Origin of the sequence: Nocardioides sp. CCNWLW239, from assembly GCF_037137035.1 — a bacterium.
Classification (GTDB): Bacteria; Actinomycetota; Actinomycetes; order Propionibacteriales; family Nocardioidaceae; genus Nocardioides.
Genome location: NZ_JBBBNW010000001.1, coordinates 1,030,465 through 1,144,076, shown reverse-complemented (window position 1 = coordinate 1,144,076; position 113,612 = coordinate 1,030,465). Strand labels below are relative to the sequence as shown.

Annotated in this window: 104 protein-coding genes, 1 tRNA gene and 1 riboswitch (1 of these 106 running past the window's edge); of the genes, 55 read left to right on the top strand and 50 right to left on the bottom strand. The window is 69.5% G+C overall.

The genetic code is table 11. The features are described from left to right. Window positions 1–123 precede the first annotated feature (123 nt). Together WBG06_RS05480 and WBG06_RS05475 are read left to right on the top strand one after the other, a co-directional pair. Window positions 124–1,011, top strand: a complete 888-nt coding sequence (locus WBG06_RS05480; protein ID WP_336735518.1) for a S1 family peptidase — start codon at window positions 124–126, stop codon at window positions 1,009–1,011. A gap of 155 nt (window positions 1,012–1,166) precedes the next feature. Continuing rightward, window positions 1,167–2,048 (top strand): S1 family peptidase, encoded by an 882-nt coding sequence (locus WBG06_RS05475; RefSeq protein WP_336735517.1) that lies wholly within the window; start codon window positions 1,167–1,169, stop codon window positions 2,046–2,048. Between the two features lie 11 nt (window positions 2,049–2,059). Here WBG06_RS05475 and WBG06_RS05470 read toward each other — a convergent pair whose 3' ends face one another. Then, on the bottom strand, window positions 2,060–3,259 hold the full coding sequence (locus tag WBG06_RS05470; RefSeq protein WP_336735516.1) for a glycosyltransferase: 1,200 nt from the start codon (window positions 3,257–3,259) through the stop codon (window positions 2,060–2,062). A gap of 351 nt (window positions 3,260–3,610) precedes the next feature. Here WBG06_RS05470 and WBG06_RS05465 point away from each other — a divergent pair, with 351 nt between their 5' ends. Beyond that, window positions 3,611–4,441, top strand: coding sequence for a hypothetical protein (locus WBG06_RS05465; protein ID WP_336735515.1), 831 nt, complete (start codon window positions 3,611–3,613; stop codon window positions 4,439–4,441). A 9-nt stretch (window positions 4,442–4,450) separates the two neighbouring features. Here WBG06_RS05465 and WBG06_RS05460 read toward each other — a convergent pair whose 3' ends face one another. Beyond that, window positions 4,451–5,347: a class I SAM-dependent methyltransferase gene (locus WBG06_RS05460; protein WP_336735514.1), complete on the bottom strand. Its 897-nt coding sequence runs from the start codon at window positions 5,345–5,347 to the stop codon at window positions 4,451–4,453. 35 nt (window positions 5,348–5,382) lie between these two features. Here WBG06_RS05460 and WBG06_RS05455 point away from each other — a divergent pair, with 35 nt between their 5' ends. Next, window positions 5,383–6,114, top strand: a complete 732-nt coding sequence (locus WBG06_RS05455; protein ID WP_336735513.1) for an oxidoreductase — start codon at window positions 5,383–5,385, stop codon at window positions 6,112–6,114. Window positions 6,115–6,415: 301 nt separating this feature from the next. Here WBG06_RS05455 and WBG06_RS05450 read toward each other — a convergent pair whose 3' ends face one another. Next, complete coding sequence (locus WBG06_RS05450; protein WP_336735512.1) at window positions 6,416–7,210, bottom strand: HAD family hydrolase; 795 nt, start codon at window positions 7,208–7,210, stop codon at window positions 6,416–6,418. Between the two features lie 124 nt (window positions 7,211–7,334). On the opposite strand from WBG06_RS05450, the gene ssd reads away from it, so the two are divergent. The 4 genes from ssd to WBG06_RS05430 are packed head-to-tail and all read left to right on the top strand — an operon-like array spanning window position 7,335 to window position 11,074. Continuing rightward, on the top strand, window positions 7,335–8,390 hold the full coding sequence (ssd, locus tag WBG06_RS05445) for a septum site-determining protein Ssd (protein ID WP_336735511.1): 1,056 nt from the start codon (window positions 7,335–7,337) through the stop codon (window positions 8,388–8,390). Further along, complete coding sequence (locus tag WBG06_RS05440) at window positions 8,387–9,562, top strand: TadA family conjugal transfer-associated ATPase (RefSeq protein WP_336735510.1); 1,176 nt, start codon at window positions 8,387–8,389, stop codon at window positions 9,560–9,562. The genes ssd and WBG06_RS05440 overlap by 4 nt, the downstream gene beginning before the upstream one ends. Continuing rightward, on the top strand, window positions 9,559–10,335 hold the full coding sequence (locus WBG06_RS05435; protein ID WP_336735509.1) for a type II secretion system F family protein: 777 nt from the start codon (window positions 9,559–9,561) through the stop codon (window positions 10,333–10,335). The genes WBG06_RS05440 and WBG06_RS05435 overlap by 4 nt, the downstream gene beginning before the upstream one ends. Window positions 10,336–10,357: 22 nt before the next feature. Continuing rightward, window positions 10,358–11,074 (top strand): type II secretion system F family protein, encoded by a 717-nt coding sequence (locus tag WBG06_RS05430; RefSeq protein WP_336735508.1) that lies wholly within the window; start codon window positions 10,358–10,360, stop codon window positions 11,072–11,074. A gap of 57 nt (window positions 11,075–11,131) precedes the next feature. On the opposite strand, the gene WBG06_RS05425 is transcribed toward WBG06_RS05430, so the two are convergent. After that, the gene (locus WBG06_RS05425; protein WP_336735507.1) at window positions 11,132–11,305 is read right to left on the bottom strand and encodes a hypothetical protein; all 174 of its coding nucleotides are present in this window, start codon (window positions 11,303–11,305) and stop codon (window positions 11,132–11,134) included. 51 nt (window positions 11,306–11,356) lie between these two features. Between WBG06_RS05425 and WBG06_RS05420 the strand changes: the two genes are divergently transcribed. Genes WBG06_RS05420 through WBG06_RS05410 form a run of 3 tightly spaced genes read left to right on the top strand, consistent with a single transcriptional unit; the run spans window position 11,357 to window position 12,273 of the window. Continuing rightward, complete coding sequence (locus WBG06_RS05420; RefSeq protein ID WP_336735506.1) at window positions 11,357–11,533, top strand: DUF4244 domain-containing protein; 177 nt, start codon at window positions 11,357–11,359, stop codon at window positions 11,531–11,533. Between the two features lie 3 nt (window positions 11,534–11,536). Further along, window positions 11,537–11,905 carry a TadE family protein gene (locus WBG06_RS05415; protein WP_336735505.1) on the top strand — a complete coding sequence of 123 codons (369 nt, stop codon included), beginning with the start codon at window positions 11,537–11,539 and terminating at the stop codon, window positions 11,903–11,905. Beyond that, window positions 11,902–12,273, top strand: coding sequence for an Rv3654c family TadE-like protein (locus tag WBG06_RS05410; protein ID WP_336735504.1), 372 nt, complete (start codon window positions 11,902–11,904; stop codon window positions 12,271–12,273). The genes WBG06_RS05415 and WBG06_RS05410 overlap by 4 nt, the downstream gene beginning before the upstream one ends. A 12-nt stretch (window positions 12,274–12,285) precedes the next feature. Here the strand turns inward: WBG06_RS05410 and WBG06_RS05405 are convergent, their stop codons facing one another. Together WBG06_RS05405 and WBG06_RS05400 are read right to left on the bottom strand one after the other, a co-directional pair. After that, entirely contained in the window at window positions 12,286–12,591 is a 306-nt protein-coding gene (locus tag WBG06_RS05405) for a hypothetical protein (RefSeq protein WP_336735502.1), read from the bottom strand. A 49-nt stretch (window positions 12,592–12,640) separates the two neighbouring features. Then, complete coding sequence (locus tag WBG06_RS05400; RefSeq protein WP_336735501.1) at window positions 12,641–14,974, bottom strand: DEAD/DEAH box helicase; 2,334 nt, start codon at window positions 14,972–14,974, stop codon at window positions 12,641–12,643. A gap of 183 nt (window positions 14,975–15,157) precedes the next feature. Here WBG06_RS05400 and WBG06_RS05395 point away from each other — a divergent pair, with 183 nt between their 5' ends. Together WBG06_RS05395 and WBG06_RS05390 are read left to right on the top strand one after the other, a co-directional pair. Then, on the top strand, window positions 15,158–15,493 hold the full coding sequence (locus tag WBG06_RS05395) for an anti-sigma factor antagonist (RefSeq protein WP_336735500.1): 336 nt from the start codon (window positions 15,158–15,160) through the stop codon (window positions 15,491–15,493). A 110-nt stretch (window positions 15,494–15,603) separates the two neighbouring features. Continuing rightward, window positions 15,604–17,082, top strand: coding sequence for a class I SAM-dependent methyltransferase (locus tag WBG06_RS05390; RefSeq protein ID WP_336735499.1), 1,479 nt, complete (start codon window positions 15,604–15,606; stop codon window positions 17,080–17,082). On the opposite strand, the gene WBG06_RS05385 is transcribed toward WBG06_RS05390, so the two are convergent. Further along, window positions 17,030–17,785 carry a hypothetical protein gene (locus WBG06_RS05385; protein ID WP_336735498.1) on the bottom strand — a complete coding sequence of 252 codons (756 nt, stop codon included), beginning with the start codon at window positions 17,783–17,785 and terminating at the stop codon, window positions 17,030–17,032. The genes WBG06_RS05390 and WBG06_RS05385 overlap by 53 nt on opposite strands. Before the next feature lie 291 nt (window positions 17,786–18,076). On the opposite strand from WBG06_RS05385, the gene topA reads away from it, so the two are divergent. Then, window positions 18,077–20,785 carry a type I DNA topoisomerase gene (gene topA / locus WBG06_RS05380; protein WP_336735497.1) on the top strand — a complete coding sequence of 903 codons (2,709 nt, stop codon included), beginning with the start codon at window positions 18,077–18,079 and terminating at the stop codon, window positions 20,783–20,785. Window positions 20,786–20,879: 94 nt separating this feature from the next. Here the strand turns inward: topA and WBG06_RS05375 are convergent, their stop codons facing one another. From WBG06_RS05375 to WBG06_RS05350, 6 genes are read right to left on the bottom strand one after another with little or no spacing between them, the layout of a single operon-like run. Continuing rightward, window positions 20,880–21,905 (bottom strand): ion channel, encoded by a 1,026-nt coding sequence (locus WBG06_RS05375; protein ID WP_336735496.1) that lies wholly within the window; start codon window positions 21,903–21,905, stop codon window positions 20,880–20,882. Then, window positions 21,905–23,476, bottom strand: a complete 1,572-nt coding sequence (locus tag WBG06_RS05370; RefSeq protein WP_336735495.1) for a polyamine aminopropyltransferase — start codon at window positions 23,474–23,476, stop codon at window positions 21,905–21,907. The genes WBG06_RS05375 and WBG06_RS05370 overlap by 1 nt, the downstream gene beginning before the upstream one ends. Then, on the bottom strand, window positions 23,473–23,895 hold the full coding sequence (locus tag WBG06_RS05365) for a DUF350 domain-containing protein (RefSeq protein WP_336735494.1): 423 nt from the start codon (window positions 23,893–23,895) through the stop codon (window positions 23,473–23,475). Before WBG06_RS05365 ends, WBG06_RS05370 begins: the two co-directional genes overlap by 4 nt. Window positions 23,896–23,919: 24 nt before the next feature. After that, window positions 23,920–24,414 carry a DUF4247 domain-containing protein gene (locus WBG06_RS05360; RefSeq protein ID WP_336735493.1) on the bottom strand — a complete coding sequence of 165 codons (495 nt, stop codon included), beginning with the start codon at window positions 24,412–24,414 and terminating at the stop codon, window positions 23,920–23,922. Next, window positions 24,407–24,916, bottom strand: a complete 510-nt coding sequence (locus tag WBG06_RS05355) for a DUF2617 family protein (protein ID WP_336735492.1) — start codon at window positions 24,914–24,916, stop codon at window positions 24,407–24,409. Before WBG06_RS05355 ends, WBG06_RS05360 begins: the two co-directional genes overlap by 8 nt. Beyond that, entirely contained in the window at window positions 24,913–25,533 is a 621-nt protein-coding gene (locus tag WBG06_RS05350) for a DUF4178 domain-containing protein (RefSeq protein WP_336735491.1), read from the bottom strand. Before WBG06_RS05350 ends, WBG06_RS05355 begins: the two co-directional genes overlap by 4 nt. Before the next feature lie 214 nt (window positions 25,534–25,747). On the opposite strand from WBG06_RS05350, the gene tmk reads away from it, so the two are divergent. The 5 genes from tmk (at window position 25,748) to WBG06_RS05325 (ending at window position 31,073) form a co-directional block, all read left to right on the top strand. Then, complete coding sequence (gene tmk, locus WBG06_RS05345; protein ID WP_336735490.1) at window positions 25,748–26,398, top strand: dTMP kinase; 651 nt, start codon at window positions 25,748–25,750, stop codon at window positions 26,396–26,398. Then, on the top strand, window positions 26,395–27,597 hold the full coding sequence (locus WBG06_RS05340; RefSeq protein WP_336735489.1) for a DNA polymerase III subunit delta': 1,203 nt from the start codon (window positions 26,395–26,397) through the stop codon (window positions 27,595–27,597). Before tmk ends, WBG06_RS05340 begins: the two co-directional genes overlap by 4 nt. After that, window positions 27,594–29,114 carry an alpha/beta hydrolase gene (locus WBG06_RS05335; RefSeq protein ID WP_336735488.1) on the top strand — a complete coding sequence of 507 codons (1,521 nt, stop codon included), beginning with the start codon at window positions 27,594–27,596 and terminating at the stop codon, window positions 29,112–29,114. Before WBG06_RS05340 ends, WBG06_RS05335 begins: the two co-directional genes overlap by 4 nt. A 140-nt stretch (window positions 29,115–29,254) precedes the next feature. After that, a complete protein-coding gene (locus WBG06_RS05330) occupies window positions 29,255–30,250 on the top strand; it encodes a hypothetical protein (protein ID WP_336735487.1) in 996 nt (331 codons plus the stop codon). A gap of 214 nt (window positions 30,251–30,464) precedes the next feature. Next, on the top strand, window positions 30,465–31,073 hold the full coding sequence (locus tag WBG06_RS05325; protein WP_336735486.1) for a hypothetical protein: 609 nt from the start codon (window positions 30,465–30,467) through the stop codon (window positions 31,071–31,073). A gap of 103 nt (window positions 31,074–31,176) precedes the next feature. On the opposite strand, the gene WBG06_RS05320 is transcribed toward WBG06_RS05325, so the two are convergent. Next, a complete protein-coding gene (locus tag WBG06_RS05320; protein ID WP_336735485.1) occupies window positions 31,177–32,103 on the bottom strand; it encodes a LysR family transcriptional regulator in 927 nt (308 codons plus the stop codon). Window positions 32,104–32,114: 11 nt separating this feature from the next. Here WBG06_RS05320 and WBG06_RS05315 point away from each other — a divergent pair, with 11 nt between their 5' ends. Further along, on the top strand, window positions 32,115–32,390 hold the full coding sequence (locus WBG06_RS05315) for a hypothetical protein (RefSeq protein WP_336735484.1): 276 nt from the start codon (window positions 32,115–32,117) through the stop codon (window positions 32,388–32,390). Between the two features lie 13 nt (window positions 32,391–32,403). Next, window positions 32,404–32,476, top strand: a tRNA-Thr gene (locus tag WBG06_RS05310). Window positions 32,477–32,536: 60 nt separating this feature from the next. Here WBG06_RS05310 and WBG06_RS05305 read toward each other — a convergent pair. Genes WBG06_RS05305 through WBG06_RS05295 form a run of 3 tightly spaced genes read right to left on the bottom strand, consistent with a single transcriptional unit; the run spans window position 32,537 to window position 34,888 of the window. Further along, on the bottom strand, window positions 32,537–33,655 hold the full coding sequence (locus WBG06_RS05305; protein ID WP_336735483.1) for a tyrosine-type recombinase/integrase: 1,119 nt from the start codon (window positions 33,653–33,655) through the stop codon (window positions 32,537–32,539). Next, complete coding sequence (locus WBG06_RS05300; protein ID WP_336735482.1) at window positions 33,652–33,822, bottom strand: helix-turn-helix transcriptional regulator; 171 nt, start codon at window positions 33,820–33,822, stop codon at window positions 33,652–33,654. Before WBG06_RS05300 ends, WBG06_RS05305 begins: the two co-directional genes overlap by 4 nt. Window positions 33,823–33,844: 22 nt before the next feature. Then, a complete protein-coding gene (locus tag WBG06_RS05295; RefSeq protein WP_336735481.1) occupies window positions 33,845–34,888 on the bottom strand; it encodes a replication initiator in 1,044 nt (347 codons plus the stop codon). A gap of 1,191 nt (window positions 34,889–36,079) precedes the next feature. Between WBG06_RS05295 and WBG06_RS05290 the strand changes: the two genes are divergently transcribed. From WBG06_RS05290 to WBG06_RS05280, 3 genes are all read left to right on the top strand, one after another. Beyond that, window positions 36,080–36,895 (top strand): CPBP family intramembrane glutamic endopeptidase, encoded by an 816-nt coding sequence (locus WBG06_RS05290; RefSeq protein ID WP_336735480.1) that lies wholly within the window; start codon window positions 36,080–36,082, stop codon window positions 36,893–36,895. Window positions 36,896–37,056: 161 nt separating this feature from the next. Next, on the top strand, window positions 37,057–45,639 hold the full coding sequence (locus WBG06_RS05285) for a DUF5979 domain-containing protein (protein ID WP_336735479.1): 8,583 nt from the start codon (window positions 37,057–37,059) through the stop codon (window positions 45,637–45,639). Between the two features lie 114 nt (window positions 45,640–45,753). Continuing rightward, a complete protein-coding gene (locus WBG06_RS05280; RefSeq protein WP_336735478.1) occupies window positions 45,754–46,353 on the top strand; it encodes a TetR/AcrR family transcriptional regulator in 600 nt (199 codons plus the stop codon). A gap of 15 nt (window positions 46,354–46,368) precedes the next feature. On the opposite strand, the gene WBG06_RS05275 is transcribed toward WBG06_RS05280, so the two are convergent. From WBG06_RS05275 to WBG06_RS05260, 4 genes are read right to left on the bottom strand one after another with little or no spacing between them, the layout of a single operon-like run. After that, window positions 46,369–47,586 (bottom strand): alanine racemase, encoded by a 1,218-nt coding sequence (locus tag WBG06_RS05275; protein ID WP_336735477.1) that lies wholly within the window; start codon window positions 47,584–47,586, stop codon window positions 46,369–46,371. After that, entirely contained in the window at window positions 47,583–48,902 is a 1,320-nt protein-coding gene (locus WBG06_RS05270; RefSeq protein WP_336735475.1) for a D-arabinono-1,4-lactone oxidase, read from the bottom strand. The genes WBG06_RS05275 and WBG06_RS05270 overlap by 4 nt, the downstream gene beginning before the upstream one ends. After that, the gene (gene sph, locus WBG06_RS05265) at window positions 48,899–49,831 is read right to left on the bottom strand and encodes a sphingomyelin phosphodiesterase (protein WP_336735474.1); all 933 of its coding nucleotides are present in this window, start codon (window positions 49,829–49,831) and stop codon (window positions 48,899–48,901) included. Before sph ends, WBG06_RS05270 begins: the two co-directional genes overlap by 4 nt. Further along, window positions 49,828–51,942 (bottom strand): neutral/alkaline ceramidase, encoded by a 2,115-nt coding sequence (locus WBG06_RS05260; RefSeq protein ID WP_336735473.1) that lies wholly within the window; start codon window positions 51,940–51,942, stop codon window positions 49,828–49,830. Before WBG06_RS05260 ends, sph begins: the two co-directional genes overlap by 4 nt. A 162-nt stretch (window positions 51,943–52,104) precedes the next feature. Here WBG06_RS05260 and WBG06_RS05255 point away from each other — a divergent pair, with 162 nt between their 5' ends. Then, a complete protein-coding gene (locus WBG06_RS05255) occupies window positions 52,105–52,839 on the top strand; it encodes an SDR family NAD(P)-dependent oxidoreductase (protein WP_336735472.1) in 735 nt (244 codons plus the stop codon). 14 nt (window positions 52,840–52,853) lie between these two features. Here WBG06_RS05255 and WBG06_RS05250 read toward each other — a convergent pair whose 3' ends face one another. The 12 genes from WBG06_RS05250 to WBG06_RS05195 form a co-directional block, all read right to left on the bottom strand. Further along, window positions 52,854–53,711, bottom strand: coding sequence for an alpha/beta hydrolase (locus WBG06_RS05250; protein ID WP_336735471.1), 858 nt, complete (start codon window positions 53,709–53,711; stop codon window positions 52,854–52,856). Between the two features lie 38 nt (window positions 53,712–53,749). Beyond that, complete coding sequence (locus WBG06_RS05245) at window positions 53,750–56,179, bottom strand: DUF6351 family protein (RefSeq protein WP_336735470.1); 2,430 nt, start codon at window positions 56,177–56,179, stop codon at window positions 53,750–53,752. A 156-nt stretch (window positions 56,180–56,335) separates the two neighbouring features. Then, complete coding sequence (locus WBG06_RS05240) at window positions 56,336–57,928, bottom strand: MDR family MFS transporter (RefSeq protein ID WP_336735469.1); 1,593 nt, start codon at window positions 57,926–57,928, stop codon at window positions 56,336–56,338. Between the two features lie 82 nt (window positions 57,929–58,010). After that, window positions 58,011–58,616 carry a TetR/AcrR family transcriptional regulator gene (locus tag WBG06_RS05235; protein ID WP_336735468.1) on the bottom strand — a complete coding sequence of 202 codons (606 nt, stop codon included), beginning with the start codon at window positions 58,614–58,616 and terminating at the stop codon, window positions 58,011–58,013. A 70-nt stretch (window positions 58,617–58,686) separates the two neighbouring features. Continuing rightward, window positions 58,687–59,175 carry a nucleoside deaminase gene (locus WBG06_RS05230; RefSeq protein WP_336735467.1) on the bottom strand — a complete coding sequence of 163 codons (489 nt, stop codon included), beginning with the start codon at window positions 59,173–59,175 and terminating at the stop codon, window positions 58,687–58,689. 51 nt (window positions 59,176–59,226) lie between these two features. Beyond that, on the bottom strand, window positions 59,227–59,805 hold the full coding sequence (locus WBG06_RS05225) for a superoxide dismutase family protein (RefSeq protein WP_336735465.1): 579 nt from the start codon (window positions 59,803–59,805) through the stop codon (window positions 59,227–59,229). A 94-nt stretch (window positions 59,806–59,899) separates the two neighbouring features. Continuing rightward, window positions 59,900–61,675 carry a GMC oxidoreductase gene (locus WBG06_RS05220; RefSeq protein WP_336735464.1) on the bottom strand — a complete coding sequence of 592 codons (1,776 nt, stop codon included), beginning with the start codon at window positions 61,673–61,675 and terminating at the stop codon, window positions 59,900–59,902. Further along, window positions 61,675–62,559 carry a hypothetical protein gene (locus WBG06_RS05215; protein ID WP_336735463.1) on the bottom strand — a complete coding sequence of 295 codons (885 nt, stop codon included), beginning with the start codon at window positions 62,557–62,559 and terminating at the stop codon, window positions 61,675–61,677. The genes WBG06_RS05220 and WBG06_RS05215 overlap by 1 nt, the downstream gene beginning before the upstream one ends. A gap of 122 nt (window positions 62,560–62,681) precedes the next feature. Beyond that, on the bottom strand, window positions 62,682–63,896 hold the full coding sequence (locus WBG06_RS05210) for a PucR family transcriptional regulator (RefSeq protein ID WP_336735462.1): 1,215 nt from the start codon (window positions 63,894–63,896) through the stop codon (window positions 62,682–62,684). Window positions 63,897–64,031: 135 nt separating this feature from the next. Beyond that, the gene (locus tag WBG06_RS05205) at window positions 64,032–65,369 is read right to left on the bottom strand and encodes an MFS transporter (RefSeq protein WP_336735461.1); all 1,338 of its coding nucleotides are present in this window, start codon (window positions 65,367–65,369) and stop codon (window positions 64,032–64,034) included. Between the two features lie 25 nt (window positions 65,370–65,394). Further along, entirely contained in the window at window positions 65,395–66,408 is a 1,014-nt protein-coding gene (locus tag WBG06_RS05200) for a PDR/VanB family oxidoreductase (protein WP_336735460.1), read from the bottom strand. A gap of 10 nt (window positions 66,409–66,418) precedes the next feature. Then, entirely contained in the window at window positions 66,419–67,519 is a 1,101-nt protein-coding gene (locus tag WBG06_RS05195) for an aromatic ring-hydroxylating dioxygenase subunit alpha (RefSeq protein ID WP_336735459.1), read from the bottom strand. A gap of 118 nt (window positions 67,520–67,637) precedes the next feature. Between WBG06_RS05195 and WBG06_RS05190 the strand changes: the two genes are divergently transcribed. After that, entirely contained in the window at window positions 67,638–68,234 is a 597-nt protein-coding gene (locus WBG06_RS05190) for a PadR family transcriptional regulator (RefSeq protein ID WP_336735458.1), read from the top strand. On the opposite strand, the gene WBG06_RS05185 is transcribed toward WBG06_RS05190, so the two are convergent. The 7 genes from WBG06_RS05185 to WBG06_RS05155 are packed head-to-tail and all read right to left on the bottom strand — an operon-like array spanning window position 68,231 to window position 73,752. After that, entirely contained in the window at window positions 68,231–69,382 is a 1,152-nt protein-coding gene (locus WBG06_RS05185; protein WP_336735457.1) for a sensor histidine kinase, read from the bottom strand. The genes WBG06_RS05190 and WBG06_RS05185 overlap by 4 nt on opposite strands. Beyond that, the gene (locus WBG06_RS05180; RefSeq protein ID WP_336735456.1) at window positions 69,379–70,065 is read right to left on the bottom strand and encodes a response regulator transcription factor; all 687 of its coding nucleotides are present in this window, start codon (window positions 70,063–70,065) and stop codon (window positions 69,379–69,381) included. Before WBG06_RS05180 ends, WBG06_RS05185 begins: the two co-directional genes overlap by 4 nt. Before the next feature lie 4 nt (window positions 70,066–70,069). Continuing rightward, window positions 70,070–70,498, bottom strand: coding sequence for a hypothetical protein (locus WBG06_RS05175; RefSeq protein ID WP_336735455.1), 429 nt, complete (start codon window positions 70,496–70,498; stop codon window positions 70,070–70,072). Further along, on the bottom strand, window positions 70,498–71,640 hold the full coding sequence (locus WBG06_RS05170; RefSeq protein WP_336735454.1) for a molybdopterin-dependent oxidoreductase: 1,143 nt from the start codon (window positions 71,638–71,640) through the stop codon (window positions 70,498–70,500). Before WBG06_RS05170 ends, WBG06_RS05175 begins: the two co-directional genes overlap by 1 nt. Beyond that, window positions 71,640–72,326 carry a class I SAM-dependent methyltransferase gene (locus WBG06_RS05165; RefSeq protein ID WP_336735453.1) on the bottom strand — a complete coding sequence of 229 codons (687 nt, stop codon included), beginning with the start codon at window positions 72,324–72,326 and terminating at the stop codon, window positions 71,640–71,642. Before WBG06_RS05165 ends, WBG06_RS05170 begins: the two co-directional genes overlap by 1 nt. After that, window positions 72,323–73,039 carry a TIGR04282 family arsenosugar biosynthesis glycosyltransferase gene (locus WBG06_RS05160; RefSeq protein WP_336735452.1) on the bottom strand — a complete coding sequence of 239 codons (717 nt, stop codon included), beginning with the start codon at window positions 73,037–73,039 and terminating at the stop codon, window positions 72,323–72,325. Before WBG06_RS05160 ends, WBG06_RS05165 begins: the two co-directional genes overlap by 4 nt. Beyond that, window positions 73,036–73,752, bottom strand: coding sequence for a glycosyltransferase family 2 protein (locus WBG06_RS05155; protein ID WP_336735451.1), 717 nt, complete (start codon window positions 73,750–73,752; stop codon window positions 73,036–73,038). The genes WBG06_RS05160 and WBG06_RS05155 overlap by 4 nt, the downstream gene beginning before the upstream one ends. 113 nt (window positions 73,753–73,865) lie before the next feature. On the opposite strand from WBG06_RS05155, the gene WBG06_RS05150 reads away from it, so the two are divergent. Beyond that, window positions 73,866–75,206 carry a hypothetical protein gene (locus WBG06_RS05150; protein ID WP_336735450.1) on the top strand — a complete coding sequence of 447 codons (1,341 nt, stop codon included), beginning with the start codon at window positions 73,866–73,868 and terminating at the stop codon, window positions 75,204–75,206. A 21-nt stretch (window positions 75,207–75,227) separates the two neighbouring features. Here WBG06_RS05150 and WBG06_RS05145 read toward each other — a convergent pair whose 3' ends face one another. Together WBG06_RS05145 and WBG06_RS05140 are read right to left on the bottom strand one after the other, a co-directional pair. Further along, window positions 75,228–76,277: an NAD-dependent epimerase/dehydratase family protein gene (locus WBG06_RS05145; RefSeq protein WP_336735449.1), complete on the bottom strand. Its 1,050-nt coding sequence runs from the start codon at window positions 76,275–76,277 to the stop codon at window positions 75,228–75,230. After that, window positions 76,274–77,089 carry an S-methyl-5'-thioadenosine phosphorylase gene (locus WBG06_RS05140; RefSeq protein ID WP_336735448.1) on the bottom strand — a complete coding sequence of 272 codons (816 nt, stop codon included), beginning with the start codon at window positions 77,087–77,089 and terminating at the stop codon, window positions 76,274–76,276. Before WBG06_RS05140 ends, WBG06_RS05145 begins: the two co-directional genes overlap by 4 nt. A gap of 117 nt (window positions 77,090–77,206) precedes the next feature. Between WBG06_RS05140 and WBG06_RS05135 the strand changes: the two genes are divergently transcribed. Continuing rightward, entirely contained in the window at window positions 77,207–77,920 is a 714-nt protein-coding gene (locus tag WBG06_RS05135) for an HNH endonuclease family protein (RefSeq protein ID WP_336735447.1), read from the top strand. A 10-nt stretch (window positions 77,921–77,930) separates the two neighbouring features. Here WBG06_RS05135 and WBG06_RS05130 read toward each other — a convergent pair whose 3' ends face one another. Next, entirely contained in the window at window positions 77,931–79,022 is a 1,092-nt protein-coding gene (locus WBG06_RS05130) for a restriction endonuclease (RefSeq protein WP_336735446.1), read from the bottom strand. A gap of 184 nt (window positions 79,023–79,206) precedes the next feature. Between WBG06_RS05130 and WBG06_RS05125 the strand changes: the two genes are divergently transcribed. After that, window positions 79,207–79,584: a hypothetical protein gene (locus tag WBG06_RS05125; protein WP_336735445.1), complete on the top strand. Its 378-nt coding sequence runs from the start codon at window positions 79,207–79,209 to the stop codon at window positions 79,582–79,584. Here WBG06_RS05125 and WBG06_RS05120 read toward each other — a convergent pair. Both WBG06_RS05120 and WBG06_RS05115 read right to left on the bottom strand, forming a co-directional pair. Beyond that, window positions 79,553–80,809 carry an MFS transporter gene (locus WBG06_RS05120; RefSeq protein ID WP_336735444.1) on the bottom strand — a complete coding sequence of 419 codons (1,257 nt, stop codon included), beginning with the start codon at window positions 80,807–80,809 and terminating at the stop codon, window positions 79,553–79,555. The two genes, WBG06_RS05125 and WBG06_RS05120, sit on opposite strands and share 32 nt — an antisense overlap. 2 nt (window positions 80,810–80,811) lie before the next feature. Then, window positions 80,812–81,387 (bottom strand): ArsR/SmtB family transcription factor, encoded by a 576-nt coding sequence (locus WBG06_RS05115; RefSeq protein WP_336735443.1) that lies wholly within the window; start codon window positions 81,385–81,387, stop codon window positions 80,812–80,814. Between the two features lie 109 nt (window positions 81,388–81,496). On the opposite strand from WBG06_RS05115, the gene WBG06_RS05110 reads away from it, so the two are divergent. Further along, the gene (locus WBG06_RS05110; RefSeq protein WP_336735442.1) at window positions 81,497–82,846 is read left to right on the top strand and encodes an FAD/NAD(P)-binding protein; all 1,350 of its coding nucleotides are present in this window, start codon (window positions 81,497–81,499) and stop codon (window positions 82,844–82,846) included. Window positions 82,847–82,998: 152 nt separating this feature from the next. Here the strand turns inward: WBG06_RS05110 and WBG06_RS05105 are convergent, their stop codons facing one another. Next, complete coding sequence (locus WBG06_RS05105; protein WP_336735441.1) at window positions 82,999–84,462, bottom strand: malate:quinone oxidoreductase; 1,464 nt, start codon at window positions 84,460–84,462, stop codon at window positions 82,999–83,001. Between the two features lie 161 nt (window positions 84,463–84,623). Between WBG06_RS05105 and WBG06_RS05100 the strand changes: the two genes are divergently transcribed. Beyond that, a complete protein-coding gene (locus WBG06_RS05100) occupies window positions 84,624–85,712 on the top strand; it encodes a PLP-dependent cysteine synthase family protein (RefSeq protein WP_336735440.1) in 1,089 nt (362 codons plus the stop codon). Here WBG06_RS05100 and WBG06_RS05095 read toward each other — a convergent pair. Continuing rightward, the gene (locus WBG06_RS05095; RefSeq protein ID WP_336735439.1) at window positions 85,676–86,374 is read right to left on the bottom strand and encodes a YwaF family protein; all 699 of its coding nucleotides are present in this window, start codon (window positions 86,372–86,374) and stop codon (window positions 85,676–85,678) included. The genes WBG06_RS05100 and WBG06_RS05095 overlap by 37 nt on opposite strands. A 184-nt stretch (window positions 86,375–86,558) precedes the next feature. After that, window positions 86,559–87,359: a putative protein N(5)-glutamine methyltransferase gene (locus WBG06_RS05090; RefSeq protein WP_336735438.1), complete on the bottom strand. Its 801-nt coding sequence runs from the start codon at window positions 87,357–87,359 to the stop codon at window positions 86,559–86,561. A 16-nt stretch (window positions 87,360–87,375) separates the two neighbouring features. Between WBG06_RS05090 and WBG06_RS05085 the strand changes: the two genes are divergently transcribed. Genes WBG06_RS05085 through WBG06_RS05075 form a run of 3 tightly spaced genes read left to right on the top strand, consistent with a single transcriptional unit; the run spans window position 87,376 to window position 89,212 of the window. Further along, on the top strand, window positions 87,376–87,732 hold the full coding sequence (locus tag WBG06_RS05085) for a hypothetical protein (protein WP_336735437.1): 357 nt from the start codon (window positions 87,376–87,378) through the stop codon (window positions 87,730–87,732). Further along, on the top strand, window positions 87,729–88,142 hold the full coding sequence (locus WBG06_RS05080; RefSeq protein WP_336735436.1) for a hypothetical protein: 414 nt from the start codon (window positions 87,729–87,731) through the stop codon (window positions 88,140–88,142). The genes WBG06_RS05085 and WBG06_RS05080 overlap by 4 nt, the downstream gene beginning before the upstream one ends. Next, a complete protein-coding gene (locus tag WBG06_RS05075) occupies window positions 88,139–89,212 on the top strand; it encodes an MBL fold metallo-hydrolase (protein WP_336735435.1) in 1,074 nt (357 codons plus the stop codon). Before WBG06_RS05080 ends, WBG06_RS05075 begins: the two co-directional genes overlap by 4 nt. On the opposite strand, the gene WBG06_RS05070 is transcribed toward WBG06_RS05075, so the two are convergent. After that, window positions 89,202–89,633, bottom strand: a complete 432-nt coding sequence (locus WBG06_RS05070; protein ID WP_336735434.1) for a GNAT family N-acetyltransferase — start codon at window positions 89,631–89,633, stop codon at window positions 89,202–89,204. The genes WBG06_RS05075 and WBG06_RS05070 overlap by 11 nt on opposite strands. 31 nt (window positions 89,634–89,664) lie before the next feature. Further along, window positions 89,665–89,773, top strand: a riboswitch (TPP riboswitch). Between WBG06_RS05070 and WBG06_RS05065 the strand changes: the two genes are divergently transcribed. From WBG06_RS05065 to WBG06_RS05035, 7 genes are all read left to right on the top strand, one after another. Continuing rightward, window positions 89,770–90,831: a thiamine ABC transporter substrate-binding protein gene (locus WBG06_RS05065; RefSeq protein WP_336735433.1), complete on the top strand. Its 1,062-nt coding sequence runs from the start codon at window positions 89,770–89,772 to the stop codon at window positions 90,829–90,831. (Overlaps the previous riboswitch by 4 nt.) Beyond that, window positions 90,828–92,501 carry an ABC transporter permease gene (locus tag WBG06_RS05060; protein ID WP_336735432.1) on the top strand — a complete coding sequence of 558 codons (1,674 nt, stop codon included), beginning with the start codon at window positions 90,828–90,830 and terminating at the stop codon, window positions 92,499–92,501. The genes WBG06_RS05065 and WBG06_RS05060 overlap by 4 nt, the downstream gene beginning before the upstream one ends. A gap of 174 nt (window positions 92,502–92,675) precedes the next feature. Next, window positions 92,676–93,692 (top strand): ABC transporter ATP-binding protein, encoded by a 1,017-nt coding sequence (locus WBG06_RS05055; protein ID WP_336735431.1) that lies wholly within the window; start codon window positions 92,676–92,678, stop codon window positions 93,690–93,692. A gap of 11 nt (window positions 93,693–93,703) precedes the next feature. Continuing rightward, complete coding sequence (locus tag WBG06_RS05050) at window positions 93,704–94,771, top strand: phosphatase PAP2 family protein (RefSeq protein WP_336735430.1); 1,068 nt, start codon at window positions 93,704–93,706, stop codon at window positions 94,769–94,771. A 30-nt stretch (window positions 94,772–94,801) separates the two neighbouring features. Then, window positions 94,802–96,715: an acyl-CoA dehydrogenase family protein gene (locus WBG06_RS05045; RefSeq protein WP_336735429.1), complete on the top strand. Its 1,914-nt coding sequence runs from the start codon at window positions 94,802–94,804 to the stop codon at window positions 96,713–96,715. Window positions 96,716–96,942: 227 nt separating this feature from the next. Continuing rightward, window positions 96,943–97,884, top strand: coding sequence for a type IV toxin-antitoxin system AbiEi family antitoxin domain-containing protein (locus tag WBG06_RS05040; RefSeq protein WP_336735428.1), 942 nt, complete (start codon window positions 96,943–96,945; stop codon window positions 97,882–97,884). A gap of 25 nt (window positions 97,885–97,909) precedes the next feature. Next, window positions 97,910–98,461: an AAA family ATPase gene (locus tag WBG06_RS05035; protein ID WP_336735427.1), complete on the top strand. Its 552-nt coding sequence runs from the start codon at window positions 97,910–97,912 to the stop codon at window positions 98,459–98,461. Between the two features lie 248 nt (window positions 98,462–98,709). Here the strand turns inward: WBG06_RS05035 and WBG06_RS05030 are convergent, their stop codons facing one another. Further along, window positions 98,710–99,201 (bottom strand): inorganic diphosphatase, encoded by a 492-nt coding sequence (locus tag WBG06_RS05030; protein ID WP_336735426.1) that lies wholly within the window; start codon window positions 99,199–99,201, stop codon window positions 98,710–98,712. Between the two features lie 84 nt (window positions 99,202–99,285). Here WBG06_RS05030 and dacB point away from each other — a divergent pair, with 84 nt between their 5' ends. From dacB to WBG06_RS04960, 14 genes are all read left to right on the top strand, one after another. Further along, window positions 99,286–100,665 (top strand): D-alanyl-D-alanine carboxypeptidase/D-alanyl-D-alanine endopeptidase, encoded by a 1,380-nt coding sequence (gene dacB / locus WBG06_RS05025; RefSeq protein ID WP_336735425.1) that lies wholly within the window; start codon window positions 99,286–99,288, stop codon window positions 100,663–100,665. A 38-nt stretch (window positions 100,666–100,703) separates the two neighbouring features. Further along, a complete protein-coding gene (locus WBG06_RS05020) occupies window positions 100,704–101,759 on the top strand; it encodes a zinc-dependent metalloprotease (protein WP_336735424.1) in 1,056 nt (351 codons plus the stop codon). A 124-nt stretch (window positions 101,760–101,883) separates the two neighbouring features. Continuing rightward, entirely contained in the window at window positions 101,884–102,882 is a 999-nt protein-coding gene (gene tilS, locus WBG06_RS05015) for a tRNA lysidine(34) synthetase TilS (protein ID WP_336735423.1), read from the top strand. Window positions 102,883–102,892: 10 nt separating this feature from the next. After that, on the top strand, window positions 102,893–103,444 hold the full coding sequence (hpt, locus tag WBG06_RS05010; RefSeq protein WP_336735422.1) for a hypoxanthine phosphoribosyltransferase: 552 nt from the start codon (window positions 102,893–102,895) through the stop codon (window positions 103,442–103,444). 139 nt (window positions 103,445–103,583) lie between these two features. Then, window positions 103,584–105,650 carry an ATP-dependent zinc metalloprotease FtsH gene (gene ftsH / locus WBG06_RS05005; RefSeq protein ID WP_336735421.1) on the top strand — a complete coding sequence of 689 codons (2,067 nt, stop codon included), beginning with the start codon at window positions 103,584–103,586 and terminating at the stop codon, window positions 105,648–105,650. Window positions 105,651–105,660: 10 nt separating this feature from the next. Continuing rightward, window positions 105,661–106,299, top strand: coding sequence for a GTP cyclohydrolase I FolE (gene folE / locus WBG06_RS05000; RefSeq protein WP_336735420.1), 639 nt, complete (start codon window positions 105,661–105,663; stop codon window positions 106,297–106,299). 92 nt (window positions 106,300–106,391) lie between these two features. Continuing rightward, window positions 106,392–108,152: a class I SAM-dependent methyltransferase gene (locus WBG06_RS04995; protein WP_336735419.1), complete on the top strand. Its 1,761-nt coding sequence runs from the start codon at window positions 106,392–106,394 to the stop codon at window positions 108,150–108,152. Between the two features lie 100 nt (window positions 108,153–108,252). Next, the gene (locus WBG06_RS04990) at window positions 108,253–109,371 is read left to right on the top strand and encodes a class I SAM-dependent methyltransferase (protein WP_336735418.1); all 1,119 of its coding nucleotides are present in this window, start codon (window positions 108,253–108,255) and stop codon (window positions 109,369–109,371) included. Then, window positions 109,368–111,131 carry a glycosyltransferase family 61 protein gene (locus WBG06_RS04985; RefSeq protein ID WP_336735417.1) on the top strand — a complete coding sequence of 588 codons (1,764 nt, stop codon included), beginning with the start codon at window positions 109,368–109,370 and terminating at the stop codon, window positions 111,129–111,131. The genes WBG06_RS04990 and WBG06_RS04985 overlap by 4 nt, the downstream gene beginning before the upstream one ends. 37 nt (window positions 111,132–111,168) lie before the next feature. Further along, complete coding sequence (gene folP / locus WBG06_RS04980; protein WP_336735416.1) at window positions 111,169–112,005, top strand: dihydropteroate synthase; 837 nt, start codon at window positions 111,169–111,171, stop codon at window positions 112,003–112,005. Continuing rightward, the gene (gene folB / locus WBG06_RS04975) at window positions 112,002–112,382 is read left to right on the top strand and encodes a dihydroneopterin aldolase (RefSeq protein WP_336735415.1); all 381 of its coding nucleotides are present in this window, start codon (window positions 112,002–112,004) and stop codon (window positions 112,380–112,382) included. Before folP ends, folB begins: the two co-directional genes overlap by 4 nt. Beyond that, on the top strand, window positions 112,379–112,945 hold the full coding sequence (gene folK, locus WBG06_RS04970) for a 2-amino-4-hydroxy-6-hydroxymethyldihydropteridine diphosphokinase (RefSeq protein ID WP_336735414.1): 567 nt from the start codon (window positions 112,379–112,381) through the stop codon (window positions 112,943–112,945). Before folB ends, folK begins: the two co-directional genes overlap by 4 nt. Before the next feature lie 82 nt (window positions 112,946–113,027). Beyond that, window positions 113,028–113,465, top strand: coding sequence for a DUF3180 domain-containing protein (locus WBG06_RS04965; protein ID WP_336735413.1), 438 nt, complete (start codon window positions 113,028–113,030; stop codon window positions 113,463–113,465). Between the two features lie 15 nt (window positions 113,466–113,480). Beyond that, window positions 113,481–113,612, top strand: the 5' end (the start) of a protein-coding gene (locus WBG06_RS04960; protein ID WP_336735412.1) for a hypothetical protein. 462 nt of this gene lie beyond the right edge of the window; 132 of the gene's 594 nt are visible here — the first part of the coding sequence; its start codon is at window positions 113,481–113,483; its stop codon lies beyond the right edge, outside the window.

The following is a 113,612-nucleotide window of genomic DNA, read 5'->3' as shown; positions in this document are numbered from 1 at the left end:
TCGAATGTGCTGCGCGGCAAGGGAAAGATCACGAAACTCAGTTACCCGCCCCCGGTAAACCGCGAAACCCGTGGTTTCGGGGTCGGAGCCCGCCACCAGCGGGCCGTTCCCAGGAGGAGACGTATGAGGTTCGAACGCACCACTTTCCGTCCCCGCACGCTCGCCGCGCTCGCCGCGGGTGTGGGTCTCGCGGCCTCCGCCGCCGTCGCCGTCCCGGCTACCGCCGCGGACGTCGGGTCCGACAAGTCCCAGTTCAGCAAGTCCGAGGTCGCATCGGTCAGGTCGGCCGTCGCCGAGTCCGCCCCGGTCGGCTCGTCGTGGTACACCGACCCGGCGACCAACAAGGTCGTCGTCACCGTCGACGAGACGGTCTCCAAGGCCGAGATCGCCGAGGTCAAGAAGGCGGCCGCCGAGAAGACGAGCCAGGGCGACCAGGCGGTGACCGTCAAGCACACCCAGGGCGAGTTCTCCCCGCTCATCGGCCCGGGCGACGCCATCTACGGCGGCGGCTCGCGCTGCTCGCTCGGCTTCAACGTCAAGGTCGGCGGTGCCGACTACTTCCTGACCGCGGGCCACTGCACCGACGCCGTCTCGACCTGGTATGCCAACTCGTCGAACACGACGCTGCTCGGCTCGACGGCCGGCTCCAGCTTCCCGGGGAACGACTACGGCATCGTCCGCTACAACTCGTCGATCTCCAAGACCGGCGGCTTCACCGCGGGCACCGCCCGGGTCGGCCAGAGCGTCACCCGTGACGGCTCGACCACCGGTGTCCACCGCGGCACCGTGACCGCGGTCAACGCCAGCGTCCGCTACGCCGAGGGGACCGTCAGCGGCCTGATCCAGACCAACGTGTGTGCCGAGCCCGGTGACTCCGGCGGCGCGCTCTACTCCGGTTCGACCGCTCTGGGCCTGACCTCCGGTGGTTCCGGAAACTGCACGACAGGCGGGACGACCTTCTTCCAGCCGGTGACCGAGGCGCTCAGCGTCTACGGCGCGACGATCTACTGATCGACCCCGCGGGCACCGCAGGGCGGGTGATTCCACTCCGTCCTGCGGTGTCCGCAGTTTCTCTGCGGTGGTGAAAGTTTGCGCCGACCACTGGCGGGGAGGTGCCGACAACGACATACTCTCTGTGATCGTGTTCGGGCACGTAGGAGGAACGCATGGGGTTCACCAGGTCACGCAACCGTCTGCTCGCGGCAGCGGCTGGTCTAGGGCTGGTGGCCACCGCCCTGGCGACGCCGGCGCTCGCCGCGCCTCCGAAGGAGAAGCTCAGCCCTAGGACGCTCGCGAAGGTCCACTCCGCCGTCGACTCCACGATCACCAGGTCGGCGATGTCCGGGATCGCCTGGTACACCGACAAGGCCACCGGCAGGGTCGTCGTGACCGCGGACTCCACCGTCCCCGAGTCCTCGCTGAGGAAGTTGTCCCGGCTGACCAGGACCGTCGGTGTCGATGCCGACGCGATCACGGTCAAGCGCGCCCGGGGCGAGTTCAAGCCGCTCCTCGGTCCCGGTGACGCCATCTACGGCGAGGGGTTCCGGTGCTCGGTCGGGTTCAACGTACGCAGCGGCGGCACCTACTACTTCCTCACCGCCGGCCACTGCGCCGAGGACGTTGGGACGTGGTACACCAACTCGGGTCAGACCACCAGGATCGGACCGACCGTGAAGTCGAGCTTCCCGGGGAACGACTATGCCCTGGTGCGCTACGGGAACACCTCGCTCACCCACCCCGGGGGCTACACGATCGGTGACGCCCGGGTCGGGCAGCGGGTCACCCGCGACGGCTCGTCCACCGGCGTACGCTCCGGCAAGGTCGAGGCGCTCGGCGTCTCGGTCCGCTACCGCGGGTCGGGCACCGTGCGCGGCATGATCCAGACCAACATCTGCGCCGAGTCGGGCGACTCCGGTGGCCCCCTCTACGCCGGCTCGACCGCCCTCGGGATCACCTCCGGCGGCACCGGCGACTGCTCCTCCGGGGGCACCACCTTCTTCCAGCCCGTCCGTGAAGCGGTCAACGCCTACGACGTCAAGATCTACTAGCTGCTGAGGCCTCAGACCGCCACCGGGATGAAGGCCGAGGCGGCGGAGTCCTCGACGAGACGGGCGTACGCATCGAAGAGCCGCTGCTCGGAGAGGTGCTGTCGGTTGCGGAAGATGCGCTCGAAGTGCTCCTCGCGCTGGGCGTAGGCGGCCGTCCACGACTCGGCCATCTCGACCGGGTCGAAGCTCGCGACCAGGCGAGGGTCGCCGACCATGGCCGGGGCGTCGCCGACGGGCGTGGTCACCGGCACCGCACCGCAGGCCATCCCCTCGAGCAGGCACAACGGGGCGGCCTCGCCGAACGCCGAGGTGAGCGTGATCAGGTCGGCGGCGTTGTAGAGCGGCGCCATCTGGCTCTGGATCCCGAGGGCGTGCAGGTTGGTCTCCAGGGCGGGCCATGCGCCCAGCTCCTCGGCGACGAGGGCCGCGAAGGCGGGGTTGTCCGCGGTCATCCCGGCACCACACATGACGAGGTGTGCGTCGGGATGCTCCTGGACGAACCGCCGCGCGGCGCGGACGAAGAGCGGGATGTTCTTCATCGCGTCGAAGCGCGCGGCGATCATCACCACCGGGGCGTCGCCGATCACGCCGAGCTCGGCGCGCTTGTCGGCCCGCAGATCGGCGTCGGTGCGGAACTTGTGGAGGTCCACCCCGTTCGGGAAGACCGGCAGCCGCTCCAGCGGGATCCCGGTCGCCTCGTGGTAGGCCCGCTGCGTCGACTCGGCGCAGCACACCGCCGCGGTCAGCAGCCCGGCGCGGTCGAGGTCGATGAGCTCCTGCACGCCAGCCCCCTGGTGCTCCGGGTCGGAGCGGTGCAGACACGTGATCAGCGGGGTCCCCGACGTGCCGACCTTGCCCAGGACCGTGAGCGGCTGCTCCTTGAGGGAGAGCACCACGTCCGCCTTCGCCACCGACTGCGCCACCCGCTTGAGCTGGCTGATGGTGAGGGGGCCCGTCGGCGTACGTCGCAAGGCTCTGACCGGCACGCCGGCCGAGGTCAGGCGGCGGTAGGAGTTGTCCGCGGAGATCCGCTGGGCGGTGAACTCGCGCTGCACGCGGTCGCTCAGGCTCAGCACGCTGTGCCGCTGCGGCGTCGTGGCATCGAGGGCGCGCACGACAGCGGTGTGCAGGATCCGGGCGCCACCGGCGAAGAATCCTTCGTACAGGGAGAGGACGGAGGGGCCGTCCTCGAGGAATGCCACGGTAGACATGTCGACCTCACTTTTCCGCAGGAGGCATCGCCCGAGCGGTGATGGTGGTGGGGCTACGGCAGAGATATGCGGCTCTGCTCGGACGCTAACGCGTCCGCCGGCTCATCCCAAGACATCGTCGGCTCGGGGCGAAGGATTTCACGTGATCGTCATCTTCACGCGCGCATCGTAGGGAGTGACGGATAATTTATCGAAACCGGCGTGGATACGGATTCGATTTACGCGATCCGATATGAACTGCGTCACATCAAATGTTTCGTGGAGATCATCCGGTGACCGGTTGGCGCGGGTCTCGGACGCGCTGGGCGATAGGGGCGCGACGGTGGCCGGTTCCCGCTACGTTCGGGGAGCATGACGACCGAGGTGACGACGTACCGCTATGTCCGTTTCGCGCTGTGCTGTCTGCTGCTCGGGCTGGCGATCTCGGTGGGTGCCGAGACGGTCGTGAGCGGTGAGTGGCAGACCTCCATCTCGTCCTACTACTACACCCCGGCCGGCCCGGTCTTCACCGCCGTGCTGTGCGCGCTCGGCGTGTGTCTGGTGGTGCTGCGGGGCTACACCGACGCCGAGGACACCGCGCTCAACCTCGCCGGGCTCTCGGCGCCGATGGTCGGCTTCGTGCCGACGCCGGAGATCGGGCAGCAGATCGACAAGGCGGCCATCGTCAACAACGCCTGGAGCTACCTGGCGGTGATGGCGATCGGCTGGGTGGTCGTGCTGATCTTCGGGCTCCGCAAGCGCGCCGCAGCCGGCGCCTGGCCTTCGCGCTGGGGGCTGATCGGTCTGGTCTCGGTCGCCGGGGCGTGGGTCGTGGGAGTCGGCTGGCTGCTCATCGACCAGGAGACCTTCGCGGCGAAGGCGCACGGGCTCGCGGCGATCTTCACCTTCACGCCGTTCGCGCTGGCGGTCGTGCTCAACACCGACTGGGGAGTGCGGAAGATCGCGCAGGAGGCCGACAAGGCGCGTACGCGGCTCGACAAGACCTACTGGGCGCTGGTCGTGGCGATGGTGGTCCTGCTGGTGGCCGGCATCGTGCTGGGTCTGACCGGGTGGACCCACTGGCTGCTGGCGACCGAGGTCTCGCTGCTGGTCTGCTTCACGATCTTCTGGGTCGTGCAGAGCTTCGACCTGATGGACCCGAGGCGTGACGCGCTCACCACACGTCCACGCACGGCGCTTTGACCGCGGGGCTCACCGGAAGTCGATGAGCAGGTCGTCGTCGCCGTTGTCGGGGTCGGTGATGACCCGCGGGAGGCGTACGGCGGTGTCGGTGCGCTTGGCCAGCGGTACGGACGGCCGTTCGGCGGTCTCGCCCACCTCATGGGTGCTGTCCGTCGAGACCACCTGCGCGTGCGGGAGCACCTGGGCGTGCCAGGCACGGCAGTTGTAGGGCAGCTGCATGCCGTCCATGCCGCGGCCGTAGTCGTTGTAGAAGGCCAGGACCTCGCGCCGCTTCTGCTCCTGCTCCTGGGGCTCGAGGGTGGCGATGTTGGAGCGCGACACGACCAGGTCCTGGATCGTGTGGCGGTCGACGACCTGCCAGTGCCTGAACGTCTTGGCCTCGACCGCGGAGAACAGCCCGGAGTCGTCGAGGATCTTGGTGGGGTCGAAGGCGCTGTCGGGCTTGCCGATCAGCCTGCCGAGCTTGCGCACCCACGGGATCCGCTCGTCGCGCTCGTTCTGGATGATCGCCAGCCGGCCGTCGGTCTTGAGGACGCGCCCGATCTCCGAGAGCGCCTTCGCCTGGTCGAACCAGTGGAACGCCTGGCCGACGACGACCACGTCGTAGAGGCTGTCGCCGGTCGGGATCTGCTCGGCGGTGCCGCTGGTGGCGCGCACGTCCGGGAGCTTCTCCGAGAGGACGTCGAGCATCGCGTCGTCCGGGTCGGTCGCGAAGACGTCGTGGCCCAGGCCGACGAGCACCTCGGTGAGCTTGCCGGTGCCGGCGCCGAGCTCGAGAACGCTCACCGGCTCGTCGCCGACCAGCCACGTCACCGCCTCTGCCGGGTAGGACGGGCGCCCGCGCTCATAGCTGTCCGCCACGCTGCCGAAGGAGCGTGCCGGGTCGGGGTTCGCTGGGTCCGTCATCGTGGCCAGGGTAACCCCCGCCTAGGCTTCATCGTGTGAAGGATGATCCGCTGGCCCGGTTGGTGTCGCTCGAAGGTGTGGCCTCGGGCTTCGCCGCAGCTCGTGACGGCATCGACGTGATGCTGCGTGACCGGGGGCTGCGGCGTACGTCTCCGGAGACGACCGCCGAGTCGCTGCTGCGCGGGGCGCACGCGTCGGCCGTGCTGGAGGGGTCCTCGTCCTCGTTGGGGGAGGTGCGGGACTCCGGCGGGGACGCGATCGCGCAGGACGCGGTGCGGCTGTCGACCGAGCTGCTCTCGCTGGTGCCGGTGGTGAAGCAGGCGCCGCTGCAGGCGTTCGCGCGGATGCACGCGCTGGCCGCCGCCGTGTCGCTGGACGCGGAGGAGCTGGGGCGGCCGCGCTCGTCGGCCTCGGCCGAGCGGTTGCGGCGGCTCTCCGACCTGCTGCTCGCCCCGACGTCGGCCCCGGCGCTCGTGGTGGCCGCGTTCGTCCATGCCGATCTGGCGACCTCTGCGCCGTTCGCGTCGCACAACGGGCTGGTCGCGCGTGCCGCAGAGCGGCTCATCCTGGTCGCGCGTGGCGTCGACGAGAAGTCGCTGGTCGTGCCGGAGGCCGGCCATCTGGCCCTGCGGGCCGCGTACGAGTCGAACCTGCGCGGCTTCCGTGAGGGAGGCCAGGCGGGGGCGCACTCGTGGCTGCTCTATGCGGCCGAGGCGTACGCCGCCGGGGCCGAGGCGTCTCCGTTGCGTCTGGACGCGGCGGAGTAGGGCTCTTCGGGGCACAAAGAAGGTGGCACCCGGTGGGTTGTGAGCACCGGATGCCACCACGGACACGAGACCTGTCGGTTACCAAGCGTGCAAGGTCTGGTCACTGCGTCGGGATTTCTCCCCGACTACAGCACCCCATCAGATGGGTGGATCGCCGCGTGGGTGCCTGGCTCGTGTTCGTCTTGCTACACCCTTGTTTCTACGCTGATCGGCGACCAGATTCAAGGCTGGAAATTCTGCAGGATGAGGAGGATGATTCCGCTCCTGCGCGATCTCGGTGCCGGGCTCGGAGGTCGGGCGGTCAGGCTCCGAGGCGGCGGCGCTTGGTGCCCGCCCAGATGACCCCGCCGGCGATCGCCACGGCTCCGCCGACGGCCAGCGCGGCCAGGGTCGGGGTCGACGGGGAGAGCATCCGGCTGCGCAGGGCGACCGGCTTGTTGAAGACCAGGATGTCCCAGCCGCGCTCCTTGGCGACCTTGCGGAGGTCCTTGTCGGGGTTGACCGCGAAGGCGTGGCCGACCTCCTCCAGCATGGGGATGTCGGTGACGGAGTCGGAGTAGGCGTACGACTTCTCGAGGTCGTAGCCGAAGCGCTCGGCCAGGTCCTGGACCGCGCGGGCCTTCTCCTCGCGGTAGGCGTAGAGCGCGATCTCGCCGGTGTAGCGGCCGTCCTCGATCTCCATCTGGGTGGCGACGACGTGGTCGGCGCCGAGCATCGCGCCGATCGGCTCGACCAGCTCGGTGCCGGAGGCGGAGACGATGATGACGTCATGTCCTTGGGCGTGGTGCTGCTCGATGAGCTGCACGGCCTCCTCGTAGACGAGCGGGTCGACCACGTTGTGGAGGGTGTCGGCGACGATCTCCTTGACTGTGGCGACGTCCCAGCCGGTGACCATCTCGGAGAGCGACTTACGCATCTTCTCCATCTGGTCGTGATCGGCCCCGCCGACGACGTAGACGAACTGGGTGTAGGCCGAACGGATCATGGCCGCGCGCGTGATCAGGCCACCGGCCTGGAAGTGCTTGGAGAACGCAAGCGTGCTCGACCTCGCGATGATCGTCTTGTCGAGGTCGAAGAACGCAGCGATGCGTGTCATGGGCACATCGTAGACGGCCCTTGGGTGGGCCGTTCGCCATCCACAGGCCGGGTTCGGGACCGGGTTATCCACAGGTCTCCGATTTGCCAGTGGAAATGTCGGTCTCCGGGCGGATCCTGCTGCCATGACCTCGGAACCTCTCGTCATCACCTCGGACTCGTTGCTGGCCGCTGAGGCGGCCCGCCTGGCCGCCGCCTCCGGCGTCACCGTCGAGGAGTGCACCGACGCCGTCGGCGCCCTGCGCCGCTGGCAACGACCACCGCTGATCCTCGTCGGGGCCGACCTCCTGGTGGAGGTGGCGTCGTTGCGTCCACCCCGAAGAGATGGGGTGTACGTCGTGGGCTGGGGCTCGATCGGCGAGCCACTGCTCCGGGCCGCGCTGGAGATCGGCGCCGAGACGATGCTGGAGCTGCCCACGGCCGAGACCGTGGTCGCCGGTCTGCTCGCCGACGTCAGCGACGGGGAAGGCGGCGACGGCATGGTCGTCGGGGTGCTGGCCGGTTCGGGCGGCGCGGGCGCGACGACCTACGCCGCTGCCTTGGCGAGCCTGGGCGCCGACCGTGGATCGACGCTGCTCATCGACGCCGACCCGCTCGGACCCGGAGCCGGGCGGGTGCTCGGCCTGGACGCGGTCCCCGGGGTGACCTGGGCTGACCTGGGCCAGACCGCCGGACGGCTGGGAGCCCGCGCGTTACGGGAGGCGGTGCCCCACCTCGGTTCGCTCGGTCTGCTGGGCTGGCCGGGCGGAGATCTGGTCCCACCTCCGCCGGAGGTGGCGCGCGAGGTGCTCGCCGCCGCGCGGCGCGGCCACGACCTCGTCGTGGTGGACCTGCCGCGCCGGCCGGAGGCGAGCGCCGAGGCGCTGCTGACCGGGTGCGACGTCGTCCTCGTCGTGGTCCGCGCCGACGTCACCGGGACGGCCTCCGCGGCCCGGCTGATCGCCCGGCTGCCGGAGCGAGACCGGGTGCGGATCATCGCCCGCGGTCGCGGGGCCGAACCCGAGGCGGTCGGCCGAGCGCTCGGCGTCCCGGTGATCGCCTCGGTCCCCGACCAGCGTGGGCTGTCGGAGGCCATCGACCTGGGCCTGGGGCCGATCCGTTCCAAGCGGGCCCCGCTGGCTCGCGCGGCCGCCGAGGTGCTGATGCGCTGCCGCATCCGTGCCGGGGTGATCGCGGCATGAGGGGCGGGCTCGGGGCCGTCGACATCGCCCCTCAGGTCGTCGACCTGGTCCGCGACCACCTGGCGCGTACGCCGGGAGAGCTCACCCCGCACCGTGTGCAGGAAGCGCTCCGCGCCGAGGGGCGGATCGTCGGTGACGCGACCGTGCTCGGCGTGTTCGAGATGCTGCGTCGCGACGTGGTCGGTGCGGGGCCGCTGGAGCCGCTGCTCCGACTGCCCGGGGTGACCGACGTCCTCGTCAATGGGCCCGACCAGGTCTTCATCGACCGGGGGTCCGGCCTGGAGCCTGCTCCGGTGGCCTTCCCCGACGACGATGCGGTCCGACGCCTGGCGCAGCGGCTGGCGGCCGGCGCCGGTCGCCGGTTGGACGATGCCTCGCCCTACGTCGATCTGCGGCTGAGTGACGGCAGCCGCTTCCACGCCGTGCTCGCACCCCTGGCCCGGCCGGGCACGGTGATCTCGCTGCGGGTGCCTTCGGCGCGGGCGTTCACGCTCGACGAGCTGGAGTGCTCGGGGATGGTCCTTCCGGCCGTCGCCGATCTGCTGCGGCGGCTGGTGTCGGCGCGGTCCGCCTTCCTGGTCTCCGGAGGAACCGGCACCGGGAAGACCACCCTGCTGGCGTCGCTGCTGTCGCTGGTGCCGGACGAGGAACGGCTGGTGCTGGTGGAGGACGCTTCCGAGCTGCGCCCGGATCATCCGCACGTGGTCGGGCTCGAGGCGCGTCCGGCCAACATCGAGGCCGCGGGTGCCGTGGAGCTCCACACGCTCGTCCGTCAGGCGCTCAGGATGCGGCCGGACCGACTGGTCGTGGGGGAGGTGCGCGGTGCAGAGGTCGTCGATCTCCTCGCTGCGCTGAACACCGGCCACGAGGGCGGCTGCGGCACGTTGCACGCCAACTCGGCTGCCGACGTCCCTGCCCGGGTCGAGGCGCTGGCGCTCGCCGCCGGTCTCGGGCGGGACGCTGCGCACAGCCAGTTCGCCTCCGGGGTGGATGTGGTCGTGCACCTACGACGACGGAACGGCCGCCGGGTCGTGACCGAGATCGCGGCCCCGTGTCGTGAGGCTGACGGCCTGGTCCGGATGGAGACCGCCTGCTCGGTGACCGCCGACGGGAAGCTGATCACAGGGCCCGCCTCGGACCGGCTCGAGACACTGCTGGGAGCGAGCCGGTGAGCGCGCTGAGCCTCGGGGTGGTCGCCTGCCTGGCCGGTGCCGCTGCAGCGCTGCTGCTCCGGCCGTCGGCAGCTGTCGGCGGCCGGGCGGCGCGTGCATGGCGGGTGCCGCGATGGTGGTTCGTCCTCGTCGCCCTGATCCCCATCGTCTTCCCGGGCAAGGCGGTCGTCGCGGCTGTCTTGCTCGGGATCGCCACCGTGGGCGGGGTCGCGCTGTGGCGGCGCCGCTGCGAGCGGATCGAGGCGGGACGTACGGCCGATCGGGTGGTCGAGGCGTGCGAGCAGATGGCCGCCGAGCTGGCTGCCGGGCACCCACCCGGTCCGGCGCTGTCACAGCTCGCCGAGGAGTGGCCGGTCATCGAATCGGTCGCCGAGGCGCAGCGGATGGGCTCCGACGTTCCCTCCGCCTGGCGGACGGTCGCCGAGGTTCCCGGGGCGGGTTCGCTGCGTGTGGTGGCCGCGGCCTGGCAGATCGCGCACCAGACCGGGAGCGGTCTCGCCGACGCGCTCGACCGGGTCGCCCTCGATCTGAGAGCGGCCGCGGCCACCCAGCGGGTGGTCGACGGCGAGCTCGGATCGGCCCGCTCCACCGCACGCCTGATCGCAGGCCTGCCCGTGGCCGCGCTGGCGATGGGCAGCGGAGTCGGCGGCGATCCGTTCGCCTTCCTCTTCACCTCGCCGGTCGGTCTTGCCTGCCTCGGGCTGGGTCTGCTGCTCGGCTGGTTGGGGTTGTGGTGGATCGAGGGCATCGCGCGCGGAGTCGAAGCGCGATGAGCGAGCGTCAGGGAGCGACCCGATGACGATCTGGCTTGTCGCGGCCGCGCTCGGACTGGCTGCAGCGTTGCTGCCGGCGCCGGCCCCGCGGCTGCCGGGCGAGGTTCGGGTGGTCGAGACTCGCGGCGGTCCCGACAGCTGGATGATGCGCTGGCGGCTGTTGCTGGCGCTGTTCTCCGCCGGCGCTGTCTACTCCTTCGTCGGAGGCACCGTAGGCGTCGTGCTCGCCGCTCCGGCAGGTGTCGCCTGCTGGTTGGCCATCGGCCGCGTCGAGCCGGCGGACGTACGCCGTGAGCGCGAGGCAGCCAAGGCCGAGCTGCCCGCCCTGGTCCGGCTCCTCTCGGCCGCGCTCGCCTCCGGTGCTGCGCCTGCCGAGGCGCTGGTCGCGGTGGCGGCGGCACTGCCCGGACCGGCGGCGGCCCGACTCCTCCCTGCGGCCTCGCGGCTCCACCTGGGTGCCGACCCGGAGAAGACCTGGCGCACCCTGGTCGACGACCCGGCGTTGGCGCCGCTGGGAAGGGCGCTGGCCCGAGCCCAGGCCACCGGAGCCCCGGTCGCCACGACGGTCGAGCGCCTGGCCGACGACCTGACCAGAAACGCCCGTGCCGAGGTGGAAGATCGTGCCCGTGCGGTGGGCGTGAAAGCCGCGGTCCCTCTCGGCATCTGCTTGCTGCCTGCCTTCTTGCTGCTGGGCGTCGTCCCGGTCGTCGGCGGCCTCCTCTCCAACCTCGGCATCTGACCACCTGTCGAGGCGTCACCCGCGTCGGTCGAGACGTCGCGCACGCCGGCCGAGGCGTCAGTCGCGTCGATCGAGGTGGCATTCGATTGCCAACTCGCCCGGCGTAGCTGACGTCTCAGCAGGTGTGTTTTCCCTGATCAGCGGGCCGATAGCCATCCACAGGGTGGGTTCGGGACCGGGTTGTCCACAGGCGGCGGCATAGCGCTCGCGAATGTCGGTGACGCGGGCCATGGTCGACCTTGAACGGCCGTACGGACGGCCATCGATCAGAGAGGACCCACCATGACCAAGGCACATCGTCAGAAGAACGAGAAGGGGATCACGACGGCGGAATACGCCGTAGGCACCGCGGCCGGTGCCGGGCTCGCCGGTCTGCTCTACAAGCTGCTGACCGGTGGCCTCGGCAACGACCTGCTCCACAGGCTGTTCCAGCACGTGCTCGGTCTCCTGGGGATCTGAGCCATGGCGGCCCGGGACGAACGTGGCGCCGCCACCGCGGAGCTGGTGACGGTCATCCCGCTCCTGGTGGCGGTGACCATCGGGCTGGTGTGGTTGCTGTCGGTGGGGGCAGCGCAGATCCAGGTGGTCGATGCTGCCCGCGAGACGGCCCGGGCTGTCGCCCGCGGTGACGACAGCGGCTCAGCCGCGGCCCGCGGTCGGCGGGTCGGTCCGGCGGGCACTCAGGTGAATGTCAGCGCCAGCGCCGAGGAAGTCGTCGCCTCGGCACAGGCTCGGGTCACCGGGCCTGGTGGGATCTTCAGCTGGATGCCGGGTGTGACCGTGCGTGGCGAGGCCGTCGCCGCGACCGAGGCGACCCAGGGGGAGCAGTGAGCTCGTCTCGATCCCGGCCGGACGAGCGCGGTTCGGCCGCGCCGTTCGCCGTCGGCGTGATCGGACTGCTGCTCTACCTCGGCGCGGCTCTGGGTGTGGTGGGCGCGGTCTTCGTAGCCCACCGCACCGCACAGTCCGCGGCTGATCTGGCGGCGTTGGCGGGAGCCAACGCCCTGCAGGTCTCCGGCGACGCGTGCGCGGCAGCGAGGATCATCTCCGAGCGCAACGGAGCCACTCTGGAGTCGTGCGAGCTGGCGGGCGAGGATGTCACCGTCACGGTGCGGGTCGAGGGGCCGCGTTGGCTCGGTCAGCCGGGAGACCCGGTCGCGCAGGCGAGAGCAGGGCCGACCGACTCAGACCCCGCCTGAACGATCGTGGGACTAGTTCCCGTCCAAGGGCTGGGTATCGGTGTTCTGTGTGCTCTGCGCGTTCTGGACGATCTTCCTCATCTCGCGCCTCTCCTTCATGCTCCTCATCTGGAGCTTGCTGCCCCACCGGGTGAGGGAGAGGCCGAAGAGGAGCAGCACACCGGCGACGAGGCCGATCACGAAGATCGTGGTCGACCCGACCGGGAGGCCGAGCATGGTCGCGGTCGGATCGTTGATGTCGCCGTTGTCGGTGGTGAACAGGCCCAGAACGATCAGGGCGGCGGCGACGACGATCAAGACAAGGCCCAAGAGCAACATTTCCACAGATTAGGCCGAGTGTTCGGGGTTGTGCGGGTGGACGCGCCCGCTACGAGCCCGACTCGTACGATCTCGCGCCGAGCAGCAGCCGCAACAACACGATCGCGCCCTGCTTGTCGAGCGGGTTGTTCTGGTTGCCGCACTTGGGGGACTGCACACAGGACGGGCAGCCGTCGTCACACTCGCACGCCTCGATGGTCTCCAACGTGGCACCGAGCCACTCCCGGGCGGCATGGAATCCGCGTTCGGAGAAGCCGGCCCCGCCCGGATGTCCGTCGTAGACGAAAACGGTGAGCATGCCGGTGTCGGGGTGGGAAGCGGTGCTCACCCCGCCGATGTCCCAGCGGTCACAGGTCGCGATCAGCGGGAGCAGGCCGATCGAGCAGTGCTCGGCGGCGTGGGCAGCACCGGGGATGTCCGCCTTCTCGAGACCGGCGGCCTCGAGCGCCGAGGCGGGCACGGTCCACCAGACGGCGGAGGTGCGCAGCGTACGTTCCGGGAGGTCCAGGAGCTCCTCACCCAGAACTTCCCCGCTCGGCTGCCGGCGACGGAGGAAGGAGACGACCTGGTGGGTGACGTCGACATCGCCGTACGTCAGGCGGCACTCGCCCCACGCGACCTGCTCGCGCTCGGCGACGATCGAGATCTCGGTGATCTCCCGGGCGGAGGTCGAGTATCCGGGGTCGTCACGGGAGATGACCGCGACGTTCTCGTCGAGGTCGAGCTCGTGCACGAGATAGGTCTCGCCGCGGTGGACATAGACGGCGCCTGCATGCGCGCTCGCGTGCGAGCTCGCCGCGTCGACCGTGCCGACGACCCGACCGGTCTCGGCCTCGATCAGCTGCACCTGCGAGCCACCCGAGGAGCGGATGTCGGCGAGATCGGCAGCCCGGCGGCGATCGGTCCAGTACCAACCGCGCGGTCGTTTGCGCAGCAGCCCCGAGGCGACCAGGTTGTCCAGGATCTCGCGCGCACCGGGGCCGAAGAGCGGCAGGTCCGGCTCGGTCAGTGGCAGCTCCTGCGCTGCGGCGCACAGGTGCGGTCCGACGACGTAGGGATTCGCCGGGTCGAAGACGGTGGCCTCGACCGGCTGGCCGAGGAGCGCGTCCGGATGGGTGACGAGGTAGGTGTCCAGCGGGTCGTCGCGGGCGACCAGGATGCCGAGGGCATCGCCCGCGCCCCGCCCGGCGCGGCCGATCTGCTGCCAGAAGGCGGATCGCCTGCCCGGGTAGCCGGCCAGTACGACCGCGTCCAGGCCGCTGATGTCGATGCCGAGCTCGAGTGCGTTCGTCGCCGCCAACCCCAGCAGCTCGCCGGAGCGGAGCGAAGCCTCGATCGCCCGCCGCTCCTCGGGAAGATAGCCACCGCGGTAGGACGCCACGCGCCCGGGCAACGAAGGGTCGACCTCGGCCAGCTCGGAAGCCGCGGTCAGCGCGACCTGCTCGGCGCCGACCCGGGAGCGGACGAACGCCAAGGTGCGCACATCCGAAGAGACCAGGTCGGCCAGGAGGTCGGCGGTCTCCGCGGAGGCAGCCCGGCGCACAGGTGCACCGTTCTCGCCGGCGTGCGTGGTCAGCGGCGGCTGCCAGAGTGCGATCGAGAGCTCGCCTCGTGGGGAGGAGTCGGCGGTGACCGGGAGAACGGGGAGACCGATGAGGCGCTCGCCGGCGGTGGACGGCTCGGCGACCGTCGCCGAGGCCAGGATGAACGTCGGCGAAGACCCGTAGAGCGCGCAGATGCGGCGCAGCCGCCGCAACACGTGCGAGACGTGCGCTCCGAAGACGCCGCGGTAGTGATGGCACTCGTCGATGACCACGTAGCGCAGGGACCGGAAGAAGGCCGTCCACCGCTGGTGGCCGGGAAGCAGCGACCGGTGCAGCATGTCGGGGTTGGTCAGGATGTACTCGCCGAAGTCGCGAGCCCAGTCACGCTGCTCCCGGGTGCTGTCCCCGTCGTGTGTCACCGCGCGTACGTCGACCCCCAGCTCGCGCAGACCGTTCAGCTGGTCCTGGGCGAGGGCTTTGGTCGGCGCGAGGTAGAGGACGCTGGCGCCGCGCTCACCACGTGGACCACGCCCGTCTCGGATCGCGGTCAGCGCGGGAAGCTGATAGGCCAGCGACTTCCCGGAGGCGGTCCCGGTCGAGACGATCACGTGGCTGCCCTCGTGGGCCGCTTCGGCGGCCACGGCCTGATGCTGCCAGGGCCGCTGGATCCCGCGAGCAGCGAAGGCAGCGACCACGTCGGCTGAGGCCCACGTCGGCCAGTCGGCGAAGACCGCGTCCCTCGGCGGGATCTGCTCGAGGTGGGCGAGCCGATCCTCTCGGCCCGGGACGGAAGCGAGCCGGCGTACGAGCTCGCCGGTCGCCGTCGTCATCATCTTCATGATTCTCCCAGAATCCGGTTCGGAGCCACGCGTGCGGCCCTGTAATCCGCCACACGACGTTGCGAGTTTCTTGCGCGCATCCTGGTGAGCCGTGGTTACATTACGATCGACTCCGGGTGTCGACCCGAGGATGGCCGATACCGGAGCCGGTTGTCTCACGTTCCTTGGCAGGAGAACTTCGAAGTGGATCTGACGCTTGCGACTCGCGAGCTCGACTCGGCCACCATCGTGGCCGTGGGCGGCGAGATCGACGTCTATACCGCGCCGAAGCTGAGAGACAAGATCACCGAGCTCGTCGCCCGTGGGCACTACGACATCGTCGTCGACCTCGAAGCCGTGGAGTTCCTCGACTCGACCGGCCTCGGCGTGCTGGTGGGTGGCCTGAAGAAGGTGCGCCAGCACGACGGCATGCTCCGTCTCGTCTGCACCCAGGAGCGGCTGCTCAAGATCTTCCGGATCACCGGCCTCGCCAAGGTCTTCGACATCCACGCCAGCGCAGAGGGCGCGGCAGCAGGCTGATACCGCCTGCGCATTAGGCTCCTGGGTGTGAGTGAGCGCAAGCGAGAGAACCATCGGCACATCACGCGGCCGCGTCCGTATTCCGGCGCTTGCGCTACGGAGGTGGGCGCGTGAGTGACCTCCCGCACCGGCTCCGTGATGCCCTCCAGCAGGCCGACTTCTCCTACGACTCCGTCGCCGGGCTGCTCGGTCCGACCGCGCACAGTGCGCTGAGTCGCAACGAGACGCTCCCGGGCCGGCGGCGGACGCACGGAGGCACCCCGCTGGAGACACTCATCCGGCTCTTCCTGCTGCAGACGACAGTGCCTCTGGATCATGCCGAGGCGGCCCTGCCCGGCCTCGTCGACCGCCTCGCCGTCGAGGGGATCCTCGAACAGTCGGTCGGTGAGGTCGCAGCCCGCCTCGACGTACGTCCGTACGCCACCGACGACACCGCCCTGTGGGTCGTCTCCGACCTCACCCCGGGGCTCGACGGCCGACCTCAGCGCGTCGGTCCCGAGCACGTGCTCGGCATCAGCCCCGCTTCGACGTCCCTCGCCCAGCTGACCATCCGCGACCGGGTCGGTGCCGCGCTCGATCTCGGCACCGGCTGCGGCGTGCAGGCCCTCCACCTCGCCACGCACAGTGACCGGGTGGTCGCGACCGACGTCAACCAGCGAGCCCTGTGGATCACCGCGTTCAACGCTGCGCTCAACGACGTGGCCGACCGGATCGACGTACGCGACGGATCGTTCTTCGAACCCGTCGCCGGCGAGCGTTTCGATCTGATCGCCACCAACCCGCCGTTCGTGATCAGCCCGGCGACCGGCGAACGCCTCGTCTACCGTGACTCCGGGCTCCCCGGCGATCGGGTGGTCGAGGACATCGTCCGGGCCGCTCCCGGGATGCTGACCGAGGGTGGCTGGTGTCAGATCCTGGGGAACTGGATCATCTCCGAGGACCAGCCCTGGGACGACCGTCTCGAGGGATGGCTCGGGGAGGATGTCGACGCGTTCGTGGTCCAGCGTGAGGTGCTGGACCCCGCCTCGTATGTCGAGCTCTGGCTCAAGGACTCCGGCCACCACGGCACCGAGGACTACCTGACCCGTTACGACACCTGGTTGTCCTGGTTCGAGGAGCAGAAGATCGAGGGCGTCGGGTTCGGCTGGATCAATCTGCACCGCACCGACACCGCCAACCCCAAGCGTGAGCTCCTCGAGTGGCCCTACGACGTGGAGCAGCCGATCGCACCCGCGCTCGAGGCGTGGGGCGAGGCGGCGCGCGTCGAGGTCACCGAAGACTCCACGCTGGTGCTCGCCGAGGACGTCCAGCAGGAGACCCTCGGCCAGCCCGGCGCCGAGGACCCCAGCACCGTCGTCCTGCGCCAGCAGCGTGGCCTGCGCCGTGCCCGCCAGGCGGACACGATCGAGGCCGCCTTCGCGGGCGCGTGCGACGGAGACCTGACCGTCGGTCAGATCTTCGACGCGCTCGCACAGATCCTCGACCGCGACCCCGCCGTCGTCCGGAGCAGCTATCTGCCGATCGCCCGGGAGCTGGTCACCGAAGGCTTCCTCCGTCCCGCACCAGGCACGCCTGGTCCCGCAGCCTGATCAGCCGTCTGCGCACGCTCGAGACGAGCAGGTCGGGATAGCCGAGGGGCTCGAGGTCGGGCAGCTCGCGCATCCCCCAGGGACGCTGCGTCTGCCACGGCCAGAAGCCGCGGAGGGCGGCCGCCAGCTGTTTGCCGTAGGCCGTCGGCATCTTGGTCAGGCCCAGGCGCTCCTTGAGCGCTGTCGCGGTGACCAGACCGCTCGGTCCGGCGAGCCCGTTGGCGCCCAGGACCGTCCACACGATGCCGGCCGCCACCTGCGCCGGCGGCGTGGGTGGGTCGATGATCAGCGGGTCGATCTCCCACAGCCGCAGCAGCGCCCGCCGCATGGCGAAGGCGACCTCGGTGGAGGGGAAACCGGCCGCGACCTCGTCCAGCAGGGTGGCCACGGCCTCCAGCTGCGCCCGCCCCACCGCATCTTCGACGAGCGGCAGATCCAGCCCGTCCTCGATCAGCGGGGCGGCGTCCAGCGCGGTGACCACCTCGTGTCCGCCGCAGAGCGCGGCCAGCCAGTCCAGCGCCACCTCGTGGTCAGGCCGCGGCGGCGTGGCCGGCTCCGACCAGCGTGGTCGGGTGAGCTCGGCCTCCAGCCGCTCCAGGATCATGTTGGTCCGGGTGAGCAGCTGTGCGCACTCCGAGCACACCAGGTGCTCCGGGGGAGTGGCCAGACCGTTGTTGTCGTCGATGTATTCGGTGTCGATCATCAGCAGAGACCTCTCGGTTCGGATTGGTCTCGCCGTCCTCGAAAGCCACTCTAGGGGCGACCACCGACAGTTGTGGGGCGGGTCCGGATGAGACACCGATTTCACGCTCCCGCTCCCCAGCGTGCTAGGTATTGTCTTCGCGGCGCCCAAGGCAACACGCCATGTTGTCCGAGAGCTCAGTGCCGCATGAACCGCGGTGACTGGACCCATGCCGGCTGGAGACACGCGCTAACGTGTCTCGCCAGAGCTTGTCAGTGGTGCCAGGCTCTGCTGCAGTGAGATAGGACGTCAGTGGCACACAAGTTGGTGATCGTCGAGTCCCCGGCGAAGGCTCAGAAGATCGGCGGATACCTCGGACAGGGGTATGTCGTCGAGGCCTCCGTGGGGCACATCCGCGACCTTCCGCAGAGCGCGGCAGACACCCCCGCCAAGATCAAGGACAAGCCGTGGGGGCGCTTCGGCGTCGACGTCGACAACGGCTTCACCCCTTACTACGTCGTGCCCAGCGACAAGAAGAAGCAGATCGCCAAGCTCAAGTCGCTCCTCAAGGACGCCGACGAGCTCTACCTCGCCACCGATGAGGACCGCGAGGGCGAGGCGATCGCCTGGCACCTCCTCGACGAGCTGAAGCCGAAGAAGGACATCCCGGTCAAGCGGATGGTCTTCCACGAGATCACCAAGCCGGCGATCCTCGCGGCTGCCGAGAACCCCCGTGAGCTCGACATGGACCTCGTCGAGGCCCAGGAGAGCCGCCGGATCCTCGACCGTCTCTACGGCTACGAGATCTCCCCGGTGCTCTGGAAGAAGGTCATGCCCCGGCTGAGCGCCGGGCGGGTCCAGTCCGTCGCCACCAGGCTCGTCGTCGACCGTGAGCGCGAGCGGATCGCCTTCCGCACCGCTTCCTACTGGGACTTGGCCGGCACCTTCGACGCCGGCTCGGACCACGACCCGCGGATGTTCCCGGCCAAGATCACCTCGATCGACGGCAACCGTGTCGCCCGCGGCACCGACTTCGGTCCCGACGGACTGATCAAGTCCGACAAGGTCGTCCACCTCGACCGCACCCGCGCCGAGGCTCTCGTGGCCGCTCTCGACAACCAGACCTACGAGGTCCGCTCGGTCGAGTCCAAGCCCTACAAGCGCAGCCCCTACGCCCCCTTCCGCACCACCACGATGCAGCAGGAGGCCAGCCGCAAGCTCGGGATGAGCGCGTCGACCACGATGTCGGTCGCGCAGCGTCTCTACGAGAACGGCTTCATCACCTACATGCGCACCGACTCCACCACCCTGAGCGGCGACGCGATCAGCGCCGCCCGGGCTCAGGTCAGGGAGCTCTACGGCGCCGAATACCTCCCCGACTCCCCGAGGACGTACGCCTCCAAGGTCAAGAACGCGCAGGAGGCCCACGAGGCGATCCGCCCCGCCGGTGACTCCTTCCGGACGCCCGCGCAGACCGGGCTGACCGGCGACCAGTTCCGCCTCTACGAGCTGATCTGGATGCGCACCGTCGCCTCCCAGATGAAGGACGCGGTCGGCAACTCGGTCGCAATCCGCCTCGGCGCCACCGCGACCACCGGCGAGGACGTGGTCTTCTCCGCCACCGGTCGCGTGATCACGTTCCACGGCTTCCTGAAGGCGTACGTCGAGGGCACCGACTCCGCCGACCAGACCTCCGACGACCAGCAGACCCGGCTTCCGAACCTCGCCGAGGGCGACACCGTCAACGCGGCCAGCATCACCGCCGACGGCCACGAGACCAAGCCACCGGCCCGCTACACCGAGGCGACGCTGGTCCGTGAGCTCGAGGAGCGCGAGATCGGCCGCCCGTCGACCTACGCGAGCATCATCCAGACGATCATCAACCGCGGCTACGTCTTCAAGAAGGGCACCGCCCTGGTGCCCGCGTGGGTCGCCTTCTCGGTGGTCAGGCTGCTGGAGGAGCACTTCCCGCGGCAGATCGACTACCGGTTCACGGCGAGCATGGAGGAGATCCTCGATGAGATCGCCAAGGGCGCCAAGGACATGACCACCGAGCTCGGGGAGTTCTACTTCGGCTCCGAGCGGGTCAAGGGCCTCAAGCCGCTGGTCGACGGTCTCGGCGAGATCGACGCCCGCGAGCTGGCGACCTTCCCGGTCGGCTCCGCCGACTCCGGGGTCAACCTCCGGGTCGGCCGCTACGGCCCCTACATCGAGGGCCCGGGCGATGACGGCACCCCGTTCGCGGTCCGCGCCAACGTCCCCGACGACCTGCCGCCCGACGAGCTCACCCTGGAGAAGGCCAAGGAGCTCTTCGCCAACCCGGCCGGCGAGGAGCTGAACCTCGGCGTCCACCCCGACACCGGTCTCACCATCGTCGCGAAGAGCGGCCGGTTCGGTCCCTACGTCACCGAGCAGCTCCCTGAAGATGCGAAGAAGGGCGCCAAGCCCCGCACCGCCAGTCTCTTCAAGTCGATGAGCCTGCAGACGATCACGCTCGAGGACGCGGTCAAGCTGCTGACCCTGCCCCGGGTCGTCGGCACCGCAGCGGACGGCGAGGAGATCACCGCCCAGAACGGTCGCTACGGGCCCTATCTGAAGAAGGGCACCGACTCCCGCACGCTGAGCTCCGAGGACCAGCTGCTCACGATCACCCTCGAAGAGGCCGAGCAGATCTACGCCCAGCCGAAGCAGCGTGGCCGTGCGGCCGCCAAGCCGCCGCTCAAGGAGCTGGGTCCCGACCCGGTCTCCGGACAGCCGATGGTCGTCAAGGACGGTCGCTTCGGCCCCTACGTGACGGACGGCGAATACAACGCCACCCTCCGCGCCGCCGACGACCTGGAGACCCTGACGGCCGAGCGCGCCGCCGAGCTGCTCGCCGAGAAGCGCGCCAAGGGACCGGCGAAGAAGACCACCAAGCGGACGACGAAGAAGACCGCCAAAAAGTCCACCGCGAAGAAGTCGACGACGAAGAAGTCGACCGCCAAGAAGACGACCAAGAAGGCCGAGGCCAAGAAGTCCTGACCAGGTTGTGAAGCTGAGCGTGGCCTAGAGGTCACTCTCGGCTTCACAACCGGCCGCGGAGGTCGGGCCGGGGCAGTCCACCACGAGGTCGCCGTCAGCCGAGCGACCCGGCGACCTCGTCGTAGTCCAGCCGGTCGGCCGCGATGTAGAAGAGCCGGGCACCGGGGGAGACCGAGAGGTCCCACGACGGACTGACCTGGATGCCGTCGACCGTCCGGACGGCCAAGAGCGTGGCGCCGTGCCCACGACCGAGCGCACCTTGCCAGGCCTCGACGGTCGCCGGGGCAGCCCCCGAGGGCACGGTGAGCGAGTAGGTGCCCTTGCCGCCGGCGGTGGCGAGCTCTTGGTAGACCTCGGCGATCCCGGGGTCGCTGAGCTCCTCGCCGATCAGCTGGGTGTTGTGCCACTGGACGCAGTGGACGGTGGTGTCGACTCGGAAGATCGTGCGCTGCACCCGAAGGTCCCGCAGCGCCACGATCGTGTGCACCGAAGGAGCGGCCGCGTTGGCCGCCACCGTCAGCGTGACCGCCTCGTTGTCGTCGCGCGCGTCGATCAGCACGCTGTGGGCGCGGACCAGTCCGGTCCGAGCGAGCACCGAGAGGTCGGTGATGTCGCCGCGTACGAAGTGGAGCCGGTCCTCGCCGGGCAGAGGGTGCTCGGTGAGCTGGTCCTCCCAGGTCGCGAGCACCAGTTCCCGCGTGGGCTCGGAGAGCAGCTCGGCCAGGAGCCGTTCGGTTCGCCCAGCCGTGTAGCCGAGCAGCACGATGTGGTTGCTTCCGGTGAAAGAGATCTCTCCACGCATACGGCGTCCTTTGGCGTTCTCGATGATTGCCGAGATCCGGCTGAACAAGATGGCGAGGGTGGTGATGGAGCCGAAGACGACGTACGCCCCGACGAACCGGCCACCGGTGGTCTCCGGGAACAGGTCCCCGTAGCCGACCGTCGTCGCGGTGATCAGGAACCACCACCAGTAGTTGCCGGGGTGGACGATGTCGCTGCCGGGTTCGGCCAACGCCATCGCGATCCAGCCGGTGACGAAGACGAAACCGATGATCGCGAGCGGGAGCACCCACGCAGCGTGCTGAGACGTGCGCCGGACCAGCCGGATCAGGAAGAACATCAGTAGCCCACCCAGCCCTTCCGGGCGTAGTCCAGGATCGCCGGGTCCAGCAGCGTGGTGACCGAGGTCGGCCGTTCGGCGCGGTCCGGAGGGAACGAGGAGGCGGCCGCGAGCACGGTGTCGCTGGCGTAGCGCAGCCCACCCGGCGCCTCGTCGTCGAGCGCGAGGGGCGGGGCCGACGAACCCCGCCCGGCCAGCACATAGCCCCAGTTGCCGAAGGACGGTACGTCGGCCTGGTAGGGCGTGGTCCGGTAGCCAGCCTCGGCGAGCGTGTGCCGCACCGACCAGAACGCGTCGGGAGCGAAGAACGGGCTGCCGGACTGGACCACCAGACGTCCGGAAGGAGCGAGCAGCCGCGCGATCATGCTGTAGTTCTCGACCGAGTAGAGCTTGGCCAGGGCGGTCGAGTCCGGGTCGGGGAAGTCGGCGACGACCACGTCGAACGGCGCCCCCGAGTAGTCGCGGACCCAGGAGAACGCGTCGTCGGCGACGTACGTCAGCCGGGGGTCCTCGAGGGATCCTTCCGTCTGCTTCTTCAACGGCTCGTAGGAACGCGCCAGCTTCACCACGGCAGGGTCGAGGTCGACCAGCGTCACGGACGAGACCGACCGATAGCGCAGCACCTCCCGCGCCGCGAGCCCGTCGCCGCCGCCGAGGATCAGCACCCGCGCGTGCGGCCCGTTCATCGCCGGATGGACGAGCATCTCGTGATACCGGTACTCGTCCAGGGACGAGTACTGCAGGTCGCCGTCGAGAAAGAGGCGTACGTCGTCGAACTCGGGCCCGAACGGAGCACCGCGGGTCACCACGATCTCTTGGTAGGCCGAGCGCTCGGAGTGGATGATCGGATCGCGGTAGAGGGCCTGTCGGGCGTTGAGCTCGAAGGTGTCCGCCATCACCGCGGTCGTGCCCAGCACGACCGCGAGGACGCCGCAGACCGCGGTGACGAGCCCGCGGCGACGCCGGGAGCCGGCCAGCGCCACGCCGACCATCCAGGCGGCGACGACGTTCAGCGCCGCGGTGGCCACGGTCCCCACCAGCAGCCCCAGCGTCGGCAGCAGCACGAACGGGAAGGCCAGCCCGCCGATGAGCGCACCGACGTAGTCGACGGCGTTGATGTCGGCGACCGCGAGCGAGGCCTGCTGGCGCCGGAGCCGCTGCAGCAGCTCCATCAGCAGCGGGATCTCGGCGCCGACCAGCGCGCCGATCAGGAAGGTCACCACCAGCATCATCGGGGTGTAGAGATGCAGCCACGCGAACGAGGCGTAGAGCGCCGGCACCGAAGCGCCACCGACGGCCGCCAGCGCGATCTCCACGCCCACGAATGCCCGCAGCGGCCGCGCGGTCAGCGGCTTGGCGAGCACGGCGCCGATGCCCATGGCGAACATCGACACCGCGATCACCAGGGAGGTCTGCGCGATCGAGTTGCCGAGCAGGTAGCTCCCCAGCGTGACCAGTGCGAGCTCGTAGACCAGCCCGCACGCGGCGCACACGAACACCGCCGCGAGGACGAGCAGTCTGGCCGCCCGTCCCTGCGGCATCGCCGACAACGAGGGGAGCGTGAGGCTCACGTGATCGAGGCCGCCACGATCACGCCGACGGCCAGCTGCACCGCGACGGTGACCCAGATCGCCGGGTCGTCCTTGCCGTCGGTCATCAGCTCACCGAGACGTCCCGGGGTCAGCAGGTCGAGGACCACGAACGCGACCGCCAGCAGGACGATCCCGATCAGTCCGTACGCAGCGGTGGCGGCGAGCCCGTGAAGGGTGTCCGACTCCGCGGTGTAGATCGAGGTGGCCACGATGATGGCGATCGCCACGACCGAGGAACCGAGCAGCAGCGCCGGGTCGCGGCGGTGCTCCACGAAGATCAGCTGCCCGAGCTTGCCGGGGGTCAGCAGGTCGATCACGTAGAAGCCGATCACCAGCAGGATCAGCCCGAGGGCGGCGAAGGCGACGGTGGACAGCAGTCCGCTCACAAGATCATTCATCGTTCATCTCCAAGTCTGAGGTGGTCACTTGCCGGATCCGCTGCCGCCGCCGCGGAAGGAGCCGCCGCTGCTGCCGCTGCCGACGTTGCGGCCGTAGAAGGTGTTCCAGCCCCACAGGCCGATCACCGTGGAGTGGTGGCGGTAGCCGCGGTCGTACTCGTAGAGGGTGATCGTCGACCCCGAGGGCGTACGCGGCTCCACGACGACCAGCCAGTCGTCGTCGTAGCGCAGGTATTGGTTGGACCCGTCGGCGCGGTTCTCGTCGGCGCCGGTGTCCGTCGCGATCTGGTTGGCGACCGAGGTCACCGTGCCGTCGTCCTCGAAGACGATCCCGGCGTCGCTGTCGGGGTCGGAGCCGCTCACGTGCTCGAAGTTGTCGCGGAGGTACTGCTCGGGGCTGTTGTCGTCGTCGCCGGACACGGCGATGGCGACGATGATCGCGAGCACGACGCACACCGCGACGATCGACCAGCCGATCAGCTTGCGGTTCGGGCCCCCTGAGCCGTTGTGTTCAGACACTGATGCCCTCCTCGGGCCGGTAGCTGGTGGTGGTGGCGACGATCTCGCCGGTCTGTGGGTAGGTGTGCCAGGTGCGCCACGAGATCTCCCGGGCGTCCCGGTCCAGGGCCAGCGCCGTCACCGCGTGCGGGTCGCCCGGAAAGTGGGCGACAACGGCATCGGTACGCCCGCTCAGCCGCTCCACGAGCCGCGCCGCCTGCGTGGCGAGCTCATCGGGCTCCACCTCGCTCACGTGCGAGGTGAGGCGGTAGCCGTCCGCGGCGTGGACCGAGGGAAGAGGTGCGGCCTCGTCGATCCCGCACGCGACCGTCTCGTGCAGGAGCGGGCGGTCGTGGCGGCGTACGAGGACCTGATGGCTGGCGCCCAGGACGCTCAACGTGACGGTCAACCCGTCCGCGAGACGTACGATCCGGGAGGCCAGCGGCGTGCAGGTGACCGGTGCGAGGGTCCAGCGCAGGGTGTCGCCGCGTACGTCCGCGAACGGGACGTCGAGGAGCGTCACTCGTCGTCCAGGGTGGCGGGCCGGTCGGAGGAGGGGTAGACGGTCAGCTCGAACGGCTGCAGCACCTCACCGAGGGAGGGCTCCCAGTTGCTGCCCCACTTCTCGAAGCCGAGCAGCTTGCCGTCGACCGACTTGTAGTCGGCGTAGTCGGCCGTCCCGGACGGTGCCGTGCCGGTCGCGCCGGTGGCGGTGAAGGCGGCGGTGCCCTTCTCCTGGAGGCGGTAGGCGACGCCACCGACGATGATGTCGCGGTCACCCACCGTGCCCTGTTCGATGTCACCGAGCGGGATCGAGTGCCACAGCGAGACCTCGAAGCTCTCGTCGTCCTCGACCGAGAGCCACTTCTTGCCCTCGGCGTCGTCGAGCATGTGCTCGGTCCAGCGGTAGCCGTGCTCGTCGAAGTCGATCCGCCCGCGGACGAACCAGTTGTGGCCGAGGTATTCGATGACGTCGCCGTTGCGCACCTGGCGCAGCTGGTCGGAGGCGTGCTTGTGCTGGTCGCCGATGAAGTCGTCGGGCTCCTGCTGCTGCTTCGTCGGCTGCTGCCTGCTCTTCCAGAGCAGGTAGGCCGCGACCGCGAGGGCGGCCAGCAGCAGGACGATCAGGACGTAGATCACCGGGGACTCCTTGGTTCAGCGTGAGGACGACCCGAACCTTAACCTGGCGTCTCGACCTTCGACAGCCCGATTCGCTTCCCGCGCGGGCCGCGTACTCCGGGGTTGTCGGTCCCACCCCGTAGGTTTGCCTCGTGAACGAGCGTCAGCGAGTGAACCATGAAGTCATCACGCAGCCGCGTCCGTATCCTGGCGCTTGCGCTACGGAGGTGGCTGCGTGAGGTTTCCGGGTGTCTACGCAGAGCGTGGTGTCTTCGTCTGTTTCGAGGGTGGCGAGGGGTCGGGCAAGTCGACCCAGTCGCGGCTGCTCCACGAGGCCCTGACCGCCCGCGGCCACCGGGTCCTGCTGACCTTCGAGCCGGGCGACACCGCGGTAGGGAAAGACGTACGCCGCATCGTGCTGTCCCCGGAGACCGGCGACCTCGACGACCGGACGGAGGCGCTCCTGTTCGCTGCCGACAAGGCCGAGCACATCGAGTCGATGGTCCGCCCGGCGCTGGAGCGGGGCGAGGTGGTGATCACCGACCGCTACGTCGACTCGATGCTGGCCTACCAGGGTGCCGGCCGGGTGCTGGACGCCGCGCAGCTCGAGGAGGTGGCGCGCTGGGCGACCGCCGACCTGCGGCCTCATCTGACCGTGCTGCTCGATCTGGACCCGACGGCCGGGTTCACCCGGTTCGAGGAGCGCGACCGGATGGAGCAGGAGTCGGTGGAGTTCCACCAGCGTGTGCGGGCGGCGTTCGTCGAGCTGGCTGCTCGCAACCCCGACCACTACCTGGTGCTGGACGCCCGTGCTCCTGCGGAGGAGATCCATGCGGCGGTCTGCGCGCGTCTCGAGCCGCTGCTCGACCAGGCGGTGACGGGATGAACCTCGCCACCACCTCTGCCGGCCCGACCGTCTGGGACAACCTCGTCGGCCAACGCCACATCGTCTCCACGCTGCAGACCGCCGCGGCCGCCTCGACCGACGGCAGCGGGCGCCGCTTCGGCAAGGGCATGACCCAGTCGTGGCTCTTCACCGGACCCCCGGGCTCAGGACGTTCCAACGCCGCGATTGCCTTCGCCGCCGCGCTCCAGTGCCCGAACGGCGGTTGCGGCCAGTGCCATGAGTGCCACACGGTGCTCGCCGGCAGCCACGCCGACGTCAACCTGGTCCGCACCGAGAAGCTGACCCTCGGCGTCGACGAGATCCGCGACCTGGTGCGCCAGTCCGCGCTGTCCCCGGCCGGGAGCCGCTGGCAGATCCTGATCATCGAGGACGCCGACCGGCTCACCGAGCAGGCCAACAACGCGCTCCTCAAGGCGGTCGAGGAGCCCGGGGCGCGCACTGTGTGGATGCTCTGTGCGCCGACCGTCGAGGACGTCCTCCCGACCATCCGGTCCCGGTGCCGCCTGGTCACGCTGACCACGCCGACCGCCCCGGACGTGACCGAGTTCCTCCAGCGCAACCTGGGCGTCGACGAGGCGCGCGCGGCCTATGCGGCGCGCGCGAGCCAGGGTCACATCGGCCGGGCCAAGGCGCTGGCCCGCGACGACGACACCCGTCGGCGACGGGAGCAGGTCGTGGCCTATCCGACCCGGTTGCGGTCGCTGGCCGACGCGCTCAGGGCCGCCGGCGAGCTCGCCGCGGTGTCGAAGGAGGAGGCCGACGCGGTCACCGCGGACCTCGACGCGCAGGAGAAGGCCGACCTCGACGCGGGTTACGGAGTGGTCGACCGAGGTCGTCGGCCGCGTGAGTACGGTCCCGCGCTGGCCGCGCTGGAGAAGGACCAGAAGCGCCGAGCCACCCGCCGCCACCGCGACGTGATCGACCGGGGCCTGATGGACCTGGTCTCGATCTACCGCGACGCGATCACCCTCGCCGCCGGCGCTCCCGTCGGGCTGGTCAACGAGGAGCACCGACGGGAGATCGAGCAGCTCGTCGCCGAGTCCACGCCCGAGCTCAACCTGCAGCGCATCGGCGCGATCTTCGAGGCCCGTGAGCAGTTGCTGGAGTTCAACGTACAGCCCCAGTTGGTGCTGGAAGCCATGATGGTGGCGCTGCTGCCACCCGGAGGAGATCAGTGAAACCCCAAGCCGTGACCGGGGCCCTCGCCCTGACCGCACTGACCGCGTTCGTCACCGGATGTGGTGCCGACGGAGGCACCCCGGACGCCGACCGGGTGAGCCCGAGCGCTGCGGCGACCGCAGCTCCGGCCGAGGGGCTGCAGCCGTTCTACAGCCAGAAGCTCGACTGGAAGGGCTGCAACGGCGCCTTCGAGTGCGCGACCCTCGAGGTTCCGCTCGACTACACCGACCCCACCGGCCGCACCATCGAGATCGCGGTGATCAAGGACCCGGCCAACAAGGACAAGATCGGCTCCCTGGCGATCAACCCGGGCGGTCCGGGCGGTTCAGGCATCGACTACGCCCTCTACAACAACCAGTCCTTCAGCCCTGCGGTCCGCGACTCCTACGACATCGTCGGCTTCGACCCGCGCGGGGTCGGTCAGAGCACGCCGGTCGACTGCATCGATGACGACGCCCTGGATGCGTACGTGGCGGTCGACCCCGACCCTGACACGCCGCTCGAGGAGGCGGCCTACGTCAAGAGCGGCGTCGGGATGGCCAACGGCTGCGCGACCCAGCGGCGCGGCATCTCCGACCACGTCAGCACCGTCGAGGCGGCCCGGGACATGGACGTGCTCCGAGCGGCCCTCGGTGAGGACCAGCTCGACTACTTCGGTGCCTCCTACGGCACCCAGCTCGGTTCGACCTACGCCGAGCTCTATCCCGACCGCGTCGGCCGCTTCGTGCTCGACGGTGCGATCGCTCCGGGCCTGAGCGTGGTCGACGCCAACCTGGCGCAGGCCAAGGGCTTCGAGGTCGCGCTCCGCTCCTACGTCGAGAACTGTGTCGACGAGGGCAGCTGCTTCCTCGGTGAGACCGTCGACGACGGCGTCGAGCGCGTCCAGAAACTGCTCGCGGACATCGACGCCGAGCCGCTGCCGGCAGGTGATCGCGAGCTGACCGCGGGCAACGCGCTCTACGGCCTGATCACGCCGCTCTACGTCGAGTCCTACTGGCCGATCCTCACCGAGGCCCTGCAGGGGGCATTGAAGGGCGACGGCTCCGGACTGATGAGCCTCTCGGACAACTACGCGGGTCGCAACCCCGAGGGTGGCTACATCAACAACACGATGGAGGCCAACTGGGCGATCAACTGCCTCGACGACTCCTCCGGTCTCAGCCCGGCGGAGGTCCGCGAACAGCTGCCCGCCTTCGAGGAGGCCGCTCCCACCTTCGGCCCCGCCCTCGCCTGGATGCTGAACGGCTGCGCCGCGGAGAAGTTCAAGGCCACCGAGCCCGAACCGGAGATCGACGCCGAGGGCTCCAACCCGATCGTCGTCATCGGCACCACCCGTGACCCCGCCACCCCCTACGAATGGGCGGAGGATCTCGCGGACGCTCTCGACTCCGGCGTACTCGTCTCCCGGGACGGCGACGGCCACACCGGCTACATGCAGGGCAACGGCTGCGTCGACGACGCCATCGACGACTACCTGGTCGACGGAAAGGTCCCCGACGACGGCTTGGAGTGCTGACGCGCGCCTACCCCATATTGGGGTTGGTTCGGGCATCTGCCGGTGGCGGATCGCTGCGACCCTGAGGATCACTCTCGGTAAAATTTCGTTCCGAGAAGAAGGGTCACCACCACGTGATCACGAGTCAGCGAGTCCGTTCGATGACGAGAGCTTTCGCTGCCACCGCAGTCGCCTCCCTGGCGGTCGCGGTCGCACCGGTCATCGGCAGCCAGGCGGCGCATGCGGACACAGCCCCGCTGTCCTACATCGGCGGTCATGCCACCCTCACCGTCAATGACGTGAAGAAGGCCCAGAACTGCGAGGAGTATGGCGTCAAGGGCACCAACATCCCGGTGATGGTGGATGTCTCGTTCGGTGCGAACTACACCGACGAGTTCACTGCGCCGACGACCAAGTGGGACGTAGCCGTCTTCGACTCCGCCGGTGATAACGTCACCAACTACATCGAGGGCCTCGACCTCCTCGAAGGGTCGGCCACCGGCAACCTCTGCTCGTTCCTGCCGGTCGGCAACTACCGAGCGGTCGCGTACGTCTTCACCATGGACGCCGAGGGCAACGACACCGACTCGGCCGTCGTGACGGACGCCTTCTCGATCAAGGCGGCCCACAGCTACACGCTGTCCGCGAGCCGCTCGGGCACGACCATCAAGTCTCAGCTGAAGGACTACGGCAAGGCCCTCGCCGGCAAGTCGGTCGCCATCCAGCGCAAGTCCAGCGGCACCTGGAAGACCATCGCCCACCGTACGACTGGCTCGACCGGCTGGGTCTCGGCGGGCGTTGCCCGCGGGTACTCCTACCGGTTCACCTACGGCGGCAAGTACAGCGCCGCGGTCTCGGTCCCGAAGGTGGCCACGAGCGTCGTCAAGGTCTCTGTGAGCAAGTACGGGAAGACCTCCTACCGGTCCGTGGGCAAGCTGACCGCGGGCGGGAAGGTGCTCAAGGGCAAGCGGATCCTCCTGCAGAAGCGGAGCAGCGGTGGCTGGGTCACCGTGAAGTCGTGCGTGACGAACACCTACGGCAAGTGCGCAGCGATCACCGCCCCGACCTCGAGCCGGGACTACCGCTGGAAGTACGCCGGTGACGCCACCCGCGCGGCCGACGCGTCCGCGTCGTTCTACCTGAGGAAGCGCGGCTGAGTCCGTTCCTCGCCTCAACTCATCGCGTACCCGGAGCCGCCGGCGCCTCGAGCGCCGGTGGACCGGGTCCGCGATGACCGGGAGCGCTGACACCGGAGAACCAGCGGATCCACCCCATCTCGGGTGGGTCTCGTCAGGACGCCCTCGACGGCTCTCTCCGGCTCAGAGGCTCTGTGCCGAAAGCAGTCACCACGAGAAGAAGGGTCACGACCACGTGATCATGCACCACCGCATCCGTTCGGCGACGAAGGTCTTCGTTGCCTCTGCCGTCGCCGCCCTGGCCATCGCGGCAGCCCCCGTCGTCAGCCAGCCCGCCCACGCCGACACCCCTCCGGGAGCCGTGGCCAAGGTGGCCACCAAGGTCGTCAAGGTCTCCGCCAACAGATATGGGACCCGGTCCTACCGCCCCGTCGGCAAGCTGACTGCGGGTGGAAAGGCGATCAAGGGCCGACGGATCCACCTGCAGAAGAAGGCGAGCGGCCGCTGGTCCAGCGTGGCCTCCTGCGTCACGAACCGATACGGCAAGTGCGCTGTGGTCGTGACGCCGAAGGTCAGCCGCTACTACCGATGGAAGTTCGCCGGCGACGCCAACCGGAGGGCCGACGTCTCGGGGTCGTTCTACCTGGCCAAGCGTGGCTCGTCCTCCGGTAGCACCGGGTCGGGCCTGGACTACACCTATGCCAACGGTGCGACGGTCTACAACGCCACGTCGACCAACGACCTCGACTGTGGCGAGATCCCGTCGTACAAGAAGCCCGTGCGCGTCCACGGCTCCGACCCGTGGCGTCTCGACGCTGACGACGACGGATTCGGCTGCGACTGAGTTGTCGGTTCGTCAAGGTATGCAGATCAGCTGTCACTTCCCAAGCGGAACTCCGCTAGGGAAGTGATGGTTCGGCTGCATACCTAGACGAACCGTCCCCCGGCTAGCGCCGATGAACGGGGTCCGCGATGGCCTGGATCCGCTTCGTGGCCAGCTCGATCATCAGCGTGGCGGCGGGGGAGAGGGTGGCGTCGGTGCGATGGACGATGGCGAACGTGTCGTACGTCCGGGGTCGCAGCGACACCCAGCCGGCCTTCGGAGCCAGCCGGGGGAGGAGCTGCTCGGCGGCCCCCTTGGGGATCACCCCGTCGGCGTAGCCCATCCCGACCAGCTCGACCGCCGTCTCGATGTCCTCGACCTCGATCCGGCTCGGTGGGTTGCGGCCGGTCTCGTGGAGCAGGTTGCGGAGGGTGACCCGCGTGGGGTCGTTCGAGCTCCAGGTGGTGTCGGCCATGACGAGGGTGGCCAGGGAGAGCCGGTGCGGGGTGACCGGGGTGGCCAGGTGCGCGGGGTCGCCCGAGACGTACACGAGCTCGTCGCGTGCGACGGGAGTCACCTTCAGCCCCTCGCCGGTGACGCTGCCGACCGAGAGCATCGCCGCCTCGAGCCGCCCACGTCGCAGGTCGTCCTGGACCTCGGCGGAGTTCTGCCCGATCAGCTCGACGCGTACGCCGGGATAGCGGTCGAGCACGTCCGCGACCAGGCCCGCACCGCCGTAGAGCCGCGCGATCCCGAACATCCCGAACCGGATCGTGCCGGTCTCGAACTGCTTCACCGCCTGAACGGCCTTGCGTGCCTCCTCGGCGGCCGCGACCGTGCGCTCCGCGTGCGGCCTCAGCTCGTCGGCCACCCCGGTCGGCACGACGCCGCGTCCGACGCGCCGGAAGAGCTGGACGCCGAGCGTACGCTCCAAACCTCTGACCTGCTCCGAGATCGACGGCTGCGCATAACCGAGCTCCTCCGCCGCCGCGGTCAGCGAGCCGTGCTCGTAGACCGCGAGGAACACCCGGAGCTGGTGCAGCGACAACATAGAGACATCCTATGTCTTTCCAAGGAAAGATCGTCTACCTCTATGAGTCGTTCCTGGTCATCATTGAATCACCACCACTGCGTCCGCGGTCGGTGGTTGATCTATGTTCACAGGGGAGAACAGCAACAATGAAGCACGGCGTACGCCGCTTGGGCCGCCTCATCGGCAAGGGCAAGCCCACCCGCATGACCATCGACGAGCAGGTCGAGGCGCACCGTTTTAGTGTCGAGCGCGCAGTCTCGGTACACTCATCCGGTCCGCTCAACCAGAGCCGCTACATGCGGTAACGGATGACGGTACGCCGCCTTAGCTCAGTCGGTAGAGCGTCTCACTCGTAATGAGAAGGTCGTCGGTTCGATTCCGACAGGCGGCTCCGCCAGAACCCCCGTCTGACCAGCCCGAACACGGCAGGAACGGCGGGGGTTCTTCGTTGTCATTCGCCCGCCCCCGTCTCTGGCGTACCCCCGGCGTACCCCCGGCCCGTTTTCGGACCCTTCTTGGAGCGCTCCGGACGGGCCTCGTTGAGCCGGTCGAGGCCGGCGATGTGGGCGCTCGATCCGAGGAAATGCAGATAGCGATTCGTGGTCGCGATCGACTCATGGCCCATCCACTGCTGCACCGTTCCGGGGTCGACTCGACGAGCCAGCCACAGACACGCGGCGGTGTGCCTAAGGTCGTGCAGTCGACGCCCCTGCCCAGTCGTCTGCCACTTCACCGCGCGGACCACAGCACCACGGTTGAGCAGGCCACCACGTTTCGTCGTGAACAGCGGATCGTTGGCCTTCTTTCCCTCCGCGAGGCTTTCGACGATCGGCAGAACCCGGTCAGCCAAGGGAACCCTTCGAGATCGCCGGCCTTTCGTGGACTTGGTTTCGATCCCCTCCGACTGCGAACGACGGACCAGGATCCCTGGTGTCGGAATCTCCATCACGTCCGCGACTTTGACCGCTCGAGCTTCCCCCCAGCGCAGGCCCGTCCAGCCCAGCACAAGCAGCATGTCGGCCAGACGCTCATCCTGCTGCCGCCAGTCCAGATACGCCGCCTCGAGCTCATCCTCGGTAAACGGGTTCATCTCTATCTTCTCGTCGGATTGCTTCGGAACCCTCACACCGGTCACCGGGTTGGTGCCGATGTATCGCTCCCGGACGCACCATGTGAAGAACACCGAGAGACTCGACCGGGCACGCGATACCGAGTCCTCAGCCAGACCGTCGGTAAGAAGCCGCTCAAACCACCGGGCAACGTCTCGATCTGACACCTTGGCGACTTGCATGTTGAGCATGCTCGTCGGCAGCAGACGCTCAAGGGCCTCATCAGACCGGTAGGTCTTCTTAGCGACGGTTGCCTTACGGATCGGCAACCACTCGGCCAGCAGGTCGCGGACCCGCCGCTTTCCAGCTCGAGGGTCGATTCCTCCAGCAAGGGCAGCACGCTCACGGGTCAGCCAGTCCTTGGCCTCTCGCTGAGTGTCGAAGGTCTTGGTCGCGACCACCACCCGACCACTCTTGAGAAACGCGCGATAGCGCCCTCCCGGAGTCTTCTGGACCGTCATGCCGCAGCCCTCTCCAACCAAGCCGCAACATCGCTACGCCGGTAGCGCGGGCAGGTCCTGGACAGCCACGTCACACGTGGGCCGTGGCCGATTTGCCGCCAACGACACAGCGTCGAAGGCGAGACGCGCAGCCACATTGAAACTTCTTCTGAGGTCAGGTACTCCATCTCATCCATCTCACTTGCCCTTCTACTGGTTGGTGTTCTTGGTCTGGGCCTTCCATTGCTCGTACTCACGTGCTCGAGCGGCGGCGGCGAGGGCGAGGGTTTCGTCGCCGGGGTTGGTCCAGCCGGTGCCTTGGTAGGTCCAATTGCCAATGACGAGGGTTGTTTCGGTGTCGTCGGCCAGGAGCCGGGCCTCGAGCTCCTCGAGGTCCAGCAGAGCCTTACGTGCGTCCTCGTCGTGCTCGGCGGTGGCTACGAGGTCGCGGTACTTGGCGCGGGCGCGGCGGAGTTGGCCGAGGGTGACGGAGTAGCGCCGGGACTTGGTGGAGAAGTGACCTCGGAAGCCGAGCATGTGCGCCCACTTCCCCAGGAGCTGGTATGGGTTGACCGGGGTGCCGTTGGCGTTGATGTGGGGTCCGTAGTGCTCGGATGCTCGAGCGCTGAGTCGTCGGCACCTCGAGGCGAACTCGGCGATGTGCTCAACGGGCCGGTCAGCACGGATCGAGTTGGCATCCTTCGTGGCGTACTTCGCCAGATAGCCGGCGACCTGCCCAGGCGTGAGAGGACCGTCGGGGTCGTCCGTGCGGTTGGTGTCACGAACGACACGGACGTCGAGCTGCTTTCCCCAGCACAGCACCCGTGCAGTGTCGTTGTCGTCGACCGGGGGAGCCTCGAAATGAACATCGCCGGCCGCGTGCTCCAGGAGCCGGCCAAGGGACCGCCCGTCCAAGGGGGCCGGCGATCCAGGACCATCCACGCCGTCCAGGCGGATGAGCGCGTGGAAGTGAACGAGCCCGCGGGCTTGGTACTCGGCGACCTTGGCGAACTGCACAGAGGCCACATCAACGAGGGCTGGCGGAGGGGTCGGGTTCTTCTTCGAAGGCTTGCGCCGGGTCTCGGTCACACCGAGCTGGTGGGCCAGCGCACGACGGAGCGCGATGGTGGTCCGTCGCCACAGTTCCGGGGCGTGCCACTGCCACACGATCGCGCTGTCAGTGTCGTGACACTCCGGACACAGTGGCGCGCCATTGGAAGAGTCATCGGGACCGTGGACGCTCATGCACCCCAAGGGCCGGGCCGCGAGCGCGGCCTCCGGGGGCGTGCGGCCTGGCGGCCGGTCCCCCTACGCGCCGCGCAAATAAAGAAGAGCGCCCAGTCCGTAGACCAAGCGCTCACCCTCCAGGCATCGACCAACCCGGCTCATCCACCTCGACCGGCAACAGCCGGCATCCCGAACGGCAGCTCGACGCCACTACGCATCGTCAAAGTCCGCCAGCCAACTCCACTGCTCGCCAGACGATCGCAGCCGCCCGAGGACCTGACCGAAGCAGCCCGCGAGGCTCACGTCCTCAGCCCGAATCAACCCCTGCTTTCCGACTCCTGGCCCAGACAGCACCACAGTCCACGGCTCACCGCCCTCCTCGGTTCTTTCATGGTCAACCTTTAGGATGGCCGTGACGCCTGAGCGGCCAAGACGCTCCATCAGGTCTTCAATTCGCTGCAACGTCATCAGTACCTCTTACACCGACCCGACCGGCCCTGCCCCGAAAGCCCGGAAACTTCTCACGACGTACAGTCCCGCGCCCTGTCGTTGAGGTCGGCGAGACCCAGGTGATCAGGGATCCAGGGAGGGGGCCGATGACGAGGGGGAGGTGGGGGCGGCTGCCGGCAGGGACACTCCCCGCGACGCTTCTAAGCTCGAGGATGTTGGGCAGCGTGGGGGCAAGCCCCCAGACCCCCGCCAAGGGGGCCAGATGCCGGACCGGGTTGCGCTCCGCCCCCGCGATACAGGCCAGGGTGACGGCCCGAGAATCGCGTACCCCCGGCGTACCCCCGCCCTGCAATCGGCGTCCGCCAGGGGAACGTGTGCAACAGATGAATGAGCGTGTGAGCAGGCCCGCTCCGACCCAGGAACGCTCTCGTAATGAGAAGGTCGTCGGTTCGATTCCGACAGGCGGCTCAGCACAACCCCGGTCTCATCAGCGGAAACGTTGGTGGCGAGACCGGGGTTCCTTGATTTCCGAGGGCCCGCGGGGCCAGCCATTGCTGGGCAGCGCGACTGAAGGCGTTCGTTACCAGTTGACGACTTTTGTCGGCGGTCGACCGAGGATGCGTGCTATCACTTCCGCGTGCGGTCCGAGCGCCCCACGTTGCTGGAGTACCCCCACTCGGTCACGAGGGCGTCCAGGACCGCACGCCAGGCGCGGTTTGGGGCGCGATTTCCGCGACGGCGACGCGGCCGGCCCGGCAGGATGTGGTCATGACGATTCCGGAGTCCGGTGCGGCGGACGCGGCACCCGGTCGTGATCGACCGGTCGAGACCCGCAAACCCCTGGGGTACGGGCTGTTCGCAGTCCTGGTGGTCACCTACCTGGCGATCATCCAGGGCGGTGGGATGCTGATGAAGGCGCTGGTCGACGTCGGTGACGATCCGATGACCACGACGAAGGGCGTCGTGATCACGATGGTGATCCCGTTGGGTGTCGCGCTCGCCTTCGTCTACGGGGCAGCTGCGGTGCTGGGCCGCCTGCGACCGGTGATGCGTGACGACCGGCCGGTCAGCCGATGGGTCGTCGTCGTGCCGGTCATCTTCGTGGTGTGCATCCTGCTGGCCATCGACTACGGCGTCCTGTCGGAGAAGTCCGGTGGCTACATCATCGTCCTGCTGCTCGCGACCCAGCTGGTCGGCTGGGGTGAAGAGGGCATGTTCCGCGGCCTCGGGGTCACGACGCTGCGCGAGCACGGGCTGACCGAGGGCAAGGTCGCGCTGTGGTCCAGCCTGATCTTCGGCGTCGTCCATCTCTCGAACGCCTTCGGCCGAGGCGCCAACGCGATCCCGCAGGCGTTGATCGTGAGCCTGGCCGGCTACTTCTTCTACCTGACCCGCCGCCGGGCCGGCACCAACGCAGTGAACTCCGTGATCCACGGCCTGTTCGACTTCTCGCTGCTCACCGGCACCGCGATCCTCGTCGACCAGGGCGCCTACCTCGGGTCGCTCGCGGGCATCCTTGCCTACGCCGTGACCGGTGTGGTGCTCCTGATCCGGCGTCACCACATCGAGCCGAACCGTGTCTGAGCGCCCGTAGTCGTCCCCGTGAACCCACGGACGGGCCAATGGTTACGTCCGTGACCAGCGGATTTCCCTACCGCAGATCGGGTAGGTAATGGGGTATCTTGCCATCTTGGGTACGTGTGATCTGGATTGCATGCGGAATCGCAATGGTGCAAGGGGATGCTATGTTTCACCGTCGGCTCAGCGAGTTTTTCGGGATCAGATACTGGCTCGCGAGCCTGCTGGCAGGTCTTCTGGCCGTCGGTCTGGTGAGCGCCCCGGCACTGGCCGACGAGCTCCCGAACCCGGAGAACCCGACCGCGGTGCTCGACATCACCAAGTCGGTGGACAGCCCTGGGCCGTACGGTCCGGGCGACACGATCGTCTACACCATCCAGGTGGGCTGCTCGGCGATCGACGTGGGCGTCGACTGCAACGACGCGATCACCACCGACGTGATCCCCGAACCGCTCGTGGTGCAGCAGGTCACCCCCTCCGGTCCGAACAGCTCTGCCGAGCCCGTGGTCGACGGCCAGAACGTACGTGTCGACTGGACCGAGCCGCTCGATGCCGGCGGCGAGGGCATGGTCAACAACACCACCAGCCAGGTGCAGATCACCGTCCAGGTGCCCGAGGACCTCAACCACGACCAGTGGGACGGTGCCACCCTCACCAACGAGGCGACCGCCGAGGCGACCAACGCCGCGGACAAGACCGACTCGGTCGACGTCACCCTCGCGATCCCGCTGGAGCTGGCCACCAGCGCCACCAAGAGCTTCGATCCGACCTCCGCGCTCGCTGCCGAGGGCACCCCGGTGACGGCCAACCTCGGCGGCACCAACGAGACCAACGGCGCGGTCGAGACCCTGGTCATCCAGGACCCCACCGACCCGACCGCCACGCCCAACCCGTTCACCTATCTCGGCTTCACCGGCTTCGGCACCGTCACCCCGCCGGAGGGAGCCACCGGCACGACGTACGAGGTGTACGTCGGCGGCGCCTGGGTGGAGTGCGCCGACGCGACCTGTCCGGGCGTCGATCCTGCTGCCGTCGAAGGGACCCGGGTCACCTTCACCGGTGACATCCCAGCCGGAGCCACCGCGGACGTCGACCTGAACCTGGAGACCACCGAGGAGGCCGCCGGGGTCTCCGAGGACACGGTCGTCAACAACCAGATCCAGACAGCGGTGACCCGTGACGGCGAGAACGCCACCGCCAACGCGGAGGCCGACTTCACCCTGAGGGCCAACACCATCGAGGTCGGCGCCACGAAGTCGTTCGACCCCGACATCGTCATCGCCGGCGAGTCCAGCACGGTCACGATCGGCGGCAGCAACGACTCCGCGATCCCGATCGACACGCTGACCATCACCGAGCCGTCCACCGGCTCCTTCCCCGAGGACTACACCTTCGGTGGGTTCACCGGTGGCATCCCCTATCCGGCCGGGGCGACCTCGGGCACGGTCGTCTACCAGCCCTCCGGAGAAGAGGTCCCGTTCATCGACGGCGGCACGCCGCTGCCGCCGACCGGCGGCGCGGAGTCGGTGACGTCCTTCGAGATCGTCTTCGAGGGCGACATCGAGCCGGGCGCCGAGACCTCGATCCCGTTCGAGGTCGACACCGACCCGGAGGCCACGGATCTGCCGAAGACGGTGAACAACCAGGTTGCCGTCGAGGGCGAGAACGACGGGGCCACCGGGAACGCCACCGCCGACGACGACCTCTACATCTACAACGAGGTCATCGAGCCCTACATCGACAAGCAGATCCGACCGAGCCAGATCCTGGCCTACCCGGGCAACGTCGTCACCGTCAGCCTGCAGGGCGGCACGACCGAGCGTCCCAACCCGCCGGAGACCCCCACCGGCACCACCGGCGACGCCAGCCAGATCGTGATCCAGGACCCGATGGACCCGGTCGAGGGCAACGTCTGGTGGAACGCCTTCGACCTGGACACGATCGCCCAGACCCCGATCCCGGCCGATGCCACCCTGACGGTGGAGTACTACAACACCGCGACCGGTGAATGGGAGACCTTGGTCGGCCCGGAGGCCGGACCGCAGATCTTCTCCTACGACGTGCCCGACGACATCTCCGATGTGGCCGGTGGCGTCCGGTTCGTCTACGACTACACCGGTGACGGCGACGGCTTCGCTCCCGGCACCGACCTGGAGCCGAACTTCACCGCCACGCTTCGCCCGCAGGACGACGGTCGATACACCGACCCGGCCTACGACGAGCCCACCGACGCGAACCACACCTTCATCCCCAACTGCGCCCAGTCCGGGGCCACCGCATCGACCGATGGCGTACCGAGCGGCGAGACCCAGATGGACCCCGAGGACTGCCCGGAGGTCGAGCTGATCCCGACCGACCCCGGCACCGCGGACCTGATGAACAAGGAGTTCGGTCAGTCCAGCTCGGGCGGTGACAAGACCGTCTTCGAGCGCTCCGGTGACACCATCCCCTCGACCCTGCACTGGTCGACCGGTGGCTACTCCGGTTTCGAGACCGTCGAGCTCACCGACATCGACGACCCGGAGAACACCGCGGTCGCCGACAGCGTCTACGACGCGTTCAACCTGATCCGGATCCAGCCGATCACGCCGGAGACCGACCCCTACCTGGTCTACGACCAGATCACCGACGTGCAGCTGTGGGACGGCACCAGCTGGTCCTCGGCGACCAACAACCCGTGCCCGGACGCCTGTGACGGCACCTTCCCCGGCATGGACCTCACCGCCGACGAGCAGGAGTCCACCCTCGCGGTCAAGCTGATCTACGCCGAGAGCCCCAACCGTGCCGAGCGGATCGAGGGCAACCTCGACGCACCGCCGGTCGGCTCCGGCGTGGCCCGCTCGATCGACGGCGAGCGTGCCGTGACGCTGGTCTGGCAGATCCGTGACACCCAGCGCTCCGACGGTTCGCCGGCGCTCGCGGTCGACACGTACAACCGGCCGGACGCCGGCGTCGTGCGCAACACCGCCAACGCGACTGGCTTCCCCGCCGACGGCGACCCGGTCACCGATACCGACTTCGACGACGTCGTGATCAACGACGCCCCGATCACGACCACGACCGACAAGACCTGGGAGGGAGGCCCGATCTCCGTCCCCGGCCCGGGCACCCCGCAGGAGGACTACCCGCTCAGCCGGATGACGGTGACCACGGAGAACACCACCCCGGCGAAGGTCGACCAGCTGCAGATCACCGATCCCGCACCAGGGTCGACGACCGAGCAGGACCCGTTCGACTACTTCCGGCTCTACGAGATCAGCTCGATCACCGAGCCGGAGGGCACCGAGAACACCACGGTCACCCTGACCTGCCCTGACGGCAGCACCAACGAATACACCCGGGACGAGGCGCTCGCGCTCACGCTCGACACGATGCCGTGCGACGTCTCCGGTGTGCAGGTGCTCTTCGACGGCCGGATCGCCAGCGCAGGCACCGGCGTGCTCGCCCTGGACATGCAGATCCGGCGGGAGAACCGCACCACCGGCGAGCCGATCACTCCCGAGGACTCGCCGGTCGCCAACACCGCGCAGGGCATCGTCGCCGACGTCGACCCGATCCAGCCGTGCCCGCCGGAGCCGGGCGACCGGTTCGCCTGCGCCCAGGACACCGCGACGATCGAGATCGCGGACGCGACGTACGACATCGAGGCCACGAAGACGATCGAGCCCGCTTCGCAGAAGGAGGGTGACAACTCTCCGGTCACCGTCACGATCGGTAGCCAGAGCAGCGGCTCGGCCCGGCCCTACATCGAGTCGCAGCAGGACGATGACCCGACCTTCTGGAACGCGATGGACTTCGTCCAGATGGATCCGTCGTGGACCCTCCCGACGCCGGTCGAGCACGTCCAGGCCTGTTATCTGACCGGCGGCACTTTCACGGCCGCGACCGTCGAGACCGGCCTGGCCGGCGACGACGGTGGTGTCGGGGGCACCTGGACCTGCCAGGAGATCCCGGGTGGCGGTCCGCCGTTCGAGGACGACGAACTCACCCTGCAGCAGGCGAAGGACTTCATCGCCGCTGCACCCGCCGGCGAGATCCATGGCCTGCGGTTCCAGTTCATGGCCGGCAGCGAGGACGGCTGGGTCAACCCGACGCACCCGAACATCCAGGTGCCCTTCCAGGTCGTACGCCGCGACGAGCTGCGCAGCGGTGGCCCGGTGCCGTCCACCCGCTCCGACCAGGAGGCCGCCCCCGGCGAGACCGAGGCCGGCGTCTTCACCGACACCGTCGACGTCCACGGCACCACGGTGCTGATCGGGCTCAACAACCGGCTCGAGGCGGACGACAGCGCGGATGCGACCTACACCTACGAGCACCTCACCGTGGGGGTCGAGGTCGACAAGACCCCGACCGGCCAGGTGCAGCCCGGCGAGGTCATCCCGTTCACGCTGACCTACACCAACACCGGTGAGCATGCGCTGACCAATCCGGTCTTCACCGACGTGCTGCCTTCCGACGCCGACGGAAACCAGCTGATCTTCGACCCGGACGCGGCGCCCGGCTCGTCGCCCTACAGCTTCGAGCTCGCCGGTGCCGCACCGGAGCCACCGAACGGCGACCCGCTCCCGACCGACGAGGACGAGATCACCATCACCGAGGACGGTGACACGATCACGTTCGCGATGCCCGAGGGTTCCGTGCTGGAGCCCGGGCAGACCTACACGATCACGATCGAGCTGATGCTGCGGCCCGGGCTGACGCCCGACGACGTGGTCACCAACACCGACAAGGTGATCGCGGACGAGCCGTTCGACCCGGAGAACTGCTCGCCCAACTATGACGCCGAGACCGGCGAGTGCTGGGACGAGAGCAGCGTCTCCCCGGTCCGCGTGGCCGCCCTGAGCACCCAGAAGTTGGTCAAGGCCGATGTTCCGGTGGAGGAGGAGGGGATCCCGGAGATCTACCTCGACCGCCGCGCGCTGCCGGAGGGTTCCGACCTTCCGGACGACTACTGCGACGACCAGGCCGACGAGGACGGTTTCTACCGCGGCGCCTGTGTGCCGGTGACCTACCCGGGCGACACCGAGACGTGGCGCTACACCATCACCAACTCCGGCACCCTGCCGCTCGACGAGCTGGTCTCGATCGACGTGCTCCCGCACGTCGGCGACAACGGCGTGATCGTGGACCTGCCCCGCAACTCGGAGTGGACCCCGACCTGGGCCAACCAGCTCGAGCTGGTCGACGACGGTGGCAACTCCGCCACCATGCAGGTCTTCTACGCCAACACCTACGAGCCCTGCACCGACGACCTCAGCCCGCTGGACGGCGACCCGTGCCCCGAGGGGGAGTGGCTGCCGTACGACGACAGCGTCGACCCCGCCGAGGTCAAGAGCATCAAGACCGTCGTCACCTTCGACGAGGCCACCCTCTTCAACCCCGGTGAGATGGTGACGCTGCAGGGCAAGACCCGCACCACGCCGCAGAACGCGGCGCAGGTCGGCTACCCCGTCGCCTGGAACACCGTCGCCACCGGTGGTGTCTCCAACGACAACGGTGAGCGCGCCACGGTGCTGCCCACCGAGGGTCGCAAGGTCGGCGTGACCTACCCGACCGGTCCGATCCAGCTCGAGAAGATCGTCTCGGGCGAAGGTGCGGAATACGCACCGGACACGTTCACGGTCAACCTGACCTGCACGGTGCCTGGTCAGAGCGAACCGATGGATCTGAGCGGGGTCAATCCGATCACGCTGACGCCAGGGGCCGACCCCGTCCAGGTCGATGGCCTGCCCTGGGGCTCGGAGTGCACCGCGACCGAGGCGGACCAGGGCCAGTACGACCAGACCATCGGCACCGCCACCGTCGGCGGCCCGGAGGACGAGATCGGTCTGATCACGGTGGAGAACGAGTTCACCCTGGGTGACCTCGAGGTCACCAAGGAGGTCACCTCCGACGCGGTCGACGCCGACGGTGACCCGCTCACCTACGGTCCGTTCAGCGTCCGGGTCATCTGCCGGTACGACGGCAGGGTGGTCCGCGCCCTACCTATCCAGATCGAGGACGGTCAGACCATCGAGGTCGAGGATCTTCCCACGGGGGCGGTGTGCACGATCACCGAGACCGACGACGCGGGCGCAGCCCAGGTCAACATCACGCCTGACGAGGACCCGGACACACCTGGCGCACAGGTGACCATCGGGTCCCGCGAGGACCCGGACAGCAACCCGATCGAGGTCGAGGTCGAGAACGTCTACGAGACCGGGTCGCTGCGACTCCTCAAGGAGGTCACCGGCGACGCCCTGGAGAACGACCCCGCTCTCGCCGACGGTCCGTTCACCTTCCAGGTGACCTGCCGGCTGACCGACCCGACCCGACCTGACGGGGAGGTCGTCTACGACCAGTCCATCACGCTGCCCGACGATGACAACGTCGACAACGACCAGATGGACTACCAGGTCGACGACCTCCCCAGCGGCGCCGACTGCGTGATCGAGGAGACCGACGACGGTGGAGCCACCGGCCACACGGTCGACCCCGACCAGGTGACCATCGGCACCGACCCGGCCGAGCCGGCCCAGGTGACCGCCACCAACACCTTCTTGACCGGCGGGATGGCGGTGACCAAGCAGGTCGAGACCGATGCGGTCGACCAGGACGGCAACCCGATCTCCTACGACGGGCCGTTCGAGATGACGGTGACCTGCACCTATCAGGGCCGGGACGTCTGGGGTGACGGGTTCGACTCCAGCCCGATGACCCAGTCCATCGACGACGGTGAGACCTGGGCGATCAGCGGCCTGCCGGTCGGCGCGGAGTGCGTCACCGAGGAGAGCGGCACAGCGGATGCGGTCGAGACCAGCATCTCGCCGGAGGAGCCGGTCATCATCGGTCAGGCCGACGAGCCGACCCAGGTCGTCACGGTGACCAACTCCTACGACGTCGGCTCGCTCGAGTTGGTCAAGGAGTCCACCGGCGACGCGCTGGACAACAACCCGCAGCTGGCCGACGGGCCGTTCCGGTTCCGCATCACCTGCGTGCTGACCGACGCGTCGCACCCCGACGGGGAGGAGGTCTACGACAACCGGGTCGTGCTGCCGCGCGATGACAACGTCGACAACGACCAGATGGACTACGTCATCGAGAACCTGCCGACAAACGCTGTCTGTGACGTGACCGAGACGGGCGACGGTGGGGCCACCAGCCACACCATCGACGGAAGCCCGGCCACCATCGGTGACGACAACGCCGAGCCGGTGACGGTCACCGCGACCAACACGTTCGCCACCGGTGCTCTGGCGGTCACCAAGTCGGTCACCTCCGACGCGGTCGACCAGGACGGCAACCCGATCACCTACGGTCCGTTCGAGATCGCGACCTCCTGCACCTTCAACGGGCGTCCCGTCGTGGCCGACGGCTACGAGGAGAACCCGATGACGGAGACGATCGAGGACGGCGAGACGGTGACGTTCGAGGGCCTGCCGACGGGCTCGCAGTGCACCGTCACCGAACCGGACTCGGCCGATGCCGCGGTCGTCACCATCTCGCCGGAGCAGCCGGTGACGGTCGGTGAGGGCGACGTGGTCGAGGTCGAGGTCGACAACTCGTTCGACGTCGGCTCGCTGCGCCTGCGCAAGTTCGTGCCGGAGCAGGTCCGGGACTACCCGATCAGCCAGGGCCCGTTCACCTTCGCGGTGACCTGCACCCTGACCGATGCCACTCGGCCGGACGGCGAGGTCGTCTTCGAGGACGACGAGATCGTGCTGCCCGACGAGGACAACGTCGACAACGACGTGATCGACTACCGGATCGACAACATCGCGGCCGGTGCGGAGTGCACCGTCGAGGAGACCGACGACGGGGCTGCCAACGCCCACATCGTCACCCCCAAGACGGTGACCATCTCCGCCGACGAGAACCACGAGCCGACGGTCAAGCGGGTCGTGGTGACCAACTTCTTCGGAGCCGGCAAGGCCGTCGTCACGAAGAAGATGGAGGGGTCGGGCGCCGAGCTCTACGGCGCCGGCCCGTTCGAGGTCACGGTGAAGTGCACTTACACCGATGTCAACGGTGACGAGCAGCCGCTCGAGACCCCAGGGGGTGAGACCCGGGAGCTGTCGGCCGACAACGACTACACCGCGACGTACGAACCGCTGCTGATCGGGTCGCACTGCACCATCGAGGAGACGCAGACCGGAGGCGCCAACAGCACGGTCATCACCGATGCGGATGGCAACGAGGTCAGCGAGTTCACCGTGAAGCCGGTGCCGAACCGGGAGGAGCTCACCGTCGAGCCGGTGGAGCTCACCGTCACCAACACCTTCGACACCGGCTCGGTGAAGGTCGTCAAGACGGTCAACGGCCCGGGTGAAGGCCCGTTCGAGGTCGAGCTGGCCTGCACCTATGACGTCGACGGCACCGCCACCGACGTCGACATCCCGGGCGGCGCGACCCGCACCCTGAAGAAGGGGTCGATGACCGCGACGTACGAGGATCTCCCTCGGGGCGCCGAGTGCACCCTCGAGGAGACCGACGACGGCGGGGCCCGGTCCACCACCATCACCCCGAACGCAGGTGACCCGACGGTCGGTGTGGTGACGGTCGGGAACGGCGCTGACGTCACGCTCGACGTGGTCAACGACTTCCCGCCGTCGGGTCCGAGCGGTGACGGTGACGACTCGAGCTCGGGTCTCCTGCCCGACACCGGGTCGGGTCCGTGGCTCATGGTCGCGGCCCTGATCGGCCTGGCCCTGTTGCTCTCGGGCGGGGTGTTCCTGATCGCCGGCCGCAAGCGTCGCCACGAAGGGAGCTGACGGTCCGACTCACCGGAGCCCCGTGCCCGCGCCCGTCAGGGAGGCGGCATGGGGCTCCTGGCTTTCCCTGCCGGGCCGAAGCTCGCGGCTGTCTTGGACGTTAGTCTTGGACACGTGGCTCGAGTGTCTGCAGAAGAACGGCGGCGGTTGCTGGTCAAGGCCGCGATCCAGGTGATGGCACGCGACGGCGTCGCCCAGGCCACGACCCGGTCCATCGTGGCGGAGGCCGACATGTCGCTCGGTACGTTCCACTACTGCTTCCGCTCCAAGGAGGAGCTGCTGGAGCAGGTGATCACGACGATCACGAGCCACACGCTGGTGCCCGCCCTGGAGATCATCGAGGGGTCGGGCACGCTCGAGGAGAAGCTGCGCGGAGGCCTGGCCTCCTACTGGCAGCACGTCCTGGACAACCCCGACGAGCACCGGGTGACCTACGAGCTGACGCAGTACGCCACCCGCAACCCGGCCCTGGCCGAGTTCGCGCGCACGCAGTACCGCACCTATCTGGACGCGCACACCACGGTGATCGAGACGCTGGCGGCCAGTGCCGGGGTGACCTGGACGGTCGATGTCGCGGTGCTGGCGCGCTACCTGACCGCGATCGTGGACGGGCTGACCCTGCTCTACCTCAACGAGGGGGACGCGGAGACCGCGGGCGCAGCGATCGAGCTGGCCGCGACGCAGCTGCTGGGGCTGGTCGAGCAGCGCTCCTGAGGTGCTGTCGGACTGTCAGAGGAAGGTCTTCCCCTCGCCGCGGTAGGTCGGCACGACGTCGATGATCCGGTCGCCCTCGACGAGGACGATCTCGTCGACGTGCTCACAGAGCTCGCCGGCCTTCGTGTGCCGGAACCAGACATGGTCGCCGAGGCCGAGCTCGTCGACCCGGGGCCCCACCAGCGGCGTCTGCACCTCGCCGGCACCCTCCTGGTCGACGAGCGAGAGGTCCGGTGGCCACACCGGCGTCGGCAGCCGGTCCTTCCCGGCGGCGCCGGATGCGATCCAGCCACCGCCGAGCACGGTGGCGTGGTGCGGTGAGGGGCGGCGTACGACCGAGAGCACGAAGTACGCGGCCGGCTGGGGCCGGAAGCGGGTGTAGAAGTCGAACAGCCGGGGTGCGAACAGGCCGGAACCGGCCGCCACCTCGGTGACCGCGGGCTCGGCCGCGGTGAGCTCGAGGCTGCCGGTGCCGCCACCGTTGACGAACTCCAGCGGCGCGACGCTCCGGACGGCGGCGACCGCGGCCGCGCGGCGCTCCGCGAGCTCGGCGGCCGACCGCCGCTGGACCTCGCGGACCGCGAACCGGCGGAGACCTGGCTGGTTGTCGCCGACGCCCGCGATCTGACCCTCGTAGCCCATCAGGCCGACCAGTGCGAAGCGCGGATGAGCGGCGACCGTCCGAGCCAGCGCTGCGGCTTCCTCGGGCGTGCGCACCGGCGAGCGGCGGGCGCCTAGGTGGACCCTGCCTCCGGCGAGCCGGAGCGAGACGTCCAGCTCCAGGCAGATCCGGATCCGCGGCGCGCTGCTGGAGGCCGTGCCGACGATGCCGGCGATCAGGTCGAGATGATCAGCGCTGTCGACCATCAGCGTGACCCGGGAAGCGAGCTCCGCGTCCTCGGCCAGCCGCCGGAGCGCCGCGCGGTGCGTGGTCGGGTAGCCGACGACCACGTCCTCGTGCTCCTCGGCGAGCCAGAGCGCCTCGGGCAGGGTGAAGGCGAGGATGCCGGCCATCCCCGGCAGCTCCAGGGCGTCCCGGATCACCGAGCGCACCCGGATCGACTTGCTGGCGACCCGGATGGGCTTCCCGGCGGCCCGCCGCACGAGCTGGTGTGCGTTCGTACGCACCGCCGCGACGTCGAGGACGGCGAACGGCGGGTCCAGGTGCTCGGTCGCGGCGAGCAGATCCACCCACGGTGTCCGGACCGGACCGTTGAGCTGGGTCAGTGTCATCGCGGTGCTGCCTCCGGAGCAGGACCGAGCACGCGGTCCAGGTAGGGGTTGGCGAAGACGCCGGTGGGGTCGAGCCGGTCGCGGAGGGCGACGAAGTCGTCGAAGCGGGGATAGACCTCACGCAGCCCTGACGCGTCGAGCCGGTGCATCTTGCCCCAGTGGGGCCGGCCGCCGGCGGCGCCGAGCACCTCCTCGCAGACACCGAACCAGCGCTCGTGCGGCATCCGGTGGTACTGGTGAAAGGCGACGACGGCCGAGTCCCGCTCATAGGCCGGCGAGAGCCAGATGTCGTCGTGACGTACGAACCGGACCTCGAAGGGGAACGAGACCGCCTCGTCGTGGGTGTCGACCCACCGCTTCAGCTCGCGCAGCGCCGGGACGAGGGCGTCGCGCGGCACGAAGTACTCGCCCTCCCGGAAACGTACGTTCCGTTCCGACGCGAACACGTGGGGCGCCAGGTCGGTGAAGTCGCGCGCGGAGATCGCCGTGGTCACGAACCGGGTGATCCCGGGAACCAGGCGCGGGAACCGGGTGCCCACGCGGAGCATCGCCTCGAAGCCGATGTTGGTGACGATCCGGTCGTCGACCGTGCGAGCGAAGCGGCTCATCGGGTGCAGCTCGGTGTCGCCGGGCAGCCGCTGGAACCTCCGGGTCAGCGCGGTGGTCGTGTGCGGGAACCAGAAGAACTCGAAGTGGTCGTTGCCGGCCACCAGCTCGTCCACGCCGTCGAGCACCTCCTCGAGCGGTGCGGCGGCGTCGACGGCCCGCAACGCGTAGAGCGGCACGCACTGCAGCGTCACCTTGGTGATCACCCCGAGCGCGCCGAACGAGACCCGCGCCGCCTCGAACAGCTCCGGCCGCTCGGTCGCCGAGCACTGCACGACCGACCCGTCGGCGAGGACCAGCTCGAGGCCGCGTACCTGGGTCGAGATGCTGCCGAACGCGGCGCCGCTGCCGTGGGTGCCGGTCGAGATGGCACCGGCCAGCGTCTGCCGGTCGATGTCGCCGAGGATCTCCATCGCCAGCCCGTGCCCGGCCAGGAGCGGGTTGAGCCGGTGCAGCGGGATGCCAGCATCGACCGTCACCAGCCCGGACTCGCGGTCGACCGCGTGGACCCCGTCGAGCCGGTCCGGCCGCAGCTGTACGCCGGGCGCGACCGCCGCGCCCGTGAACGAGTGCCCGGACCCGATCATCCGGACCTTCAGCCGGTCGCGGGAGGCCTCCTTGACGGCGGCCGCCACCTCGTCGGTCGTTGCGGGGGTGACCACGCGTGCGGGGGTGACCCGCTCGGTGCCGGCCCAGTTCTGCCAGGTCACGATGTCCCTCCCAGGACCGGGTAGTGGTCGGAGTAGTCGGTGTAGGTCGTGCCGCCGGAGGTCCACGGCGGCGACGTCGGCGTCAGCGTCGTGTTGGTCCAGCCGCGCGGCTGCGGGTGGCCGCGCCGGAACAGCACGTAGTCGAGCTGCTCGCGCCCACCCGAGCTCGCCAGCGGGTTGGTCTCCGGGTCCCAGCTGTAGGGATGTCCGGCGAAGGAGGGTGAGGTGGCGTCGAGCGCGGCCAGCATGGTGGCGTACTCCGGGGACTCCTTGACGACGTTGAGATCGCCGGTGATCACGACCGGCTCGTCGGGCGGGATCGCCAGCCCGTCGAGGAAGCCGTCGAGCTCGGCGAACTGTTCGGCTCGGACATCGGCGCCGCTGCCGAAGCAGGCGGGGTCCTCGGCCTGGACGTGGGTGCCGACCACGTGCACCGGTCGGCCGTCGACGTCGAGGCGGGCGTAGACGAAGCCCTTGTTCGCGAACCAGTCGGCGCCGCACCCGTCGGCGTAGACGTACTGGGCCCGGTGCGTGATCGGCCACCGGCTCAGGACGGTCACGCCACCGTCCTCCGGCGTCAGCGCGGAGTAGGAACCCAAGGTCTCGTCCCAGCCCGAGCGGGAGCGCCCGAGGACGGGGGTCTGGTGAGGGTATTGGCTGGCCAGGCGCGACTTGAGAGTGTCCGACGGCGCATTGTCGAACGCCTCCTCCAGCACGACCACGTCGTGCCCGTGTAGGTGGTCGGCCTCCGCGAACAGGCCTGCCCGGGTGGTGTTGGCCTTCCCGCCCAGGATTGCCGGGAGCATCGCGACGTTGTGGGTCAGGACGCTCAGGTCGGGCGGCGGGGGTGCTGCCGATGCCGCTGGGCCGGGCAGCAAGGTCGCGGCGACCGTGCACATCGCCGCGATGCCCACCGCTGCTGCCCTCATCGGCCCACGACCGAGAACGTCGGGCTGGTGCCGCTGATCGAGCGGACGGTCCCGAGCAGGCTCCGGGCATCGCCGAAGTAGCGGATCCGATAGCTCCCGGGCTCTACGTCCGCGGGGACGTCCCAGGTGATCGTCGTCTTCGACGCGGCGACGCCGTAGCGCTGCCAGTGGAGCTTGGTCGACCAGTCGCTGTCGTCGGCGATCCGCCGCCAGCCCTCGGCCGTACGCCGCTCCACGGTGAGGTAGCTGCCACCGTGGTGCAGGTCGTTGTTGGGATGCGCGCCGGCGAAGGTCACGCTCACCTGCTCGCCCGGACGGTACGTCGCCGCCGGCGCGGTGAGCACGTCGCCGTGCGCCTTTCCTATCGGCGGTGCGTCGGCCACCACGGCACCCTGGAGCGACGGGAACTGCGAGGCGCTGCGGTCGCGTTCCTTCTCCCCGAACGGTACGTCGTCCCCGTCCCGCATCGCGGCACCGAGGTCGGCCGCGGTCTGCATGAACGCCGGGAGCTCGTAGCGTCCGAAGAGCGTCGAGGCGCCTTCGTACTCCTTGGCGTCGTACTCCTCCGGCGTGGTCAGGTAGTGCGCGTAGGCGTTGGCGTAGCCCTGGACGAGCACGTGGTCGATGTCCGTCCCGACCGCCTCGGCGACCGCCTGCCGGAGCCGCAGACCGGAGACCACGGTCACCTCGGCGGGGACCCCGACGAGGTAGAGGTCGCCGACCCGGACCAGCTGCACCGGGAGCTTCTGCTGCACCATGTCGAGCGCTCCGACCGGGAGCAGGATCTCCTTCGAGCCCTGGCACGCGCGCAGCGCCGGGCTCGCCGTGTAGAGCGCCTCGGAGATCGCCGCGACCGCCGGGTTGCCGCCGTCCTTGCCCTCCTTGAAGATCGGCAGCCCGCCGCCGCCGTCCTCGGTGCTGCCCGCTGCGAACGCCGCGCCGAGCGCGGCCGGGCAGGTGGTGTGCGGCTTGCCGTCGGGGGTGAACTCGGGACGCACCGCGGTGTTCGCGAGGTCGACGTAGACGATCCGCGAGTCGACGCCTCCGCTCAGGGTGCGGTCGTCGTCGAGCCCACGGCGGGCGGCGTCGTACGTCCTGGTGCCGATGATCCGGGTGTTCTCGAACTGGTCGGTGGTCGGGCCGTCGGAGGGCCGCAGGTTGAGGTTCGGCGACATGTCGCCGGAGTTGCTCTGCGCGAAGGACGCGACGAAGCCGGGGTCGTCGCTGTCTGCGACGTAGTCGACGCCGCGGGCGAGCCGCTCCCAGGCGTACTCGGCGTAGCCCTTGTTGTCCGGGCTTACCAGGGTGTTGTCGGTCGACATGCTCGTCGCGTGGACCGGGAACCAGTTGATCACCCCGTCGAGGCTGGTCGACCCGTCGGGGGCGCCGCGACGCACCTGGAGCGTGGTGCTCCGGGTGTCGGCACCACCAGGAAAGTGTGCCTTGTCGGCCTCCGGGTTGCGGTCGAACGCCGTCTTCGAGCGGTTGACGTTGGCGTTGGTCAGCTCGCTGGTCGACAGGCTCAGCTCGGCCGGGGCGAGGTCGGCGTCGGCCCGCACGATCGAGGCGACGATCCCGTCGACGAGCGCGCGGAACGTCTTGCCGTGATAGCCCAGCGTGGTGATGTTGTAGAGCGTGTGGTGCGAGAAGCCGCCGGGGGCCGCGTGCGTGTGGGTCGCGGTCAGCATCACGTTGCGCTCGGTGTAGGTCTCGCCGAAACGCTGCTCGAGCTTCGCCAGCACGGCGTCGCGAACACTCTGGAAGATCATCCCGGCGTCGGCGAGGACGTGGACGACGCGCTCGCCCGACTGCGGGTCGGCGATGACGAAGGCCCGGGCGCGCTGGCGCATGTGCAGTCCGCTGCTGACCTGGTCGAGGTCGGCATAACCCATCATCCCGGCCTCGGTGACCTCGCCGGTCACGTCCGCGATGCCGCGTCCGACGAGATAGTCGCCCGCTCGTCGGTCTGCGTCGTCGTCGGCGCGTGCTGTCGAGGCGTACGCCGCTCCAGCGCCGCTCGCCGAGCTCGGCGGCGGCAACGTCGCGATCCCGAGAGTGGCGACCGCCAGCAGCGCGGCAGCTCCGGTGGTCCTCCATGTGACGCTCGTCATAGCAGGAGGATGCCCTCTTCCTAACCACTGGGTCAAGAGTCCTGGACAGATGACCTACTTCGTGGACATCGAGCGTCTGCGGCGTCTGATTACCGCCAGACCAAGTCGGCTGAAGTCGTTTGAATGGTTCATGAAACAACCAACTCGAACGATGGGAAGCACATGAAGGTCGCCCTTGTCACCGGTGCCAGCCGCGGTATCGGCGCTGCTACGGCACGCCGCCTCGCTCAGAGCGGCATGCACGTCATCCTGACCTCACGCCGCCCCGAGGACCTCGAGGCCGAGGTCGGCCGGCTCACTCAGCAAGGCGGTTCGGCATCGGCGCTCCAGCTGGACGTCACCGACCGCGACAGCGTGCGGCGCGCCGCGGACGCCGTGGCGGCGTCCCACGGTCACCTCGACGTGCTGGTCAACAACGCCGGTGTCCTCCCGGAGGCCACGAACACTGCCCCGGCGGAGGCCGTCGACCTGGAGATGTTCCGCACCACCTACGACACCAACCTGTTCGGTGCGGTCGCGGTGCTGGAGGCGTTCCTGCCGCTCCTCCGCAAGAGCGAGGCGGGTCGGATCGTCAACCTCACGACCACGATGGGCTCGCTGACCGACCAGACCGACCCGGAGTCGCCGTACTACGGCATGGTCGTGCCCGCCTACCAGTCCTCCAAGGCAGCGTTGAACAACGTCACGATCGCGCTGGCGAAGTCCCTCGCCGACACCTCCATCAAGGTCACCTCGGTCTGCCCGGGCTTCGTGCAGACCGAGCTGACCCCGATCAACAAGGACAACGCACCGACCACGGCCGCCGAGGCCGCCGAGGCGGTCGTCCGTGCGGCGACCCTGCCCGACGACGCCCCGTCGGGGACGTTCGTCGATGCGAACGGTCCTGTGCCGTGGTGAATCGCTGACAGGCCTCAGCCGGCCGCGACCTCCGCGAGGAGGTCCGCGGCCGGTCCCGGGTGGACGAGCCAGCCGAGGTGGCTCGACTCCAGGGTGTGGACGGCGTACGGGTTGTCCGGGGTGAGGGCGTCGCCCTCGCGGATCAGCCGGTCCTGCATCGCCGGCGGCAGGCTGACGTCCTCGCTGAGGCGGACGAACGCGCGGGGGATGGTGCCCCAGGTCGCGGCCTGGGCGCGGTCGTCCGGGCCGCCGGCGTCGAGGTTCTCGTCGGGCTGGAAGGTGTTGAGGAACGTCCGGAACTCGTCGTCGGTGCCGTCGGCCATGAAGGCGTGCTTGAGGCCGGCGAGCACCTCGGGGGAGGCGGTGCGGAAGTTGCAGCGCAGCAGACCGACGTCGGCGGGGTTCGCGGCGGCCGCCCCGATCAGGACGGAGGCGTCGAAGGAGGCCATCTCCGGCTCGGCGTTGTACGCAGCCGCATCGAGCTCCACCGGCGCCCAGGCCGACACGTAGACCATCTGATCGATCAGGTCAGGGCGAGCGTTGGCGGTCGCGGTCAGGGTGATCCCGCCACGGCTGTGCGCGACCACGACCACCGGGCCGTGCTCCTTCGCCCGTTCGAGCACCGAGACCAGGTGGGCCACGTTGTCGGCGAGGGTCACCCCCTTGATCCCGCCGGGAGCGGTCGCGAGCGCGGCCAGGTCCTGAGGTGCCTGGTAGGCCTCGGGGAACGTCGCTCCGAAGCCGTGGCCGGGCAGGTCGACCGCGAGCGAGCGGAGCCCGCGCAGCGCCAGCTCGGCCTGGAGGGGAGCGAACGAGAACGAGTTGGCGAAGGCGCCGTGGACCAGGACGAAGGTCGTGTCGGGGGAAGGCATGGCGGTGACTTTAGCCTCGACCCCATCGGTGGCGCCGGTCAATTGTCGTCCGGGGCACCGAACGGCGCCGACTGCGGCGCCTGCCCCATCGGCGTACCTCCGTAGACGACGGATCCGTCGGCGCGCTGATAGGTCAGCCACGGGACCGTCTCGGTGAAGCCCACCCCGGGCTTGCTGTAGTCGCACACCCCGCCGGGAAAGGCGGCCTCCAGCCGCGCCCACTGCGCATCGGTGAAGCCGAAGGCGCCGTAGTCGTCGGTGCGACGCAACGGCTTCAGGTGGCACGTGGCGTTGTCGGAGTAGTTGTTGTCCCCGGCCACGATCCGTGGTGTCGCGAAGTCGGTCTTGACCAGGTCGCTGACCGGCCCGAGCCCGCAGACCAGATCCGAGACCGGGTCGACGACGAGGTTGAGCGCGGGATCCAGGACCGGGTCGACGGCGCCGTTCAGGCCGTCGAGCGCGCCGCCGGTCAGGTCGTCCACCAGCGGGTCGGCGACCGGCAGGAACAGGCCGTCCTCGCTGGAGACGCCCTGGGCCTGGGTGCACCGGTCGTGCAGGTCACCGGGGCGGTCCTGGACGATCTTGTCGGCGAGCGCCACCGTGCGCTCGTCGGCCTCGACGGCAGACAGCCACCGATCCATCGCGAGCAGCGCCTCCTCGGAGTAGCTCGGGTCGCCGATGAGCGGCGTCACGCCGTACCAGATCACCTGGTTGTCGGCGTGCCCCTGCTCCCGCGTCAGCCGGTCACGCATCGCCCACGCCCAGCGGGCGTCGTGCGCGAGGCCGGGATCCGGTCCACCGTGGTCGATGATCGCCACCTCGGACAGGTTGCTGGCGGTGTTGACCATCCCGCTGCGATAGGCGTTGGTGAGCGCCGTCGGGTCGGCGACCGAGCGCTGCTTCCGCGGCTGGATGTCGATGTCGAGCCCACCGACCTTCTCGTTCACGTCGACGAACTGCTCGGGCGTGATCGCTCCGGAGCGGAGCGCCTCGAGGCCGTACTGCACGCCGGTGTTGTCCAGCGGCGAGCCCGCGAAGCCACGCCCGATCTGCTTCTCCTGAGGCGTCCACACGCTCTCCGGCCGGGGGCCGAAGACGTTGATCGAGCCGTCGATGATCGAGCAGCGTACGCCGCCGGGGTTCGTCGCGGGGTCGTAGCGCTCCTGGTCGCTGACCCCGGCGCACGGGTGTGTCGGCATGACCGCCTGCTTGAACAGGCCCTCGTCGGCGGTGACCGCGTTGAGCGGCAGCAGGTGACCCTCGACCGCCGCCCACTGCAGCGGGTTCCAGAACTTTCCGTCGGTGAGCCGCTGGGAGCTCTCGAAGTATTTGCGGAGCAGGTGGTAGTCGGAGAACTGCAGCCCCGGCGAGAGCGAGTCGGGGTAGGAGCAGGTGACGACCAGTCCCTGGTAGATCCCCGGATAGGCGTTCGCGATCGTCTGCTGCGCGATCGAGCCGCCGGAGCAGCCGCTGCCGATCGTGTAGCGCAGGTCGCCGTACGTCTCGACGAGATGCTCCTTGGCCATCATCAGCGACTCGGCGGCACTGGGCACGCTGCAGTTGTGGCCGGTGTTGGCCAGCGCGGTCGAGAGCATCGCGAAACCGCGGCCCAGGGCGACGGTCGGGCTGTCGCCGAGGGCATCAGCGACGACCGGGATGCCGAGGTCGAAGGTGCCGGCGTAGTCGGTGGTCGGCGCGGTCCCGGTCTCGTGGTCGACCCCGCAGCTGCCGCCGTGCGGGACGAACAGCTTGTTGTTCCACTGCTGCTGCGGGCGCCAGCGTCGCCACGGCTTGCCCGGCTGCCAGAGCACGGCGATCCGGTATTGGTCGCGGTTCTGGTAGCCGGTCTCCACCCGGACGACGAACGGCACCGTCACGCCCTCGTCGGTGGTCGTGGTGGCGACGTCACCGGGCGGGTTCGCCGGATCGTATGGCCGGAGCCCGTCGAGCAGTGGATTTGTCGATTTGTAGAGCCAGCTGATCGTCGGCTCCTGGTTGCACTGCGCGTCCGTCGCGGTCGGCTGGCAGCGCCACGGCTGCAGCTGCGGCCCGGAGAAGATCGGCCCGCCGCGCGGGTGGTTGGTGATCGTGAGCCAGGCTCCGCGACCGTCGGGCAGGCGGGCGGTCAGCTCGTTGGCCCCGATCCGCAGGCCGCGTACGACGCCCTCGACCTCGCCGTCGGGTCGCTCGGCGAAGGCAGCGGTGACGTCGCGGTCGCCCGTGCGGGGAGACGAGTGGCGGGTGTCGCCGAGCCACACCCGCAGGTCATCTGGGTCTGCCCCCTCGGGGAGCGTGACCCGGACCAGCGCGTTGCCGTCGAAGACGAGGTCGGCCCGGTTGGAGAGCGTCTCCAGGACGATGTCCTCGTCCGGCGCGGGAGCCGCTGATGCCGGCGTCACACCGAGCAGGAGGCTCGCGACGAGAGCGGACACCGTCGCGATCGAGAGGGGCAGGGCGCGAACGGGCATGACGTGCCTTTCCGAGAACTGCGCACGTCCCTCGAGTAGACGCTCGCGGTGACAAGGAGAATGCCCGCTGCCCCTCGGAGCGTCAAGAGACCTCACCAGAAAGAGGGTGTCTGACCAGCAGAAACTCACTGGTCAGACACCCTCTCGAGGGACGCCTCAGCCGGCGACCGCCTCCCCGCGGGCGACCATGCCGGCCTCGTCGGAGAGCTTGACCTCCTTGAGGAACAGCGCGAGCGCAAGACCGAGGAGAACCAGTGGTACGAGGTACCAGAAGGCCGGCGCGAGCGCCTCGGTGAAGGCGTCGACGACCCAGCCGTGGATCGGCTCGGGCAGCTGGTCGACAGCGGCAGGGGTGAGGCTTCCGCCGGAGAACCCGGCGCCGTCGGCGGGCATGAGTCCGGCGGCGGACATCTTCGCCGCCAGCCCCTCGAAGTTGTCGGTCAGCCGCGTGGTGAACACCGTCGTGAACAGCGCCGTGCCGACGGTCGCGCCGATCTCCCGGAAGAAGTTGTTCGCGGACGTCGCGGTGCCCAGCTCGTGCGGGTCGACGGCGTTCTGGACGGCCAGGACGATGGTCTGCATGACCAGGCCCATCCCGGCGCCGAGGACGAAGATCATCAGACCGAAGACGACCATCGACATGTCGCCCGTGATCGTGGTCATCCAGGCGATGCCGGCCGCGGTGATGACCAGGCCGACGATCGGGAAGATCTTGTAGCGACCCGTCTTGGAGATCGCGATACCCGAGCCGATCGCGGTGAGCATCATGCCGGCCATCATCGGCAGCATCATCAGCCCGGAGCCCGTGATCGACGCGCCGGTCGACATCTGCAGGAAGGTCGGCAGCATCGCCATCGCCGAGAACATCCCCATCCCGAGCACCAGACCGATCAGCGTGGTCACGGTGAAGGTGGGGTTCTTGAAGAGGCGCAGCGGGATCAGCGGCTCCGGGGCAAGGGTCTCGGCGACGATGAAGGCGGCGACCGAGGCGAGGGTGCCGACGAGCAGGCCGAGCAGCTGCGGCGAGGACCAGTCGTAGCCGTCGTGGCCGAGCGACTCCCACGAGGTCAGCAGCACGATGCCGCAGGTGGAGAGGACCATGAACAAGATCCCCAGCCAGTCGACGGGTCGGTTGGACCGGTGCGAGGGCAGCTTCAGGGCGTACCAGGCCACGATGAACGCGATGATGCCGATCGGTACGTTGATCCAGAAGGTCCAGCGCCAGCCCGGACCGTCGGTGAGCCAGCCGCCGAGGAGCGGCCCGATGACCGCGGAGATGCCGAAGAGTGCGCCCATCGGACCCATGTACTTGCCGCGCTCGGAGGCGGGCACGATGTCGGCGATGATCGCCTGGGACAGGATCATCAGCCCGCCACCACCGAGGCCCTGGAGGCCGCGGGCCGCGACCAGCTCGGGGAACGTCTGCGCCATGCCGCCGAAGAGCGAGCCGAGCGTGAACAGTGCGACGGCCACCAGGAACGGCCAGCGCCGACCCCACAGGTCACCGAACTTCCCGTACAGCGGCATCACGATCGCGATCGCCATGATGTAGGAGGTGATCACCCACCCCTGGTGCTCGACCCCGTCGAGCTCCCCGACGATCGTCGGCATCGCGGTGCTCACGATCGTCTGGTCGAGGGAGGAGAGGAACATCGAGGCCATCAGGGCCCCGAAGATCAGCCAGATCGTGCGCGGTGTGAGCACGATCAGCGGCTTGTCGGGCGCGTCGGGCGCGACCGTGTGACTCATGTGTTGGACCTTCCAGGCAGGTGGTGAAGAGGTGATGACACACGGGTCCCGTGTGACGTGAGAGTCCCGAGAGGTGGACGGTTCAGTCGTCGAGGAGCAGGCGGAGCTGGGCGACCGCCTCGGGCAGGTGCGCGGCCGCATCGCCTTCGTAATCGGAGCGCGCCCAGGCGAGCGCGCTGGACCGCATCAGCAGTCCGGCGACCATCCCGATCGTGTCGTCGTCGACAGGGGAGGGCCGCGCCTTGCGTCGCTCGGCGAGCAGCTCCTCGAGCTCGCCGATGACACGCTGGTGCCAGGCGATGTGCCGCTGCACCAGCCGCGGTTCGGACATCATCAGCCGCATCGCGCGCTCGCCCTGCTCGATGTTGGGAGCGGCGTTGGTGAGGAAGCCGGCGACCAGCGCCTCCAGGTCGCTCATCATCCGTCCCGAGGGCCCGCCGGCGGTGAACTGGGCGCGCACGCCTGGGTCCAGGTCGATCTCCTGGATCCCGAGAACCGCGTCGTCCTTGGAGTCGAAGTAGTTGAAGAACGTACGCGTCGACAACCCTGCCGCCGAGCTGATCTCCTCGACGGTGACATCATCGAGCCCTCGCTCGCCGACCAGCCGCTGAGCGGCCTCGATCAGCGCCAGCCGACGCTCCCGCTTCTGGCGCGCGCGGGCGCTCGAAGGCAGGGGAGAGGAGGTCACCGCACTATTCTTGCAGTGACTGCAAGTTGCAGTCAATGCAATAAAGGTGTGCTGGTGGTAACACCGGCGGTCAGGCGCCGGCGGCCGCCTGGTGGAGCGCGCGGATCTCCTCGACCAGCTCCGGAACGGGACCGACCACCTCGACCGCCGGGGCCACCTCCTGGATCGGCAGCGACCGCACCGGTGACTCACCCGCTCCCCAGCCGGCCCGCCACTGCGTCAGCTGCTCGGAGGAGGCGATGTAGACGACTCGGCCGACGCCCGCCCAGCCCTGCGCTGCCGAGCACATCGGACAGTGCTCTCCCGAGGTGTAGACCGTCGCCCCGGCGCACGTCTCCGGGTCGAGGTTCATCGCTGCCCAGCGGGCGAGCGCGAACTCGGGGTGAGCGGTCGGGTCGCCCGTCGACGTCTCACGGTTGCGGTCCTCGCGGAGCGCGTTGCCGGCGCTGTCGGCCAGGACGGACCCGAACGGTCCGTCACCGTCCGCCAGCGCTTCCGCGGCCAGCTCCAGGCAGCGGCGCAGGTGGGTCATGTCGGTCGCGGTGAGGTCGGTGGTCACCTTCCCAGTCTGCAGGCAGGTGCTGCGTACGTCCCGCCATTTCGCCGACGGTCAGCGGGGCTCGATCACGGCGCAGGCGATCCGGTCACCGGCATCGCCGGTCTTCGTGGTGTCCTCGTCGGGACCCTGAGGCGCATAGCGCTCCGGGACGTTGGCGTAGTTGTCCCGGCCGGCATGGATCATGACCGCGCTGCCGTCGTCGTCACGCAGATCGTCGAGCGTGAACGGGCCGGCGAACTCCAGCTCGGCGCTGCCGTCGTCGTTCACGAGGAGGGCAGGCAGGTCGCCGAGATGCTCGCCGTGGGCGCTGTCGTCGGGGTTGAGGTGGCCGCCGGCGGAGAGGAAGTCTCCCGTCTTGGCGGGGTCGTCGGGGGAGGGGCTGTCGGCCTCGCACTTGCCGGTGGTGTGCACGTGGAAGCCGTGGTAGCCGGCCTCGAGCCCGCTCACCCGCACGCTGACCTGGGTGGTCCCGTCGTCCTCGTCGATCTCCACGGTCCCGACCCGCTTCCCGTCCGGGTCGACGAGCTTCGCGTTCACCTCGTTGCGGTCGTCGGGATCCGACTCCCCGCAGGCGGCAAGGGTCAGCAGGCCGCAGGCTGCGAGTGCTGCGGCTGTTGCACGACGGGACATGGGATACCTCCACGAGAACGGATCCGGTCACTCCCAACGTACTCGTGGCGCCGGGCTCTGTTCGAGCACCGGCACCACGAGTCGTGAGCAGATGTCAGAGCCCGAGCTCGGTGAGCCGACGGGAGATCCGCGGGTCGGTCGAGAGGACCGGTGCGCCCTTCGCGACCCAGGCCTCGCCGTCGAAGTAGCGGGTCACGATGTGCTCGCTGATCCGGGTGACCATCGCCTGCATGGTCAGCGTCGGGTTGGGGCCGCCCACCGAGTTCGGCAGCGCGGAGTTGTCGGCGACGAAGAGCCGTTTCACCGCCCGGGTCTCACCGCTGTGGTCGACCACCGAGTCCTTCGCGGAGTCGCCCATCCGCATCGTCGAGTGGACGTGCAGGGGAAGGGCGGGCCAGTCCATCCGGTAGACCTTCTTCGCGCCGGCCCCCTTCAGCAGCTTGGCGGCCTCGCGGGCGAGGAACTCCCGGTTGCGTCGGCTGCGGGCGGTGCGGTGCCGGTTGTCGAACCGGACCTTCGGGATCGGCCCGTTCTCGTCGGCCGGCAGGGCGGACAGGGTGACGCGGTTGATCGGCGAGACGTCGTCGTCGACGATGCTGACCACGTTGAGGATGTTGTCGAGCCCGTGGGCGAGCACGTCCTTCAGCTCGGGGCCGAGCAGTCGGCCGGTCGTGCCGTCCCAGGGGCCGGTCAGCCCGCGTCCGTTGGTGTACTGGCCCCGGATGCCGCTGTCGGAGAAGGTCATCGTGAACGCCTCGATGCCGGGCATCAGGCCGACGTTCATGTTCATGCCGTAGCCCGGGTAGTCGGTGCGGGCCGCGGAAGCCGGTCCCTTCGAGCTGCCGACGTTCTCGTCGAAGAGACCGAAGGTCCAGTCCAGGTAGTGGTCGGTGAACCCACGCCCGACCCAGTCGTTGGGGTTGGGCAGGTCGCTGTTGAACCACAGCCGGGGGTTCTCCACGGCCCCACCGGACATCACCACGACCTTCGCGTCCTCGGTGTGCACCATGCCGGTCGGGTTGTCGAGCCAGGTGACGCCGGTGGCGGTCAGCTCGCCGCGTACGTCTTCGGTACGGATCTTGGTGACCGTCGCGTCGGTGACCAGCTCGACGGCCTTTCCGCCAGATGCCCACGTCTCGGCGGTGAGCGCCATCGGCATGTAGCTGTTGTCGGTGGACCGCTTGGCGGCCAGGTTGCGGGGCGCGCCGGCGGGCGACGCACAGCCCTGGAAGCAGTGGCCGCAGAAGGTGCAGCCGGTCGCCTGCGGGAACTTCAGCAGGTTGGCGTCGTTCGTCCTGCCGGCGGTGCCTCCCGGCTGGAGGATCGCGTTCTCCTGCGGGCGGTAGGACGCCTCGAGCGTCGTCTTCGTCTTCTGGACCGGGAGGCCGAGGGTCTCGCAGCCCCGCAGGTAGACGGACTCCTTGGTGCCCACGGCGGCCGTCTGCACGGGCAGCGTCGTCTCGACCCACTCGTAGTAGGGCACCATCTCGGCGTAGGAGTAGGGGAAGAGGTGCTCGACGTCGTAGAGGGCCGCGTCGGGGCCGTCGTACCCGGCGAAGACGCCGGGGTAGGCCCGCGGGCTGTTGCCGAAGTAGTGCTGCGTCGTGCCGCCGACCCCGGAGACCTGCCACAGGAAGGAGTTCTGCGGGAGCTCGCGGTAGGCCGCGGGCTTGGAGCGGTCCTCCTGCCCGACCCGGAGGTATCCGGTCAGCGGGTTGTTGGCGTCGTTCTCCAGCCGGCTCCACTGCTCGCGGGGCTTGGCGTGCCGCGGGCCGCCCTCGATGACGAGTACGTCGAGCCCCTGAGCGGCGAGCTCCTTGGCGGCGACCGCGCCGCCGCCACCGGCACCGATGATGATCACGTCGCGCATCAGCGGGCACTCACTTTCTGTCGTCCCTGGTAGTAGCCCTTGAATTCGTCCCAGCCGTCCATGCTCCCGGGGTCGTACTTCGCCAGATCCCAGCCGACGGGGCGCCTGGAGACGGTGAGCCGCTCGGCGTCGAACGTGGACCACTCGCAGAACGTCCCGAAGGCGGAGAACTCCAGCAGGGCACCGGCGATGAACTGCAGGATCCCCGAGGTCGTGCCCTTCAGCGGTTCGGGAAGCTCACGGTCGATCGAGCCGACGAGCTGCGGGTCGGCCTGCTCGAGGAGCTCGAAGACCTCGGCCTTCTTCGCGAACGACAGGCGGGAGAACGGGGACAGGTGCGGCCCGGCCGCCGAGGTGGGATCGACTCGGACCGCCTGGGTGTTGAGCAGCAGGGCGATCACCGCGGACAGCGGGAGCGCTGCGTCGTTGCGGAGCAGCAGCTTGATCACGTCGTCGAGGTCGGCGAGCAGTGCGTTGGGAACCAGCGGGAGGCCGTTCGGCACCACGATCGGCACGTCGGCGAGACCGTTGGCGAGCGCCCGGCCGACGGCGGCGGCGATCGTGTCCGGCATCGGCACGTAGTTGTCGAGCGACTCGATCAGGAAGTCCGGAGTCTTCGCCTCCATCGCCCCCGGCTCTGATCGCGGCGTGCCCTGGGTCCTGGAATAGCCATCGGGACCGGGTACGACGAAGACCGCGAGCCCGTTGAGAGTGTCGCGGGCGAGCTCGGCCAGCAGCTTGGAGACCACGCCGACCAGTGGGTCGGCTGGTCCTGTGGTGACGGCCCTGGCGACCCCCGGCACCGCGGTGCCGGCTGCGGCCAGGGCGCCCAGCACCCCGACGCGGGTCAGAAAGAAACGACGATCGACTTGCGGTGTCCCCATGACACAAACCTCCGAGCTAGGTGCGGTCTCACGTTGCCACCGGATCCGGGCCGCCGGCATCAGCGACACGCACAGAGTTCGCCGGTGAGGAACTGTGCTGGGGCACAGTTTGTGGGACTCGTTCAGGAGGTGAGCAGAGCCAGCCGGAGCAACAGCTGGTCGCGGCCATCATCGAGGCGGCAACCGGTCAGCTCCTCGATCTGCTTGAGGCGGTAGACCACGGTGTTGCGGTGGCAGTGCATCTTGGCGGCGGTCTCGGAGGTGGACCGGTTGCTGGCGAACCAGTGGTCCAGCGTCTCGAGTAGCGACTCCTGCTTGTCGAGGGGAATGGTGAGCAGATCGCCCAGGGCGCGTGCCCGGATCCGGGCCGCGATCGGACGGTTCGCGGCCACCAGCACCTCGGGGAGCCTCTCGGTGAGAGCGGCGACGCCCGGCTTGTCGGTAGGCAGGCTCGCCAGGACCAGCTCGGCCATCCGGAACTCGGTGAGCACGTCGGCCAGGCCCACCGTCTCCTGCGAGACGCCGGCCCAACCGTCGACGATCGACCTCAGGCGTATGACCAGCTGCGGGACCGTCGACTGCCCCAGATCGACGATCCCGACCTCGCGGTCCGCACGCAGGCGCCACTCGGACCGGAACCCCGCAGCGGCGAGAGATGACCCCGGCGATGGCGGAGTCCCGGTCGGCAGTGCGCGGTGCCGTATCACCACGACCACGATCCGGTTGTGCGAGGTCAGCTCCAGGATCCGCATGGCCTCGGCGACGAACCCGGGCTCTGCGGCACGACCCTCCAGGAGCCCGTCGAGGATCGCCTGCCTGCGTTCGGTGTTGCGTCGCTCGGCCTCGAGCTCGCGTGTTCGGTATTCGTCGGCGGCGGCCGTCGACATCAGGTCGATGAGCTGCATGACCTGGACGGCGCTGTCCAGGAGCTCGTCCAGCATCTCGGGCGCCCGGGAGCGGGCCTCATCGAGGAGCGCGGCCCAGATCACCTCGGTGCCGAGGCGGTAGGCGTGCAGCAGTGACTCGAGCGGGAACCCGGCGTCCGCCCGGCGTCGCGCGGTGGTCTGGGCGGCGTCGAAGACGTTCACGCCCGGTGGAACCTGGTCGGCGAGCGACTGGAGGGAGCGCAGCATGTTCTCGCGACAGGACCGCAGCAGCTCCTCGGCCGTGATCTGGTTGGTGGTCGCGTAGCGCTCGTCCTTGGCCTGCAGGGTGTCTCGCAGCACCGTTCCGAGCTCGTCGGCCCGCGGCAGAAGTCGTTCGGCCAGCGCTCGGGTGATCGCCAAAGGTTGTGGGACCGGCGAGAGTCGCGAGTCACCGGCGCGCTGGGGGGACATGTGTCGGAGGGTATCAACGCGGCGTCCGGATCGGAGACGATCTTTGTGCTGGATGCACAGGGGGGTATGGCCGACGTCACAGTTTCGGCCCGCCCTGGCTGTAGCTGGGGCGGGCCGATTCCGTCAGCCGATCCCTCAGGCCGAAGCCACCTCGGGAACGGTCTGCTGGGCTCGTCCGGTCCGCAGGAAGGCCAGCGCGACGGCAGAGACGGCGACCACGACGGCGGCGCCGACGTACAGGTTGACGGGGGTCCAGGAGGCGTCGAGCAGGCGGCCGGCGAGCATCGGCGACAGGATGGCCCCGATGCGGCCGATGCCGATCGCCCAGCCCATGCCGGTGCTGCGGATCTCGGTGCCGTAGACGCCCGGGGTGATCGTGTAGAGGCCGGCGATGCAGCCGTTGATGAGTGCTCCGACGACCACGCCGATGATCAGCGCGACGGTGAGCAGCGACGTGCTGGTGATGAAGACGACCATCGCCAGCGCGGAGAGCACCGTGAAGCCGATCAGGACCAGGCGGCTGTCCAGCCGGGACGCGATGAGGCCGTAGAGCACCGACCCGGCGGTGCCGCCCAGCGCCAGCATCATGCCGGCGGTGACCGCGTCCGCCTCGGACATCCCCGAGGTCACCAGCAGCTGCGGGGTCCAGCTGTTGACGAAGTAGAAGCCGAACATCGTGGCGAGGAACGCCACCCAGATGAGCAGGGTGGAGCGGCGCAGATCAGCACTCAGGAGCACGCCCGGGTTGCCGTTGCGACGCCGGGCGGTCGCCGCGGGTGCGGATCCGAGCGAGTCCGAGGTGATGGCGGCCTGGCCGAGCCGTCCGAGGATCCGGTTGATCCGCTCGACGGCCTGGCGCGGCCGACGCTGGACCAGGAAGTCCACCGACTCCGGCAGCAGGACGACCAGGAGCACCAGCGCGATCCCGGTCGCGACGCCGCCGGCGACGAAGACGCTTCGCCAGCCGAGGTCGGCGAGCATGGCCCGGGCGGCCACGCCGCCGAGGGTGGCGCCGATGCCGTAGCCCGCGGTGTAGAGGCCGATCGCCAGGCCGCGCCAGCGCGCCGAGGCGTACTCGCTGGCGATCACGTTGGTGCTGGCCAGGATGCCGCCGACGCCGAGGCCGGTGACGACCCGGGCGAGGCCGAGCAGCAGAGCGGACGGGGCGGCCGCGGAGAGCAGCATGCCGACGGTCGCCAGGCCGACGCTGACCAGGATCAGCGGCCGGCGGCCGATGACGTCGGCGACGGGGGCCAGTGCCAGCGAGCCGACGGCCATGCCGACCAGGCCGGCGCTCAGCAGCACACCGAGCTCCGAGCCGCTCAGCGCGAACTCCTCGGTGAGCGAGGAGGCCGTGAAGGCCATCGCCATGACGTCGAATCCGTCCAGACAGTTCAGCAGGACGCAGAGGGCGACGACCATCCACTGGTAGGGAGTCATCGCGGCGGCGTCGATGCGCGCACGAAGGTTCATCTCGGGTCTCTTTCGGGGTGGGGGTTCACGGAAGGTGGAGGGTCACGGCGGCGGGGTCGGCCGAGCCCGACCCCGACTCGCCGCGGGCGGCACGGGCGACGCAGAGGCACAAGGACGCGTACGTCTCCTTCTGCTGCTGGCTCAGGAAGACGTCGCGGTGGTCGATCCGGCCGCTGACGTCGAGGACCTTGACCTGGCAGATCCCGCACTCGCCCTTGCGGCAGTCCCACATCACGTCGACGCCGGCGTCCTCGAGCGCGTCGAGCATGGAGCTGTCCTTGCCGACGCGGACGGAGCGGCCGAGCTGGGGGAGGTGCACGACGAAGTCCTCGGCCGCCCAGGCGCCGCTGCTGCCGAACGTCTCGAACCGCAGGTTGGGCTCGGGCAGCTCGTGGGTCGCCCAGGCGCGGCGGATCGCGTCCATCAGCCGGATCGGGCCGCACATGTACATCTCGGTCCGCGCCGCCCCCGGGGAGCCGGCGATCTCGCCGACCAGCTCGGCGACATCGAGGCGTACGTCCTCGTCGTCGACGAACACCCGCACGCGGTCGCCGTGCACCTCGACGAGCTCGTCGAGGTAGGCCATCACCGCGCGCCGCCGCCCGGCGAGGACGAGGGTGTAGTCGGCGCCGCGACGGCGCAGGGTGTCGGCCATCGCCACCAGGGCGGTGACGCCGATGCCGCCGGCGACGAGCACGTAGCGGTCGGCGCCGACCCCGAGCGGGAAGCTCTGGACGGGGCCGGTCATCTCGACCACGTCCCCGACACAGAGCCCGTGCATGTGGCGGGACCCGCCGCGCGAGCTCGGGGCCAGCTGGACGCCGAGGGTGAGCCGGCGGCCGCCGTCCTCGGAGCGTACGACCGAGTAGGAGCGCTTCCGGGTGTGTCCGTCGAGGTCGAGCCGGAGGTCGACATGGGTGCCGGGGGCGGCGTGGACGGGGCGGTCGGGGGCGAGCACGATGCGGCGTACGCCGTCGGCGAGGTCGTCGGCCTCGACGACACGGCCCTGCTGCCACCAGGTCTGGGTGTTCACTGCCATGGTCGCTGCCTCACTTCGCGGCCGCGGCGGGGAGACCCTCCGCCTGCAGCATGCGGTCCAGGATCCGGCGTACCCACATGCCGCCGGCGTCGATGTTGAGGCTGTAGAACTCGTGGTCCGGGTTGGCGTCGATCGCCTGCTGCTGGGCCGCGAGCATGTCCTCGTCCTCGCCGAAGACCCCGTGCACGCCCTGACGCAGCTGGGTCGTGATGGTCTGGCTGTCCAGGCGGTAGTTGCGCATGAAGGCCCAGAAGTAGTGCGAGGTCCGCGCGGTCTCCGGGGCGATCGTGTTCATCACGTAGCCGTTCACGCCCTGGCTGCGGTCGCCCTCGGGAGCGCCGGTGCCGGCCTTGGCGACGCCGACGTCGATGCGGATCGTCGACGGCGCCTCGAAGTGGATGATCTGCCAGCGGTCGACCTTGCCCGTGAAGCCGGGGAACTTGTCGCGCATGTTCTTCAGCCAGAACGGGGGCGGGTCGATGTCGCGCATCCAGCGGGTCACCGTCACGCCGCGGTCGGAGTGGCTCACCTCGAACTCCGCCTCGGAGAGCTCCTCCTGCCCGATGCTCGAGCTGTGCACGAACTCCTCGTGGGTGAGGTCCATCAGGTTGTCGAGCACCAGCTGGTAGTTGCACGGCGCGTAGATCGTCTCGCCGTCGCCGGCCCAGTCGGGGGAGTCCATCTGGTGCATGTCCGGGACGGTGCCGGGGTCGGCGAGGTCGGGGTCGCCCACCCAGACCCACACGTAGCGGTAGCGCTCGACGACCGGGTAGGACGGCACGACCGCGCTCGGGTTGATCGTCTCCTGCGCGGGCATGCCGGTGCAGCGACCGGCGGAGTTGTAGCGCAGGCCGTGGTAGGGGCACTGGATCTCGTCGCCGAGCACCTTCCCCTTCGACAGCGGTGCGAGCCGGTGCCAGCAGGCGTCGGCCAGGGCGACCGCGCGGCCGTCGCTGTTGCGCCACAGTGCCAGCGGGACGCCGGCAATGGTGCGCGCGAGCGGCTGCTTCGCGGTCACCTCGTGGTCCCAGGCGGCGACGTACCAGGCGTTGCGGGGGAAGTTGAAGATCTTGGCTGCCGCGGTGGTCGGCGGGGAATCCAGGACGGTCATGAGGAAACTCCCTATGGAGATAGGTGTTGTGCTCGTCACAAACTACCTATCTATATAGTGAGTGGCAAGAGTCGGATACGCTCGCGCCACCGGAACGGTGCGGGAGAGGGGGGCACGGATGTCGCTCAGGTTCGCGTTGCTGGCGCTGCTCACCTCGCGCCCGATGACCGGCTACGACGTCTCCAAACACTTCAGCCAGTCGGTCGCCCACGTGTGGCACGCCCCCGACTCGCAGATCTATCCCGAGCTCAACCGGATGGAGCGCGACGGTCTGCTCGAGTCCGCGGTCGTGCCGTGGGGCAAGAAGGGCACGAAGAAGGAGTACGCCGTCACGGAGGCCGGCGTGCAGGCCTTCCGGGAGTGGATGGACTCGCCCATCGAGATCCGTCGGCAGCGAGAGCCGGCCTATCTCAAGGCGGCCTATCTGGAGTGGGCCGAGCCCGGCGCCGCGCACGCTGAGTTGGAGCAGTTCCGCGACTACTGGACCGAGCATCTGGCGATGCTCGAGGCCACCCGGGCCACGCTCGTCGACCGCAGCCACCCCACGCTGGCACGTCGGCTCGAGCACTACGACGCCAGCCAGTGGGACCGGATCGTGCGCTACAAGATCTTCGCCTACGACGGCCTGATCGACCAGGCCCGCGCAGCGGTCGCCTGGGCCGAGCGCGGCCTCCTGCTCGTCGACGAGCTGGAAGGCTCCACCGTCGAGTCCTAGACCGGCAGGCGTACGTGGAACCGGCAGCCGGTCGCGGCCGGAAGGTTCTCCACCCAGACTCTGCCGCGGTGGGCGTCGACGAGGCCCTTGACGATGGCGAGGCCGAACCCGGCGCCCTGGGCGCTGGTGCCGTCGGCGCCCTCGGGCGCGGCCGGAGTGCGCGCTGAGCTGCCCTGCCAGCCGAGGTCGAAGACGCGCTCCATGTCGCCGGGGTCCAGGCCGCCGCAGGCGTCGCTGACGCTGAGATCGATGCTGCGTACGTCCCCGGGGGCCGTCTCGCAGTGGACCTCGACCGTGCCGTCGGCAGGAGTGTGGCGGATCGCGTTCATCAGCAGGTTGGAGACGACCCGGGAGAGACTGGCGGGGTCGGCGGTGATCTCCAGGCCGTCCTCGACCTGCCCGCCGAGCCGCACCTGCCGCTCCCGGGCCACCGGGTCGGCGCCGGCCAGCGCCTCGCTGACCAGGTCACCGAGCAGCACCGGCTCGGGCGTCAGGGTGAGAGCGCCGGCCTGGATCCGGGAGAGCTCGAAGAGGTCGTCGACGAGCCGGGCCAGTCGCTCGACCTCGACGCGGATGCGCTGGTGGTAACGGTGCGGGTCGGCGGCGATCCCGTCCTCGAGGGCCTCCGCCATCGCCCGCAACCCGGCCAGCGGCGTACGCAGGTCGTGGGCGACCCAGGAGATCAGCTCGCGGCGCGACTCCTCGAGCCGGGCCTCTCTCGTGCGCGCCTCCTCGAGCCGTCGCTGGGTCTCGGCGAGCTCGGCCGACAGCACCCGGAGCTCGCGCGGCCCGCTCTCCGCGGGTTGCTGATGACCTCCGAGCGCCATCTCGCGGGCCTGCTGCTGGACCGCGCCCGACCAGCGGACCATCGCGGAGCCGATCACGAACGCGACCAGGATCGCCACCACCACCGCGATCGAGGTGACCACGGTGATGACCAGCAGGTCGTGGCCGGAGAGGAACATCATCCACGCGATCCCGAGCACGCCGCCGAACACCGTCAGCACGGCGACCGCGGCGACCAGGGTGAGCTGCCAGCGGATCGACCAACGTCGCGTCGCCCAGGCGACCAGGAGCCCGACCAGGCCGACGGCGAGTCCGGAACCCGCCGCGACGAGGGCGATCAGCACAGCATCGGCGAGCTTCATGCACCCACCTCCGCGGGTTCCCAGCGGTAGCCGACGCCCCAGACCGTGACCAGCCGCTCCGGCCGGGTCGGGTCGGACTCGATCTTCTCCCGCAGCCGGCGTACGTGGACGGTGACTGTCGAGCGGTCGCCGATCGTCCACCCCCAGACGTGCTCGAGCAGGTCCTCCCGGGTGAATGCCTTGCCGGGATGGGTGATCAGGTAACGCAGCAGGTCGAACTCACGGGTGGTCAACGACAGCTCGCTCCCGGCGTCGGTCGCCACCCGCCGGTCGGCGTCGACGACGAGGGTGCCGTCGGAGACGACGCCGCCCTCGTCGGAGTGACCGGTGCGCTTGAGCACCGAGTCGACGCGGAGGACCAGCTCGCGCGGGCTGAACGGCTTGCCGACATAGTCGTCGGCACCCAGCTCGAGCCCCATGATCCGGTCGGCCTCGCTGCCGAGCGCGGTGAGCATGATGATCGGCACCTCGCTGGCCTGCCGCAACCTCCGGCACACCTCCAGGCCGTCGATGCCGGGCAGCATCAGATCGAGGATGACGATGTCAGCGGGACGCTCGCTCATGGCGCGCAGCGCCTGCTCGCCGTCACCGGCCTCGACGACGTCGTGCGAGCCGGCGCGCAGGTAGGAAGCGAGCACCTCGCGAACCGTGAGGTCGTCGTCGACCACGAGGACACGTGCCATCGGTCTACTCCTCGCTCGCACGGACGGGTTGTCGTGAGCGTAGTTCGCCGAGCGCGACCGCGACACCGGCGCACACGCAGAGGATCGCGACGACCAGCAGGCCCTCGGCGTAGTCGCGGTCCAGCAGGGTCGGGTTGTCCGGCTTCGCCCCGAACCGGCCGAGGACCGGGATCGCCACCAGGATCGCCGGCCCGAGCAGCACCAGCACCGTCACCGCTCCGCGAGCGACGGCCCGGGGCAGCAGCCGCCCGCCGAACCACCCCAGCGCCAGCACCGCCGGCGCCAGGATCCCGTCATGGATCACGACCGCCGCCGCCAGCCAGACCACGACCTCGACGATCTGGCCGAGGTCCTGCCTGCTCACCAGCAGCCAGGCTCCGTACGCCATCCCGACCGTCCCGACCAGGATCAGCCCTCCGCGGATCCCTCGCATCAGAGCACCTCGATCCGGGAGACCCACTTGGTCTGCATGACCCCGGGACGGTCGGGAGCGATCAGCCGCACGGGGTAGCCGTGATCCATCGAGAGCGTCTCGCCATCGAGCACGAGAGCCATCAGCGTCCGGTCGTCGTCGGCGAAGTTCGGCGGGAGCACGGTGTCCGCCGAGGCGCTGAAGGTCTGGATCGACCGGACCCGCACCTCTCGGCCGCGTGGGGCGCCGACCAGGTCGAGCAGGTCCCGGAGGCGTACGCCGCCCCAGTCGCCCGTCGCGCTCCACCCCTCGACGCAGGCGATCGGCAGGGTGCAGGTGCGCTGCTCCATCGCGGCCAGGTCGGCGCGGGTCAGGGACCGGGTCGTGCCGCCGTGGACGACCTCGAGGCGGTAGGCCGAGCTGCTCGCCGCAGCCACCACGCCGGCCGAGTGAGCGGTCCGGTTGATCGGGATGCCGTGCTTGCGTGACCGCGGGGACAGGGCGGCGATGCGGCCGACGCCGGGGACGGTGCCGGCGGTGTAGAGGAAGGCGGTGGTCAGCGCCGACGCGCCGGCGAGCACCAGCACTCCGCGTCGGCTGACCGGCCCCGGCCGGCGTGCGGCCGGCCGGTCGTGGGCGGTGTCGTCGATGTCACCGGTGAGGGCCTCGCGTACGACCGGAAGCTTCACCGCGATGTGGATCAGCAGGGCCCCGACGGCGACGAAGGCCAGCGCGTAGTGGGTGCTCCGGAAGCTGAAACCCCAGGGATACCACTGGGCGACGTTGAGCACCCCGGTGGCGAGCTGGACCAGCGAGGTGCTGACCAGGACGGCGATGGAGCCGCGTTCCAGCGCGGTCGGCAGCGCCTCGCGGACCTGCCGCGGCACCGGCTGGAAGAGCTTGGGAAAGACGGCCCACAGCTTGACCAGCAGGAGCGGGATCGCGGCGGTGCCGGCGACGACGTGCAGGCCCTGGGTGAGCTGGTAGAGCCGCGACGGACCGGCCGGGAGCGGCACCGGCTGGTGGTCGAGCTGGGCGTAGTGGCTGATCAGGCCGGTCACGAGCGCGATCAGGAAGCAGATCCCGAGCCACAGACCCACGCGGGCCGCGACCGCGGCGCTCCGCAGGCGGGAGGTGAACGAGTTCTCCGAGGGGATCCTCATCAGGCACGCTCCACGAGCACGGCGACCCAGCGGTCGCCGGTCGGCGTGAGGGTTGCGGGCGCACGCCGCGGTCGCGCAGCCTGCCGGGGGAGTCGCTCGAGCCGCTTCACCGACAACCCGGCCTCCGCCGCGACAGTACCGATCATGTCGGCGCCGACGACAGCCCACGGGAACTGCGAGGTCCCGCCGCAGTCGCAGACCAGCTCTGCCAGCAGCGGTCCGCTCGAGGTCCCGGGTGGATGCACCTCGGCGACCACTCGGCCGCCCGGGACCAGCAGCCGGCGTACGCGGGCGAGCAGGGCGAGCGGGTCCCCGCCGATCCCGACGTTGCCGTCGGCGAGGAGAGCGGTCGTCCACCAGCCCTCGCCGGGCAGAGGCTCGAACAGGTCGCGGCACACCGCACGGCCGCCGCGGGCCTCGGTCTCGGCGACGGCCTCGGGCACGACATCGACGCCCAGGGACGGCAGGCCGCGGGCAGCGAGCGCCGCCGTCAGCCTGCCGGGACCGCAGCCGAGGTCGACCGTCGGTCCGACGCAGTGGGAGAGCAGTGCGAGATCGGCGGCGTCCGCGTGACGGGTCCAGTCCTCGACGGGGAGCCGGCTCGCGCGTCCGTCCACGCGCACCACCCGGCACGACTCGCTGGCGAAGACGTGTGCGAACACGGACTCGGCCGCTACGGCGGTCATCGGTACGTCCTCGCGGTCCGGACGGTGAACGGAGCGGCGACCTGGTCGGCGGTCCTGGTGGCGATCTCGGTCGCGATCGCGGCGAACCGGGTGTTCGGAGCGGTCGCGGCGACGGGGGCGACGTCAGCGAGGTGGTCGACGTCGCGGAGGCGGTCGCCGGCGGTGACGCGGAGACCAAGCGCTTGGAGGGCCGAGCGGGTGGCTGCGTACGTCTCGGGGGTGGACATGGGCACGTCGCGCAGCACGCGGGCAGCGGACGGGTCGCGGAGAGCGAGCGCCCACCAGCCGCCGTCCTCGGCGGGGGCGAGCACGGCATCGGCCGTCTCCAGGCCGCGGGCGACGGCGAGCAACCCGGCCGGCGTCACCTGGGGCGTGTCCATGCCGATCTGCACGACCGGTCCAGCGACCTCGGAGTGGGCGTTCGCGAGCCGCTCACCCAGGCCGTTCCCGCGCTGCGGGGTGAGGGTCCAGCTGGTGGCCGCCGTGTCGATCTCGTCCGCCCGGAACGCCGCGACGAGATCTCCGGAGAAGGCCAGCCGGCACCTGTCCGGCCCCACGGCCAGCGTGCATGCGTCGATCGTGTCCAGCAGCGCGGCGGCGGCGACGGTGGCGGCGACCTCGTCGCCGACGTCGGCCGCGAGCCGGGTCTTCACCAGGCCGGGCACCGGCGCCTTGGCGACGAGGAGGAGTGTCGGAGGCGTCGACGGGCTCATGAGAGCACCCGCCAGAAGTCGTACGCCGCGACCAGGCTGCCCCGCACGGAACCCGAGACCTTCGACCGCGTCCCGGCGGTCCGGGGGTGGTAGTCGACATCGATCTCGTGGACCCGCCAGCCGGCCCGGCCCGCGCGGTCGAGGAGCTCGACCGGATAGCCCGACCGCCGGTCCTCCACGCCGAGGCCGAGGAGCGCCTCACGGCGGGCCGCTCGCATCGGAGCGATGTCGCGCACGCGCAGGCCGGTGCGGCGCCGCAGCGCGCTCAGGACGAACCGGTTGCCGGCCTTGGCGTGCCACGGCTGCGCGCCGGCGGTCACCGGGCGGCGGCAGCCGAGCGTCAGGTCGGCCTCGTCCCGCCGGATCGGCTCGACCAGGGAGAGTGCGTCGAGGGGATCGAAGGAACCGTCGCCGTCCATCACCACGACGTAGGGCGCGGTGGCGGCCAGCAGCCCGGCGTGCACCGCAGCCCCGTACCCCGGCCGCGACTCGGACACCACCCGCGCCCCCTGAGCGCGGGCGACGTCGGCGGTGCCGTCCGTGGAGCCGTTGTCGACGACGATCACGGAGAGCGCCGCCGGCACGCGCGGGAGCAGCTCGCGAAGAGCCGCGGCCTCGTTGCGGCAGGGCAGCACGAGGTCGGTGTCGGGCCCTGTCTCGGGCCCCGTCTCGGGCCCTGTTTCAGGGCTGGTCTCGGGGATGGTCTCGGCCATGCGATCGACTCTAGGAACGAGTCGCCGCCGACGGGGCCCGCAGATCTTACGGTCCGATGACAGGCCCCGTGCGCGGGCGGTCATCGAGCCGTCTCGGACCTACGCTCGCCTTCGTGAACTCCTCAGCTCACCGAGCCGCCGTGGTGGGTCTCGTCGTCACGGCCGCCCTCGTCGTGGCGGCGGTGCTCGTGCCGCCGCTGTTCGACTGGCAGGTGTGGCCACGGGTGCATCTCGATGACGGCACGTTCGCGCCGCTCCACGGATATCCGCAGGTCAAGCTGGGTATCGGGACGCTCCCGGCAGTCCTGCTGGCGTTCGCAGCGCTGCGCTGGGCCGACCCGCTGGCGAGGCGGCTGCCGTGGCGACGCCTGCTCCTGGTCGCGTACGCCGCCGGGCTGGTGTGGCTTCTGGCGCTGGCCCTGGTCGACGGCCCCGACGGCCTGTCCCGGGTGCTGGGCAACCCGACCGAATACCTGGAGACGGCCAGGTCGGTCGACGACGTCCCGGGGCTGCTGCAGGAATACGTCTCGCGGATCCCCTACGACGCCCCGGCGGGGAACTGGCCGGTCCACATCGCCGGGCACCCGCCCGGGATGGTGCTCTTCTTCGTCCTCCTGGTGAAGGTGGGTCTCGGCGGGGATCTGGCGGCAGGCGTCGTCGTCACGGTGATCGCCGCGACGCTGCCCCTGGCGGTCATGACGACGGTCCGTGCTCTCGGTGCCGAGGACGCAGCGCGGGCTGCGGCGCCCTACCTGGTCCTGTCGCCGAGCGCGGTGTTCCTGGCGGTCTCGGCCGATGCGGTGATGGCGGTCGCCGTCGCCTGGGGGATGTGCTGCCTGGCCCTCGCCTGCCGGGCGGGGGCCGGTCGGGGCTGGCCGTGGGCGGTCCTGACCGGGCTGCTCCTCGGCTACGTCGTGATGATGTCGTATGGCCTTCCGCTCACCGGCGTGCTCGCCCTTGCGGTGCTCTGGCTCGGGCGAGGCTGGTGGGTGCTGCCGGTCGCGGCGGCGTCGGCGCTCGCCGTGGTGCTCACCTTCGCCGCCGGCGGCTTCGCCTGGTGGGACGCCTATCCGGTGCTGGTCGAGCGGTACTGGGACGGGATCGCGCACCAGCGCCCGGGCGCCTATTGGACCTGGGGAAATCTGGCCGCGCTCGCGATCAGCGCCGGTCCGCTCGTCGGCGCCGGTCTCGGCGCCACCTGGGCGGCCCGCCGCGACCGGGCCGACCGGGCCGACCGGGTGATCGTCGTCCTGGTCGCGGCCGCGATCGTCATGGTCGCCCTCGCGGACGCCTCCCAGATGAGCCGGGCCGAGGTGGAACGCATCTGGCTCCCCTTCATCCCCTGGCTGACCCTCGGCTGTGCTCTCCTGCCCGACCGCTGGCGCCGCCCCGGCCTGGCCCTCCAGCTCGTCACCGCCCTGCTCGTCCAGCACCTCCTCTACACGAGCTGGTGACCCGCCGGCCCGGCACGGATCTCAGGACCGCAGGGGCGCGGTGGCGAAGGCGGGAAGGCCGGTCTCCGGCAGCACCTCGGCGCGGAAGCCGAGCTCCCTCTCCGCGAGCTCCGGGGAGGCGACGACATGGCGTACGTCGCCGATCCGGTAGCGGCCGGTGACCTCCGGCGCCAGCTCGGACCGGCCGGTGCCGCGCGCGACCAGCGCCGCCACCTCGCTGATCGTGATCGGGTGCCCGGAGGCGACGTTGTAGGCGGCCATCGCCCCGCGTGGCCGCTCGGAGGTCGCCTCGAGCGCCGCCAGGTTGGCGCGCGCGACGTCGTCGACGTGGACGAAGTCGCGCTGCTGGCCACCGTCCTCGAATACCTGCGGTGACTCACCCCGCTCGAGCGAGGAGCGGAAGATCGCGGCGACCCCGGAGTAGGGCGTGTCCGCAGGCATGTGCGGTCCGTAGACGTTGTGGTAGCGCAACGCGATCGCCGTCGCGTCAGCCTGACGCGCCCAGGCGGAGGCGTAGTGCTCCTGGGCGACCTTGCTGGCTGCGTACGAGCTGCGGGGGTCGAGTCGGGCGGTCTCGGCCACCGCGGCCCAGGTGAGGGCACCGCCGCAGATGTCGCAGTGGTTCTCGAAGTCGCCGGAGTCGAGCGCGGCCCGCGAGCGCGGCGGCGGGACCCTGTCGCCGTGGTTGCGGCAGACGTAGCGGCCCTCGCCGTAGACGACCATCGAGGACGCGAAGACCAGCCGGGAGACCCCGTGCTCGCTCATCGCGGCCAGGAGCGCGGCGGTGCCGAGGTCGTTGTGCGCGGCGTACAGCGGGAGATCGGCCACGGTCACCCCGGCACCGACGACCGCGGCCTGGTGGCACACCGCGTCGATGCCGTCCAGCAGGTCGCCCCAGCCGCCGGCGTCGCGGACGTCGAGGAGGTTCGTCCCGGGCGGCGCCTCGGCGGCCTCGCCGTGGGCCATCGGCAGCAGCACATCGACGCGTACGACCTCGTGGCCGGCATCCTCCAGGACCCGGCCGATCGCGGTGCCGATGAAACCGGCGGACCCGGTCAGCAGGACCCTCATGGGACCTCGTAGGCGAGCTGCTTGCCCTCGGCCCAGGTCGAGCAGGAGCAGCCGGCGGGATCGGGCAGGCCCTCGATCGTGTCGGCGAGGACGGTCCGCATCCGCTCCAGGTTGGCGGCGAAGAGCGCGTAGACGTCGTCCTCGTCGACGCCCTCACCCTCGGCTGCGCCCGCGTCCATGTCGGTGACCAGGCACAACGGCGCGTAACACATCCGCAGCTCGCGGGCGAGCGCCGCCTCCGGGGCGCCGGTCATCCCGACCAGCGTCCAGCCCTGCGCGGCATGGTGGATCGACTCCGCGCGGGTCGAGAACCGAGGACCCTCGATCACGACGAGCGTGCCGCCGGTCTTCACAGACGGGTCGGCAGCCACGTAGGCCTTGGCGATCCGGGTGCAGTAGGGGTCGGCCAGAGGTACGTGGGTGGCACCCGTCTCCACATAGCTCGGGATCCGGCGCCAGGTGCGGTCGACGAGCTGGTCGGGGGTGACCAGGTCGCCGGTGGCGACGGCATCGGGCCGGAGCCCGCCGACGGCGCTGGGGGAGAGCACCTGGGTCACGCCCAACGACCTCAGCGCCCAGAGGTTGGCGCGATAGGGGATGGCGTGCGGCGGGTATTCGTGCGAGCGGCCGTGACGGGGCACGAAAGCCACCGACCGGCCGGCGACCGTGCCGACCGTGACGGGCGCGGAAGGGTCACCGTAGGGGGTCGTGACCGGCACCTCCTCGGCATCGGTCAAGAACTCGTAGAGCCCGGTCCCGCCGATCACGCCGACCTCGGCGTGAGGTCTCTGTCCACTGTCCAACGCAGTCATGGGTTCACTGTGCCAGCGCGACGTCCCCCGCCGACAGCACCCGGCGCATCCGTCACCGATCGGTAATACCTGGCGGACGCGGTTCGGTGTCGGTGGTCGCAGGCACAATGCGTTGCCGTGGGAAGACGTACGTCGCTCGGAGCGCTGATCGTCCTGCTGGCGCTCGTCGGCTGGGCGGTCTCGTCATGGCTGCCCGACGAGGCACCGGGGGCCGGGCATGCGCCGCCTCCTGCGGAGACCTCTTCGGCGGCAAGGCCGGTCGACGTGCGCGCGGTGCGCGGTGACCTGGCCTCGCTGGCGACGGTCGCGAGGCGGCCGGTGGGGGTGGCTGCGTACGAGCGCTCGGTGTTCGGTGGGAGCTGGACCGACAGCGACGGCAACGGGTGTAACCAGCGCGACGACGTGCTGCTTCGCGACGCCGTCGAGGTGCGGACCCGGCCCCAGGGGCGGTGCGACCACGACGTCATCGCCGGGACGTGGATCGACCCCTACACCGGGCGGCGGCTGGCCTTCACCGACCTGAAGGAGCCTCGGCAGGCCCAGGCGATCCAGATCGACCACGTCGTACCGCTCGCGGAGGCGTGGCGCTCCGGAGCGAGCGAGTGGGAGGCCGAGCGGCGTCGTGCGTTCGCCAACGACCTCGACAATCTCCTCGCCGTCGACGGTCCGACCAACATGAGCAAGAGCGACGACGACCCCGCGGGCTGGCGTCCGCGGAAGGCGTTCCAGTGTGCGTACGCCACCCGCTGGATCGAGACCAAGGCGCACTGGTCGCTCGCGATCGATGACAGCGAGCGACGGGCGCTCGGCGAGATGCTGGGCTACTGCTGAGCGCGTGACCTCAGACCGCGCGGCGGTAGGCGGCCATCGCGCGGTCGTAGGCCGCCCACGCCCGCCAGGACTCCAGGGCTCGCTCTCCTTGCGGCTTGAGGCCGCCGACCTTGTGGTAGGACTCGCCGTTGGCGTATTGCGACTCCCGGCCCGTCACCAGCGAGAGCAGCATCGGGAGCACGCTCTCGTCGGTCACCGTGATCGTGCCGACCTGGAAGGTCTGCCGCACCCACTCGGCCCGTTGATCCGAGCCCAGGACGAGTGCCACCGGCAGTCGCTCGGCGCGGGCGATCGCGTCCAGGATCGGGCCCAGACCGTCGGGGACCCAGCGCTCGTCGGAGGGCGGGGTGGGCGCCTTGGGGATGCTCATGGTGGAAGCGGAGCCGGGGTGGGGGGTCTGGGCGGTCGGCGCGGGTCCCGAGACGATGTAGGTGGTGGTGTTGGCGGGGATCTGGCCGGTCAACGGACCGGCGATCTTCGCGACGGACACCGGGGCGGGTTCGGGTGCGACGTCCAGGGTGACGTCCGAGGAGACCTGCTCGAGGAGCTGCTCGACCGCCTTCTCGGCGGGCTTATCGACGGGCTTGTCGCCTGTCTTCCGGCGCGGCCGGACCACGGGGATCTTCGCGGTGAAGGTGAAGGCACCGGTGCGCGGGGAGTCGAGGTGGCGGCCGGGAGCCGGTTCGGGAGCCCGGCCGAGCGCCGGGGCCGGTGCGGTGGCGGTGGTGACCAGTTCGGCGGCGTGCTTCCCGTGCGGACGGATCGAGCCGTCGGCGGCGAACTCGAACAGCGCCACCCGGACCTTGTCGGCCCACTCGACCGCGTCCAGGGCGTAGCCGGCTCGGCTGAAGAGCGCGACCGTCCGGGCGTCGTAGGCGTAGGCCGCACCGCGTACGGCACAGACGCTGCGCGCATCGGTCGGGGCACGGGTGAGCACGACCTGCGCGACGATGACGTTGTCCGGCCGACCGCCGATGATGTCGACGTCGGCGGCCGCGGTGCTGCCCGAGGGTGCAGCGTCCGGCCAGCCGAGGGATCGCAGATGCTCCGCGGCGTACTTCTCGGCTTCTTCGCCCGTTCGGGGTTGCCTCGGGGGTGCCAAACCAGGGTCCTTCCTCGATCCGCGCTTCGCGCGGCCTCCCTCGGGCCTCCCTGCCCGATCGAGTCGGGGAGGATGATAGGCCCGAGGCGCACGTCCTGTCCGGCGGGGTGGTGATTCGGGTGCCGGTGTTCGCTCCTGGCGGATCGGCCGCGAACTGTCGGCGCTCGCCGCTAGCGTGATCTTCATGAGGCGCCCGCATGAGAACGTCGCCACGGTCCTGGTGGATCCGCGCATTCTCGGCGACATCGAGATCGAGCTGATGTCGCTCGACATGCCGCTGTGGCGGGTGTGCGCGGCGCCGATCGTGAAGGACGGTCAGCGGGTCGCGTTCCAGATCCGTCACCGGCTGCTGATGTCGAAGCGGGGCGAGTGGGACTGCGCCAAGGACTGGGTCCCGGTCTGGATCGGCTTCGGCTCGACCTGGGCGTTTCCCGGCGAGGCCATCCCGTGGCCGGCTCACAAGGCGCTCTGGACGCTGCTCGAGGGATACGCCGACCACGTCCGCTACCACAAGCGGCTCGGTGGGATTCCTAGGATCCCGCGGCTACGAGAGGCTTGTTAGGGCGCTTCTCGATCTGCTTCCAGGTCGGGTCGATCGCGGGGAACATCGTGACCACGAAGTACGCGACCCCGCAGATCACCAGGGCCGTGGTCAGGCCGAACGCGGAGACGAGACTGCCGCCGAGCAGGCCGCCGAGCGGCATCAGCCCCCAGGCGAAGGCCGAGATCAGCGACATCACCCGACCGAGCACGGGAGCGGGGATCCGCTCGAACTGCAGCGCCCCGAGGATCGGGTTGATGAACCCGCTGGCCGTCCCGCCGATCGCGAACACGACGAACACCACCCACAACGGCGCTCCGAAAGCGATCACCAGGAATCGAGGGATCCCGGTGACGAGGAAGCAGATCAGGTACGTCGGGTAGCGGCGCATCCGGTCACCGATGGCCGCCGCGACGGCCGATCCCACCGCCGAAAAGCCCGAGAAGGTGGCGAACAGGAGTCCGATCGTCTCCGGGCTGGCGTGCTGCTGCCCCCACACGGGCATCAGCACGCTGCTCCACGCCATGTCGATCAGGTTGGTCAGCGCGACCATGAACGCCATCCCCAGGAGCACCCGGTCGCGGCGCAGGAAGTGCCAGCCCTCGGTCAGTTGGGCGCGATAGGAAGCGGAGGGCTCGGTGGGTTCGGGGTCTGCTGTCGGCTCCGGAACCCGGAGTCTGCTCAGCCCGGCGGTCGTCGTGGCCATCACCAGCGCGCCGAGCGCGAACGAGGCGGCGTCGATCACGATCGCGTCGGTCGCGCCGACCAGGCCGATCAGCAGGCCCGCGGCGGCGGCGCCGAGCATCGAGGCGGTGCGCTCCACGAACGAGTGAAGGCCGGTCGCCCGCTCCGTCGGCACACCTGCCGCCTCGACCAGCTGCGGGATCATCGACGCCTTCGCGGAGTCACCGGGGCCGCGCAGCGAGCCGGCGAGGGCGACGAGGATCAGCAGGACCGGGAAGTGCAGCAGGCCTGCTGCGTACAGCAGAGGGATGAGGCCGACCACGACGGCCGAGCCCAGATCGCAGGCGATCGCGACGCGGCGCGGGCCGAGGCGATCGATGATCGGGCCGCCGAAGATCTTGCTGAGGACCAGGGGGGTCATCTCGAAGAGCGCGATCAGGCCGGCCTTGGCAGGGCTCCCGGTCGTCTCGAGCACGAACCAGGGCAACGCCAGCATCGAGACGCGGGTGCCGAGCAGGGAGATCGTCTCGGCCGTCAGCCAGCCGTAGAGGGGCAGCTTCACGGTCAGTCCTTCTCGGGATCGGAGCCGAGGCGACCCGGCGAGGCGAAGGTGTGGAACTGGATGGCCACGGGCTCGCCGTCGGGATCGTCCTCGAAGCCGTCGACGATCTCGTTGACCTGTTCTCCCAGGCGGTGGGCCTGGCTGGGGGTGAGGCGCACGACCCGGTCGTTGAGGTTGAAGACCTCGCGCCACTCCTTCGGGAGGAGCTCGCGCTCTTCGAGCGCCGCCTGGAGTTGCTGGGTGTAGATGGTGACAACGGTCTGCAGATAGGCGCTCAGGGTCTCGTGGCCGTCGGCGGTGTCGGGCACTTTGCCGTCACCGGTGACGGTGAACTGATGGGCCGCCTTCCACCAGCGCTCCCGGGCGTTGCCGCGGCTCTCGTCGTCCTCGATGAACCCGTGCTGCGCGAGCTGGCGCAGGTGGTAGGAGGTCGCGCCGCTGTTGAGGCCGAGCCGGGTGGCCAGCGTGGTGGCCGTCGACGGACCGTCGACGCGGAGGATCCCGAGCATGCGTACGCGCACGGGGTGGGTGAGGGCCTTGAGCTGGTCGACTCCGGGGAAGATCTCGCGCGCTGCCATGGCGCCATCGTAGATCGCAAAGAAACATTTGCAAATAGTTCTTTGCAGATTCGGGATCCTGCGAACAACTGAGTGAAGAAAGCCAGGATGGCGCCGTTACCCTGTCGGGGTGACGACAGATGCCGCGCCGCCCACGCCGCCTTCCACCCCGACGGTGGCGATCATCGGCGGGGGAGCGAGCGGCACGCTGACCGCGATCAACCTGCTCCGCCGAGGCGCGTCGGTCACGTTGTTCGAGTCACGAGGAGAGGCCGGCTACGGGGTGGCCTACTCGACCACCGACAGCCGCCATCTCCTCAACGTCCGGGCCAACAACATGTCGGGCTTCCCCGACGACCGTGACGACCTGCTGAACTGGGCGGCCGAGGTCGGGATCGAGCTCGGTCCGATCGACTTCCTGCCGCGGCGCGACTACGCGCGCTACCTGCGCGACCGGCTCGCTCAGGCTGCTGCGGCCGGCCGCGGGGTCTTGGAGACGGTCGGGGAGACGGTCGTCGACGTCGAGCCCGTCGGTGCCGGATTCCGGGTGCTGACCAGCGACGACGTCGACCGCGCTGCCGACGCTGTCGTCCTCGCCTACGGCAACCCGCCGCCCCAGCCGCTGGCCGGGCTGCCCGAGGCGCCGTGGAACCTGTCGGACCCCTGGGACGTCGCCAGGATCAGCGCCCTGCCCGCCGATGCGACCGTGCTCGTCGTCGGCACCGGGCTCACCGCCGTCGACACGACGGTCACGCTCCTCGACGACTCCCCGGCCCGCCGGGTGGTCATGGTGAGCCGCCACGGCCTGGTGCCCAACCCCCACGTCGACGACCAGTTCACCTCCTGGGTGACTCCGGTCCCCGACGGCCCGCTGACCGCCGACGGCATCGCGTCCCTCGTACGCAGCCAGATCGAGCACGCCGCCACTCTCGGCGTCGACTGGCGTGCCGTCATCGACGGCCTGCGCGGCCCGACCCAGTCCATCTGGCGCCGCCTGCCCGAGCCCGAGCGCCGCCGCTTCCGTGAGCTCTACGCCCGCGAGTGGGAGGTACGCCGCCACCGCATGGCCCCGCGCATCGCCGCCCTCCTCGACGCCTACCGGGCCGAGGGACGCCTGGAGATCCTCGGTGGTGGCGTGCTCGGCTGCCGGGACGACGCCGGGACGAGCCCGGTGATCACGCTGGCCGACGGCGACCGCGAGGTGACCGCGGTGATCAACTGCACCGGTCCCTCGCCCGACATCACCCGCACCGACAACCCCCTGCTGCTCGCGCTCCAGAAGCGCGGCCTGATCGCCCCCGACCCTCTCCGCCTGGGCATCGACGTCACCGAGGACGGCCGCGTCATCGGGGCGGACGGCCGCGTCGTACCCGGCCTGCTGACCGTCGGCCCGCCCTGCAAGGGCGCCCTCTACGAGGCCACCGCCATCCCCGAGATCCGGGTACAGGCGGCCGCCGTCGCCGCCCACCTCGCCGAGTAGTCGCCCCCGCCGGCCGAGCCGTCAGGCACGTCGGCCGAGCCGTCAGGCACGTCGGCCGAGGCGTCACGTACGTCGGCCGAGTGGGCACGCCGATGACACCTCGGCCGACCGGAGCGACGCTTCGGCCGGCGGGGGTGACGCCTCGGCTGGGGTCAGCCGAGGTGGAGCTGGCGGTCCGTACGCGCGAAGGTCTCGGCGGCGAGCTCGGGGTCGGCGCTGAGCTCGGCACCGGTGGCCGGGATCATCGTCTTGAGCTGGGGCTGCCAGGCGTCCCAACGGTCGGGGAAGCAGCGGCGCAGGACGTTGACCATGATCGCCGGGGCGGTCGAGGCGCCGGGGGAGGCGCCGAGCAGACCCGCGATCGTGCCGTCCTCGGCGGTGATGACCTCGGTGCCGAACTGCAGGACGCCGTCGGGGCGGATGACCTGCACCCGCTGGCCGGCGATGATCCGCTCCCAGTCCTTGCGGTCGGCGGCGGGGAAGAAGTCGAGGAGGTCGTCGAACTTCTTGCGCGGCGAGCGCAGCAGCTCCTTGACCAGGTAGACGGTGAGATCCATGTTGGTCAGGCCCGCCCGCAGCATCGGCACCAGGTTGTGAGGCCGGACCGAGAGGAACAGGTCGGTGAGCGACCCGGACTTGAGGAAGCGGGGGCTCCAGCCGGCGTACGGACCGAACATCAGGTGGGTCTTGCCCTCGACGAAGCGGGTGTCGAGGTGGGGCACCGACATCGGCGGGGCGCCGACGGCGGCCTTGCCGTAGGCCTTGGCGCGGTGCTGGGCGACGAGCTCCGGCTTGGACGTACGCAGGAACTCACCGGAGACGGGGAAACCGCCGAAGCCGCGGATCTCCGGGATCGCGGCCTTCTGCAGCAGCGGCAGCGCGTAGCCGCCGGCGCCGACGAAGACGAACCGCGAGCGGAGGTGGTATTTCCCGGACTCGTTGCGGCCGTAGACGTGCCAGAAGCCGTCCATGGTCTGGTGCAGGTCGGTGACCTCGGAGCCGGTCTCCAGGTCGGCGCCCTTGTCGACCAGGGTGCGGGTCAGCATCGAGGTGAGCGAGCCGAAGTCGACGTCGGTGCCGGCGTTGGTCCAGGTCGCGGCGACGGGCTCGTCGGCGAGCGACTTCGCGGACCGGCCCGACATGAGCAGCGGCGCCCAGCCCTTGATGACCTCGGGGTCGGTGGAGAACTCCATCCCGGGGAAGAGCGGGTGCTTCGACAGCGCCTCGTAGCGCTTGCGCAGGTAGTCGACGTTCTCCGCGCCCCACACGAAGGACATGTGCGGGACCGTGTGGATGAACTTGTCGGGGTCCGGGATGCGGCCGTTCTCGACCAGGAAGGACCACAGCTGACGGGAGAGCTGGAACTGCTCGTTGACGTTGACGGCCTTGGAGATGTCGACCGAGCCGTCGGGCTTCTGCGGGCTGTAGTTGAGCTCGCAGAGCGCGGAGTGACCGGTGCCGGCGTTGTTCCATGGACCAGACGACTCGACGGCGAGCGAGTCGAGCCGCTCGATCATCTTGATGGACCAGCTGGGCTCGAGCTCCTGCAGGAGCACGCCCAGGGTGGCGCTCATGATGCCGCCGCCGATCAGCACTACGTCAAGAGGTTCGTCCACAGGTCTTTTGTCTCGCTTTTGGGGCCGCAATGGTTAATCGGGGTCCTTAGATCGGTCTAACTTGTGGGCAACTTCACTGCCCGCTTCGATCATGATGCCGCCCTTCATTGTGTCCCACCGCACATGCCGGGGACAGTTCAGGGTGGGGTTACGCTCGCCCGGTGCCACGCCTCTCTGACTCCCACCGCGCCTGGATCGACGAAGCCGTACGCCGCGTCGAGGCCGACGCGCAACGCTCCGCCGACACCCACCTGCACGCGGTGCCCCTGCCTGCGTGTCCCGGGATCGACCTCTACCTCAAGGACGAGTCGAGCCACCCCACCGGCTCGCTGAAGCACCGCCTGGCGCGGTCGCTGTTCCTCTACGCGATCTGCAACGGCTGGCTCCACGAGGGCTCGACGGTCGTCGAGGCCTCGTCGGGGTCGACAGCGGTCTCCGAGGCTTACTTCGCCGGCCTGCTCGGGTTGCCGTTCGTCGCGGTGATGCCGCGCTCGACCTCGGAGGAGAAGGTGCGCCTGATCGAGTGGCACGGCGGACGGTGCCACTTCGTCGACAAGGCCCCCGACATGTACGCCGAGGCCGAGCGTCTCGCCCGTGAGTGCGACGGCCACTACATGGACCAGTTCACCTACGCCGAGCGGGCCACCGACTGGCGCGGCAACAACAACATCGCCGAGTCGATCTTCGACCAGATGTCGCAGGAGCGGCACCCGGTCCCGACCTGGATCGTCGTCTCGGCCGGCACCGGCGGCACCTCGGCGACGATCGGGCGCTACCTCCACTACCGCCGCCACTCGACCAAGCTGATGGTCGCCGACCCCGAGAACTCCGCCTTCTACGGCGGCTGGGAGATGGACACCTCCGACTACGCCACCGGGATGCCCTCGCGCATCGAGGGGATCGGCCGGCCGCGGGTCGAGCCGTCCTTCGTCGGTGGGGTCGTCGACGACATGGTCCAGGTCCCCGACGCGGCCTCGATCGCGACGATGCGCTGGCTCTCGGCCCGGATGGGTCGCTCGGTCGGCCCCTCGACGGGCACCAACGTGTGGGCATCGCTGGGCGTCGTACGCGAGATGACCGAGGCGGGTGCGACGGGCAGCGTCGTCTCGCTGCTGTGCGACTCCGGAGAGCGCTACCGCTCCTCCTACTACGACGACGCCTGGGTGAGCGAGAAGGGCATCGACCTGGCGCCGTACGCAGCGGCCCTCGACGACTACGAGCGCACCGGCGTCCTCGTCGACCCCTCCTGACGCGCCCAGATCCGCAGCCCGAGCGTGATCAGCGCCCACACGCCGGCGACCAGCAGGATCTCGTTGACGATGTAGACGGGCCACGGACCGAGCAGGTCCAGCATCGAGCCCGACTCCGGCTTGTAGCGCAGGTAGCCGTAGTTGGCGTCGAGGACGAGATTGAGGACGTACGCCGCGACGGCCCAGGCCGCCGTGGTCGCGACTGCCCAGCCGTAGTCGCGCCAGCGGGGGAGCAGCTTGAGCCCGAAGACGAGATAGACGGCCGCGAGCACGATCATCAGGTGCAGGCCCCAGAAGGTGAAGTAGCTGACGTCCGGGTAGTCCATGACGTCCGGCGTGAACACACCTTGCGTGGTCAGGGTGAGACCCCAGAAGCAGGTCAGCGCGGTCGGATACGGGTGGTGGGTCCAGAGCGCGACCGCGGCCGCCATCCAGGCCAGGTCGCACAGGTGGATCGGCAGGTCGATGAAGAGATCGAAGTCCGTGACCCACTCGTGCGCCTGCAGCGGGATGGTCGTCAGCGGGATCGCGAGCGCGAACCCTCGGGAAAATTTCGACGGATTCGCGTCGTGCCGCTCCCGCCTGCCCAGCCAGACCACGGCCACGATCCCCGCTGTGAGCAGGGACAACGGCACCAGATGGGTCAGACCGTAAGCCTGCATGACGGAAGTCTGACGGGATTCTCGAAAAAATTCTTCTGAACCCGCGTCACGGGTTGCCGGTCGGCCCGTTTCATCGGCGGAAGGTCGTCCACCGGTGGGGGGTGGACGACCTCCGACACCAAGGTGGCGGTCCCTCTGAATGCACACTGCGGGGGTGGTGTGCAATCAGAGGGACGCCTGGGTTCTAGAGGCTGGTCCCGGTCACCGCGGTCGCGTAGAGCTCTGCGTCGTGATGGATCTCGGCGGCGAGCCCCTGCGTCCGCATGAGGTCGGCGGTGACCGCCGCCTGCTCCCGGCTTGACTCGATGATCAGTACGCCGCCCGGAGCCAGCCGCTCCGGAGCCTCCTCGATGACCCGGCGCTGGATGTCCAGCCCGTCCGGTCCGCCGTCGAGCGCCACGAGATGCTCATGGTCCCGCGCCTCCGGCGGCATCTGAGCGATCCGCTCGGTCGGGACGTACGGGGCGTTGGCCACGATCACGTCGAACACGAGCCCGTGCGGCAACGGCGAGAAGAGATCGCCGAGCACGACGTTCGAAGCCAAGTTGACCCGAGCGCACTCGACCGCCGCCGGATCGATGTCGCTGGCCCAGACCTCCGCACGAGGAACCCGCCGCGAGATGGCAGCCCCGATGGCCCCGGTCCCGGTCCCCACATCCACAACCCGCGGTGTGCTGTCAGGGGTGCGCTCCAGCGCACTTCTGGCAGCACGCGACGCCAATTCGACCAGCAGCCTCGAGCGCTGCCTCGGGACGAAGACGCCCGGGGCCACCGTGATCCTCAGACCGTCGAACTCGGCCCAGCCCACGATGAGCTCCAGCGGCTCGCCGGCGACGCGGCGTACGACCATCGCCTCTCGCTCCTGCTCGGAGACCGGTTCCGCCTCGAGCAGGGCTGCCTCGTCCTCGGCGAAGACGCAGCCGGCCGCGCGGAGGCGGGCGACGAGCGCCGGATCGGGGGCTGAGCCAGGGGTGGCGGAGTGCATTGGAGAAGATTGACATGTGGACGCCGTGACTCTGATCGGATTTATCGTGGCCGGGTATGCCGCGTTCGTCACGATCGCTGCTGCGATCGGCGTGGTGCTGAAGGCGCCGCGGCCGACGTGGCTCGACCAGGTGGCGTGGATGCTGGAGATCCTGGCGGTCGTGCTCGCGATCGGGGCGCTCGCGGCCTGGTCGGGCGGGCGCAAGCCGGAGTCGCTGTCGACCTTCCTGGGCTACCTCGGCGCGCTGGTGTGCCTGATGCCGCTGGCGCTGCAGACGATGCGCGGCGACCGCTCGACCTGGTCCTCGGGCGTGATCGCGGCGGCCGCCCTGGCGACGGGGGTCGTGGCCGTACGCGTCATGATGGTCAGGTGACCGAGACCGCCCCCGCCACGACCCGCTCCGGTCCGCACCTGGTGCTGCTGACCGTCTACGCGATCTTCGCGCTCGCCGCGGGCGCTCGATCGTTGGTGCAGGTCTTCACCCACTTCGACGAGGCACCGATCGCCTACCTGCTCTCGGTGGTCGCCGCGGCGACGTACGTCGCGGGCTGGTTCGCGATCCGCCGGGCTGCCGCTGGGTCGGCCGGTTTCGCGAAGATCATGCTGTGGGTCGAGCTGGCCGGCGTGATCGTCGTCGGTGTCCTCTCCTTGGCTGTCCCGTCGTGGTTCCCGGACGACTCGGTATGGTCGAAGTTCGGGAGCGGATACGGATTCGTTCCCGCCCTGCTGCCGATCCTGGGTCTGCTCTGGCTCTGGAGAGGTCGACCCGAAGGAGCCCGATGAGTCAGCCGACGAGCCAGTCGACAGCCACCGCGATCTCGCCTGACTCGGGAGAGCACTGGTCGGCTCCGGGTGCGTGGACGGTCGCCGACGGCGTGCACCGGATCCCGCTGCCGCTGCCGATGGACGGGCTCAAGGCGGTCAACATCTACGTCCTCGAGGGTTCCGACGGGCTGTCGCTGATCGACGGCGGCTGGGCGATCACCGAGGGGCGTTCTGCGCTGGAGGCCGGGTTGAAGAAGCTCGGCTTCGGGTTCGGTGACATCCGGCGGTTCCTGGTCACCCACGTCCACCGCGACCACTACACCCTCGCCTCGGTGCTGGGCGAGGAGTTCGGTGCCGACGTGCTCCTCGGTTCCGGCGACCGGCCCACCCTCGAGCTCACCAACGGCGATCTCGACGGCTGGGTCTCGACCGACCGGCTGCTCGCGTACGCCGGTGCGCACGACCTGGCCGCGAAGTGGGCGGCCAACCCGCCGCCCGCGCCCGACCTGTCCCACTGGCGGATGCCGTCGCAGTGGCTGGAGGGGGACGTACGCCTCTCCGTCGCCGGCCGCGACGTCGACGCCGTGCACACCCCCGGCCACACCCAGGGTCACTACGTCTATGCAGACCTGGCCGGCTCGGTCCTGTTCGCCGGCGACCACGTGCTGCCCACGATCACGCCGTCGATCGGCTTCGAGCCGGTGCCGGTCGTCGACCCGCTGGGTGACTTCATGGCGTCGCTGACCAAGGTCCGCTCCCTCCCTGACCTGCGGCTCCTGCCCGCCCACGGCCCGGTCGCGACCTCGTCGCACGCCCGCGTCGACGAGCTCCTGGCCCACCACGAGTCTCGTCTCGCCCAGTCGCTGGCGTCCTTGCAGGCCGGGCGCCGCTCGGCGCTGGAGGTCGCCAACGACCTCGGCTGGACCCGCCACGAGCGCGCCTTCGCCGAGCTCGACTACTTCAACGCCGGCCTCGCGGTCATGGAGACCAAGGCTCACCTCGAGCTGCTGGTGGCTCGCGGCCTCGCCACCCGTGAGGAGACGGAGACGAGCGTGCTGTTCGCCCCGGTCGCCGCCGTCAGCGCCTGAGCCGCATCGGGGTGTGCGGGATGTCGTCCTCGAGGAACTCCTCGCCGTCCTTCACGAACCCGAACTTCGCGTACCAGCCGGCCAGCGGCGACTGAGCGTCGAGCACGACGTCGCGGTCGGTGACCGCCTCGACCGCAGCCGTCATGATCACGTCGGCGAGACCCCGGCCGCGGTGGCTGGGGGCGAGGACGACGCGGCCGATGCGCCACACGTCGCCGTCGTCGAGGATGCGGGCGGTGCCGGCGAGCTGGTCGCCGTCGGTCAGCACCACGTGACGCGTCCCCGGCTCGAGGTCACGGCCGTCCAGGTCGAGGTAGGGGCAGCCCTGCTCGACGACGAAGACCTCCTGGCGCAGCCGCCACAGGGCGTACGCGGTCGAGGACGTGAGGTCGTCGAAGGACGAGATGGCGACGTCGGTCATGAGCCGATTCTCGCAAGCAAGTAGTGTTGCCGGGAACAGACAGGGGAGGCCGGAAGGCCTGAGAGTGCGGCGAACGGCGCCGCAGACCCTCCGAACCTGCTCCGGTTGATACCGGCGAAGGGAGTCAGAAATGCGCATGCGTACGCCTGCCATCGCTGCCACTGCTATCTCGGCGCTGCTGCTGTCCGCGTGCGGAGGGACGTCGGCGGAACCGGAGGCCGAGAAGTCCACAGGATCCGGCGAGAAGGCGGTCGTGCTGCTGACTCACGACAGCTTCACGCTGCCGAAGGAGGTGCTGGCCGAGTTCACCGAGAAGACCGGCTACACCGCCGAGATCCGGCACGCGGGCGACGGGGGCGAGCTGACCACGAAGATCGCGATGGACACCGGCAACCCCGACGGTGACGCTGTCTTCGGCGTCGACAACACCTTCGCCAGCCGGGCGATCGACCAGGGTGCGCTGGAGGCGTACACACCGGGCGAGGTTCCCGACGGCGTCTCGGACTACGACCTGCCCGGCGACGACGAGCACTTCCTGACCCCCGTCGACACCGGCAGCGTGTGCGTCAACATCGACACCGAGTGGTTCGAGGCCAAGAAGCTGACGCCGCCGGAGTCGCTCGACGACCTGGCCGAGCCTGCCTACAAGGATCTCTTCGTGACTCCGGGCGCGGCGACCTCGACGCCGGGGATGGCGTTCCTGCTGGCGACCGTCGCGGAATACGGCGAGGACGGCTGGGCCGACTACTGGGGCAAGCTGATGGACAACGGCACCAAGGTCGTCGACGGCTGGGACCAGGCCTACTACTCCGACTTCACCCAGGGCGGCGGCAAGGGGACGCGGCCGATCGTCGTGTCGTACGACTCCTCGCCGGCTTTCACCGTCAAGGACGGTCGCTCCACCACCAAGGCGCTGCTCGACACCTGCTTCCGGCAGGTCGAGTACGCGGGCGTGCTGAAGGGCGCCGACCACCCCGAGGGCGCCAAGGCGCTGATCGACTTCATGCTCTCCGACAGCGTGCAGGGGGCGCTGCCGGAGAGCATGTACGTGTTCCCCGTCTCCTCCGGCGTCGAGCTGCCGCCCGAGTGGGCGAAGTTCGCCCAGCAGCCGACCACGCCGCTCTCCGTCGATCCGGAGGAGATCGAGGAGAACCGTGAGGCCTGGCTGGCGACCTGGAGCGACATGATCGCACGGTGACTTCTCGTCTGGGGAGCTCGACTCGACGCGCTGCGACCCGGCGGATCGCGACCCTGATCGCGCTCGCTGCGGTCCCGGTGGCAGTCCTGGCGGTCTTCTTCGTCCTGCCTGTCGTCGGGATGGTGCAGCGTGGGCTCTTCGCCTCGGGGTCGTTCGACCCCGAGGTGGTGGTCCGCGTGCTCCAGCGTCCGGAGATCCAGCGGGCGATCTGGTTCACGCTGTGGTCCTCCGCTCTGGCGACGGTGCTGAGCGTGGCGCTGGGGCTGCCGGCCGCGTTCGCGCTGCACCGGCTGTCGTTTCCGCTGCAGCGAGTCATCCGGGCCGGGCTGCTGGTGCCGTTCGTGCTCCCCACCGTCGTCGTCGGGGTCGCCTTCCGTGAGCTCATCGGTGAAGCAGGGCTCCTGGCCGGGCTGGGGCTCGACGGCACGCCCACCGCGATCATCCTCGGGCTGGTCTTCTTCAACGCCTCGGTGGTCATCCGGGCGGTCGGGGCGGCCTGGGAGTCGCTCGACCCGCGCCCCGGCGAAGCCGCCGCCGCGCTCGGGGCGTCGCCGGCTCGGGTCTTCTGGACGATCACGCTGCCCGCGCTGCGGCCGTCGATCGTCTCCGCCGCATCGGTGGTCTTCCTCTTCTGCGCCACCGCCTTCGGGATCGTGCTGACCCTCGGCGGGGTCCGCTACAACAGCATCGAGACCGAGATCTACAAGCTGACCTTCACCCTGTTCGACCTCCCTGGTGCCGCGGTCCTGTCGGTGCTCCAGCTCGTGGTCGTGATCGGGTTGCTGGTCGTGGCCGGGCGGCTGCGCACGGTGGCCGACCCGGCGCAGTCACGCGTCGTCGTACGCCGCCGGCCGGTCTCGCTGCGCGACCTCCCGGTCCTGCTGTCGACCTCGGTGCTCGTCCTGCTGGTCGCCGGGCCGCTGCTGGCGTTGCTGCTCGGTTCGCTGCGGGTCGATGACCGGTGGAGTCTCGGTAACTACGTGGCGCTGCAGACCCCTGGCTTCGATCCGCCGCTGCCGGTGCCGGTCACCACCGCGCTGATCACGTCGCTGGCGGTCGCGGTGCAGGCGTCACTGGTCGCGCTCGTGCTCGGGCTGCTGGTGGCGTTCGCGGTGACCCGGCGGTCGCGGTCGCTGGCCGAGCGTCGGGTGCGTTCGGTGCTCGACGGGCTCTTCATGGTGCCGCTCGGGGTCAGCGCCGTCACGCTCGGTCTCGGGCTCTACCTGACGCTCGGTTCGGGCGTTCTCGACTTCCGTGACGAACCCTGGCTGGTGCCGGTGGCGCAGGCGCTGGTCGCGTTGCCGCTGGTGGTGAGGACGTTGGTGCCGGTGCTGGGGTCGGTCGACGACCGGCTCCGTCAGGCCGCCGCCGGGCTCGGGGCCGGGCCGCTGCGCGCGGTCATGACCGTCGACGTACCCGCCGTCTGGAAGCCCCTCCTCGCCTCCGCCGGCTTCGCGTTCGCGGCCTCGCTGGGGGAGTTCGGCGCGACCTCCTTCCTCGTCCGCGAGGAGCGCCCCACCCTCCCCGTCGTCATCCTCCGGCTGCTGTCCCGTCCGGGGTCTGACAACTACGGCATGGCCCTCGCCGCCGCTTGTGTCCTCGCCTTTGCCACCGCTGCGGTCATGCTCCTCGTCGAGCGTCTCCGCGTACCGTCGATCGGAGCACTGTGAACAGCCGAGAAGTCACCCCCGTCGGCCGAGGCGTCACGTACGTCGGCCGAGGCGTCACGTACGTCGGCCGAGGCGTCAGCTGCGTCGAGCGAGACGTCAGGGGTGTGACGCTTCGGCCGACGGGCCTGACGCTTCGGCCGACGGGGCTGACGCTTCGGCTGGAACGAGGTTGCGATGCTGTCGCTGGGTGAGGTCTCGGTGGCGTACGACGGGAAGGTGGCCGTCTCGGACGTCAGCCTGGAGCTGGCGGACGGGGAGGTGCTGGCGCTGCTCGGGCCGTCGGGGTCGGGGAAGTCGACGTTGCTGCGGGCGGTGGCGGGGCTGGAACCGGCGACCGGCGAGATCGGTTGGGACGGACGGTCGCTGCGCGGGGTGCCGACGCACAAGCGCGGGTTCGCGCTGATGTTCCAGGACGGACAGCTGTTCCCGCACCTGACCGTCGCGAACAACGTCGCCTACGCGATGAGGTTGCGGCGCATCCCGGCCGCCGTCCGCGAGAAGAAGGTCGCTGAGCTGCTGGAGCTCGTCGGTCTGGGCGGCTACCAGGACAGGCTCCCCGGCACGCTGAGCGGCGGCGAGCGGCAGCGGGTCGCGCTCGCCCGGGCGCTCGCGGTCGAACCGCGGCTCCTGCTCCTCGACGAGCCGCTCTCCGCCCTCGATGCCGGCCTGCGGGAGCGCCTCGCGGGTGACCTGCGGCGGATCCTGCACGAGGCCGGCACCACGGCGCTGATGGTGACCCACGACCAGGAGGAGGCGTTCGCGGTGGCTGACCGGATCGCGCTCCTGCGCGACGGTCGTCTGGTGCAGGAGGGGACCCTCCGAGAGGTGTGGGCGCGGCCGGTCGACACCTGGGCCGCTTTGTTCCTGGGCTATGCCCGTGTGCTCGAGGGGCCGGCGGCCCACACGGTCCTGGAGGCCGCCGGGATGACCCCGGCCGGCGCGGTGGCGCTGCGTCGCTCCGCCTTCGTCATCGACCCGGACGGACCGCTCACCGGCACCGTGGTCTCGGCCAGGGCGACGCCGGAGCAGCACCGGCTCGTCGTACGTCTCGATGGTGTCGGTGAGGTCGACGCCGTCGCCGACTCGGCGCCGGCTCCGGAGGAACCGGTGAGGTTGCGGGTCGAGCCGAACAGGCTGGCCATCCCGGCATCCTGCCGTCAGGAATCGGCACAGCAGCCACCCGCCACTTAGAATTAGCGGCTATGTATCGTCGCGCTCAGATCTTCCTCGTCAGCAGCGCGCTGATCTTCGGCCTGATCGCAGTCGTGACCGCGCAGATCGTCGACAAGCGCATGCTCGACCCGGAGGGCTTCCTCGGACCGTCCTGGCTCCGTCTTCCGCTCCTGGTCGGCGCCGCAATTCTCGTCGATCTGGTGCCACGCACGCTGTGGCTGGCGAAGTTCAGGTGGAAGGAGATGGGCCCGATCTTCAAGGAGCGGGTCCGCACCCACTGGACCCGTGAGCGGCTGACGCTCGTCGTCCTGGGCATCGTCTGCTTCTACCTGGTCTACGTCTGCTACCGGAACCTCAAGTCGTTCCTGCCGTTCGTGGTGCCGGAGACGTATGAGTTCGATCACGAGCTGCACCTGATCGACAAGGCGGTCCTCTTCGGGTCCGACCCGGCGATCCTGCTCCACGACCTCCTCGGCACCGGCTGGGTGGCGTGGTTCCTCTCCTACATCTACATGTGGTTCCTGCCGCTGGTGCCGTTCGCCGTGGCCGGGTGGCTGGTGTGGTCGCGCAACCTCGCCTACGGCTACTGGTTCGTGTGCTCGCAGTGCATCGCCTGGATCCTCGGCACCGTCTCCTACTACTGCCTGCCGACGGTCGGTCCGGGGCTCCAATACCCCTATCTCTACGCCGATCTGCCCGAGACACCGGCGAGCACCCTGATGGAATCGCTGGTCTTCACCAGGCAGCACGTCCTCTTCGACGTCGACGCCAACGTGGTGCAGTCCGTCGGTGGGTTCGCCTCGCTGCACTGCGGCATCACCCTGCTGATGGCACTGATGATCCAGGCCACCGTCAACAACAAGATCGCCCGCTGGGCAGGCTGGATCAACTTCGGGATCACCGTCGTGGCCACCATCTACTTCGGCTGGCACTACCTCGCCGATGACATCGCCGGCTGCATGATCGCGCTCGTCGCCTACTACTTCGGCGGCCTGGTGGCCAACCAGAAGTTCCAGCGCAAGGGCGTACGTCGTCTCGTCGTCGAGTCCGACGAGATCGCCGACCGCGAGGCGAAGGTCGCCCACGAGCTGACCTGACCTGGGTCTGGTCGGGCATAGGGTGGCGGGGTGACCGCCATCGATGCTGCTTCACTGACCGCACTACTCGACGGGCGCTACGCCGGAGTCCGGGAGGACGTACGCCGGGCGCTGGCCGAACGGGCCGGCTTCCTCGACGAGGTCGAGGAACTGCCCCGGCCGGAGTATCGCGAGCGGGTCCGGGAGGTGCTCCTGGACGTCTCTGCGACCGGTCTGACCGGGCTCGGGTTCCCGAAGGAGTACGGCGGCGGTGGCGACGTCGGCGCTTCCATCGCCGCCTTCGAGGAGATGGCCGGCGGTGACCTGTCGCTGCTGGTGAAGTCGGGCGTGCAGTTCGGGCTCTTCGGCGGCGCGATCCTGCAGCTGGGGACCGCCCGTCATCACGATCAGTATCTCGCCGACATCGTCGCCGGACGCGTGCTCGGCTGCTTCGCGATGACCGAGCACGGCCACGGGTCGAACGTGGCCGCGGTGGCGACCGTGGCGACCTACGACCCGGCCACGCAGGAGTTCGTCATCGAGACGACCCGCGAGGACGCCTACAAGGACTACATCGGCAACGCCGCCTGTCACGGTGAGCTGGCGGTCGTCTTCGCGCAGCTGGTCGTCGGGGGCGAGGAGCGCGGGGTGCACGCCTTCGTCGTGCCGATCCGGGTCTCCGGGGCGGCCGCTCCGGGGGTGCGGATCGAGGACGACGGGCCCAAGATGGGGCTCAACGGCGTCGACAACGGCCGGCTGTGGTTCTCGGGGGTGCGGGTGCCGCGTACGTCCTTGTTGAACCGGTTCGCGGACGTCACCGAAGCCGGCGAGTACGTCTCCGAGATCGAGTCGGCCGGGCGGCGCTTCTTCACCATGCTCGGCACCCTGGTGCAGGGCCGGGTCTCGGTCGGCGGCGCCGCGGTCCGCACCTCGGAGGTCGCGCTCACGATCGCTGTCCGCTACGCGCTGCGGCGGCGGCAGTTCGAGGCGTCGGCGGAGGCCGAGGAGTCGCTCCTCATCGACTACGGTCAGCACCAGCGGCGCCTGCTCCCGCTCGTTGCCCGGACCTATGCGCTGCGCTTCGCGCAGGAGGTCGTACGCGACGACCTGCACGACGTCTTCTCCGGCGTCGCGACCTCGGAGCACGCCCGGCGCGAGCTCGAGTCGCGGGCGGCCGGCACCAAGGCGCTGGCGACCTGGCACGCGACCCGGACCATCCAGGAGTGCCGCGAGGCGTGCGGAGGGGCGGGCTATCTGGCCGCCAACCGGTTCGCGGCCCTGAAGGCCGACACGGACGTCTTCACGACCTTCGAGGGTGACAACACGGTGCTGCTGCAGCTGGTCGCCAAGGGCCTGCTCACCGGCTACTCCAGCGAGTTCGAGGAGATGGACCAGCTCGACCTCGTACGCTTCGTCGCCGGTCTCGCCGTCGAGACGGTCCTGGAGCGCACCGCCGTCCACAAGCTGCTCGAGCGGGTCCGGGACGTCGTACCGATCGCAGGGGAGCGGGAGCCGGACCTCCTCGACTCCGACTACCACCTGGCCATGCTGCGCTTCCGCGAGGAGCACATGCTCGCCGGTGTCGCTCGACGTCTGCAATCGGGCGTGAAGGCCGGACGCGAGCCCGGTGAGGTGTTCTCGACCGTGCAGGACCACGTCATCGGGGTCGCCCATGCGCACGTCGAGCGGCTGATCCACGAGGCGTTCCTCGAGAAGGTACGAAGCCTGCCGGAGGGCGACCTACGCGAGCTGATGGACACCCTCTGCGACCTCAGCGCCCTCTCCGTCATCGAGGCCGACCGGGCCTGGTTCATGGAGCACGGCCGCCTCTCCTCCGAGCGCTCCAAGGCCATCACCGCCGAGGTCAACCGGCTCTGCCGCGAGCTGCGCCCGGTGGCACGGTTGCTGGTCGACGGCTTCGGGGTGCCGGAGGAGCTGCTGCGGGCGAAGGACCTGATCGGCTGAGGGACGGTCGCCGGATGCTCACCGAGGTAACTCGGTCGGGCGTCACTGGCTTCATGGAGTTCCGCGAGGGCAGTACATGCTCGCCGAGTTACCTCGGTGAGCATCCACCCGCCGATCGTAGGGAGCGTGGGCCGCTTGACTCTCCACAGGTGACGTTCGATACCGGGTTATCCACAACGGGCCGAATTCTGGTCGGAAACGTCGGCGCCGGGACGAAACCTGGACGCATGGACCCACTACGACTCATCACCGAGGCCGAAGGCTTCTTCACCCGACGCGAGGCCAAGAACGCCGGCTACGCAGATCGCGAGATCACCGCGGTCGTCCGCCAGGGCGCCTGGCACCGGATCAGACGCGGAGCCTATGTGTTCTCCGATGAATGGGAGGCGCTCGACGCGGTCGGGCGCCACCGTGTGCGTGCCCGGGCGGTGCAGCGGTCTCTGGGCGGCAAGATCGCTCTGAGCCACGTGTCCGGCCTGGTCGCTCACGGGATCGACCTCTGGGGTGTCGACCTCACCAAGGTGCATGTGACCAGGCTCGACGGCGCCGGAAGGCCGCTCGAAGGTGACGTCGTCCACCACCTGGGCGTGGTCGGCGATGACGAGGTCGGGACACAGGACGGGCTGCGTACGCTGCCTGCGGTGCGATGCGCTCTGGAGACGAGTCTTCAGGCCAACGACGAGGTCACACAGTGCCTGCTCGATGCAGGTCTCCGATCGAAGGCATTCACGAAGGAAGAGCTGATCGCCGAATACGAGCGGATGAACCAGTGGCCCTTCAGTCATCCGCTCGGAGCCGCAGTCGCCCATGCTGATCCGCTCTCGGGATCGATCGCGGAGTCGCGCTGTCTGTGGTTGTTCCGTGTCGGAGGTCTGCCTCGCCCGGAGCTGCAGGTGCCGGTCTACCGTGCGGACGGTTCTCTCGTCGGCATCGTCGACTGGGCCTGGCCGCAGTTCCGGTTGTTCGGTGAGTTCGACGGCAAGGTGAAGTACGGAAAGCTGCTCAGGCCCGGTCAGTCACCCAGCGACGCGGTGTTCGAGGAGAAGCGGCGTGAGGACGAGATCCGGGAGATCACGGACTACGGTTTCGTGCGCGTCGTCTGGGACGACCTGGACAACCCGCGCAGGACGCTCGGGAGGTTCGAGTCCCGGATGCGGCTCGCCAGCTGATCGCTCTGGGTGGTTGACTGACCAGGTGGCCAGGCTGATCCTCATCAACGGAATGCCCGGTGTAGGAAAGTCGACGCTCGCCAGGCGGTTTGCCGCCGACCACCCTGGAACGCTGGTCTGTGACATCGACCTGCTGCGCACCTCTATCAGCGGATGGCGAGACGACTTCCTCGGCGCCGGCGTCCGGATCAGGCCAGCGGCGTTGGGGCTGATCCGCGGCTACCTCAGCGAGTCCGGCGACGTCGTGCTCCCACAGCTGTTCGCCAGGGTCAGCGAGCTGGAGCGTTTCGAGAGGGCGGCGCACGACGCCGGCGCCGAGTTCGTGGAGGTCATGCTCGAGGCCGTCGAGGACGACGCGCTACGCCGTTTCCATGCGCGCGATGACGGCAGCGATCCCTGGCACCCGATCGTGCGAGAGATCGTGGCGGAGTCCGGCGGCGACGAGCACCTCCGTGCGTACGCCTCCAAGCTCGCCGAGCTCGTGACACAACGCCCCGCGACGAAGGTGGTTCCGAGCATGGCGGGCGAGGTCGACGCGGCGTACGACTCCTTGCGTGCCGCGCTGGGTGAATGCTGACCGAGTTACCTCGGTGAACAGGAACTGCCTTCGTGGAACTCCACGAAGGCAGTGCAACCCAACCGAGTTACCTCGGTGAGCATTCGCCGCTCGACCGAGTTACCTCGGTGAGCATTCGCCGCTCGACCGAGTTACCTCGGTGAGCATTCGCCGCCCGACCGAGTTACCTCGGTCAGCATCCATCGCCCGACCGAATCACCTTCGATCAACTCAGGACATCGCCTCGATCGAATACGAGGCGCCAAGACTCAGTGAGCGGTGTTCTTGAACCGGTCGATCGAGGCGGCGATCTCCGACTCCGCGGCAGCCCGGCCGACCCAGTCGGAGCCCTTGACGGTCTTGCCGGGCTCGAGGTCCTTGTAGTGCTCGAAGAAGTGCTTGATCTCGTTGAGCGTCCACTCGTCGACGTCGCCGAGGTCCTGGATGTGGTCGAAGCGGGGGTCGCAGGGGACGCAGAGGACCTTCTCGTCCTGGCCCTTCTCGTCCTCCATGACGTACATCGCGACCGGGCGGGCCTCGACCAGCACACCGGGGAACAAGGGGTACGGGGTCAGGACCAGCGCGTCGAGCGGGTCTCCATCCCCACCGAGGGTGTCTTCGATGTAGCCGTAGTCTGCGGGGTACATCATGGAGGTGAACAGCACGCGGTCGAGTCGAAGCCGGTTCGACTCGTGGTCCACCTCGTACTTGTTGCGGGATCCCTTGGGGACCTCGATCAGTACGTCGAACTCCTGCGTCACTCTCTGCCTCCAGACAACCCAAAAACGGAATGCCGGACAGTCTGACACCAAACGGCGCCAGACCCGGCATCGAGGAGGATATCCGTGGAGCCCGACACCCCGCCGAAGTGGCCCACCGAGGAGCCCGACGAGGCCCGCGGGAAGCTGGTGGTCGTGCTGCCGCTGGTGCTCGCGCTCCTGGTGGGGGCAGCGGCAGCGGCGTACGCCCTGGGGTGGGTGCGCTATGCCCGCGGCAACGTCGCGCCGACCCCGCCGCCGGAGCCGCTGAGCATCGCTGCGGTCAGCCCGGCGGCGGTCGCCGGCGAGCAGACGAAGGCGCCCGGAAAACCCGATCAGGCCGCGCTGGAGCAGGTCATGCGGGAGATGGTCGGCGACAAGCGCCTCGGCAAGCACCTCAAGGCGGCGATCGCACCGCTCGAGGGTGCCCCGTTGGTCACTCACGGCACCGGAGCGGCGACCCCGGCCAGCGTCACCAAGGTGCTGACCAGCGTGGCGGTGCTGGAGGCGTACGGCCCGGAGCGCCGGTTCGAGACCAGCACGACGCTCCAGGGGAGCACGGTCACTCTCGTCGGGGGAGGTGATGCATCTCTCACCAGCAGCGACCTCGACACGCTCGCCGCCGAGACGGCCCGAGAGCTCGGCAGCGTCAAGACGGTGCGGCTCGCCTACGACGACAGCCTCTTCGCCGGCCCGATGCTGAACCCGACCTGGCGGCGTACCTATCTGGGGGAGGAGGTCGGTGGGATCACGGCGCTCCTGGTCGACCACGGCGGCTCGCAGGCGACCGGCTACAGCATGGACCCCTCGCTGCAGGCCGCCGTCCAGTTCAAGAAGGCCCTGGCCAAGCACGGGATCGCGGTCGCGGGCAAGCCGGCCAGGGGAAAGAAGGCAGGCACCCAGCTCGCCGTGCACCAGGGCGACACCCTGCGCGAGATCGTCGAGTTCACGCTGGAATACAGCGACAACCAGCTCGCCGAGGTGCTCGCCCGGCATGTCGGGGTCGCGGACGGTACGTCGACGTTCGACGGCTCCACCGCCGCGATCACGGCGACGCTGAAGGGGCTCGACATCGACACCGCGGGACTCGTCCTCCGCGACGGTTCCGGACTCTCCCGACAGAACCGGATCCCTCCGACGCTCCTGGTGAGCACGCTCCAGACCGCCGCCAGCCCCGACCGCCCCGAGCTCGCCCCGGCGATGACCGGCCTCCCGGTCGCCGGCTGGATCGGCTCGCTCTCGCGCCGGTTCAACTTCGACGCCGAGCCGGGCCGCGGCCGCGTCCGGGCGAAGACCGGCACCCTGACCGGTGTCTCCGGGCTGTCCGGCGTCGCGATCGACGCTCGTGGCACGCCGTTCGTCGTCGTACTCATGGCCGATGGGTTCAAGCCCAAGGAGACCCTGGACGTACGCGATGCGCTCGACGATGCGATGACCTCGGTCGCGACGTGTCGATGCTCGGCATAGGACCGCACGCATAGGTCGAGTCGGCTACGGTCGTACGCATGACCCATCGTGCTGAGGACCCCCGGCCGGCCGGAGCGACCATGGTCGATTGGGACCTGGCCGTACGCCTCGGCGCGAAGGTCGCCGGGGACGGTCCGATCGTCTCCCGCGACGAGGCCAGGCAGGCTGTCGAGGAGTTGCGCGCGGACGCCGCGAAGGCGACCGAGTTCGTGCGCGCCTTCACCGGCCTGGACGCGCCCCGCGACACCGCTCCGGTCCTGGTGGTCGACAGGCGGGGCTGGATCCAGGCCAACGCCGACACGTTCGCCAACGTGATCTCGCCGGTGGTCGACCGGATCACGGCGAAGCGCCCTCCGGGAGTTCTCACCCAGGCGGTCGGCTCCAAGATCAGCGCGGCCGAGGTCGGTGGTCTGCTCGGCTTCATGTCCTCGAAGATCCTCGGCCAGTTCGACCCGTTCTTCGAGCCCTCGGGCCGGCTGCTGCTGGTCGCGCCCAACGCCGTCCACGTCGAGCGCGAGCTGGGTCTGGACCCGACCGACTTCCGGCTGTGGGTCTGCCTGCACGAGGAGACCCACCGGGTCCAGTTCACCGCGAGCCCGTGGATGCGCGACCACCTCTTCGCCCAGATCGAGGGCCTCTCCGACGCGATGGACCCGGCCTCGCTCTTCGACGGTGGGCTGCAGCGTGTCACCGAGGCACTCAAGGGCGACGGCAGCATCGTGGACGCGTTCGCCAAGCCGGAGCAGAAGGAGATCATCGACCGGGTCACCGGGATGATGTCGCTGCTCGAGGGCCACGCCGACGTGGTCATGGACGACGTCGGCCCGGGGGTGATCCCGAGCGTCACCACGATCCGCAAGGCGTTCAACAAGCGCCGTCAGGGCATCGGCGTGCTCGACCGGGTGCTGCGCCGACTCCTCGGTCTGGAGGCCAAGATGGCGCAGTACCGCGACGGCGCGAAGTTCGTACGCCACGTGGTCGACCGGGTCGGCATGGAGGAGTTCAACGCCGTCTTCGCCGGTCCTGACAACCTGCCGTCGAAGGCCGAGATCGTCGACCCGGACGCCTGGGTCGCTCGGGTTCTGACGGCGTAGCGAAGTCGGGTGGATGTTCGTCTGGGTACGCAGCCGAACCATCACTTCCCGTGCGGAACTCCGCTAGGGATGTGACGGTTGGTCTGCATACCTAGACGAACATCCACCCCGTTACGCTGACCCCGTGAGCCTGCACCCCTCCGTCGCGGCCGTACGCCGCCCCGTGCGGCGGGCGCTGGCGGAGCTGGAGCCCGGGGAGAAGGTGATCGTCGCCTGCTCCGGAGGAGCGGACTCCCTCGCGCTGGCGAGCGCCGCGGTCTTCGAGGGCCACAAGCTCGGTCTGCACATCATCGGTGCGACCGTCGACCACGGGCTGCAGGACGGCAGCGCAGAGCAGGCCGCGAAGGTCATCGGGCAGCTGGCTGGGATGGGCGTGGACGAGACCGTGACCGCGACGGTCGAGGTGAAGGCCGACGGTGACGGTCCCGAGGCCGCGGCGCGACAGGCCCGCTATGCGGTCCTCGACCAGCTCGCCGAGAGTCTCGGTGCGAGCACGATCCTGCTCGGCCACACCCGCGACGACCAGGCCGAGACCGTGCTGCTCGGGCTGACCAGAGGCTCCGGCGCCCGCAGCCTCTCCGGGATGCGCGCACGCTTCGACCGCTATCGACGGCCCCTGCTCACCACGACCAGGATCGACACCGAGACCGCCTGCCAGGTCGAAGGGCTCGACGTCTGGCAGGACCCGCACAACCGCGACTTCGCCTACACCCGCGCCCGCATCCGTCACCGGGTCCTCCCGACGCTCGAGGAGGATCTCGGCCCGGGAGTGGCGGAGGCCCTGGCCCGCACCGCGGAGCAGCTCCGCGAGGACGCCGACTTCATCGACGACATCGCGGAGGCGATGCACCGCGATCTCGGCGGGACCCTCCCGGTCGAGACCCTCGCGCAGTACCCGGCCGCCGTCCGCACACGGGTCCTCCGGATCGCGGCGCTCGAGGCCGGCAGCCCGCCCGCCGAGCTCACGCGCGAGCACGTCAAGGAGATCGACCGGCTGATCACCGATTGGCGCGGCCAGCGCTGGATCGACCTGCCGGGGCACCTGCGGGCGAAGCGTACGAACTCGGCGATCACCTTCGACGATGTACGCAGCGAATCGGGACCGTTCGACACCAGCAATTAGAGTGGCGGGCATGGACACCGAGTACGTCGGCGACGACCTCGTGAAGACCCTGTTCACCCACGACGAGATCCAGGCGAAGGTCGAAGAGCTGGCCCGCCGGATCGAGAAGGACTACGAGGGCGAGGAGCTCCTGATCGTCGGCGTCCTGCGCGGCGCGGTGATGATCATGGCCGATCTGGCCCGCGCCCTGAACCGTCACGTCGAGATGGACTGGATGGCGGTCTCCTCCTATGGCTCCGGCACGAAGTCGTCCGGCGTGGTGCGGATCCTGAAGGACCTCGACACCGACGTCACCGGCAAGCACGTGCTGGTGGTCGACGAGATCATCGACTCCGGCCTGACCCTGACCTGGCTGACTTCCAACCTCACCAGCCGCGGCCCGGCGAGCATCGAGATCGCCACCCTGCTGCGCAAGCCCGAGGCGGTCAGCATGCCGGTCGAGGTGAAGTACGTCGGTTGGGACATCCCCGACGAGTTCGTGGTCGGCTACGGCCTCGACTTCAACGAGCGATACCGCAACCTCCGCGACATCTCGACCCTCGCTCCGCACGTCTACAGCTGAGGCCGTCGACCGCCTGCTGTTACGCCGACAGCGGAACCGGACAGATGGGGCGGGCACGATTTGGCGTGTACCGTCGTTCTAAATGACGTGTATGCCCACCTGCGTGCACGTCTGACCCCGTAACGGTTGAAAGAAGCCTGTGAAGCGCATATTCAAAGGTCCCTGGCTGTGGATCATCGTGGCAGTGCTCGGAGTGATCCTGGCGCTGCAGTACCTGGCCCCCCGCAACGGTGGCGACGAGATCACCACGAGTCAGCTGACGTCGTACATCCAGGACGACAAGGTCAAGGAGATCACGTTCGTCGACGGCGACCAGGAGATCAAGGCGACCCTGGTCAAGGGCACCCGTGAGGGCGGCTCCGAGGTCACGACCTCCTGGGTCGACGGTGACCAGGAAGCGCTCATCGAGATGGTGCGCAAGACCCAGGCCGAGGGTGACAACCTCGAGAAGTTCAACTCCGAGGTGGCCAAGCCCTCCGTCCTCGGTTCGATCCTGAGCTTCCTGCTTCCGTTCGTGCTGATCATCGTGCTGTTCCTGTTCCTGATGAACTCGGTCCAGGGCGGTGGCGGTCGCGGGGTCATGCAGTTCGCCAAGTCCAAGGCGAAGCTGATCACCAAGGACATGCCGAAGACGACGTTCGCCGACGTCGCCGGTGCTGACGAGGCGGTCGAGGAGCTCCAGGAGATCAAGGAGTTCCTGCAGGAGCCGGCGAAGTTCCAGGCCGTCGGCGCCAAGATCCCCAAGGGTGTGCTGCTCTACGGCCAGCCCGGCACCGGTAAGACCCTGCTCGCGCGTGCCGTCGCGGGCGAGGCCGGCGTGCCGTTCTACTCGATCTCCGGCTCGGACTTCGTCGAGATGTTCGTCGGTGTCGGTGCGAGCCGCGTCCGCGACCTGTTCGAGCAGGCCAAGGAGAACGCGCCCGCCATCGTCTTCATCGACGAGATCGACGCCGTCGGCCGCCACCGCGGCGCCGGCATGGGCGGTGGCCACGACGAGCGCGAGCAGACGCTCAACCAGCTGCTCGTGGAGATGGACGGCTTCGACGTACGCGGCGGGGTCATCCTGATCGCGGCCACCAACCGTCCCGACGTGCTCGACCCGGCGCTGCTGCGCCCGGGCCGCTTCGACCGCCAGATCCAGGTGGACGCTCCCGACCTCGCCGGTCGCGAGAAGATCCTGCAGGTCCACGCCCGGGGCAAGCCGCTGGCCGGTGACATCGACCTCGACTCGGTCGCCCGCCGGACCCCGGGCTTCTCCGGTGCCGACCTGGCCAACGTGCTCAACGAGGCCGCGCTGCTGACCGCTCGCAGCGACCAGAAGCTGATCACCAACAAGGCGCTGGACGAGGCGATCGACCGCGTCATCGCCGGCCCGCAGAAGCGCACCCGCCTGATGAGCGAGACCGAGAAGCTCATCACCGCCTACCACGAGGGCGGCCACGCGCTGGTCGCCGCGGCCCTTCCGGGCCCCGACGTGGTCCAGAAGATCACGATCCTGCCGCGCGGCAAGGCGCTGGGCTACAACCTGGTCATGCCCGACGACGACCAATACAGCCAGACCCGCTCGTCGATGCTCAACAAGCTCTCCTACATGCTCGGTGGCCGTGCCGCGGAGGAGCTCATCTTCCACGACCCGACCACGGGTGCCGGCAACGACATCGAGAAGGCGACCAACCTCGCCCGTGCGATGGTCACCCAGTTCGGTATGACCGAGCGCCTGGGTGCGATCAAGCTCGGCGAGTCCAACGGTGAGCCGTTCCTGGGGCGCGACATCGGCCACCAGCGCAACTACTCCGAGGAGGTCGCGGCCATCGTCGATGACGAGACCAAGAAGCTCCTCGCGACCGCTCACCAGGAGGCCTTCGACATCCTCGAGGAGAACCGGGACGTCCTCGACAACCTGGTCCTGCAGCTCCTCGAGAAGGAGACGCTCTCCAAGCACGAGGTCGCCGAGATCTTCGAGCCGCTGCGTCGCCGCGACCCGCGTCCGGCCTGGACCGGTTCCGACACCCGCCGCCCCTCCGACCGCCCGGCGGTCGAGATCCCGCAGTGGATCGTGGAGCGCGACAAGGAGAACCTCGCCAAGGCGATCCGTGCCGCCGGTCGGCAGTCGGGCACCGGCAGCCAGTCCGGAAACGCAACCAACGGGCTCGAGCCGGCCGAGCCGGCCGAGGCCGGTTCGCCAGAGGGCACCCCGCCCGCCTGATACTGAGCACATGTCTGAGACCTTCGACGATGTAGCGCCCGTCCACGTCCCCGAGCGGGACGTGGCGGACGTTCCGCCCTTCGACCAGAAGCGGGCCGAGGCGGCCGTGCGTGAGCTGCTCTTCGCGATCGGGGAGGATCCCGATCGTGAAGGGCTGCTCGAGACTCCTGCCCGGGTCGCCCGGGCCTACCAGGAGGTCACCCGGGGGTTGCACCAGACGCCCCAGGACGTGCTCACCACGACCTTCGACCTCGGCCACGACGAGATGGTCCTGGTCCGCGACATCGAGCTGTGGTCGATGTGCGAGCACCACCTGGTCCCGTTCACGGGTGTCGCCCATGTCGGCTACATCCCGGCGGAGTCCGGCAAGATCACCGGTCTGTCGAAGCTGGCTCGGCTGGTGGACGTCTACGCCAAGCGACCCCAGGTCCAGGAGCGACTCACCACCCAGGTGGCCGACGCGCTCACCGACATCCTCGACGCCCGCGGCGTCATCGTGGTGATCGAGGCCGAGCACCTGTGCATGACGATGCGTGGGGTCAAGAAGGCCGGCGCCCGCACGATCACCAGCGCCGTCCGTGGCACGATGCGCTCCAACGCCACCACCCGGGCCGAGGCGATGGCCCTGATCCGGGGCGGGACTCGCTAGCGACAACCCCTGGCGTTCACCTTCTGTTGGCGTAGCGTTGGCCCCTGGCCAGCCGGTCCGCCCGGCTCATCGATGGGGCTTCGGGAGGCTCGATGCCGACAGTTGAAGGTGCTCGGAAGCGGTTGGTACGGGCAGCCAGGGAGCTCGCCGGCCTCCCGGCCGACGGAGCGGAGCCCGATCGCGAGCACGTGACCGGGGTGGTGGAGGTCGTGCTGCCTCGCCAGCTCGTCGGCTGGGTCTCCGTGCCGGCGGACGCGCCCCCGACGCGGGTCGACCTCTATGTCGGCAGGGTCAGGCTGTCCTCGACGTACGCCAACCCGGATGTGCCGATGGTCGGGGTCAGCCATCAGGTGGGTCGCGACAGAGGATGGACGTTCCCCCGCGTCAAAGGATCGGTCCCTGGGCCACGCGGCGACAACCGCCACAGCCGGGAGCAGGTGCGTTCCTTCGCGTTCCGCATCGGCGGGATCTGGGACTACGCACGCCGTGGCACCAAGGTCTCGGTGCGTGTCGGAGAGCAGTGGCTTCCGATCAGCGGGCACGGCATGTGGGTGAGCCCGTCTCGAAGGGGCGAGCTGACGCCGACGGACCTCGAGGCTCGGCTGGCCGAGGGCTGGGTGCTCTCCCAGATGGGTGATGTGCAGCTCTCCAAGCGTCACGACCGGCAGTGGCAGGCCGACGTCATCGGTATCTACGACCGGGTCCGGGCGATCTTCGCCGAGACCTTCGGCTACGACCTGTTCGTGGTCTACGGGACATTGCTGGGAGCCGTACGCGAGGGCGGTTTCATCGCCCACGACGCCGACTTCGACGCTGCCTACATCTCGCGGGAGGGTGACGGCGCTGCTGCGTCCGAGGAGCTCACCGCGATCGGCATCGCGCTGATCGAGGCGGGGTTCAAGGTCCACTGCATGGTCGCCTGCCTGCATGTCATCGACCCGGCCGATCCGGAGAATCGGATCGACATCTTCCACACCTACTTCGATGGTGCCGAGCCGCGCCGCTGGCGGCTGCCGTTCGGCATCGCGGGCACGTCCACCCTCACCTCCGCGGACTGGCGGGGCACGGAGGAGGTCGCGCTGGGCGCCCACCGGGTGCTCGCCCCGGTCGCAGGCGAGGAGGTCGTACGCCATCTCTACGGCGACGACTGGCGGCTGCCGAAGCCAGGGTTCAACTGGTCCCTGGAGCGCACCGACGCGGCGACGGAGGGCGCTTTCACCCCGGAGCAGCGGTCGCGGATCTACTGGTCCGACTTCTACGCCCGCCACGGCTACCAGGCCGGCTCGTCGTTCTCCGAGTTCATGCTCGCGTTTCCCGGTTCGCCTCATGACGTCGTCGACATCGGCTGCGGCGACGGCCGTGATGCCTGTGCGTTCGCCGCGGCCGGCCATCAGGTGACCGGTGTCGACCAGGCGGTCGTCGGGATCGAGCACGCCGCCAAGCGTGCCGCCGAGCTGGGTCTGCCCGTGTCGTTCGCCACCTGCGACGTCGCCGATCGCGACCAGCTGGGCGCCGTGCTCCGCTCGGCGCGCGACGGCGAGGCTCCGATGACCTTCTATCTCCGCTTCCTGCTGCACGCGATCAGCGAGGACGCCCAGACCATGCTGCTTGACACGATCGAGGAGTGCGCCCGTCCTGGTGACCTGTTCGCGGCGGAGTTCCGCACCGACCAGGACGCGGCCCAGGTCAAGGTCCACGGCAAGCACTTCCGGCGCTTCCAGAGCGCTGCGGCCTTCCGCGCCGACCTCGAGGACGTGCGCGGCTGGCGGATCGAGCACTTCGAGGAGGGCTCGGGCCTGTCGCCGTACCAGGACGAGGATCCCGTCCTCGCGCGGGTCGTCGCACGTCGCTGACGAGAAGATCTTCCCGGAGTTTACCCTTGGGATACCTGCAGATGTATGCGATGTTGTTGCGACGTCATTCAGGTAAACAATCATCAGAGGGTTGTGCAGCGTGGGAATCCGTCATGCCGTAGCAGAGTCACTGGAGCGAGCCATCGGGCCTGAGCGGACGCAGAAGCTGCGTTCGACCGAGGCAAGTGCGCGACAGAAGCTGATCGACGCTCTCGACCTCGAGCACGACCGTGTCTCGCGCAAGCAGGCCGGCGCCGAGCGGAGAGCAGCGGTCAAGCGGGCGGTCCAGGAGGAGCGGAAGGCGGCCGCCCGGAGAAAGGCAGCGAAACCCAAGCCGACCCGCGAGGAGCTGATCGAGGCGCACGGTGCCTCGCGTGAGGGCATCTCGCACCCCGGCAAGGGTGCTCTGCCCTGGGCCTCGCCCGACCCGTCGGCCGACTTCCCGAAGCCGACGGTCACCAAGCACGAACTCCTCGCCTCCCTGCACGCGGCCCTCCAGCCGAGGACCTACTTCGAGATCGGCGTGGACCGAGGCCAGAGCATGACGCTCTCGCGGACGAAATCGATCGGCGTCGACCCGGCCTTCCGGATCGACCGCGAGATCAGCTGCGACGTACGCATCGTGAAGGACACCAGCGACCACTTCTTCGAGACCACCGACCTCTTCGACACCCACTTCGACGGGGTGCCCGTGGACCTGGCCTTCATCGACGGGATGCACCTGGCGGAGTTCGCGCTGCGCGACTTCATGAACACCGAGAAGAAGATGGCGCCCACGGGCGTGATCGCGCTCGACGACATCCTCCCGCGGAACTCGCTGGAGGCGTTCCGGCAGCGGCGCACCGAGGCCTGGGCGGGCGACGTCTACAAGGTGCACGAGGTGCTGGCGAGATACCGGCCCGACCTCACGCTGATCCCGGTCAACACGACGCTGACCGGCAGCTACCTGGTCGTCGGCCTCGACCCGACCTCGACGGTGCTCGACGACAACTACGAGCAGATCGAGGCCGAGATCACCGGTGCCGATCCCCAGGCCGTGCCGCAGGAATGGCTGGAGCGGCGTACGGCGGTGGATCCGGTGACGCTGCTCGACCACGAGGTGTGGAAGCGGCTCTCTGTGCTCCGCGAGAGCGGGTCGGCCGGCTCGGATCTCTCCGAGCTGTGGAGCGACCTGCGAGGCCTGCCCTCGATCTACGAACCCACCGGCGTCGTCAGATGACCGAGGTGATGGGCGGGTTGCGCCCCCGTCGCCGCATCGACGCTCTCCGCCGGCGATTCGCGGGCCAGGGCGAGGAGCCGGAGCCGGTGGTGCCGGCGGAGCGGCCGGCCTTCCAACGGTTGCTGGTCGATGTCGTCGGAACGCACCTCGCCGACCGGCCGGCGCCGCTCACCGTCATCATCAGCGACCGGGACCGGAGCCAGGTCGAGGCCTGGGTGCAGGAGCTGAGGCCCGAGGCGAGGATCCATCGACTGCAGCCGGGGGACCAGGTGGTGCCGGAGACGCTGGCGCTGGGTCACCCGGACCTGATCATCGACGAGGGGGAGGACGGCCATCGGCTACGGCGCATGCGAGGCCATCTCATGCTGCTGTGCCCGGGTGGTGTCGCGATGGCACGGCTCCCGCGACCCGGTCGACGTCGTGTCGACGCCGCTGCGGAGCAGAAGGCGATCGCCGATCTCGCCATGGATGCCACGACCGGGGTCTTCGACAAGGGCGCGGGCCTGGGTAAGGCGCCGAAGAAGGACCGCGAGTACGCCGCGCGGGTCGCAGCGGAGTTCAGGGCCGCTCACGGCCACTACCTCGTCGTACGCCGCGCGAAGCCCGACCTGATCGCGGTCAGGGTTCGCGAGGAGTGGTCGGAGACCCTCGTCGCCGCCCGCGGTATCGGCACGGTGAGGACCTTCTCGGAGCCGACGACCTTCGCGTCGCGCGGCTCGGTGACGGTCAGCGAGTCCGACTTCCGCGGCCCGTTCGCCACGAGCTGGGACGTCCCGGCGATGTTCGTTCGCACCTACGACGACGTCGTGTCCGCCCCGGGCCAGGTCGTCCACCGAGACGACCTGATCCTGCCCGAGTCGTTCCGGCACCCACCGAAGGAGCGGATGGGCCACGACACGATGGCTGTCATCGCCCAGGACTTCGGTGACCCGACGGTGCCGTCGGCCTACACCGAACCGAGCGACGGCCCGGTGCCCGTGCTCGAGGGTGCCTACTTCCACCTGGACAACGAGTTCCGCGGCCACTTCGGTCACCTGCTCACCGAGTCCGTCTCCCGGCTGTGGGCCTGGCCCGAGGCCAAGGCCCAGAACCCGGATCTCAAGGTGCTGCTCCACCCGAACAGCAGGCCGCTGGCCGACTACGAGCTGGCGGTCTATGAGGCTGCGGGCGTCGCTCGGGAGGACGTGGTGCTCGTGCCGCACCCGGTTCGGGTCGAGCGGCTCATCGGCGCCACGCAGATGTTCTGCAACCCGTACTACGTGCATCCCGGCATCGGCGACATCTGGCGCCAGGTCGGTGACCGGCTCGCGGAGCAGGCGACAGACGACGAGGCCCGTCCTCGGCGGATCTTCATCGGTCGCCGGATCGAGAAGCGCCCCTGCCGGAACGCCGCCGAGGTCGAGGCGTTCTTCGAGGGGCTGGGCTTCACGGTCGTCTTTCCCGAGGACTACTCGCTCGGCGACCAGGTCCGACTGTTCCGCGAGGCGGAGGTCATCGCCGGCTATGCCGGTAGCGGCCTCTTCACCGCCATGTTCGTGTCCGAGCCGAAGACCATGCTGATCGTGACCTCGGAGTCCTATTCCGGCGAGAACGAGATCCTCATCGGGGGCGTCCTGGGCCACGACATCCATGTCGGCTTCGCCACCAGCGAGGGAAAGCGGCGCGGCACCGGCTGGGCGGGCGGCTCCTATCATGCGCCGTTCACGCTCGACCTGGGACGTACCGGTGAGTTCTTCCGGAACGCTGTCGAAGGACGCTGACACCTCGGCGGAGACCGCCGGTCGCTAGGGTTTCGATATGCAGGTCATGGGGGTCGTCAACGTCACGCCGGACTCGTTCAGCGACGGCGGACGGTTCGTAGCGACCGATGACGCGGTGGCTCACGGCCACGAGCTGCTGGCCCAGGGGGCCGACATGCTCGACATCGGCGGTGAGTCGACCCGTCCGGGAGCGACCCGGCCGCTGGTGGCCGAGGAGCTGGCCCGAGTGGTTCCGGTGATCGAGACGCTGGCCCAGGAGGGGGCGACCCTCTCGGTCGACACGATGCGTCCCGAGGTCGCGGAGGCTGCGCTGCGCGCCGGGGCCAGGATCATCAACGACGTGTCGGGCGGTCTTGCCGATCCGGGGATCCTGGAGGTCGCGGCCGACCACGAGGCGACGTACGTCGTGATGCACTGGCGCGCGCACGGTGCGGAGATGCAGCACGAGGACCATCTCGTCTACGCCCACGGCGTGGTCGCCACGGTCAAGGAGGAGCTCGAGCAGCGGATCGAGGCAGCCCGCGCGGCGGGGATCCAGGACGACAACATCGTGGTGGACCCCGGGCTCGGCTTCTCCAAGACCGCCGAGGACAACTGGCGGCTGCTGGCGGGGGTGGAGGAGTTCCACAAGCTCGGCTTCCCGGTGCTGGTCGGGGCCAGCCGCAAGACCTTCCTCGGTCGGCTGCTCGCCTCCCCCGACGGCACCCTGCGCCCGGTGACCGAACGTGAGAGTGCTCACGATGCGATCACGGTGTTCCTGGCGCAACGCGGTGTCTGGGCCACGCGTGTACACGACGTACGTGCTGCCAAGGACGCCCTCGCGGTGGCGCAGAAGCTGGAGATGACCGGACGGAGCGAGGAGACGATTCGATGAACATCACAGAACCTGCGGACGAAATCCAGATCCTCGGTCTGGAGTGCTTCGGCCATCACGGGGTGTTCGACTTCGAGCGCCGCGAGGGGCAGAAGTTCATCATCGACCTGGTCATCGGCACCGACTCCCGCACGGCCGCGGCAACGGACGACTTGCAAGACACCGTGGATTACGGAAGTCTCGCAATGGCGGTCAAAACTAGTGTTGAGCGCGACCCGGTGGACCTCATCGAAACGCTTGCCCAGCGGATCGCGGACATTTGCCTTGCAGACATCCGCGTCCTTTGGGTACGTGTTACGGTTCACAAACCGGGGGCGCCTATCGAAGCGACGTTCAAAGACGTCACCCTGACGATCACCCGGAGGCAGAGCACGTGACAGAGGTACCCAACCCGTACATCATCGACGCCGACACGCTCACCGGGGAGATGCGGCCGATCCGACGGGCGGTGCTGTCGTTGGGCTCCAATCTCGGGGACCGGTTGGCAAATCTGCAGGACGCGTTGAACACTCTCGCCGAGACCCCGGACGTCTGGGTGACCACGGTCTCGCCGGTCTACGAGACCGAGCCGGTCGACTCCCCTGAGGGTGCTGATCTCTACCTCAACGCGATCGTCCTCGCCGACACCACGCTCACCCCGGCGCGCCTGCTCGACCGCGCGCTCACCATCGAGGACGCCTACGGGCGCTCGCGCAGCGGCATCTTCAACGAGCCGCGCACGCTCGACATCGATCTGGTCTCGGTCGGCGACAAGATCCTCGAGGAGGAGTCGCTGACGCTGCCGCACCCGCGTGCGCACCAGCGGGCCTTCGTGCTCAAGCCGTGGCTGGACCTGGAGCCGAGCGCGGACCTGCCGGGCGTGGGCCCGATCGCCGAGCTGCTGGAGCAGTCCGACCAGACCGGCATCACCCGCCGCGACGATCTCGTCCTCGAACTCTGAGCCGGACCTGAGCACACCACCCGAGGATCCCGAGCAGGGTCCGGAGAAGGACCCCGCCGACGACGAGCGCCGGCTCCGCCCGATGTCGGGCGGAGCGATCACGGCGTGGGCCGTGATCGGCATCGTCGGCGGCTGGCTGGCCCACCCTGTGCTGGAGTCCTGGCGCGGGGTCGCTCCGGTCGTCACCTGGGCACAGCCGACGGTGCTGCTGCTGATCGCGGCCGTGCTGGGGGTGACCGCGTGGATCACCCACCGCCAGCTGCAGGTACGCCGCGAGCGGATCGAGGCCCATCAGGCGGTCAATCGCTTGGTGCTGGCCCGTGCCTGCACCTTGGTCGGTGCGCTCTTGGCCGGCGGTTATCTGGGCTACGCAGTGAGCTGGCTGGGCTACGACGCCAACACCGCCGCAGGCGAGCGACTGGTGCGCTCGACGCTCGCGGCGGTGGCCGGGCTGGCGATCGTGATCGCCTCGCGACTCCTCGAACACGCGTGCCGGGTCCGCAAACAGGATGAAAACTAGCCGTACCGTGAAGGCATGCCTTCCCCATCCGCAACTTCAGTCACACGCAGGCGTCAGCGCAGCACACGCCTGACGGTTGCTGTAGCCCTGCTGGCGCTGGCCGCCATCACGATCGCCGCGGCGGTGGCCTCCGGGTCCTGGCTGGTG

Excerpts from the sequence above, each read along its gene's own strand:
- WBG06_RS05460 (WP_336735514.1), bottom strand. The coding sequence starts at position 5,347 with ATGACGGACCCAGCGAACCCCGACCCGGCACGCTCCTTCGGCAGCGTG.
- WBG06_RS05165 (WP_336735453.1), bottom strand. The coding sequence starts at position 72,326 with ATGACCGCCGTAGCGGCCGAGTCCGTGTTCGCACACGTCTTCGCCAGC.
- WBG06_RS05205 (WP_336735461.1), bottom strand. The coding sequence starts at position 65,369 with ATGAACCTTCGTGCGCGCATCGACGCCGCCGCGATGACTCCCTACCAG.
- WBG06_RS05195 (WP_336735459.1), bottom strand. The coding sequence starts at position 67,519 with ATGACCGTCCTGGATTCCCCGCCGACCACCGCGGCAGCCAAGATCTTC.
- WBG06_RS05260 (WP_336735473.1), bottom strand. The coding sequence starts at position 51,942 with ATGACGAGCGTCACATGGAGGACCACCGGAGCTGCCGCGCTGCTGGCG.
- WBG06_RS05160 (WP_336735452.1), bottom strand. The coding sequence starts at position 73,039 with ATGAGCCCGTCGACGCCTCCGACACTCCTCCTCGTCGCCAAGGCGCCG.
- WBG06_RS05475 (WP_336735517.1), top strand. The coding sequence starts at position 1,167 with ATGGGGTTCACCAGGTCACGCAACCGTCTGCTCGCGGCAGCGGCTGGT.
- WBG06_RS04985 (WP_336735417.1), top strand. The coding sequence starts at position 109,368 with ATGACCGAGGTGATGGGCGGGTTGCGCCCCCGTCGCCGCATCGACGCT.
- WBG06_RS05225 (WP_336735465.1), bottom strand. The coding sequence starts at position 59,805 with ATGTCCCGTCGTGCAACAGCCGCAGCACTCGCAGCCTGCGGCCTGCTG.
- WBG06_RS05400 (WP_336735501.1), bottom strand. The coding sequence starts at position 14,974 with ATGAAGATGATGACGACGGCGACCGGCGAGCTCGTACGCCGGCTCGCT.
- WBG06_RS05200 (WP_336735460.1), bottom strand. The coding sequence starts at position 66,408 with ATGGCAGTGAACACCCAGACCTGGTGGCAGCAGGGCCGTGTCGTCGAG.
- WBG06_RS05215 (WP_336735463.1), bottom strand. The coding sequence starts at position 62,559 with ATGGGGACACCGCAAGTCGATCGTCGTTTCTTTCTGACCCGCGTCGGG.
- WBG06_RS05050 (WP_336735430.1), top strand. The coding sequence starts at position 93,704 with ATGTATCGTCGCGCTCAGATCTTCCTCGTCAGCAGCGCGCTGATCTTC.
- WBG06_RS05090 (WP_336735438.1), bottom strand. The coding sequence starts at position 87,359 with ATGCACTCCGCCACCCCTGGCTCAGCCCCCGATCCGGCGCTCGTCGCC.
- WBG06_RS05300 (WP_336735482.1), bottom strand. The coding sequence starts at position 33,822 with ATGGAGTACCTGACCTCAGAAGAAGTTTCAATGTGGCTGCGCGTCTCG.
- WBG06_RS05450 (WP_336735512.1), bottom strand. The coding sequence starts at position 7,210 with ATGACACGCATCGCTGCGTTCTTCGACCTCGACAAGACGATCATCGCG.
- WBG06_RS05250 (WP_336735471.1), bottom strand. The coding sequence starts at position 53,711 with ATGCCTTCCCCCGACACGACCTTCGTCCTGGTCCACGGCGCCTTCGCC.
- WBG06_RS05465 (WP_336735515.1), top strand. The coding sequence starts at position 3,611 with ATGACGACCGAGGTGACGACGTACCGCTATGTCCGTTTCGCGCTGTGC.
- WBG06_RS05320 (WP_336735485.1), bottom strand. The coding sequence starts at position 32,103 with ATGTTGTCGCTGCACCAGCTCCGGGTGTTCCTCGCGGTCTACGAGCAC.
- ssd (WP_336735511.1), top strand. The coding sequence starts at position 7,335 with ATGACCTCGGAACCTCTCGTCATCACCTCGGACTCGTTGCTGGCCGCT.
- WBG06_RS05065 (WP_336735433.1), top strand. The coding sequence starts at position 89,770 with ATGCGTACGCCTGCCATCGCTGCCACTGCTATCTCGGCGCTGCTGCTG.
- WBG06_RS04995 (WP_336735419.1), top strand. The coding sequence starts at position 106,392 with ATGCCGACAGTTGAAGGTGCTCGGAAGCGGTTGGTACGGGCAGCCAGG.
- WBG06_RS05425 (WP_336735507.1), bottom strand. The coding sequence starts at position 11,305 with ATGGCCCGCGTCACCGACATTCGCGAGCGCTATGCCGCCGCCTGTGGA.
- folB (WP_336735415.1), top strand. The coding sequence starts at position 112,002 with ATGAACATCACAGAACCTGCGGACGAAATCCAGATCCTCGGTCTGGAG.
- WBG06_RS05115 (WP_336735443.1), bottom strand. The coding sequence starts at position 81,387 with ATGGCAGCGCGCGAGATCTTCCCCGGAGTCGACCAGCTCAAGGCCCTC.
- WBG06_RS05440 (WP_336735510.1), top strand. The coding sequence starts at position 8,387 with ATGAGGGGCGGGCTCGGGGCCGTCGACATCGCCCCTCAGGTCGTCGAC.
- WBG06_RS05070 (WP_336735434.1), bottom strand. The coding sequence starts at position 89,633 with ATGACCGACGTCGCCATCTCGTCCTTCGACGACCTCACGTCCTCGACC.
- hpt (WP_336735422.1), top strand. The coding sequence starts at position 102,893 with ATGGACACCGAGTACGTCGGCGACGACCTCGTGAAGACCCTGTTCACC.
- WBG06_RS05220 (WP_336735464.1), bottom strand. The coding sequence starts at position 61,675 with ATGCGCGACGTGATCATCATCGGTGCCGGTGGCGGCGGCGCGGTCGCC.
- WBG06_RS05470 (WP_336735516.1), bottom strand. The coding sequence starts at position 3,259 with ATGTCTACCGTGGCATTCCTCGAGGACGGCCCCTCCGTCCTCTCCCTG.
- folP (WP_336735416.1), top strand. The coding sequence starts at position 111,169 with ATGCAGGTCATGGGGGTCGTCAACGTCACGCCGGACTCGTTCAGCGAC.
- WBG06_RS05375 (WP_336735496.1), bottom strand. The coding sequence starts at position 21,905 with ATGTTCTTCCTGATCCGGCTGGTCCGGCGCACGTCTCAGCACGCTGCG.
- WBG06_RS05420 (WP_336735506.1), top strand. The coding sequence starts at position 11,357 with ATGACCAAGGCACATCGTCAGAAGAACGAGAAGGGGATCACGACGGCG.
- sph (WP_336735474.1), bottom strand. The coding sequence starts at position 49,831 with ATGAGGGCAGCAGCGGTGGGCATCGCGGCGATGTGCACGGTCGCCGCG.
- WBG06_RS05125 (WP_336735445.1), top strand. The coding sequence starts at position 79,207 with ATGAGGCGCCCGCATGAGAACGTCGCCACGGTCCTGGTGGATCCGCGC.
- WBG06_RS05365 (WP_336735494.1), bottom strand. The coding sequence starts at position 23,895 with ATGAATGATCTTGTGAGCGGACTGCTGTCCACCGTCGCCTTCGCCGCC.
- WBG06_RS05315 (WP_336735484.1), top strand. The coding sequence starts at position 32,115 with ATGTCTTTCCAAGGAAAGATCGTCTACCTCTATGAGTCGTTCCTGGTC.
- WBG06_RS05190 (WP_336735458.1), top strand. The coding sequence starts at position 67,638 with ATGTCGCTCAGGTTCGCGTTGCTGGCGCTGCTCACCTCGCGCCCGATG.
- WBG06_RS05210 (WP_336735462.1), bottom strand. The coding sequence starts at position 63,896 with ATGTCCCCCCAGCGCGCCGGTGACTCGCGACTCTCGCCGGTCCCACAA.
- WBG06_RS05095 (WP_336735439.1), bottom strand. The coding sequence starts at position 86,374 with ATGCAGGCTTACGGTCTGACCCATCTGGTGCCGTTGTCCCTGCTCACA.
- WBG06_RS05385 (WP_336735498.1), bottom strand. The coding sequence starts at position 17,785 with ATGATCGACACCGAATACATCGACGACAACAACGGTCTGGCCACTCCC.
- WBG06_RS05255 (WP_336735472.1), top strand. The coding sequence starts at position 52,105 with ATGAAGGTCGCCCTTGTCACCGGTGCCAGCCGCGGTATCGGCGCTGCT.
- WBG06_RS05290 (WP_336735480.1), top strand. The coding sequence starts at position 36,080 with ATGACGATTCCGGAGTCCGGTGCGGCGGACGCGGCACCCGGTCGTGAT.
- WBG06_RS05305 (WP_336735483.1), bottom strand. The coding sequence starts at position 33,655 with ATGACGGTCCAGAAGACTCCGGGAGGGCGCTATCGCGCGTTTCTCAAG.
- WBG06_RS05145 (WP_336735449.1), bottom strand. The coding sequence starts at position 76,277 with ATGAGGGTCCTGCTGACCGGGTCCGCCGGTTTCATCGGCACCGCGATC.
- WBG06_RS05170 (WP_336735454.1), bottom strand. The coding sequence starts at position 71,640 with ATGAGGATCCCCTCGGAGAACTCGTTCACCTCCCGCCTGCGGAGCGCC.
- WBG06_RS05155 (WP_336735451.1), bottom strand. The coding sequence starts at position 73,752 with ATGGCCGAGACCATCCCCGAGACCAGCCCTGAAACAGGGCCCGAGACG.
- WBG06_RS05020 (WP_336735424.1), top strand. The coding sequence starts at position 100,704 with ATGACCCATCGTGCTGAGGACCCCCGGCCGGCCGGAGCGACCATGGTC.
- WBG06_RS05075 (WP_336735435.1), top strand. The coding sequence starts at position 88,139 with ATGAGTCAGCCGACGAGCCAGTCGACAGCCACCGCGATCTCGCCTGAC.
- WBG06_RS05430 (WP_336735508.1), top strand. The coding sequence starts at position 10,358 with ATGACGATCTGGCTTGTCGCGGCCGCGCTCGGACTGGCTGCAGCGTTG.
- WBG06_RS05275 (WP_336735477.1), bottom strand. The coding sequence starts at position 47,586 with ATGACACTGACCCAGCTCAACGGTCCGGTCCGGACACCGTGGGTGGAT.
- WBG06_RS05405 (WP_336735502.1), bottom strand. The coding sequence starts at position 12,591 with ATGTTGCTCTTGGGCCTTGTCTTGATCGTCGTCGCCGCCGCCCTGATC.
- WBG06_RS05245 (WP_336735470.1), bottom strand. The coding sequence starts at position 56,179 with ATGCCCGTTCGCGCCCTGCCCCTCTCGATCGCGACGGTGTCCGCTCTC.
- WBG06_RS05140 (WP_336735448.1), bottom strand. The coding sequence starts at position 77,089 with ATGACTGCGTTGGACAGTGGACAGAGACCTCACGCCGAGGTCGGCGTG.
- WBG06_RS05340 (WP_336735489.1), top strand. The coding sequence starts at position 26,395 with ATGAACCTCGCCACCACCTCTGCCGGCCCGACCGTCTGGGACAACCTC.
- WBG06_RS05330 (WP_336735487.1), top strand. The coding sequence starts at position 29,255 with ATGACGAGAGCTTTCGCTGCCACCGCAGTCGCCTCCCTGGCGGTCGCG.
- WBG06_RS05180 (WP_336735456.1), bottom strand. The coding sequence starts at position 70,065 with ATGGCACGTGTCCTCGTGGTCGACGACGACCTCACGGTTCGCGAGGTG.
- WBG06_RS05285 (WP_336735479.1), top strand. The coding sequence starts at position 37,057 with ATGTTTCACCGTCGGCTCAGCGAGTTTTTCGGGATCAGATACTGGCTC.
- WBG06_RS05040 (WP_336735428.1), top strand. The coding sequence starts at position 96,943 with ATGGACCCACTACGACTCATCACCGAGGCCGAAGGCTTCTTCACCCGA.
- WBG06_RS05055 (WP_336735431.1), top strand. The coding sequence starts at position 92,676 with ATGCTGTCGCTGGGTGAGGTCTCGGTGGCGTACGACGGGAAGGTGGCC.
- WBG06_RS05185 (WP_336735457.1), bottom strand. The coding sequence starts at position 69,382 with ATGAAGCTCGCCGATGCTGTGCTGATCGCCCTCGTCGCGGCGGGTTCC.
- WBG06_RS05240 (WP_336735469.1), bottom strand. The coding sequence starts at position 57,928 with ATGAGTCACACGGTCGCGCCCGACGCGCCCGACAAGCCGCTGATCGTG.
- folE (WP_336735420.1), top strand. The coding sequence starts at position 105,661 with ATGTCTGAGACCTTCGACGATGTAGCGCCCGTCCACGTCCCCGAGCGG.
- WBG06_RS05480 (WP_336735518.1), top strand. The coding sequence starts at position 124 with ATGAGGTTCGAACGCACCACTTTCCGTCCCCGCACGCTCGCCGCGCTC.
- WBG06_RS05415 (WP_336735505.1), top strand. The coding sequence starts at position 11,537 with ATGGCGGCCCGGGACGAACGTGGCGCCGCCACCGCGGAGCTGGTGACG.
- WBG06_RS04965 (WP_336735413.1), top strand. The coding sequence starts at position 113,028 with ATGTCGGGCGGAGCGATCACGGCGTGGGCCGTGATCGGCATCGTCGGC.
- WBG06_RS05175 (WP_336735455.1), bottom strand. The coding sequence starts at position 70,498 with ATGCGAGGGATCCGCGGAGGGCTGATCCTGGTCGGGACGGTCGGGATG.